This window comes from uncultured Aquimarina sp., from assembly GCF_947500065.1.
Taxonomy (GTDB): domain Bacteria; phylum Bacteroidota; class Bacteroidia; order Flavobacteriales; family Flavobacteriaceae; genus Aquimarina.
In genome coordinates, this window is the sequence record NZ_CANMQT010000002.1 from 173,014 (window position 1) to 288,356 (window position 115,343).

Sequence of the window (115,343 nt, forward strand, 5' to 3'; positions counted from 1 at the left end):
AAAACAGCTTGTTTTGAAAAAAGTTATGTATTTATAATTGCCATTATAAGAAAATATATTTCATGTGTAATTTTACTTCTTACAAGTTTAACCATATCAGCTCAAAAAAAATCTCAAAAATTCATTCATTACGGGAAGCAGGATGGTCTTAATCAAAGTAGTGTAAATTTCATTTATCAAGATTCTCAAGATTATCTGTGGATTGCCAATTTTGGAGGAATTAACAGGTTTGATGGTTATAATTTCACTTCTTATATAAATGAATTTAATGATGACAATTCGATTTCTGATAATTCAGTTTGGACAATTTTAGAAAAAACAAATAAGACACTATGGTTTGGAACAAAAGCCGGATTAAGCAAATACAATCATAAGACTGGTAACTTCGTCAATTACTTCATTCGAGACAATAAAAAATCATCCGGTACTTTAGCTGTCAAAGCTCTTTTTGAAGATAAAAATGGACGATTTTATATTGGATCTGAAGGTGAAGGACTGTTTACATTTTCCGATAAAAACAAAACGTTTAACCTTGTTGATCTGATTCCTGATAATGCTAAAATAAGCGCTATTTCTGAGGATATTTATGATAACTTATGGATAGGTACAGAGAATTTAGGGCTTTTTAAAATTTCTTCTGACAGATCCGGTGTAGTTAATTTTCTCGAAACAGATTCTTTTTTAAGTGAAGTAATATGGAGTCTATATTCTGATGAAAAAGGTAATACCTGGATAGGAACTGATAAAGACGGTTTAGTAAAATATGATGAAGCTAATAGCTCTTTTGTTTTTTATAAAAATCAAACAGATAATCTTAACTACAAAGCAGGTGATAAAATAAAAACTATTACAAAATTTGAAGATGCTCTCTGGATAGGTAGCGCTACTCAAGGATTATCTTATTTTTCATATAAAGAAAATCGTTTTTTTAATTATTTAAAAGACCCACACAACGCTAATTCATTATTTGATAACGATGTGAGTAGTATATTTCCTGGGGCTAATGGTGTACTATATGTTGGGTTTTACACCAAAGGATTTGACAAGGTCATTTCAACTCCTTTTCGGACATTAAAACATAATCCTAAAAACGACAATACACTTAGTGATGATAACGTGTATTGTATGTATTTGGATCATCAAGATATGCTTTGGTTTGGCACTTTTGGAGGTGGGCTTAATTCGTATAACCCAAAAACAAATCAATTTAAACACTATAAACATAATAAAAACAATGTAAATACGATAAGTCACGATTGGATACGCATTATTTATGAAGACCGTAATAACACTATGTGGATTGGCACTTGGGGAGGTGGATTAAATAAATTTGATCAAAAAACTGGTGTTTTCAAACGTTATTTACCAAAACTCGGCAAAAATAATAGCTTAAATCATAATATTATTACAGCCTTGTTTGAAGATAATGATGGTGAGTTATGGATAGGAACCTATGGTGGTGGAATCAATATTTATCAACCCAAAACAGATGATTTTAAGTCTATAATTCATGATAAAAATGATCCAAACTCTCTAAGCGATGATCATATTACTTCTTTTTATCAAGATAAAAATGGTTTAATATGGATTTGCACCTATGGGGGTGGTCTTAATGCTTATGATAAAACTACTAATACATTTGAAAGATTTCTACCTAATCCTGAACAAAAATACAGTCTGAACAATTACAAAACACTGCATATTTATGATGTTTCAAATGACGATTTCTTTTGGATTACTACGCTGGGAGGTGGAATCAATAAGTTCTATTATAAAGAAAATAAATTTCTTAACTACACCGAAAAAGACGGACTATCTAATAACTCAACCATGGGTATGTTGCTGGATCCTTATCAAAACTATTGGATAAGTTCTAATAATGGGCTATCCCGTTTTGATCCGGTTAAAGAAACTTTTATCAATTACACTACACTTGATGGATTAGGCAGCGATGATTATAATTTAGAAGCATTCGCCAAAACCAATGACGGAATACTCTATTTTGGAGGTAAGGAAGGCGTAACCTATTTTAATCCAAAAGATATAAGTTCTCAAATCAATTTCCCACGAGTTGCGTTCACAAATATTAAAATAGAAGATAGTGTACAAAGTATTTCTTCCAAAAAACTAGAAATTCCTTATAAAGAACGTATAACTATTGAATATGCTGCACTGAATCCAGATAAAGCTGCTAATATTAGATATGCATATCAGCTTATTGGCCGGGATAAGGATTGGAATTTTGTAGGCAAAAACAGGTATTTAGAATTCACAAATTTGATTCCTGGAGACTATGAGCTAAGAATAAAATCTACGAACAGTGATCAAATATGGCATACGCAATACGCTAGTGTTTCTATAGACATTCCTGCCCCTTGGTACATGAACTGGTATTATAGAGGGATAGCTATCTTCCTATTTTTATTATCAGGGTATATCTATTATTGGATAAAGATAAATCAAGCCAGACGCCGTAATAAGTTATTAGAAGAAAAAGTAGAAGAAAGAACCATAACTATAAAGAAAAAAAACATAGCCCTAAAAAGCGAAAAGGAAAAAACAGAGAATGCTTACAAACAATTAAAAAAGTTAGAACTATTTAAAAATGAGTTTACTGGTATGTTAGCTCACGATCTTAAAAACCCCTTAGTGACTATTTTGGGCTATTCCTCAGAACACTCTTATAATACAGATTTAGAAAGCATTAATAAATCAGGTAAAAAAATGCTTCACCTAATAGAAAATATGCTGGAAGTTCAAAAGTTCGAAAATGCCGAAGTAAAACTTGACCTGAAGAAGAGCAATCTTAAAAGCATAGGAGTCGAAGCCCTAAAGCAGGTTAAGATTCTTGCCGATGAAAAAAGAATTCAAATCCATAATACGATTAAAGAAGAATATACCGTAGATGTGGATAGACATATTATTGAGCGTGTTTTTGTGAATCTATTGTCTAACGCAATTAAATTTTCTCCTACTGATAGTGAAATCGAAATTTTAGGAGACGTAAATGAAGACAATTCTGATGAAATCATTGTTTGTATTAAAGATTATGGAGCAGGAATACCCGTACTTAAGCTACAATCCATCTTTGTCAAATTCTCACAAGCTGAAGCCAGAGATTCTGGTGGTACTCGTTCTACTGGCTTAGGACTTACTTTCTGTAAAATGGCTATAGAAGCTCATAAAGGTACTATCTGGGTAACATCAGAAATTGACAAAGGGAGTTCATTCTATTTCAACCTTCCTAAACTTGAGGATAAGATTTTAGTTGAAAATATGGGGAAAATTGAAAGTAGTAATTATAGGAGTCCTCTATATACTTTAAAATTTCAAGAAGAAGACTTAATTTTGTTTCATCCATTTACAGAAAAAATTAATACCTTAACCATTTATGAAACAGGCGAATGGTTTGATATTTTTGATCATTTAGAAGAAACAGAAAATATTAAACGATGGAAGCAAATGATGATGGATGCCCTTACTAGTTTTGATGAAAATGCTTTTTCTTATCTAAAGCAATTAGTTGTAAAACCAATAGTAAACTAAGATCAATAGTATAAATACCTATATGGAATATTCTATATTGGTCGTAGATGACCAACCTGATAATATCAAATACATAAGTCTGTTATTAAAAGAGATGGAATTAGGAAAAAAGATATACTCTGCTCCTAATGGAAAAATAGCTCTTGGATTAGCAGAAAAAATTACACCTGATATAATTTTATCAGACTGGGAGATGCCAGAAATGAATGGTTTAGAATTGCTAAAAGCATTAAAACAATCATCTAAAACAAAAGATATTCCTTTTATAATGATTTCTGCAGTAAAGGTCGATGCAGTATCAATGAAGGAAAGTTTTGACGCTGGTGTCCATGATTATCTAAAAAAACCTTTTGACAAGCTTGAATTTATGGCACGAGTAAGTGCTACGCTAAAACTACAAGGTGCTTATCTAAAAATTAAAAAAAATAATGATGAGATAGCAAACCAAGCACTTCTAATTTCGAAACAACACGAAGAGCTTAAAAAACTTAATAAACTAAAGGATAATATTTTTTCAATTATATCTCATGATGTTAGATCACCGTTGGCTACACTAGATGGGCTTTTACAATTATTTGATGACGACCAACATATCCTTAGCGAAGAAGAATTAAGAGAATATACAGGTGTTGTACGACTAGAACTAAATAAAGTACAAACACTATTAGACAATTTGTTGTATTGGGCAAAATCTCAATTAGCAAATATGCAGGATACCAAATCTAATGTAGATGTGTATGAAATTACTCAGGAAGTCTTAAGTTTATTTGAAGAAAGAACTAAAAAGAAAAAATTAAGCCTTCATAATAATATAGATCCGGATTATATTATTTATGCAGACAAGAACATGTTATCGTTTGTAATTAGAAACTTACTTGCCAATTCAGTTAAATATACCTTAGATGAAGGAAGTATTAGCATAGACGCAGAGTTTTTGATAGATTCTGTTAAAGTATCAATAAAAGACAATGGTATAGGAATGAGCAGTGAAACCTTAGAGAATTTATTTAAAGATAAAACAGTCGACACACAAACCGGAACATCAGGAGAAATGGGCACAGGATTAGGCCTTGTTCTATGTAAAGATCTAATTGAGCAGAATGGCGGTTCTATATCCGTGAAAAGTACATTAGGAAAAGGTAGTGAGTTTAATTTTGTAATTCCATACAACACATAAATAACTTCTGAAATTGGTTTATTAATAAATAAGCCCTACAACAACAAAAGAACCTACACCCTTATATTACAATGACTTACACTTATATCACCTCCTAAAAAAACACAAACCTGCACTTTATCGGATAAAGTGTATTTCATCGATTTTTTATTTTTAAATTTAATCTAAAAATATGAATCCTAGGTAGTTCAAGCTAGTTTCGTCCTCAATGAAAAAGAAATATTTAATTTTTAATATCTCTAAACTTAATTGATTGTCAGTTTATTAATTCAGTGATACTAATAATTTTTTATTTAATTTAAAACACACAAGTATGAAAATTTTTTACGGAATCTTGGTCGTAGACCTAAAAGCATTTAAAAAATTTATTTCTCAATTGCCTGCGGCAAGTAGTAACGCGATACATCGATAGATTATTACTTTATTACAAAAAAAATACTTATCTCTTTTTGATTTAAGTATAAAAAATAGAGTGTAAAAAAGGAAGTTTTAATATATAAAAAATCTTTTTTACACTCTATTATTATTTAATAGCGTATTCACTAAACATTTGTTAGCGTAAATAAATAAACCCTTTTCCGAATCTATATTAGTCGATATTGCGAGATATGTGTTTGTAGATCTTGTTAAGGAGATCTTCTTGTATAAACGGTTTATTGATAAAGTCGTCCATACCTGATCTAAGACATTTTTCCCTTTCTCCCTTTGCATTCTGAGCAGTAAATCCGATTATTGGGATTCGTGACACATCCTTATCACTATAGTTGTTTCGGATCTTGTGAGTAGCCGTATACCCATTCATTGGGGACATCATAAGATCCATTAATATAATATCGTATTTCTTTTTTTCAACACATTTTATTGCTTCTTTACCATTCATGGCAGTATCGACAAAAAAACTTCCGTGAGAAATTAATAATTTCATCACCAAATATTGATTTACCTCTTTATCCTCAACCAATAAAACTCTAAATTTTCGGCCAATTTCCGGAAGCTTATATTTTTTAATTTTCTTCGTATGTTGAGTGTCTACTATTTCGGTTTTAAAAGGAAGATTAAGACTAAATGAACTCCCTTCATTGATGTTACTGATTACCTTAATAGTTCCATCCATCAGATCAACTAAATTCTTAACAATCGTTAAACCTAATCCAGTTCCAGTGACCTGCTTATCTTCATGGAATCGGGTAAACCTATCAAATATGAATTCTAAGTTTTCCTGGGAGATGCCCTCCCCAGTATCTGATACAGTAAAATTAACACTAAGTTTATTATGCTTTTTATAATTTCTGGTCACTTTAAGACTTACCTTTCCTTCTTTTGTGTATCTAAAGGCATTATTAAGAAGATTAAGAAGTATCTGTTGTATCCTTATTGGATCACCAATAAGTTCTTGTGGTAAGTTTTTATCCAGATAAACTTCAAAGTCAATATCTTTTTCTTTTGCTAAATGCGTATATCTTTCCTTAATTTCGTCGATAAGTTTTGTGAAATCAAAGCTTTCTTTTTTGATTTCTAAAGTACCTTCTTCGATTTTTGAAATATCCAGCATATCCGTAATAATAGATTCCAAATATTTACTCTCTCGCTTTATAATACCGAGCATTTCTTCTTGATCAAAACTTAGTTTAGTTTTTTCCAAAAGCTCCGTAAAACCAATAATACCTGTTAATGGCGTTTTAATTTGATGATTGATATTGGCAATAAGACTGTTTTTAAATTCTTCTTTTTGTTCTAAAAACTGATGTTTTAGCTCTAACTCTCTATTAATAATCTTAGTCTCTTTCTTCTGTTGCACGATCTTAGTAAGCTCCTGGTATTTTTTTGTGTATTCAAAAATAGCCACTAGTATCTCTGTAGGCTCAAAACTTATAGTTACATCACATATTTTAATATTAGATGATTCCTCAAAATGGATACATGGAAAAGTGTGTTCCTTATCGCTTCGATTTGGGTTTTTTAATAATTCTTTAATAATTCCAAAAAACGGGTGCATATCAAAGATAAAGCTCCCTTCTTCCCAATTAAATAATACAGCATCCGTTTGTTTTATGACTCCTTCAAAAGAGAGTGCAATAATCTGCATATTCTTTTGAAATTTTAGTCTATATTCTTGATTAAGGATAGATCCCATATTATCTTAAATCATTTACTTTTATTCCTAATATCTATAACCTTCTTACGTTTTGTTATAAAAAGTTTGTTTAAATCTACCCGAACTCTGGAGATAATATACTTGTTCCTATAGGTCAATTAAATATACTATTTTTATGACCATCATCCAATTGATCTGTGAATAACAATATTCACTGTTTTTTCTCCATACATAATTAAGAATAGTAAAATACACTTGAATTTCTAGCAAATAAACCCTCACTACAAACAAGATTCGGCCAAAGTTATTTTTTTACTACCTCACCTTGTTGAAAAGTATGGTTCTTGTCCTTATAACGATGCACTTTTTCTGAGTAATGAAAAGTTTCTACATCTGCTTCTTTAATTTCAAAACCTTGATAAAAGACTTTTCCGTCTACTTTAAGATGTGTTTTATTAAGAATATTTACACTTTCAAAACTAGTGTAAGGAATTATTTGCAATTCTTTTTCGATTCTACCTCTTACATATTCAGCGAAATAGTAAATATTTGTTTTGTCATAAGTAAAATAATCGTCCATTTTCTTAAAACTACTCACATCCACATCAAATGCTTTAAAGAATTGATAGGTATGACAATAGGCTTGATTTTTATCTAAATGAAAAGACTCATTTATTTGTTTAAAAGTAGCATAATCTACATCGATCATTTTATAGTCAAAGAAGTTATTTTTATCATCTTGGGCAAAATATTGATTTAATTGTAGGAAAGCGGTTGGATTTGCCCCTTCAATAATAGTAGCTTTTGTTTTAAATTTACCTTGCTCTACTTCTCGGTCGAATATATAAACATTGTTTTTATCTAAACCAATGTCCCACATCCAATCTTCTTCTTTTGCAAAAAAGCTTTTCACATCAATACTAGGATAATGAGCTGCTCCTCCCTGATAATAAACATTGTTTTTATCCTTGCCGAATTTATTAGTCAAAACTTCAAAACTACCAACATCAGCTTGTAGTTTAGTGGCCTCTAATTCAAACCAGTTTCCATTAGGACTATAGATAACATCTGTTTTCGAACTGTTGTAAAAATGACTATTCGATATTTTTTCGTCAACTGGATTTCCTAGAGGGCTACACGCCTGAACTAACCATATAAATGGAGCAAATAAAATTTTGAAGATCGTTTTCATCTATATTGGGATCGTTTATTTGATTGTAAAAAAGATAGTGTTTTTTTAATTATATCCTTAATCAATCTAATTACATAAAATATTCAGTACCATCATAAGTGATATAACCCGATTGAAAATTTGCGTTTTTCACGAAAGCAAGTCCGTATTCAAAACGACGTGCTAGAATATATTTAGGAGGTACAATTTCTTTTCCTGAAGCATCAATGAAACCAAAATTAAAGACTCCCGATATACTCCCAGTGGCTTCAATAGTTTCTATAGTGTTATCAAAATTTAATTTGGGATCCAGAACCGAAACCAAAGAAAGATCCTCGCAATAAGGATCTATTGTACAATATTTTGGTACTACTACCTCTTCTCCTTTATAATTCGCATATCCTAACAATGCTCCTTTTTTAATAGGTATCCTTCCTCGTTCTATTGTTTGTATCACTTGTCCCATTGCTTTAGGTACATCATATTGAATCGGAAGTAAAAATGTACCATCTGGCTTTACGAGACCCCATTTATCATCTTTAACTACGTGCATAAAACATTCCTCATCAGGACCAAACATTCGGATATAAGAATCGCTTATTTTTTTTCCTTGTTTATCGATAAAATAAACATATTCATCCTGAAATATAGCACAAGCTCCATGATCAAAATCCAGCGCATATTGATACTGAAAATCAATTACTACCACTCCTTTTTCATCAATAAAACCATATAACCCATCTTTTTGAGCAGCACTAAGTCCATCTCTTAACTCTCCTAATTCCGAAAACTGAGGTGTGACTACCCATTCACCATCATGATTTATGGTCCCCCAATTAGCTCCTTCTTTACAAGCAGCTTGACCATTAGAAAACCCTCTTGCCTCATCATATCTAGCTTCGACAATCAACGTTCCTGTTTTTGATAAAAGTCCATATTTCTCATTATCTACAAAAGGCCAATTCTCATTTTCTATTGATTTAATATCATCGTATTTAGGAGCTAGTAACTCTTCTCCTTCTTCTGTGATTAATCCCCATTTGTTATTTTTTTTAAAAGGAGCAATTCCATCAAAAAACTCCTTAATCGCTTCTATTTCTTTGATGATCTCTATTGGAATTTTTGGATAAGACCTTCCCGAAACCATGGTTCTCCATCCTTTATCAAATGCTTCATCTATTACCATTTCTCCGTCATCGTGTACAATAGGAATAAGTGTTTCGCCAGTAGAAGAAATCAGACCATATTTATCCTCAAGTCTAACCAATGCAACGTTATCAATAAACGGATAGGTTTGATCGTATATTAATGGAATTACAATATTTTTTTTACGATCAGAGAATCCCCATTTCTCTTCTTTTCGAAAAGGTATAAGCTCCGGAAAATACTGAGTTTGTTTATGATTTTTCATAATATCTTGAGGTATTTTTCTTTAGAAATGAACCAATATAAATATATTATTTTTAAACTAACCACTTGATGAAATTTAGTACATACTTATATCACATTGACTTTCAATATCTAATAATGCATTAGCAGTATTATAAAATCTATATTCTGAATATCCCTTTAGATTGAAGTGTAGGTGTCTTTCTAATTTGAAACACCAATAAAATGATTACTAGGAATTCTTTAAAAAGGATCATCTCTTTTTTCTATTATACAATCTTTGATGCAAGACATCAGATTTTTGGACATAAAAAAAACTTCAGAAAATCACTGAAGCTTTTACTTTGTAACCGGATTGAATTAGTTCCTGCACTAGATTTCGTCTTTGGGTTTTAAGTGATAACTCGACCAAAAAATCATCTGAGCTTTTCACTAAAAAAGGCTTAAAAATCAATAGATTCCTAAAACGAACAAGACTAACGCTCACTAAAAATATTTTATCCTATATGAAGTCTTTTAAAATACCTTTTAAAACTGACGTATCGCTTTCTGTATTTCTAACCAATTTGTTTTCGCCATTACACTCAAACAAAGCGTAGTTAATCTCCATTAAGCGTAATTTTTTAGTACGAATAGCTTTCTTTTTAAGCTCCTTATAATATTTTATTTGTTCTTTCCGCGCTTGTTCTTTCTCATCCAATTCTTCGGTAGCCTCATCCTTTCTATAAAACTCAAGAACCAATTTCAAATCCTCATAATAGGCATCTAAAGGAAGTTTTGTTCTTCCTTTTCCTCTCTTATGGAGATTTCCTACCAGGGTGTCAAAAGTATGTTTTCTGGATGCTTTTTGTTGTAATAATTCATCACATAAATTTACTAGATAATACTCGTCACTATTTTGAATAGCACGTAAATTTTGTTCTTTTTTGCTAACGGGACTTATTAATTCTTTTGGGGCATATTTCTTTCCAGGTGCTACAAAATACCAATAAATATTATCCAATCTTCTTTCTGCATGTATCGTTGGTATTTTAGCAAGCTGTGATTCCTCATCTAATTTCCGTAATACTTTACGAATCGGCAATCCCTTTTTTTTGTCTTTATTAAAAACTCCAGCTTCAATTAATGCAGGCATAATTGCTTTTGCAGGAATCCAATCAATAGAAGGGTTTGTATTAAAATAATGAGTTATCACTTCATTAATCTTTACTATATTTTCTTCGCTCATAACATTTAATCTTACCAATTAATTTGGGAGTATATAAAAAATCTTGTTTTCATTACAGTATAATTTTTCAAAAGTAATGTATTATCGAATACTTCTCTTATATCTCTTCAATGTAAAATAAATTAAAGAAGGTTCTTTTGGATATTTCCAAAAAAGTGAGGTTGAGGACTATTGATTTTTTGACAAACCATTATTTATCACTCCAAGGCTTTTTAAAGGTAACGGAAACTATACCCGAATCCATGACCTTCGGGTTATGAGTGTTTTACCCTTACATATCAAATTAACGCAATTACATTGAAAATCAATTACTTATGTTTAAAAATATATTATTTTACATCAAATAACATCATATAAAACCATAAAATGTTGTACCTATGTTGTACCCGAAAATTGTATCTTTACAATCTAAAGATTTTTATACGGCAACGGTAAGATTAGATTTCTTTGCTGTAGCTAATATTCATCTTGAAAATCTAAAGGGCAGAAACAAACATCATCAATATGATACCGAGATTGGTCGTTTAAAAAAGTTTAAAGCGTTTTTAAGACAAGACGAACTTTCGTTCAGTAAATTAACCCCTTCCTTGCTTAAGCGCTTTGAAGGTTATCTCTTAGAAAATCAGAAGCGTTCACCAAGAACTGCAGTTAATTATTTAATCTTGATTAGGACAATCTACAATCTCGCAATTTCCGAATCCATAGTTGACAGAGGTCGCTATCCTTTTGGAAAAGGTAAAGTGACTATTCGTATTCCAGAATCTCAAAAAATCGGATTGAACAAAGAAGAAATTCAGAAATTGGAATCCGCTAACAATCTTTCGGAAGCACAGCAGAATGCTGTTAATGTTTGGCTCATCAGTTTCTATTTTGCAGGTATTAGGATTGCGGATGTCTTACAACTAAAATGGTCGGATATTGTTGATGACCGTCTACTTTATAGAATGGACAAAAATAGTAAGCTAGTTTCTTTGAAAGTTCCTGAAAAAGCCAAAAATATATTCCTCATATATAGAAAATTAGAAATACAGAATAATCTTATATTTCCATATCTCGAGAACACTAATTTAAGAAATCAAGAAGAAGTTTCTGTAAGAACTCAATCTGTTACTCGAAACCTGAATCGAGCATTAAAGAGAGCTTCAATACAAGTTGGTATCAAAAAAAATATGAGTATGCACATCGCTCGTCACAGTTTCGGAAATATTTCAGGCGACAAAATACCCATTCAGATGCTACAAAAATTATATCGCCATTCCTCTATAACTACTACAATTCGCTATCAAGCCAACTTCATTCATAAAGATGCTGATGATGCTTTAGATAGTGTTGTGAACTTTTAGTAAAATATTGTTGTTAAAAGTCGCTTACATTTCTAAATTTACAGAATGGATAGTCAATACACTCCTTTAATTAATAATATGTCAAAATTTGTATCTCTTACAGAAGGTGAGATAAATTTGTTTTGTTCATTTCTCTCTTTGAAGGAAGTTAAAAAGAAAGATTATTTATTAAGGCAAGGGGAAGTTTGCCATTCAAATAATTTTGTCATTAAAGGTTGTTTTAAAGCATTTGATATTAATGATGGCGAAGAAAACATTACACAATTTGCTATTGAGAATTGGTGGCTTGCAGATGTTAAAAGCTTTACAACTCAATGTCCTGCTCTTTTTTTTATTCAGGCATTAGAAGATTCAGCGGTAATTCAATTACCATATGATAAAATGGAAGAGGTGTATCAAAAAATCCCAAAGATTGAGCGTTTCTTTCGTATAGCTTTTCAAATATCATTCGCAAACCTACAAGAGCGTATCGTCAAAATGAATAGCTTGTCCGGTAAAGAACGATATAAGCATTTTATAGCTACATACCCAAAAATTGAACAACGCGTACCACAATACATGATAGGTTCCTATCTTGGTCTAACTCCAGTATTCTTAAGCAATGTTAGAAAAGAGATTGCAAGAGGAAACTAAAATCTCAACTTCATATTTTTCTTAAAGTACTTTAATTTTTTTGATTAAAGATTGATAGAGATTTGCATCAGAAATTAATGTAAACTTTTAAATCATTTAATATTATGAAAAAATTAGCAATAGTATTTGTCTTAAGTCTTGGATTATTCGCTTGTTCCAATACTTCAAAAAAAGAGACCACAAAAAGCGAAGTAGTAGTAAAAGAGAGTTTTAGTGTTACAGCAAAACAAATCATTGATGCCATCGATAGTGGCGATGCTTCTGTATATTCTAAATTACTCACAGAAGATTCCAGGTTTCGTTTTGGAAATTATGATATGGTTCAAGGAAAAGCTGCTGTTTATGAAGCACAAACTGCGTTTTATAGTTCTGTAAAAAGCCTTAAACATGAAATACTGAGAACATGGAAAGATGACAACAGTATTGTAGTCGATCTAATGGTAACATATGTAAGACATGATGATACCACAATTACACTTCCTGTTGTAGATGTATTTGAAATCAAAGACAACAAAGTTGATGCTACCATCATTTTTATGGACATAAACCCTTTATATAATACTAAAGGCTAGATATTATGCTTAAGACAATAGGAATAGACCATGTAAATATTCAAGTACAGAATTTACAGGAGTCATACCAATTTTACAAGAAACTCTTTGGATTTGAAATATTGAAGAATCAGCCAGAAGAGAACAGCTATATTATTGGAAATGAAAACACCAAAATATGTCTTTACGAAGTATCTAATTTACCAAAATACAACAGAAGTAATGGTGGCTTCAATCATTTCTCAATCATAGTGGAAAACTTTGATGATGTCTTAGAGTTATGTAAAAAACTAGGAGTCTATATATGGCATGGAGGACATATTGTAAAGTGGGAAAAATCACGATCCATTTACATCGATGATCCAAATGGATATAATATTGAAATAGGAGATGTTTGGGGCGGAGGTCTTACAGAATAAACAAATTAAAACAAAAATAAATATCAAAATTATGAAACAAAAAATTTTATTCGTTGTGAGCCTGTTATTTGGGCTTATGATGATCAATTCAGGATTAAACAGTTTTTTTAGTTATATGCCCATGCCAGAAGTATCGGAAGCTGGCGGACAATTAATGTATGCCTTTGCAAATTCAAAATGGCTATTCCCTCTTATTGGGATTGCAGAAATAATAGGAGGCGCTCTCTTTATTAGCAACAAACTTCAGGCCTTAGGGGCCATTATTATTTTGCCTGTGACCGTAGGGATTTTATTATTTCACCTTGTGAATGATCCAGCTGGGATACTAATATCAGTAGTATTATTTGCAATTAACCTTTGGGTGATTATAGAAAATAGAGAAAAATATAATTTACTAATAAAATAAAACATTCAAATTATGAAAGATTCAAACAACAAGTTAAAAATTCAAACCATTATTGATGCAATCGACAGTGGGGATCCAACAATATTTGGGGCATTATTAACAGAAGATTCTACCTTCCGCTTTGGAAATTGGGAACAAGTTAAGGGCAAACCAGCAGTATTTGAAGCTCAAACAAATTTTTTCGCCTCTGTAAAAAGTACTAAACATAAAATTTTAAGAACCTGGGAAAATGAGGGGAGTATTGTAGTAGATATGATGGTAACCTATGTAAGACACGATGATTCTACAATTACGCTACCAGTCGCTGATATTTTTGAAATTAAAAATGATAAAATAACAGCAACTACAATTTTTATGGATGTCAATCCATTATATAATCCATCAACTGATTAAACAATGCGGATAACATGTAAAACATATGACCTTATTTTTGCTACTGTTGTTAGCATAGTAATGTCGTTTTTCATGGCCTTTTTTATGCTATTGGTAAATGCTGGTTTTACAAATGATTTTTTTATGCAATGGTTGAAAACCTTTGGTATAGGCATACTTATTTCATTGCCAGTCTCCATAGTTTTTATTCCATTAATAGCAAAAAGTCTTTCCAAAATTTTCAAAGTATACTAATAAACATCTGGAATTAAGTCATTAATTCCAGATGTTATTCTTACAATCTTATATATGAAATTAAACTATTTTAATATAACAGTATCGGTTTTCATTCTTTTATTTTCATCAAAGAATTTTGCACAACAGTCCCCAATTCCAGTTGAATTATTTGCAGGAAATAGAGCTATAACATATCAGCATGTGTTGAATAAAAATATTTTGGATAACAAATTTAATTTCTTTAATGTGGTGTCATTTGACGCAGAGTATGAAGAAAACGGTAATAGCATTTATGTCGTACAAAGCTTAGTTTCTTATAAAATAACAAATAAGTTTTCATTGGGCATTGGAGGTCAATTACAAAACATTGGTGCATTTGCCATTGTAGGTGTTCAATTTGCACATGCAACAGATAATTTTTTATTGGTGATTCTACCAACAGTAACTATAACTGGCAAAACTAACTATGAGCAATTCTTATTATTGGAATATCGACCAAAAATAAATGAGAAAATAAGAGGTTATTTTAGAACTCAATTTTTGGTCAATACAGACTTCACTAAATATAATAGAGGGTATCAACAACTTAGACTGGGATTAGAAAAGAAAAATATTCAATTTGGGCTTGCAGCAACATTCGATCAATTTAATTCCAGTACAATAACGACAAGTAATTATGGGGTTTTTACACGTTTGCTAGTATTCTAAAAATCTTGTGCCAAAAGTCACAGATATTATGCTGATAGCCGAATTACCTTTGCATAATAACAATTTAATTTAATATTATGACAACTAGTTTTTGGAAAGAATTACCAAGAGAAGAATTGGATAAACATTACAATCCAACATTATGGACACCAAGACTGACGCCAGACAGTTTATTACCTAAACACGAAGAATTCACAACAAGGGCCAGTAACGATTATAAGAATAGCTTAATTGAAAGAAACCTATTCGAATCTATTCAGGTTGGAGATGGTAATTACAAAAGTGAAATAGACATATGTAAACCAGATCAAGCCACAGACCAGAAAACTGCTCTCATTTATATTCATGGAGGTTGGTGGCAATGGTTTAGCAAAAAGCAATTTACCTTTGTGGCTAAGCCTTTTACTGATAAAGGAATCACAGTCTACTTACCAGGATACACTATGGCACAGGATTGGAATAATACGTCTAACCCAATTCAGGAAATTTTCACTCAAGTAAAACTGGCAATTGTACAATTGCTTAAAGATACCGATAAGAACAATATTGATAAGGTGTTTATCACTGGACATTCTGCAGGAGGTCATTTAGCTGCCATGATGGCCTTAGTGGATTGGAAAAAAGAGTTTGATCTAACAAATAATCAAGTACAGCGATTGAAAGGAGTGATTTCACTTAGCGGATTATTTGATGTTAGACCACTGGTTGATACTTTTGTTAACGACGCAATAAAAATTGATAATGCGGAAGCTGAAAAAGTAAGCCCATATTACTTGTTAAATGAGCTTTCTAAAGATTTTAAGCCACTTCCTACATTTCTAGCATTACCGGAATATGATCCGCAAGAATTTTATCGTCAAACCAGAGAATACCAATCTTTATTACATAATAAGGGACATCACTGTGACTTGTTTTTCATTTCTAAGACCGATCATTTAGATATAATTGAGAATTTTTATAGTGAAAACTATGTACTTACAGATTATATAATGGATATTATTCAAAACAGACATTAATAACATATATTAAAAAGGTAGCTAACTTTATAATTCAATTTTTAAGTAATAGCTACCTTTTTTCGAATTAGTTAGTCAATAGCAACAAATAAGTAACAGGTCTACACCAATATAAAAGATGGATTATTTAACTAAACAATTAGATTTACGTCTACGTCACCCAAACTTTCAACACTTTCTTGACTTTAATGAAAGGGAGAGTGAAAGAGTAAGAAATCAATATAATTGTCATTTGGATCGAGCCTATGGAAAAGACATGTTACAAAGCATAGATATATTTCCGTCTTCCAAACCAGATTCTCCAGTTCTTATGTTTATACATGGAGGATATTGGAAGGCTTTGGATAAAAAAAACTATAGCTATATAGCAGAACCGTTTGTGAAAAACGATTTTACTGTTTGCTTAATTAATTATAGACTGTTGCCAAAGGTTGACATGACAGTTCTTATTAATGACCTTGCAGAAGCTACTGAATGGATAAAAGGTGAAATTTTTCGATTTAATGGAAACCCCTACAATATATCCATAAGTGGGCATTCTGCTGGCGGTCATTTAGCGCTAATGACTTATTTGATGAATGAAAACTTAAGAACATCTATTAAAGCAATTTGCAGTCTAAGTGGCATATTTGATTTAGAGCCTATTCAAAATAGTTATCTTAACAAAAAGCTACAATTGAACAAGAATGATATTGAAAAATACAGTCCTCTTTATTGGGATTTGTCAGTTTTAAAATGCCCAACACTTTTAAGTGTTGGAGGAAATGAAACGGAATTTTATATCGAGCAATCGAAGAAAATATTTTCTAAAAACAGCACTAATGATTTCTTAAAATATTTCGAATGTAATGAGTTAAATCATTATCAGATAGTGCATGAATTGGGTAATGAAAATAGTACAATAAGTCAGTTTATTTTCAAGCATGCAAATGACAATACTAGTTTATAAAATATATTTTATATTGCAAAACCATCGTTTGAAGTGAAATAAGGTTTGTAAAATATTAATGAATAAAGATTCAAGAAATTATATCGAGAAAAAAGAAATCTCCAAAACCAAAGATGTTATTGTTTTAAGAACTAATTTTAATGATGATATCCTATGGGAGAAATTATGTGAGTTAATCTCTGAGCCTAATAAAGAATATGGATACAAGGCTTATGTAGAATTCGTAAACAATATTGGACATAATGATATAGAGCAAAATGCGATAACTGATCTTCTGGTAAAAGCTGGCTATGATCATCTAATTGTTTTTGTGGTAGATGATATTACCTTTCAACACAAAGATAGCCCAATTTTGTGTATTGATCTTTATGAAAAAACTGATAATAGTTTTCGAGTAATTCCATCAGAAATGTGGTCTGTAGAGAATAATCTATCCATTTCAAATATGGATTTTGAAGATTTTACGGATTCGTTGGATTCCGAAGGAATATTTAGAGGGTTTGAATAATACTAATCTCTAACCTCATCATCTAAGATTTAGGTATAAAGTTTTTAAGAATGCTTCTATAAGGAATACCACTTTTTACTTACTATTTGAATTTTCCTTTTTGCTTTGTCAAGTTTTTTACTAAGCTCATCAGGATATTGTTCTAAACCAAATGCATTAACGCTCTCTAATGGGATTCCTATAAAATTAAAGCATGCGCTCAATAACGATGTAGCAAAATTAACACTTTTTAGAGGTTCTATTGCAAAATCACTTCCACTTGTCATTAACACTAAAGCTTTTTTGTTTTCACAAAGACCTTTCGGCCCCATCCCGGTCATTGTAAAAGTTTTACCAGATTGTATGATAGCATCAATCCATGCTTTAACCGTTGCTGGTAGAGAAAAATTGTACATAGGGCTGGCAACAACAATATAATCGGTATCTAATACTTGTTGCATCATTTTATCGTTATGATTCAATATTTTTTGCTCCTTAGCATTCAATGTTACTCCTTTAGAATTACGATCTACAAATAAATTTAGGTTTTCTCTTAATAATAAATCGGGTGGGAATTTTACAAGATCAACGAAACTTATTTCAGTTTTATCAGCATTTATTTCAACAAAATAATCTACCAGCTTTTTAGTGTTAGAATTTTTCCTGGGAGTGTAACTAATAACTAGTGTCTTTTTCATATTGTGATTTATATGTGCAAAATTAAACTAACTTTGCTATATAAAGTATATCAGTATCCTAAAGTATACTGGTATACTTTAGGATACTGATAATAAATTATCTAAAAAAATAATTAAGAAATGGACATGACAAAAAAAGAGACTAAAAGTTTTACTCCTGTAGAATGCAAAACTTTTATTCGCCCTGTAAGGGATGTTTTTGATTTAATAGGTGGAAAATGGAGGTTACCCATCATTATAGCTCTCTCTTTTAAAAATCATAGATTTAAGGAGTTGGAACGCCAAATAGAAGGCATTACACCAAGAATGCTTTCCAAGGAATTGAAAGATTTGGAAATAAATGGATTGATTCATAGGGAAGTACTTAATAGCAGGCCGGTAACAGTTCTATATAGTTTGTCAGACTATGGTAAATCTTTAGATAATGTAGTTGTCGCTATGAGAGATTGGGGGTTAATTCACAGAAAAAGAATCATAAATAAATAATATGCTCGACAGTTTTATAAAACAACTGAACATTTTAGAAGATGATCTTAAAAGAGAGCTTCGAGAAAATGCGGAAATAACACACCATAATAAAGGAGAAGTTATTATTAAAAATAATCAATACATTAAGGTTTTAAAGATTGTTCTAAAAGGTAAAGTACGAGTTTACCAAGAATATGAAGATAGAGAAATTTTAATTTATTACTTAACTAGTATGGAGACTTGTACTTTGTCTTTATCTGCATGCTTTGCAGATTCTAAAAGTAATGTAAGCGCCATTGCAAAAGAAGACAGTACTATATTGAACATACCTGTGAGGTTCATTAAAGATTGGAATTTTAAATACAAAAGTTGGAACGCTTTTACAATTAATATATTTAGGGAAAGCTACAACTCGCTTTTAAGCAGTTATTCTAATTTAGCTTTCAAATCTCTAAAAGAACGCTTGTTAGAATTTTTAATATCTGTATCCCGGAATTCTATAATTAATAAATCTCATTTACAAATAGCCATGGAACTGGGTACTACAAGAGAGGTCATTTCAAGGCTTTTAAAAAAAATGGAAAGTGATGGTGAAATTCAACTGGGACAACGGGAAATAAAACTACTATTATAATTTCTTTAGTTGTGCTAAAAGGCACAGGTATCTTCTATGCTTAACTGTTTTCTTTGTAGAATAATTTTAAATATTCAAAAAAATGCAAAGGGAAAAGTTATTAATTGTACTGATGATTTTATTAAGTCCCATTTCTTATGGCCAAAACAGCGGACAGAATGTGGTCAAGACTTCAGAACAAGCTTATCAGGAACATTCACCCATAGCCCATCACAAAATAGCACTAGAAGTTCTAAATGAAAGTAAAAAGTGGATCAACGCTTTTAATGAAGGTAACACTAAAAAATGTGTTGAAAGTTATCGCACAAATGCTGTAATGAGAGCAATGCCTTTCGGGGTTAAAAATGGAAGCCAAGCAATCAATAATTTCTGGAAACCTTTTATAGAATCGGGTGCAAGCAATTTGGTTTATACTGACGTAACTATAGAGGTAGTTAATGAATCAACCGCACTTATATCAGCAAACTGGAGTATGAATGTTGGTCGTGGTACTATTTATCAGGAAAAATGGGAAAAGAAGGATAATATTTGGAAATTGACTTATGATGATTTTGAAGTATTGGAGCAATTTGAAAAACCAAGGATAAACACAAACCCAGCTACAACCAGTCATCAAGCTCTAGAAGAAGTCATAAATGCATCAATAGATTGGATTAATGGATTCAATAGTCAGAACAGTACAATTTGTGGTAATGGGTATTCAGATGATGCTACAATGAATGCTGTTCCATTTACTAGTTTGCATCATAAAGCAGCTATTCAAGAATTTTGGGCAAAATTAATCGCTGATGGGGCTAAAAATTTGACTTATCACAATCCGAAATTTGCGGTTATAACACCAGAACGAGTATTGGTCTCTTCTAGATGGTCGATGAATATAGGTGAAGGAAAGATTTATCAAGAAAAGTGGATAAAAGAGAAAGATAAATGGATTTTAGGATATGATGAGTTTCAAGTACTAAAGCAGTATTAAAATCATTGGATTCAACAAACATATATTTAATAGTTATCATATGAGATTAAAAGCACTTCAATTAAAGACCCAAGATCCAGAAAATGCAGTAGATTTTTATCTCAATATTTTGGGAATGCAACTGGTTCAAACTTACCAAAGCGATAAGGCATTGATAAATATTCTTCAGTTTTCAAAGAGTAATACTCAACTTGAATTGCATTTTGACAAAAGACAACAGCATTATAAGTCAAAATACCAACAAGAAAGTAATGATATATATTGGAAATATAGCCTGTTTGTAGATAATATTCAACAAGTATATAGTACTTTAAGTAATCAAATTGAAGGAATAAATGAGCCTTTCCAATTTGGAAACATAGGATATTTGATGCACACCAAGGATATTGAGAATTATCAGATAGAATTTATTCAAAAAACATTTAAGCAAAGCATTTCTTTACCGCTACCACTAAAAGCTAACAAAACTTTTCCACTTTATGAGCTTCCAGTAATGGGACTCATTTCATTACGCACAAAGGATCCAGTAAAAAGCATACACTTTTATGAGACTTTTTTTGGGATGAAATTATTAGTAAGAATGTATGTAGATAGGAGTAATGGCTTTACGCTTTATTTCTTAGGAGACAATGGTTTGATTGCACCAAATCCTAACATTGATGCAATTGAAAACAGAGAATGGATGTACCAACAAAATAGCGCTTTTATTGAATTGCAATACTACTGGAGTAGTGAGCATCAAGAGGAATTCGAACTACAGACAAAAGAGGAGGAGCCCATTGGGTTTAAGGGAGTGAAATTTGAAACAAAAGATCTAGAAAAAGTTAAAAGTGATTTTCTTGAAAAGAATATTTCCTTTAGATCTAATGTTAATGTAATACAATCGCGTAATGAGATACAAATCATGAGTCCAGATAAGTACGTTATAATAATTCAAGAAAATGAGAGTGAGAATAATTAATACAAAATACATATCGTTGGATGAGTATAAAAATATTTCAGGAAAATGGCTTGTCGAAAATGGTTTTCTTGAGAAAGAAATCCATCGAGAGGTAAATACTTTCAGTAATATTACACAAGTTTTTAGTACCTATGAATCATATAAAACTAAAAATGACCTTAAACCTTTTGTTAGGGGAATAAATAGTATACAATTACTAAATGATGTTAAAAGATGGTGGATTATAAATATATATTAGGCATCTGAAACTAAAGAAAATCCTATTCCTGAAAAATATCTATTAAAGCAGTAAAATATTAGTAATGGTTGTGCAATCTCAAGGAGTAAGCCAAAATATAATTTTAAAAGCATCCCAATATCTAGATGTAAAATCAGGTAAATTAGTTGCACCAGCTGTACTCGTTGTCCGTGATGGAACGATATCCAGTATACAGAAAAACATTAGTATGCACATTGCTAGACATAGTTTTGGAAATATATCTGGGAATAAAATTCCAATTCAGATGCTTCAAAAGCTTTACAGGCATTCTTCGGTAACTACCACTATACGCTATCAAGCCAACTTCATACATAAAGATGCTGATGATGTCTTAGATAGCGTTGTGAATTTTTAGTAAATGTTGTTGATTAGAATTTGCACAAATTAAGTAAAGTGTTCCTTATCAGAGTAGTGTTAAGGGTTAACGGAATGGAAAGTCGAAATTGGTGATTGTGTCCAAGACTTGTGTAGTGAGGCTCTTTTCCCGAAATAAAGAGCTGCGAAATGAAGTGGAAATGTACTGATTATAATTATATGCTTTAGAGTTTAGCTTTTACGAAAAGCCTCTTTCATTGATTTATCAATTTCCGACGAATGTCTTTTAAATGTTCTATGAAGAAGAAGTAAATGAATAAATAAGGTAATCATTCTTTAATAACTTAGATTGGGGAGGTATTTGAGTTGATACTCTTTTTTTAAATGGATTGTTGTTTCAATAGATTTCATTATGGTTTTAAATTCTTGCAATTTTCCCTTTTTAGCTATCCAATCTTCGAGATGATCATTTATGTCACCCTGCATCTCATCATCATAAAACCAAATATGAAAAACAGAACTGTAAGCTCCTAATGAACCACGGTTTCCCTCTAATGGATAAGAGTAGTTTGTTTCTTTTAAAAGTTTGGCTAATTGACGGGTTCTTTGATCAAATTCGTTCATGTATTTAGGATATATACTAAATTCAATCATTGTTGTTAAAGGGTGTTTAGTTACTGAAATTGCTTTTACACTACTCCAAGGAAGTAACATCTCCTGTAAGAAATTACGAGTTATTACAAATTCACAAAACTTTAACTCATGGATTATTATTTCAAATTCCGTAGCTTTTCCAACTTTTGAAAATTCGTCTTGGTAATTTTTTAGCTTTAGTACGTCACCCATATCCATACTAAAATTGATAAATAAGTATTTATTTGTGCCAAATTTGTAAACGAGCCAGTCTAAATCTTCTTTTAGTTTGATCTCTTTTGCCAATAAGGATAGTTTTGATATTGCTTTTTCAAATTTTTGTTTACTAGATTCTTGTACCTCTACAAAAGTTAGCTGTGTTGTAATTTCTATATCGTTGACCGAGATTGAATCTTGCGCACATCCAAACCAAAAGTTAGCAACCAATAATACAATCGTAAAATACTTCATAGATCAACTTTTTTTATAAATATTTTCATTTACTAATTAAAAATTGCTTTAAAAATGTGATTCTTTAACATGGCATATGAATCGTTTTTAATACTCTCTATATCATAGTTGCCGGCTGTTGTAATCAGGATAAGATCATTATTTAAATCCCAATAGATGTTTTGATCGCCATTACCCATAGCAGCTGCAAACGAAGCATTGGTTTTACCAATAGTTTCTTGCCAAATCCAAAATTGAAAGCCGTAGGCTTCGTTACCTTCCAAAAGCTCACTAGGATATTCTATGTGTTCACTAAAAGAGTTATTGACCCATTTCTCAGGAAGTATTTTTTGATTGTTCCAAATACCATTATTTCGGTAAAGTAAGGCGAGCTTTACCAGGTCTCTTGAAGTTAGGCGAAGTCCTGCACAAAATGACAATGTTTGCGTATTCATAAAGGGTGTCCATTCAAAGTTTTCAATTCCAAGTGGTTTGAATAAATATTTATCTACAAACACATTAAAAGGTAGTTTTGAACTCCGTTCAATAAGCTCCCCAAGAACCTGTGTAGCACCACCATTATAGTTGAACACTTTACCAACTGGGTGTTCCAAAGGCTGATTAAACACATAATAAATAGGGTCCTTACTAATCCCCATTTGGCGTTCACTGTTCTTGAGATTATCATAAGAAATATCTTCGTTCCATTTCAGCCCAGTTGACATGGTAAGAAAGTCTTTGATAATCCAATCTTTTTTAGCACCTCTCAAACACTCCTTATAGTCAGGAAAGAATTCAGCAATTCTTTGTTCTTCATTTTTTATATACCCTTCTTTAATCGCAATACCAATACAAGTCGACACTACACTTTTAGAAATACTTCGCATGTCATGTAAGGTAGTTGCAGAATGTTGTACTACGGCATGTTGTGTCCCTAGGATATTATCCTTTCCCATAAAGTATTTTTCATAAATGATATTTCCTTGATAAAGAATGATTACACTATGAAAATTAGGATAATGTCCTGACTCAATTTTTTGTGTTAAGTCGTTCAGAATGCTACTGTCAATCCTTTTATTTGACTGAGCATCTGCATCTTGAATCGCAAGGAAACAAACAGTATAAAATAGAACAATTAAGAGTTTGATAGTTTTCATTTTTCTTTCATTCTTTTCTGAATTTTCCCATTTTTAATAACCATTTGAATTGATCGTGTATTTTTGATGTTTTCTATCGGATTCTTATCGAGTAATATCAAATCGGCGTACTTTCCAATATCTATAGAACCTAACGTATCATCTCTTCCGAGCATTATTGCGGCATTTATAGTGCCCATTTTTAAAATATCTTTAGGTGCCATACCGCCTAGTTCAAACAATTGCATTTCCTCATGAAGACTATATCCAGGAAAAATAAATGCATTTCCAGTATCGGTTCCAAGCACCATATTAACGTCATTCTTTTGAAGTCTTTTGATATCATCAACTTGAAACTTAACAACATCTTTTATTGTAATCGTATCCAATTTTAAATAGTCCTTCATCAAGGCGTTGTTTATGTGGGCTCTTTTAATGTAAGTCGAATCGTTTACTTTTTCTATTGATTCAATATTGAAGACACCTTCCTTTCTTATCTTATCAATCCATTCGGGATATAAGGGATACATAAAACTCTTATCTAGCATCAAAGTTGTAATCCAGTTAATGGGATTGCCGTAAATTTTTTTCAAAAGAAGTGTGTCTTTTTCAAAGTCTAAATCGACACCTGTAAAATGGACAAAGTTGTATATACCTGCATCTAAAGCCATTTTTAGTTCTTCGTTATCACTTACATGTACAAAAACACGAGTATCATGCTTCTCAGCTTCTTTTTGTACTTTACTTATAAAGCTTTGTGATAAACGTTCTACGAATGGTGGATCCGGGCCGTCTTCAATGGTTAGCTTAATTCCTTCGATAGGATATTGTGATACCTTTTTTACTAACCGCTCAATTTGTAAAGTATCTTTTAAGTAGAATACCGTTTCACCCTCTTTCCAAGAACTGTTTGCATAGGTTTTTACTGGATGACTTCCCTGTTTAATAAAGTGCTGACTGGTATGGAATATGCGTGGTGAAGGCAAAGAATCTTGAGTACCCATGGCGCGCATTTCTGCATAGTATTGATTCGTACAGGTGCTGCCACCCGTTACAAAAATGGATGTCACACCATAATGAATAAACTTTGCTAAATCGTTTTTGTAATTATTTACATGCGTATGACCATCGAATATTCCAGGAATTACATATTTATTAGTACCATCAATCATTGTTTTCGCCGAGTAGTTGGTGCTTAAATTATGAGGTATAATCTCAGCAATTGTATTATGTATTATAATAATATCTTGCCCCTCAATTATGTTTCCATTTTCAACATTGATGATGTTAACGTTTTTAATGATAAGATTTCCTTCAATTACTTTTTGGCATCCAGTAATTAGCAGGAATACTAGAAGTATGATTACCTTATTTATACATTTACTTAACATCATAAACATATTTTAATTATCCAAAAATCGTTTTGCATTATTGTAAAAAATATCTGCTTTTTGTTCCTTAGTAAGGAACGGAATTTTCTGAATATTATCTATCGATAATTTAATGGCATCTGTCCAAATCATTTGATCAGAACCGTACATCAGTTTTTTAGATAAATTACATTCTACACCAGACATATTAGTTAGTCTCCTAACATAATCCTGAAATTCCTCATCAGGCATCAACCAATTAATTAAAGAAAGATCGGCATATACATTATCAAACATACACATGATGGCTTTAGTTTCATCTAAAAAAGGCCAACCTGCATGCATTAAATAAATTTTCAGCTTAGGATATTTAATCGCTACTTCTTCAATTCTCAGGGGATTTACTTGTGCTACTCTAAATTTAGAAGCCCAAGTGATTGAAAGATTGGGCTCACCAATCGCCATGTGAATCCCAACTGGAATTCCTTTGTCTTCGGCAAATTTTAGATAGGGCTGCACAATACTATCATTTGGTGAAATACCACCGTATGCAAGCCCCAATTCTCCAAGTACTTCTAGAGTTTCATCTTGAAAAGCTTCTTCAACAATTTTCATGCTCGGAAGTGTATTTCTAGGGTGAAAATACAACCCACCTATAAAGCTGTTCTCATCGTCTAATTTCCATTTTTTTACAGTGTTTAGAGGGCCGCTTATAACTGCTTTTTCAATACGCAGCCGTGTCATTTCTTCTAGTGTTTTCTCAATAACATCTTGATTAGATGTAGCTATGGGGACATTACCTGTTATAGGATTAGCAGGTGGTGGAAAACCGTATCTATCAAAGCTAAATGCATGCATATGCATATCAATAATGGGACCTTTGTACTCTTCAACGCTTGTACAAGAAACCGCCAATATGTACATGCATACGTATTTGAAAAACTTCATATAATGACTTTTTTTAACAATCAAATTCCGCTCAAAAAGGGTATTTTAAAATACTTTGTACACTTTCCCCTCTTTCATCACAAATTCTATTTTCTCTAAAACTCTGATATCCTTAATTGGGTTTCCTTTTACCGCGATGATATCCGCCCATTTACCTTCGTCTAAGCTTCCTGTATTTTTTTCTACACCTATAAGTTCAGCCGCAACAATTGTGGCAGAGCGTATTGCATCAATTTCTTTCATTCCCGCTTTTACCATTAAATGAAATTGCTCGGCATTTCTACCATGCTCAAAAATAGAAGCATCGGTTCCGAATGCCATGCGAACGCCTTGATCATAAGCCTTCTGGAAATTCGCTGCATAACTTTGATAAAGCTCCGATTGTGTCTGATTGATTTGTTTTTTTGTCAAATCTTCTTTGTTCTCAATGAGTTCAACGTGAGCCGCCAATAAATCCATTACCAAATACACCTTGTATTCTTTTAGCATATCGATGGATTCTTGATCCAGAAATGTTCCATGTTCGATAGAATGCGCACCTGCTTTAATAGCATTTTTGATGCCATCCGCACCATGCGCATGAGCGGCCACTTTTAAGCCTCTTTTTTTTGCTTCTTCAACCGCAGCTTGCATTTCTTCAATAGTAAATGACGACGCGCCCGGAATCGATTTCGACGTTCCAAAACCTCCTGTAGCATTTATTTTTATTAGGTCTACGCTGTTTTTTATCAATGTTCTCGTTCGCTTCCGGACTTCATCCTTACCATCAACAGGAAAACCGGGGTTTGGCTTTAATTCCATGTGAGGTGCCATCCAGTTTGCCCAAGCACCATGTCCACCGGTAATTGTCAAGGCTTTTCCGCTCACATACATACGAGGTCCTGGAATCCAATCTTTATTGATGGCATCTCGAAGGGCGACATCACTGTAGAAAACTGCCCCGACATCTCGCACAGTAGTAAAGCCCGCATCTAGTGTTTTTTTAGCATATAGCGTTCCTAAAATACCGTAAGTGGCTATAGCGGTTTCATAGACATCAATAGATTTATCAAAATAAGGATTCGTTAAATGCGTGTGACAATCTATCAAGCCCGGTAAAATGGTATATTCCGATAAGTCAATAATGTCTTTGTACTGATTCTTATTTGAGGCCTTATTTATTTTTGAAATCTTGCCATTTTCAATTACAATAATGACATCATTCACCAATTTTCCTTCAACAACGTCTAACATTGCACCAGCCCAAATAGCACTTTGTCTTTTCTGCGCCGCATTACTTAATGAAAGAAGAAGCAGTAATACTGATAGAATAACTCTTGACATAATTTTTATTTTTTGGTCCAAGCTTGACTGATTAAATGGCTAATCACTTTCCATTGTCCATATTTTTTCTGAAACACCATTAAGTGATTGTTATGACGATCTTTCATCTTACTACCATCTCCCCATTCCTGACCTTTTACTACTGTTTTGGAACGTACAATGGCTATTTCCGATGTCAAGAAATTGATGTCTTTATACTGATTTTCTGACTTTCCTTTCATCACAAAATTCAACGAATAGATTTCAGTAAGCAATGCCTTTAATTCAACCTTGCTTTGCATACGATCTCCAAAGGCATTTGTCCAATCGATATTATCGTCGTAGTGTATAGTGGTTTTTTCGACATCTTTTTCTTTCCAGCCCTCAGCTATGGTTTTGATGATAGATTCTATTTGCTGTTTGTCATCTTTGTCTTGCGCTTTTACAAACGTGTTGAGACTAAATACCAACATCAATAGAAATACACTTTTATTCAATTTGAAGTACATCATTTTAAATGATTTATAGTGTTATTTTTTTTAGAATAAATACTATGTAACCTATGGTCTTATCATTCCACAATTATTTTACGTACCCGATTACCGCCTTCTTCAGTGACATACAAAATATTATTTGAGGTATAGGTTATACCAGCTGGATTGAAAAATTGTGCAATACTACCATCACCATCCATGTAACCAGCATTATTTGCTAAACCTGCTAGTGTAATAACATCATAACTACCACCATTATTTATAAGCATGCGTATGACTTGATTACTAGTATCACTAACATATACATTGCCGTTGTCATCAACAGTAATACCTCTAATTGTGCCACTAAATTTGGCATCTTGGCCAGGACCATTTTCTAAACCAGCAGAGCCATTACCTGCAATGGTAGTTACTGCTCCACTTGGCGTTATTTTACGTATTGAATGATTTCCCTGGTCAGCGACATATATATTGCCTTCGCTATCAACATCGATAGAATATGGCAGATTGAATGAAGCTGATGCTCCTTGTCCATCGGTAAAACCAGCGCTACCATTTCCTGCCAATGTAGTGACCATTCCATTGCTAATTTTTCTAATAACATGATTCCCACGGTCAGCGATATAAATAGTTCCGTCAGTAGCTATGGCTAAACCAGAAGGAGATGCAAACCTAGCATCTGTAAGGTCACCATCTACAAATCCATTAGTACCTGTATCACCTGCAAAAGTTGTAACATCTGCTCCAGCTACGATTTTTCTAATAATATGCGATTGAGAATCGGCAACATATATCTCTCCATTAGTATTGTTATCTATCCCAACCGGACCACTAAAACCAGCTGCTGTACCGATACCATCTGCATTTGTAGGTCCTCCACCTGCATAAGTGGTTACACTTGCATTACCATCTATGGCTCTAATTAAAGAAATAGCCCTGTCACTTACATAAAGTGACCCGTCTGTATTCAAGGTAACATCAGCTGGAATGTTAAATCTTGCTGCAGTGCCAATGCCGTCAGCAGTTCCACTAGCATTGGTAGTAGAACCAGCCACAATTTCCACTGTAACTTCAATAATGTTGGTCACATCTAATGTAATGATTGCCTGAGCATCATTTATACCATCCGACACATTAACTTGTATGGCGTATTGTGTTGTAGTTTCATAATCTAATGAATTTCCAGTAGTTAAACTTAAATTTCCTGAAGTAGTCAGTTCAAAAAGACTACTGTATACTGTTGGGTCTACCAATGAGAATTGTAATGGGTCGTTTTCCGCGTCTGTTGCGGTCACTGTACCAATAATAACGGTATCATCTATATTTTCTGCAGCTTCAAAAGTTACATTGTCAATTTCAGGAACGACATTCTCATTAACATCGGTAACTTCGATAGTAACCGTTGCTGTAGCTTCGTCTTGCCCATCAGTAACCTTAACTTCTATCGTGTATTGAGTAGTGGTTTCATAATCTAAAGATTTTCCTGAAGCCAAACTAAGCTCTCCAGAAGATGTGATTTCAAACAAACTGTTATGGGCAGTAGGGTTCACTAAAGAAAACTGTAGGGTTTGGTTTTCCGCATCTGTTGCGGTTACTATACCAATAATAAAAGTATCATCTATGTCTTCGGCAACCTCAAATGTTACATCTTCAATCTCTGGAGTCGTGTTTTCATTGGCATCTGTTACATTTATTGTAATTTCTGCGGATACAGTTGCTTTTCCGTCACTAACCCCAACAGTTATGGAATGTACTGGCGTGGTTTCAAAATCTAACTCCCCATTTTGTGCCAGTTTTATAGTTCCTGCATTATCTATTGTAAATAATGCATTGGAATTTGTGGTTATGGTAAACGTAAGCTCATCATCATTGGCATCTGTTGCCAATACTGTGCCTACCATACCGCCAGATTCTAACGCCTCAGAGACTGTAAAAGATTGAGTACTTATGGTAGGTGGTGTATTAATTGGTGTATTGTCATCGTCTTTACTACAGCTAACAAAAATAATGATAGCAATAACAAATGTTTTCAATAGTATCTTTTTCATGATTCTAGATTTTTTATTTTTTTTCGTATGTCCAAGTGTATATAATCTCATCTGATGTTTGCGAATTTGGGTTAAAAATGGTTAGGGTAGTTATATCTGGGTATCCATCTTCGTTATACTGGTACTCGTATGTTGTTTTATATTCTTTATTGTTGTTTAAATCTGTTCTTGTATAAAACAATAGGTTGTTTTTGCTATACTTGTATAAATAGGGTGTTTCAGTTAAAACATAATTTCCGCCATAAGAATGTAATATCCCTATATGATATGATAACCCAAAGTTTCCCCCGGTATTTTCATGTAAATTTAATATTGGGCTATTCTTGTTATCGTATCCGTACTTGCTTTCCCACCTATCTACATAAGTTATGTTATCACTACTTTGTTTTTCTAGCACCTTGGTAATATTATCGTTGTTATTATAAGTGATAAGGTATTTTTTATAAGGAGCTATTCCTATCGTATTTGAGACAAAATGCTGCAATACTTCTATTGGTAAACCTTGAGTATTGTATGTAAAGGTTCTATCTATGGTATAGTTGCTAGCTACCACTTCTTCCAGTGCTATTTTTCCTTCAGAGTCATAAGTTAAATTACTTGTGTAAGTTGGTGTTGTTATAGTACTAAGTTTAGCTACCGAGTTATATGTGTATAAAGCCTCTCCTTTTTGTGTAGGTTGGTTTTGTGCATTATAGGCGTAAAGAATAGTGATAGTTCCTCCTGTACTGTTTTTATCTATACTAGAAATTCTACCATCTTCATTATAAGCCACATCATAAGTGTAAATATTATTGGCATTAATGACTTTTACCCTTATTTGAGACTGTTCAATTCCTGAGGAATCATCATCGCTATTACATGATGTAAGCAGTAAGAGAAGTATGCATAGCTTGGTTAATTTTTTTGTGTATTTCATGGCGTTTTAATTTGAAGTTTTTACAATAATGTCTTGTGCAAATGCGTTGGAGTTACCGTCTGAAATCACGGTTTTTATCCCATTTTCCCAGTAACATGCATCATAAATTCCATTACTGTTTTCTTCGTATCCAACTACATATACATCATTTCCACTCACGTAAGTGGCTCTTGTTGCTGCATCTTGACCCGTTGTTAATGTAAACTTTGTTGTGTTTTCAAAGTATAGTGCATTGTAGCTGTTTGCCGAAAAATCAAAGAGTTCGAATCCAGACATATATATCTTATCTGTAACTATGATGTCGCTAATAAATGTGTCTTTAGAGCCATCGGTAAGCACAACTTGGTCATTGTTTTTCCAGTAGCAGGCTGCTTGTCCAATACCACTACCTAAACCTGGCTCGTCTTCATGTCCACCAGTATATATATCATCGTCATCTGTTACATATATTGAGTTACAGCTTGACCTCATTGCATTGGTACTTATGGGCAACACAACTTTTGCACCATTTTTCCAATACACCGCTCTTCTTAGCCCGTTTTCAGTTTCTGTACCAGCTATATAAACGGTGTTGTTTTTTATAAAAATTTCAGTTGCAGAACCACCTGTAGAGTTTGAGTTTGTTAATACAGTTTTAATGCCGTTTTTCCAATGTATTGCAGCACTGTTAAAGTTTGCGTATTGCTCATAACCTACAATATGTATATCGCCATTTTCGGCAACCCATATATCATTAATACCTATATTATAGTCTACTATGCTAATACTGTTTTTAATACCATTTTTCCAGTATACTGCCTCAGTCGCATTATTTTCTCCGGCAATGTATATATCTCCATTATCGGCTATAAAAATTGCATTTGCACTTGAACCATCGGGGAGTATTGTTTTTTCGCTGTTTTTCCAATACACGGCTTTATTATCTTGCGTTCCGACAATATGAATGTCTACAGTAGTATTGAGTGTATCGTCGCTAGGCTCGTCATCATCTTTTGAGCATGCAACAACTAGTAGTACGGAAAAGAAATACACTGCGATTTTGTTTATCTTTTTCATTGTTATTTTTTTTAATCTGAGGTTGTTACTACAGCTATACCTAGTGCCCGTGCAATACCAGAACCATCAGTTAGTACCGTTTTAGCACCATTTTTCCAGTAACAAGCATCGAAAGAAAATAATTGTGGTGTTTGTCTTAATCCCCCAGCTCCATACACATCATCACCAACTACAATAATTTGACTTATGGAACTAGACAGGTCATTTGCAGATAAGTCTATCTTTTGACCATCTTCCCAATATATTGCCTTGTTTATCTCATTATCGGTTGCATCCAATGCTCTTTCGGTTGCTGCTACGTAAACCTTGCTATTAGCTGCATAAATAGAAGTCCAGCTTACATTTTGGGCACCTGATAGAACTGTTTTTGCCCCATTTTTCCAGTACACGGCTTTGGAATTTTCCATCCCTGATACATAAACATCATCGAAATCGGTTACATAGATAGATTGTGAATTGACGTTGAAGCTATTATCAGGTAATACAGTTTTAACATCATTTTTCCAATAGACTGCTCTGCTGCCAAAGGATCCCACGTCAATCTCACTTCCAGAGATGTAAACGTCATCATTTGCCGTAATCTGGATGGTATGGGTCAAAGAACTTTCAATGTTATTTGAATGTAAGCCTACTTTTATGCCGTTTTTCCAATAAACAGCATTTAACTGATTGCTCATGTTTTCTTTTTCACTGCCAATCACATATACATCTCCATTATTTGAAACTGCTATGCCCCAAGCGTATGTTTCTGTATTTACCTGTACTTCCAGCATTTGTTTTTCACCATTTTTCCAATACACCGCCCTAGGCGTATTATTTATATTTTCACTACCAGAAATATATACAAAGTCATTATCGGCTACATGTATAGCACTGGCAGTAGAACTTCCAGTTGAGGGCAATACTATTTCATTATCATTTTTCCAGTAGACCGCTTTTGTAATACTTGTAGTTTGCTTTTCTCCTACTACGTAAATATCTGTATCGGCATTGTATGCGCTATCTTGTGAATCATCATCTTTTGAGCATGCTACAATAAGCAGAACTAAAAAAAAATACAGTATGCTTTTAATTGTTTTTTTCATCTTTTTTTAATTTGAAGTTCTTACAGCAATCCCATTTGCGCTTGCAGTAGCAGAACCATCGGTTAATATGTTTTTAGTACCGTTTTTCCAGTACACGGCATCCCAAGGAGAAGATGATGTTTGCCGTAATGAGCCCACCACATATACATCGTTATCAACTACAATTAATTGATTTGGAAAACTACCTATCGATAAATTAAATTTGTTGTTATTTTCCCAATATACTGTGCTAGATACATTACTGTTAGAATCGTGTTCTTCTGCAGATACATACACTTTGTTATTGGCAACATAAATTGAGGAATTAACCAAATATGTACCGTCTGAAACAGGAAACACTATTTTTATCCCATTATTCCAATAAACGGCAGTTGGATAACCAGAAGAAGTATCTTCAACGCCAGATATATAAACATCTTCAGTATCTGTTACATAAATAGATTGCGACTCAGTTTCTACACTACCGTCAGATAGTATAACTCGATTACCGTTTTTCCAATACACCGCTCTACTCTCAAAAGAGGGAGAGTCACGTTCGTTTCCAGCTATGTAAGTGTCGCCATTTGTTGTTATATGAATATCATAAGACTCTGAAGTTGAGACATCGTTGGAGTGCAGATATACTTTTATGCCATTTTTCCAATACACTGCTTTTCTTTCTCCATCAGGGAAAAGCTGCTCACGTCCAATAACAAACACATCACCCGCATCTGACACTTCTATATCTTGAGCTATTGTAGTATTTGTACTATTTGCTTCAAGTACTATTTTTTCACCATTTTTCCAGTATACCGCTCTCCCTAAACTTGTATTTGAATCAAATTCAGTACCACATATAAATACATCATTCGAATTGGTAATATGTATAGCTCTAGCAAAAGAATTCCCTTCTGATGGCAATATAAACGCTTTATCATTTTTCCAATACATGGCTTTATTATCTGCATATCCTACTACATAAACATCTGTTATGGGCTTATCGTCATTAGGTTTGTCATCGTCATTTGAGCAGCTCATTATAATAGCTATTAAAAGAAATACCTTGGTTTTATAAATATTTTTTTTCATGATTTTTATAATTTGCAGTAATGCTTAATCGTGCTATTCTAGTTAAAAAAGTTTAGTAAAAACAACATAGATAGGGTGTGAATTATGGGGAAGAATAGTACGTTAAACTATTGTATATTATTCTTGTGTTATATTTTATTATTAGCTATATCTGCTACTAACAGGACTATACCTTATACCTCCAGTATCAGGAAATAATAATACTCGAAATAGAATACTTAGTAATTTTTTCATTGCTTTTGATTTATGCTACAAAGTTGCGCCAGAAAGTTGTTAAGCGCAATCCCATATATATGTGATTTATAAACCGTTAGTGTTTTCTTACCTTTGGTGGAAAGATTTCATAAGGAAATCAAATTTCAATGTTAAAAAGATTACCATATCGAATTTTACTTGGTGTACTGTGTTGTTTAAATATTGTATTTCTACACTCACAAGACATCGAATACCCAATTAGGGTATTTACTAAGACAGATGGATTGCGCTATGACTTTAAAAGCATACTTCAGGATAAGCAAGATTTCATTTGGATTCGATACCGCGATGAAATACAACGTTTCGATGGGGCTAATATGAAATCCTTTTTAAAAGGAGAAAGAAAGCATTCACTTATTTTAGATGACTCTGGCGTTGTTTGGGTGTCTTCAGGTCAGAACATTTATAAATTTAATTCGAATCACCAAGTATTTGAAAAGGTTGAGAACTCGTCCAAGATTCGAGGCACCAAAATACTTTTAAAGCCCTATGACGATACGTTTCAATTCGTTAGTGATTCAGGTATTTATGAATATCAAAAAAAAAGTAATACGTTTATTAAAAATGAAAATCGAACCCATACTCTTGATGATAATATCAAGATCCGCAGTGAATATGTATCCAATTTTAAACATGTTCTTTACTATAAAGTTGGAGATTCTATCTGTCAACAAAACCTTAAAAGCGGGCAAAAGTCTTATAAACATATTTTTGAAATAAGAAACGTGCTTGCGCAATCAGAGGAAGCATATATTGTGAGTAATTGGGAGTCCAAAGCTTGGTACTATAATAGTTCATCGGATACTATGCATAAATTGTTTCTAGATGAAAATGAGCCTTCGATTATTGTTTTTGATGCCATACCAATACCTAAAAACAAATCATATTTAGCTACTTCCAAAGGATTACTAGTATATAATTCTGATACTGGTGTTTTGACGCCTTTACAGCTATCTTTGAATGGAGTAGGTTTTCCTGTACAACGTTTCAATGCAATTTATCAAGCAAAAGAAAATGAAATTTGGGCTTGTACAGAAAATAGCCTTCTAAATTTCAGGAACAACAATGGTAATTTTCATTTTATACATGGCGACTACGAAGATGAAAAATTTACAACAGATATCAGGAGATTTGTAGCAGATGACCAAGGTAATTTGTGGTTAGCTACTATTAATGGTTTAGTGTATTGGGATCTGAAACAGCAAAATTTTTCCACTATTTATGCAGAAGAAAATGCAAATGATAAGTTGAATCACCCTTCCATTAGAGGCTTGGTTTATGACGGTACATATCTTATCATAGGTCAAACTAACAAAGGAATTTGGTTGTATAACCCAAAAATTAGAACCTTTAAGCGCCCAAGTTTTGAAAATTCTGAAACAGGACAAACTTTAAGAAAAAAAAGTGAGCAAGATTTTGTAAATGACATTAAAACATTAGAAAGTGGGAATCATCTAGTGAGTGCTAGAGACGGTGCATATTTGATTGATGGTAATACCTATGCAATTACCGAAGTTGATTTTCCAGGTAAAGATTTAAATGTGAAATTTTCGTATCAGGATACAAAAGGGAATATTTTTATAGGGACTCTCGGCGGACTATTTTGTCTGGACTCAGATTTTAATTTTAAATATGCCATTACTAAAACATCGGAAATTGCTCCAGCCTACGCAATATTAGAAACATCTGATGGGTATTACATCGGAACCATGAAGGGGGTTTATTTTCTCACAGAAGTGGAGAACAACATCTCTATTAAATCTGTAATTCCTGAATTAAAGCAGCTGTGGATTAGAACTGTTTTTAAAGATAACCTTGATAATATATGGTTTGTTTCAGAAAGTGATATTCATCGATATAATCCAAAAACAGAGATTGTTAATACCTTTGGATTTACAGAAAACGTATTGGGCGATTTTTTTCATCGTGGTAGTTTTTACCCCGATAAAGATGGCAGAGTTTATATTGGCGGCACGAATGGTATTAACTATTTTCATCCGGAGCAGATTAATCTACAGTCAAGGACATTATATCCCTACATAAAAACGGTTCATATCCCTAACTTGGATTCTGTTTTGCCTAATCTAACAACTCCTAAACTTCAATATACGAATAACAATATACAAATTGAAGTGTCTGCGCCTTACTTTGGGAATCACAAAGACATAAACTATCGCTATCAATTGACAGAAAATGATGAATGGTATGATTTAGGAACTAGCAATTATATGAATCTAAGGGGTTTGGCATCGGGAGATTACAATTTTAAAATTGCAGCCTCTTTGGATAGCAAGGAATGGCATGTGTCCGAAAACACATTTAAATTTAAAATACGACCTCCTTTTTGGAAACGGCTTTGGTTTGTTGCCTTAGCCTTAGGATTAATTGTATTTACCTTATTTAAACTTAATGCATTCTTTAAGAGAAAACTTAAAACAGAACAATTACTCAATGGGTTTGCTACCTCATTGTATGGGCAAAGCACTGTTGACGGTATACTGTGGGATACTGCAAGGTACTGTGTGCAAGAGTTAAATTTTGTGGATTGTATTATCTACTTAATTGATAAGAAACGGCAAGTGCTTGTACAAAAGGCCGCGTTTGGTATTAAAAATCCCTTTGGAAAAGAAATTGTAAATAGAATAGAAATTCCCTTTAATGAGGGGATTGTTGGAAGCGTTGCCAGTAGTGCAATTCCTGAACTTATTACAAACACAGATAATGATTCGCGCTACATTTTAGATAGTAAGAAAGCATTGTCTGAGATAACAGTTCCTATCATGGTAGAAGGGAAGGTGTTTGCTGTATTAGATTCTGAACATCCCAAACGCAATTTTTATAAACGTTATCATTTACAACTCTTAAAAAAAATCGCCGCAATATGTTCGGAGCGATTGACAAAATATTTATCAGAAGAAAACTTAAGAAGCGAAATCGCCAGAGACCTTCATGACGAAATGGGTTCTACGCTTACCAGCATTCATATTATCAGTAAAATGGCAGAACAAGATGTAAAAGAAGATTCCCATATAAAAAAGCAATTTAATCAGATTAATAGGTACACCTCTGGTATGATGGATAAAATGAGCGATATGGTATGGGTTGTAAATCCTGCCAACGATAGTTTAGACAAACTCATCTATAGAATACGCGAGTTTGCTATAGAAACACTCGAACCTGCAAGTATCGCTATAAAATTTAAGGAAATCGAAGGTGCACAGGATATTAAAATCAACGCAGCCCAGCGTAAAAATATTTACCTAATCGCTAAAGAAGCAATTAGCAATGCCGTTAAGCATAGTAACGCAGATAGAGTATCAATGATTTTTAAAAATGAAGGTGATTATTTGGTCATGTGTATTGAGGACAACGGCAAAGGTTTTAATTCCAAAAAAGAATTTACAGGTAATGGGCTTAAAAACCTTCAAAGTCGTTCAAATGAAATCAACTCAAAGCTAATTATAGAGTCATCGGAAAATAATGGTGTATCTATATGTTTAAAAATGAATAGAAAAGCGTTGCAAATTATTAACTCCTAAGAATTATGCGAACAAATGTTTTAATATATGAAGACAATGAAAACCTTAGACATAGTCTGGTTGAACTTTTGTCTAGAGAAAAAGAATTTAATGTAATTGGTGATTATCCCAATTGTTTGAAGGTTGAAACAGAGTTACAAAAGCTGCATCCAGATGTTGTATTAATGGATATTGATTTACCAGAAATCAATGGTATTGAAGCTGTAAAAAAAATTAGAGCCAATAATACTAAAGTCCATATTTTAATGTTGACAGTTTTTGATGATACCACTTCGGTTTTTGATGCTTTATACGCAGGGGCCAACGGATACTTATTGAAGAAATATGTATCTACTCGGTTAATAGATGCTATAAAGGATGTACTTGAAGGAGGTTCACCCATGAGTCCAGGAATAGCGAGACTTATTATAAATGATATACAACAAAAAGGAGCCCCTAAATCTGCTATAGATTACAATTTGACACCGCGGGAAATTGATGTTTTAATTTCCTTAGCCAAAGGCAACAGTTATAAAATGGTCGCTGATGACCTCACTATAAGTATTGAAACTGTACGCTCACATATTAAAAACGTTTATGACAAACTACATGTACAGTCACAAGGTGAGGCAATTAGTAAGGCTTTGAGAGAAGGATTAATTGATTAACTAAAATAATTTAGATATAATATGTAGAATCTAATAAAAACACTAATCTAATAACTATACTCCTTTATTTAGTTTATTTAAGTCAAAGTAAAATGACGATACCTTCAATACACCTTATAGGTAGGTTTTTGTATAGTTATAAGCATAGAAAGAGGGGTTCTAACTCTTAGAGTTGACATCTAAAATGCGGTGAATAATATTTCCATTTTCTTTTATCAATTAAATTTGGTGTTAAAGGAAGTTCATTTACAGCAAATAAAAGTATGAGGTGAAAACAGTAAAATGTTGTACCCAAACCATTAAAAAAGCCCTCACATTTCTGTGAAAGCTTGATTTATCTAGTAGCGGGAACTGGATTAACTCCTACACTACGTTTCGTCGTTGGACCTTAAAGGGAAGCTTGCACAAAGAAAACCAATGATGCTGTGCATCATCTCTTTTTTTTATACCCTACAATCTTTAATGCATAGCATCAGATTTTCGGGCATAAAAAAACCAGTTGTTTTCACAACTGGTTTTCCTTGTAGCGGGAACTGGACTCGAACCAGTGACCTTCGGGTTATGAGGGCGAAAATCAAATTTACAAAACACTGTATTTCAGTATTTTACAAAACTAGGTGGGATGAAAATAGCCCAAAATACCGCAAAAACCACCCACATAAACCTCCCACCTAAATTGTGAGAAATTTCATATATCGCCCTAATAATTTTAAAGAAACTATTTTTTTAGTATTAACACCACTTTTATCTATGTTTATGATTCTAGGTTTACCATTGTTTCTAATAACTTTATTCAAGAAGTTCTGAGCAGAATCTTCCATTTAATGGTTATCCTGATATTGCAAGGACAACTTGTAACTTATAAGAATGTTCGAAAAGGGTAATTTTACTTTTCTTTATCAATCAAAGGATCCATTGAATCAGCTTTACTCTTAGCCCATTTTAACCATTCTTTCTTTTTATCACCTAAAGTGTTGTTTTTCTCTGCATTTTTCTCAACTGCTTCAATGTATTTTCTAAGTATTGTGACTTTATGCCATTTCTCACTATCAGAGATAAGTTCTGTAAAACGATCCTTTTCTAATTGAATTAAGCGAAGTTTTTCATTCTCTTTGGCTCTTTCTATTTCCCGTAAGCGCTCTTCCTCTGCTTGTTCCTTTCTCAAGTCATGCCAGTATTTACAATGCTGTTCAATCCAAACAATAATCTCTGCAATATAATCTTCTAGCTTTCTTTTTTTACCGTCAATCCAGTTTTTACGTTGATAAGATGGTCCGGCTTGAAATTCTAATTTGTCTGATTTCACCCAGTTTTCATTACTATATCCTTGTTCGTTTTTTGAGCGGACTCTATTCACTTTTTGTCTAAGATTAATTTCTGTATGTTGCCCAAACATTTCAACAAAACATTCAGTATTTCTATATACTATTGTAGCTTCTTTTTTATAAAGAATAGATATGATTGTATTCATTATCCGAAGCGCTCTATTTCTTAGTTTTATACCTGTATGTATAGGAAGAATATCTTTAAAAAGCTCCCTTTGTATACTAAAATCAGGTTTTAATATTTTATCAAAGTCGTCTAATTTCTTTTTAGTTTTGACAATGAGTAGATGTGGCTTTTTTAGTTTAGAAGGAACTTCAATGTTAAATGATTTATCATTTTTAAGCTCATAAACTTTTTTATGAAAAGGAGATGTTAGAAATGGTATGTTTTCATCCCCTTTATTTCTTTTAACGAGTTTGATTTCTTCTAAATCACTATCGTCAATTACAGGCAGATCAATGACCATAGTTGGTTTGTTGTGTTTGATTTTTTGCCAATGCCCATTTAATGGTAAAGGGATGTTATAATACTTACAAAGTTTTCTTAAGTCATTAGGAGATATGCGATACTCTTTAGATATAGCTGTTGTAGACTTAGACCATACCAAGTCATAGAGTTGTTTTCTGGTTATTGAATCATTCATTTTTTGTTAGGATTTAACATCTGGCACTCCAACAATACAAGCAGCAATTTTGTGATCTATATTTTCGTGAACGGGTAGTTCATTTAGGATATATTCTAATGTATCATAATCTAGGTGTATCCGCTTCATTTCAGCTTTAGTTGTCAAACTCTTTAGATTATAAACATTTCTAGATGTTTTATGTCTATTTCGTTTTTCGTCTATATAAGGTTGCAATATATCAATCCACAGTTTTGCATACGCTTCAAAATCAACATCTCGTTTTTTAGGATGAAATAATGTAAGTAATTCTCGAACCTTGAGTTTATACTTATAATCAACGCTTTTGTCCTTTAGTTTTTCTTTTAAAATGACTTCTGCCACTTTTAACGCTCTTCTTTTTTTAGATGGAAGCAATTCAATCTCTTTATTTTGTAATATAGAAAGATACTTTTTCAAATAGCTGTCGTTCCATTTGATAGAATCACTCTTCTTGGTAATATGAGAGCGAAGCTGTTCGCAAATTTCAGGGAATTCCGTATATATATCTTTTTCAGAGTTAGGCTCAATAAAATACCATTTAGGACTGCGATTCCCATCGCCACGTGTTGCAAAAAAACACCATTCTGAATCTGATTTCAAGAAACTTACTTTGGTTTTAACAGAGTATTCGACTCCTTGATACACATTATATTCTTCTTCGGTAATTAGTGCTTTACTTCCTTCTTTAAGTTCCATAATGGGCTTAAAACTATCTTGGATGCCTTCCCAGGAACTATCTTCAGAGACATATTCTTCAAATTCTTGAATAATATTTTCAATAGTATCCACATTCTTAAAATGCTTATGCTTTAATTCATTAGGGGGTTGAAAGTTTGAGCCCCACATCGTTGAGATAATTTCATTTAACTCCAATAATCGTTTATCGCCACGCAAGGAATAAATATCTGAATCAACGGGCCAATATAAATCAATAGTATCATGCAGTGTATCCATTCTATCCACACGTCCAAATCTTTGTTCTACAATACGGATTACACTTGGTAAGTCTAATAAGGTTACTGAAGAAGCTAATTGCAAATCAACCCCTTCTGACATCTTATCTGAGCAAAGTGCTATAACCTGCTCTTCATTACCTGATAACAAGTGAAATTTTTGTAATACAGATTCGCTATCTTTTTTATTAGAACCTGTTGCCGCCAGAACCTGTACATGAGGGTATTTATTTTTAATGAGGTGTTTGAAATAATTTAATGTCACAACAGAACTATCAAAAGCAATCACTTTTTTATGATCTTTTAATTGATTAATTAAAGTCTTGATCTTACCTATTTCTCTGCTATTAGATAGTGTTTTAGTTAAGTCTGCTATTTTAGTATAAATACGCAATTCCTCTCTACAGGCTTTATTGTATTCATCAATATCCGTTAGCCAAATAGGTTTTTCACAATCTTTAAATATTTTACTTACCCTAGGTGTTTTGTTTAGTGTTATAAGTTTATTGATTTCATCCAGTTTTACTTTGTTTTGTCTGTTTTTTGGGCAATCGAATTTTTCAATATTAAGGACTTCTTGCAATCCTAGTATATGTTCTAACAAGGCTACTTTAGAAGAGCGAAGTCTTGAACGAATCATATAAATAGATAGCTTTTGAGCAGCAGTAATCCTATTATCAAAATACCCTTGTTTTGTATCTTCTGGTAAGTCAAATTTTGGATTATTTATTTGCTTCAGGTATGTAATTCCTTTTAAGTTCTTACATAACTCATTGATTTGCGATACGATTTCAATATCAACTTCTGTTTCTAACGTTTTGTATGTCTTTGCGTTTTGTTTTGGAAACTTACATCTATTATTTAATGCGTTTTTGTAGAGTTCTGGTTCTTTTTCGATCTGTTTATTGATTACAGATTTTGTTCTTCTTACCGTAAACTTGCTTACGAAACTTTTAAGCATTTCAATGTTCGCTTCGTTCTTTAAGTTAGGTTTATTTTTTAGTTCAGCATAGCCTATAAAACTCTCGTCGTCCAAATTATCTACATCCAATAACTCTACTATTTTGAGTAAATCATCTATCTTTTTATTAATAGGTGTTGCAGTAATTAGGATTTTAAAGTCCGAGCTATTTTTGCGAATAGCTTCACTTCGTTTTGTAGAAAGGTTTAAATAATTATGCGCTTCATCAATTGCCAAAATATTAGCTAATTTCAACTCTTTCAAAGCTATTTCTAACTTTTGCTTTTTTGCATTACTTAGAATTCCGGAAGATGTTTGGTTATTCGATACTGTAGAAAGGTTCATAAATTCATTTTTCCACTTACTAACAACCAACGGAGGACAGACAATTAATGCATTGTCTTTATCTCTGCGTCCGGTTTCCCATAGCCAATTCTTTAAGGCTAAAATGATAGTAGAACATAATTTCGTTTTTCCTGCTCCTGTAGGATCAGCTATTAACACATTTGAGTTTTCTTGTAAAATAGAAATCGCTTGTGCTAAACCTCTCCATTGCGTAGGCCATAGTGTTGTTCCTTTCAATTTTGCCATTAACAGTTCGTAATCATCTAGCCATTCTCCCTCTAAGACTTCGGCAATTGCTCTAGCTAAGGCATCTCTCCAGTCAACCTGTTTAATAAGACTTTCTAACAATTGTTTGATACGGTCATAATTAGTTGCTCTATCAAAATAGTTATCAGCAATTAGCTTTATGTCTTCATATTTTTTTGGTTCAACATCTGCTAAAATTCGAGTATTAGCTTCAGCCTGTATATTTAATCCATTAAAGCTGAAGTTAGATGACCCCAACATCGACATTCTATCACTTGTATAGATTTTAGCGTGAAGCTTGTCATAAAACTTAATTTGTACTTTACCGTTCTCTATTTTCTGAATTAAGTTCATTACACTTCCTCCAGAAAGAATAGACAAGCCTTTTTTAAGCCAATATTCCTTGATTTCTTTTTCCAACGGCCAAACGTGATAACGTTTTCTTCCTACCATATTAGGTTCAAATCCTAATACAATTTTAACACAAATTAAATTGTTTAGTTCATTATTTCCGAAGGTATCGATAAGGTGAGACAGAGAGGTGAAACCAGTAAGAATAATAAGTTCTTTACTAGCATTTATATCTTCTTGTAAAACGCTTTGAACATTTCTGTTGTATTCCTTTAGATTAAGCGGAAAATCTTCTTGTTTTGGCCAAACTTCTAAAGGCGTTATAGACTCTTTATCAAAACGCAATACATATTGTCCATTTTGTTCGTTTTCAAACATAGGCACTCCTTTACCGTTCAGTATTAAAAATACTATTAAAGTTTTTAGGGGAATTTTAGTAAGTCTAGTAGTACAAGTATAGCTTTTTTCAGCAAAAAAATAAAATATGAATCGCTTAAAAACAGAAAGTTACACTATTCAAGTTCTATAATTTCTTCTGCTCGATCATCAAAAAAGAAAAGACGATCAAAATTCTTATAACACTATTAAATATTCAAGACACTTTTAAAATGTTTTAAATCATTATAAAGTAAGTCTTTATCAATCATCCTAAATAACCTATAATTGTTACAATGTAATCCACAATTGCATTTTTTTAAACTCTGACCTGAACTACAATAACACAAATCTCTTATAGTCAGTTTTTTATTTTGTAATCTTTGCAATATTAATCTTCCAATACTCATAATATCAGTTATTCCTAATATATCCTGATAAGATTGGACAACTCCCTTTGAGCCGTGATCATATTCAGTATAACAATATATTCCATTAATTTCATAGTACGAGTTGTTTTCAAAATAGCGAACAACAATTTCATCTACAAACTTTATTAGTGACGTAATTTTCGTTTTCAAAAGAATCTGGGATTTAGCTCCTGTTGTGAAACAACAAGAGCCAGTATCTGTATATATATGTCTATCCATTTTTATAGGGATACGACCTCCAACCTCATTAACAGTAGGAAAAAATCTAGGATATGAATTTAGTTTTATAATCAAATCATAACTATCTCCATCTGGTAAGAATAATTCACCACCCAATGAATTATCTACTGAATAGTAAACTAATCCTTTATGTTTGCGTAACACTTCTTCAATTCAATACTTTCTTTTGCGGGCTCTGAAATAGAAATGATTTTAATAGCCTGTTCCAAAATGTAGTCCATATCTGTAATAGCGCGCTCCATTCTATTAATGGTGTTTATTAAAGTATGTATTTCTATCTGCTCTGGGGTATCTGTATCAAAAACCGGTACAATTGTTTCATTATTTTCAATTGTATCTTTAGTTTTTATTTTCTTCTCTAAAAACGATTTTAATGATGTGAAATCATTACCCAGTCCAGATAATGGTTGTTTAAGTGTGTGCTTAAGCGTTTTTATGAAATCTTGTTCCTTATTAGTAACATCTTCTTCTTGAACTGGTTTCTCTGTTTTCCTGAATTCTTTAAACAGAATGTTTTTTTGCTCTTCTAAACTAGGAATTTGTATCCTAATTTCCATCAAAGCCCTGAGGTTTAACCTCGCTATAGTAGCCCTTTTGGAATAATATTCTACCTGCCTAGTAACATAAGGTTGTTCTAACTCTCTGGCTACATATTCATCTATAACCTCATCTTCATTAAATTTTAACCAATACACATTTTGTCCTAACACAAAAGATGTGTCGTCTGGCAAAACAGAGGCCTTAATTCTTTTATGAAATGCACTTAATACAACGCCTCCTCTTACTATATGTTTATCAATATTTTTAATTTCATCGTGATCAATCCCAAGCATATTTTCTTTTGGCTCGAAATAGAGGTCATTTTTATCTATATCTCCCACTTTTATAAGCCTATACTCACCACCGACATATAAGCTATTTTTATTCCGGAACATGGCTCCAGATTTACGTTCCTGGATTAGTTTCCCTATATGATATAACTGAAAACCTGATTTAACTTTTATATCATCAATATCAATGACATATTGCTTTGGGTTTAAATCAAAATGAAAGAGATCTTCATGAGCTATAGTTCTAGAAATATCTCGAACGGATTCTTTATTATTTATATTTCTAACCACCTCTGCAATATCCTCTTTTAATATATTTGAGGCATCCATAAAGAATACTTGATTATCTCTATTGTTAAAATCGAAAATAAGCGTGGACACATTAATAGTTGTATTTTCGAACATCCCATTAGGAAATCCAATAACAGCTTCTAAAGCACCAGAGCTTATAATTTGCTCTCTAGCCTCCTTATTAAAGGATGTATTACTGCTTAAAACACTAGACGGCACAATTAGTATTGCTTTATCAATCTCGTTATAATTATTCCGTAATTTGGATAAAATAACATCAAAATCCCCTCTTGAATTTCTCGCCGCATTTCTTCTAAATGGCGGAATAAAAATGCCTGTAGTTTTAGTTTGGGCTGCCATGTAGGCAAAATTACCCTGATCAATAAGTTTTGAAATTATATGATTAATTTGATCGTCATATTCATATTCATTGAAAAAGTTTAGACTATGCTCGATTTTAATTGAAAATGTCGCTCCTTTGTTATCAGCTGCAATTTTTAATAGAAAGTCATTGTATCCTTCAAAATAAGTAGAAATTGCATTATCGTTTTTTGTAAACCAATCTAAACCCGATAGAACGGTAATTAATTTATCACTTAATCTTAAAGAATTCCTATTAGACTGTTTAAAAAACCAATCACATAATTTGTAAGCCACAAGCAACTTTTCCCTTGGGCGCCTATTATGATCTCCATAATTGACACCTATTTTAGAAACCGAATTGTAGTAATATTGGTAATTATCCTCATGCAATAACTCTTCGAGTGCATGTATCAATATATTGATTCTATTTGACCTACCTGATGTTCTTGTAATATCTGATTGGTGAACCAGTATATTTTTATATTGCTGAAACTTTAAACTTACTATATCATCCTTAACCAATTTTATTTTACCAGATTCCCTAGTAAATAATTTCGAATAATTATTAGCCCTAATAGTTACTTGTGAAGCAGACACAGGAAGACCATCTTTACGCTTATAAAGTTTTTGATTATTTATAGTATCAGCTATATCTCTTGATAAAAGAGGCTTTTCTGCATTTTGCAGTACTTGTTCTATAGCTTCGTGTAAAGTCATAATTGTTATATCTCTTTTTAATTCACTCTGCAAATTAACAACCTAATTATGCAAAGTATCTGCATAGTTATTCAAAATAAAAACTTTGCATCAAGCTTGAATGTTCTCGTATTTGCGATCTCAAACTAGGAGGTTCCAACACCTCTAAATCTTGCCCATATGACAATAGCTGTTGTACCAATTCTTTATTTATTATCGTTTCAAACCAAACTTGATCTTGTTTATCGTCTTCAAAAAACTCTTCAAAATCTGGTTGAAATGGTTTTGTTTTAAAATAGTTTTCTCTCCCATTATGGAATCGTAAGACTACCCTTTCTATTTGCGCTTCTTTAGGCCTTACCACGCCAACCACGGTTCTAAAAAATGTTTCCCAATCTATAGCTGATTCTAAATATTTTACATCTTCAAGTGTTTTAAAATCAATTAATCTTTCATCTAACGGAATGCTCCATGCTGCAATGTCTCTAGTTTTGTTGAAACCAAAAATAAACCACCTCCTGTTATATTGTTTCAAAATATGAGGATGAAATTCAAATACAGAAGAAGATTCGTCCTTAAATCCTTTAAAATTTATTTGTAGTACTTGCTTTTTCTTAATTGCTAGATATAATGGCTTTAGGAATCTTATTCCTCTGTATTCTTCATTATGGTCATAAAACAAGATTCTTTTAGCATCATTTTCTTGTTCCTCTTCATCTTGGAACTTAATTAAAGCTTCTGCCAGTTTGTTATATTTTGGGTGATTCTCAAACCGAGATAACAGTTGTTGAGCAGCTTCAACTAAATATTGCTCATATTTCTGTAAAGGTCTCTGTGCAATGGTAAAGTTGGTATCAGAATAAGTATATGTTCTTTGGCCTTCTGGAAGTGGAGCATCAAAACCATTCTCTTTATCTCTAAATACTTTAATGTCTTCACGTAATGTTCTTTCTGAAATTTCTTCGCTAGGATATAGTTCGGAAATACTTTCATTGAGAGTTCTTAACAACTCTTCAAAGCCATACGATTTATTGCGAAAGCAATAATCTAGAATATTATATCTCAAATGTGCGTGCTTACTATTTGCCATTATACTATTCTTTTAACTTTTTAAAACTATTTCCACCCTCTCCATTATCTTCTTATATCGTACTTCTTGAGTTTCGTAAAACAGATTTCCTAAAATAGCCTCCTGCATTCGGTTTGAATCTAGAATATTTTGAAATTGTTCTAGTAAATACTCTTTTACATCGTTATTTGCATTCGAAACAATCTCGTGCCAGTCGGTTCTATTATCGAGAATATAGATAATATCTTCAAAATCGTGACTCATTCTTGGATCTTTCCCACCGCGTTCTGCGTGCGCTACAAACTTACTTGCCAAAAAATAGGGTAAAGGCATGATATTAATAGTACTTTCTTCTATTTGAACTTGTTCCATATGTTCAAAACCAGATGCAAACCACGGGTTTGCTGGTGCCCATCCTATAGGCTCTGTTCCCATAACGTCTACAAGAATATCATCTAGTCTAAACCTGCATATTACATCTAGATCTGCTGCTTGCTTAAAGCCTTTGGCAATCAGTTTTTCTCTAATTTCCTCTAGATGTGGGATTGACACAATTTTAATACTGATATCTATGTCCTTGGTTGGTCTTACATCATCTGCTGCTGGATCATTTATATATAGACTCACCGTTGCGCCACCTACGTAGATTACTTCATCATTAAGTTCTCCTAAAGCTTGAGCAACACGCTCGATAATCTTTCTATTTATAATAGTATTTTTCAATCAAAATGCTTTTCAAGTTCAACGATTGCCATTTTTTGCTCTCTTACATTGCCTAAACGTATAGCATCTACCAAAGCGAGTAATTTGTGGAGTAATGAATCTCTCAATACGGCTTCTGGGACATTGTTATGTAAGGGTTCTATAGAAAAGCCACGATCTGTTCCTTCGGCATAAGGCCATACATAAACTTCATCGCTTTGTATCACTTCGGATAGAGGCAATGTACTATGCGCAGTAGCAACACCTCTCACTAATGCGCCAGGTCGTTGTGGATACACATATTTCAAACCAAATTTTAAAAACTCTAGCAAAGAAGATTTCATCACTCGTTTTTTGTCACTCGCAATCAAACCAGCTAGCACACTTCTATTGAGTGATTCACTTACTTCACTGTTGCTAATTCCTAATTCATATGCAATGTCTTTCATAATCCATTCAGTATCATCTTTAGCGATAATCTTGAGGAGAATAACGACATCTTGTGGCCGCATACCGTTGTGCTTCTTCATAATAAATACTTTAATTCGCAATTCGCGAATTGCAAAATACGAATTTAATAAAAATGAAAATTGAAACCTATTTAAAAGAAATAAATTGAAGAGGTGCTCATCTGCTCATCTTAATTAGATGTTCAGTGACAATGAACAGTCTAAACTATTGAACAGGTAATTATACTTCTGCCAAATTAATCCCCTTCCTTTCAAATTTTCAAAACTTTATGAAGCAGATAATTTATAATACTATTTTATGAGATATGTTGCTAAAAAAGCTCATTAAAAAGATTAGAAAACTACAGTTCAATTTTATGATTGTAAACACCTAAATCTATAATTTTCGACTTTTAAATTAAAAAAACCTCCCACCAAAACCTCCCACCCGTGTGATAGAAATTATTATGCTTTTAAAAAATACACGCATAAACAACTCATATATAGTGTTTTATAGGAAAAAGTAGAAATTGTGATCTTCGGATGGATATTTGTAGAGTTACACACTTTTTAAGGCAAAAAATGAATTTTTCAGGTAAATTAAGCGGAAAACAAAAAGGCTAAAACATTTAAAATCAATGTTTTTAGCCTTTACTAGTAGCGGGAACTGGACTCGAACCAGTGACCTTCGGGTTATGAGCCCGACGAGCTGCCTACTGCTCTATCCCGCGATATATAATTAGTAACTTACTTGTCTTTCAACTTCGAGTTATGAGCTCGACAAATCACTTATTACTCCTTGCGGACGGCAAATATACAACCTTTTTTAGCTTTGCAAAGCATAATTAACAAAAACTAACATTTTTTTTACACAAACCTTTCTTACGCCTTGATTTTAAATTATATACTGAAATAAAAAATAATAGTATTTCCTAAAATCAATATCTTTTTTATCAAATTATCTAAAATTACTGCTAATATTGAGATATGCTTAAAACTACTCTTCACTTGATAGTTTTATTAGCTGATATCTTCCATAACTCGTAAATTTACCTCCTTTTTAACATTTAATCTGTATTATATATTAAAATTTCGTTATGAAGGTATCAATCACAATAAAATATGACATTTTCTATGTTTTAGCATAGCACCGCTACGGTTACATATAAAAATGGAGCAAAGCGGTATATTTTGAAGTGATTGGAAACTGTAATAGATTTTTTAATGTGTAATCCAGGTTTCAATAACAAGATGCTAAGTGCATCTAACGTATTTTAGTAAAGATCGTAAAAATGAGTAAGACATTATTTGACAAAGTGTGGGATTCACATGTAGTACGTAATATAGAAAATGGCCCTGATGTGTTTTTTATTGATCGTCATTTTATTCACGAAGTGACTAGTCCTGTAGCTTTTTTAGGACTAAAAAGTAGAGGAAACACCGTGTTATATCCAGAGCGTACGTTTGCTACTGCAGATCATAATACTCCAACTATAAACCAACATTTACCTGTAGAAGATCCTTTATCAGCAAATCAATTAAAAGCATTAGAAGAAAATGCTGCGGCTTGGGGAATATCTCACTGGGGATTAGGACATCAAAAAAATGGTATCGTTCACGTAGTTGGTCCGGAAAACGGTATTACATTGCCTGGAGCTACCATCGTTTGTGGAGATTCTCATACTTCTACACACGGAGCTTTTGGAGCTATTGCCTTTGGTATTGGTACATCCGAGGTAGAAATGGTATTATCTACACAGTGTATTATGCAGCCTAAACCAAAAAAGATGCGAATCAATGTGAATGGTGAGCTTGGTTTTGGAGTAACACCAAAAGATGTTGCATTGTATATCATTTCTAAATTATCAACTTCTGGTGCTACCGGTTATTTTGTAGAATATGCAGGAGATGTATTTAGAAATATGACGATGGAAGGTCGTATGACCGTTTGTAACCTAAGTATAGAAATGGGTGCAAGAGGAGGAATGATTGCTCCAGACCAAAAAACATTCGACTATATAAAAGGGAGACCATTAGCGCCTAAAGAAGAAGCTTGGGATACTGCCATGGAATATTGGCAAACCCTAAAAACAGATGAAGATGCTGTTTTTGATAAAGAACTCACTTTTAATGGTGCAGATATTGAACCGATGATTACCTATGGTACCAATCCAGGAATGGGAATAGGTATTACTAATAATATCCCCAATGCAGAAACTATAGAAGGTGGTATTGCTACATATAAAAAATCGCTGGGGTATATGGACTTTAATGAAGGAGATGCGATGATAGGTAAAACTGTTGATTATGTATTCTTAGGAAGTTGTACCAATGGTAGAATTGAAGATTTCAGAGCTTTTGCCTCTATTATTAAAGGAAAAAAGAAAGCTGAAAACATCACTGCTTGGTTAGTTCCTGGATCTCATGAGGTAGAAGGATTAATCAAAGAGGAAGGTTTACTAGAAATCATAACGGATGCTGGATTTACACTAAGAGAACCAGGATGTTCTGCATGTTTAGCAATGAATGCAGATAAAATTCCTGCAGGAAAATTAGCGGTAAGCACCTCTAACAGAAATTTTGAAGGAAGACAAGGACCTGGATCCAGAACCTTATTAGCAAGTCCTCTTGTTGCTGCTGCAACTGCAGTTACCGGAGTAGTAACCGATCCTAGAACGCTTTTAGAAGAAATTACGAACTAGAAATAAATTAATTGCATATACATACAATCCTTTCTCCCTTGGGAACGACATTGTGTAAACAATGGGCGAGACGAAGCGCTGGAAATGAGGGAATCGAAAGAAATATGCAATTAATTTTCTTAAATAAAACATTATAAAATGGCATACGATAAATTCAATATAGTAACCTCTACAGCAGTACCATTACCGATAGAAAATGTAGATACTGACCAAATCATTCCTGCTCGTTTTCTGAAAGCCACAGAACGTAAAGGATTTGGTGATAACCTTTTTAGAGATTGGAGATACAATGATGACGATACTCCTAAAGAAGATTTTGTATTAAACAATCCTACCTATAGCGGTAAAATTCTTGTAGGTGGTAAAAATTTTGGATCGGGATCTTCTCGCGAACACGCTGCATGGGCAGTCTATGACCACGGATTTCGATGTGTGGTTTCTAGTTTCTTTGCAGATATTTTCAGAGGTAATTGTCTTAACATAGGAGTATTACCCGTTCAGGTAAGTCCAGAATTTCTAGAAAAAATATTCAACGCAATAGAAACGAATCCTGATACAGAAATTGAAGTAAACTTACCTCAACAAACCATTACAATCAAAGCATCCGGAGCCTCAGAATCTTTTGATATTAATAGTTACAAAAAAGAGAATATGCTCAATGGGTATGATGATATTGATTATCTAACTAAAATGAAATCAGAAATTCAGGAATTCGCAACTACGCGTCCTTTCTAAATAAATAATTAGGGCGTTCCCTTCCGAGGTGGACAGACAAGCGGACTACCTGCCTACCTGCGATGAGCAGGCAGGTTCGTTATATATTTTTTACTTGTTCTCGATAGATCCCGAAACAAGTTCGGGACACTCGAACTGACGTAAAAAAGGATGTCACTTCTATCCTTAACGCAAGAGATAATAAGACCTGTCAGGTTTCAAAAACCTAACAGGTCTGAGAAAGAAAATAAATATGAGTACACGATCAATAGAAATCATGGATACTACACTCCGAGATGGTGAGCAAACCTCTGGGATATCCTTTTCTGCTTCAGAAAAACTAACAATTGCTCGTCTTCTTATAGAAGAATTAGGTGTTGATCGTATCGAGGTGGCATCGGCAAGAGTATCCGAAGGTGAGTTTGAAGCAGTTAAAAACATTATTGATTGGGCTGATGAAAATGGATATATTGATCAAGTAGAAATACTAACCTTTGTAGATGGGGGAAAATCCATACAATGGATGAAGGAAACCGGAGCAAAAGTCCAAAATCTGCTAACCAAAGGATCATTAAATCATCTAACCTATCAATTAAAGAAAACTCCAGAACAACATTTTGAGGATATTGCTAAAGTTTTCCAGCAAGCAGCTCAAGAAAAAATCACCACCAATGTCTATTTAGAAGATTGGAGTAACGGTATGCGTAATTCCTCCGAGTACGTATATCAATTCCTTGATTTTTTATCCACGCAGCCAATAAAAAAAGTTTTATTACCCGATACCCTTGGAGTTCTTATTCCTTCTGAAACATACGCATACATATCGGCTCTGCGAAATAAATATCCAGATTTACATTTTGACTTCCACGCGCATAACGATTATGATCTTGGCGTTGCTAATGCTATCGAAGGAGTTAAAGCTGGAGTAAACGGTTTACATGTTACGATGAATGGTATGGGAGAACGAGCAGGTAACGCACCATTAGCAAGTGTAGTGGCCGTTATCAATGATTATTTACCAGAAGTGACGATCAATGTAAAAGAATCAGCACTTTATAAAGTGAGTAAACTAATAGAAACCTTCTCTGGATTTAAAATTCCCGCTAACAAACCTGTGGTAGGTGATAATGTTTTTACACAGACCGCCGGAATCCATGCTGATGGAGATAACAAACATAATTTATATTTTAATGACCTGATGCCGGAACGCTTTGGTCGAAAGCGCAAATATGCACTAGGAAAAACCTCTGGAAAGGCTAATATCGAAAAAAATCTTCAGGAACTAGGATTAAAACTAAGTCCAGAAGATATCAAAAAAGTTACTCAAAAAATCATTAAGCTCGGTGACAAAAAAGAGGTAGTAACTCAAGAAGATTTGCCATATATCATTTCTGATGTATTAGATAGTAAATTGTACAAAGACAAAGTAAAAATCAAATCGTATGTTCTAAATCACGCAAAAGGCCTAAAGCCATCTGCCACACTCGCTATCAAAATGGATGATGAAGTTATCGAACAACATGCGCAAGGAGATGGGCAATATGATGCATTTATGAATGCTTTGGAAAAAGTATATAAGCAAAAAAATAAAATATTGCCGCAGCTAATTGACTATGCAGTAAGGATTCCTCCCGGAAGTAATTCTGATGCATTATGCGAAACCGTAATTATTTGGAAAACTGAAGTAAAAGAATTCGTAACCAGAGGATTAGATTCTGACCAAACAGTTTCGGCTATTAAGGCAACAGAAAAAATGTTAAATATTATTGAATTATAATATTAAAAACACCTCTGTCATCTCAAGTGGAGTCGAGAGATAGCTACTTAAAGAATCAATACATTTCGACTCCGCTCAATGTGACAGTATAACTATAAATAAAAAATGACGATCACGCCTTTCGACTTCGCTCAAGGCTCAGTCTGACAAAAGGCATAAATATTAGAATTAAGAATAAATACATATGGAATTAAACATAGCACTACTCGCTGGAGATGGAATCGGACCAGAAGTTATAGATCAAGCAGTAAAAGTTTGTGACACGATTGCGAAAAAATATAATCATCAAATAAACTGGACATCAGCATTAACTGGTGCAGCTGCCATTGATGCAGTTGGTGAACCATATCCTGATGAAACTCATGAAATTTGTGTAAATGCAGATGCCGTATTATTTGGAGCTATCGGGCATCCTAGATTTGATAACGATCCTTCTGCAAAGGTACGCCCGGAACAAGGACTGCTAAAAATGCGACAGAAATTAGGTTTATTTGCCAATGTGAGACCTACATTTACTTTTCCTTCATTGATTGACAAATCACCTTTAAAACGAGAGCGAATCGAAGGTACAGATTTAGTATTCCTTCGTGAATTGACTAGTGGTATTTATTTCGGAAAAAGAGGTAGAGAAGATAATGGAAATACTGCCTATGACACCTGTACTTATACACGTGCTGAAGTTACTCGCTTAGCCAAAAAAGGATTCGAAATGGCGATGACGCGTAGTAAAAAACTATGTTGTGTTGATAAAGCCAATGTACTGGAATCTTCTCGTTTATGGAGAGAAACTGTACAGGCTATGGAAAAAGACTACCCAGAAGTTGAGGTAAGTTATGAGTTTGTGGATGCAGTTGCCATGCGATTGGTACAATGGCCTAACTCTTACGATGTATTAATCACCGAGAATTTATTTGGAGATATTCTTACAGATGAAGCTTCTGTAATATCAGGATCTATGGGATTAATGCCTTCCGCATCTTTAGGAGAAAAGACGGCTTTGTTCGAGCCTATTCATGGGTCGTATCCTCAAGCAGCAGGAAAAAATATCGCTAATCCATTAGCAACGGTACTTTCTGCTGCGATGATGTTCGAAACTGCTTTTGGGCTACATCAAGAGGCAGCCGCAATTAGAAATGTCGTTGACAAATCCTTAAACGAAGGAGTGGTTACGGAGGATTTGGCTGGAGAACAAAAAGCTTACAAAACCAGTGAAGTTGGAGATTGGTTGGTAAAGAATATATAAAACACCAAACCTCACAGGTCTTTGAGACCTGTGAGGTTTATAATACAACAGTTATTACTGCTCAATACTTACGGCTTCAAAAGATACTAATTCTTGATCTTCGAATCTAGGTCTTACCATTATTGGATTGCAACACACTTCGCAATCTTCTACATATTCTTGATTGGTAACCGAAACGTCTAATAACATAGATATCTCTTCCCAACAATATGGACATTGAAAAAAATGTTCGAGCATACTATAAACTAAAAATCAATATTCAGTAACTGTCCAGTCAGTTGCAACAATTGCAGCTCCGCTAACTTAGCATCGTATTTCGCTAATGTCTTATTGGTTTTTGCCAGTATTAGGTTAATCTGAGCTTGCCTGAATTCTATAGAGGTAATCTGACCAAGGTTAAATCGTTCTTTAGAACGCTCAAAATTATTTTGGTTCGTCAGAACATTTTGCTGTTGTATCTCGTAAACTTTTAAGCGATTCTCATAATTCCCTAAAGCATTAGCGATATCTCTTTTTACTTGTTGTGCTACCTGAATTTTTACCAATTCCTGATTATCCAATGCAATTTTCGCATTCTTCACTCTTGTGATCGTACCGCCACCATCAAAAAGGTTCCAGCTTAAACTAAGTCCACCTGCCAAGGTGTATGTGTCGGCAACATTTCCTGGAAAAAATGCTGAAGGTGGATTCCTGTTTTCGTTCCATCCATATGATCCGGTTAAGCCAATAGTTGGTAAATAACCTGATTTACTAACCTTCACATCATAATCACTGATTCGAATATTACTTTCATTTTGCAATAAAGTAACATTATTTTCAATTGATTTTTCGATATAACTATCTATTTCAAGTCTTGAAATAAAGTTAACAATAGTATCTACGGCAAATTGTTTTTCAAGTTCGTTATCTACAATGATATTTAGGTCACGTTTGGTATTAATAAGCTGTTGCCTTGTATTTAATAAATTAATGCTATCATTGGCTACATCTACTTCTGCATTTAATACATTTAGTTTTGTGTTTTGTCCATACTCAAATTGATAAGTTGATCTGGTAACACGTTCTTTAGAAATCCGCAGTGTCTCTTCAAGAACTAATTCATTTTCTGTGAGTCTAGCGACCTCATAATACACCGTAAACAACTGTAACAACGTATTCTCAATAGTTTCTCTAGCCTGTAGTCCTGTTAAGTTATATTGCTCTTTTAATCTTTTATAATTATAAAATCGTCCCAAACCATCAAACAAGGTATAATTGAGATTAAGCGAAGCATTATATCTTTGTGTTTCAGCGCCTTCTATTTCAATATCTTCTCTTGGTAAACCTGTGTCTGGATTAATCGCACCTGGAAATGAAGTAGTAGAAGATGCATCCTGATAATTTGCCCCCGCATTAGCTGCTAGTGTAGGAAGATATCCTGAGTTTAATAATCCTTTATTATTTTTTGCTGTTTCAATATTATTCGTGGCTATTAGAATTCCGTAATTGTTTTCTAATGTCAATCTAATAGCCTCTTGTTTTGTTAATTTTTGGGCAAAAGCGTTACCGCTAGCCAGAAACAAAAACAAGAGTAAACTCGTAATGTATCTATGCTTGTAATTCATGTTCTTCTTTTTGTTCTTTTATAGCGCGTTCTACTTCTTCCTTAGTAATTTTGTTCCCCGTTACTAACCACTTGGTTCCTACTTTTACCTTATTACTAAATGATAAAAACAGTGGTAATACTAATAAGGTTAGTACCGTAGCAAAACCTATCCCATATGCGATTGAAATTGCCATAGGGATCAGAAATTTTGCCTGGCGACTCTCTTCAAAAATTAAAGGAGCTAGTCCTGCTATTGTAGTTAATGAGGTAAGAAAAATTGCTCTAAAACGAGATTTTCCCGCTTCATAAATAGCATTATCAAAGGTCATTCCTGATCGCAGGTTACTGTTAAACCTACCTATAAGGACCAAACCGTCGTTTACCATAATACCTATAAGCGCAATAATTCCTAATAGTGATAAAATATTAATAGGAAATCCATGTATCCAATGACCAAATGCAACCGCAGGAAGACTCAGTGGAATCAGAAGTAATAGTAATAATGGTTGACTATAGCTTCTAAATGTAAATGCTATGGTAATATATATTAATGCTAACGCAGTAAGACCTACAGGACCTAGAGAACCAAGAAACTTACCAGCTTCTCTATTCTGGCCTTCATATGAAGGTGTCACAGTAGGATATTTTGCTATTATTTCTGGCAAAATCACCGTACGAATCTCATCTAAAACATCGGTAGAACTTGTAGTTTCCGGATCTTTTAGGTCTGCAGAAATCTGAACCTCTCTTCTACCATCAAGATGATTTACCGCTACATCACCACGTTCTATTGTATAATCAACGATTTCACTTATTGGTATTCGTTCTCCAGCAGCAGTAGAAATTCTCATATTATCCAGATCTAAAATAGAAGATCTGTTTTCTCTGTCGTAACGAACCCAAACACGTATTTCATCTTGACCTCTTTGAAAACGTTGTGCTTGTACTCCAAAGAATCCTCCTCTTACTTGTGCCATTACATCTCTTAAGTTAAGACCAAGTGCATAGGCATTTTCCTTAAGTTCCAACCGAATCTCCTTTATCCCTGCAGGATCATTATCTGCAACATCCTTAAGTCTAGAATCATTTTCCAGAACGGTCTTAAATTCTTGTTTTGCCGCTTTTAACTCTTTTATATTACTTCCTAATAGAGAAACAGAAACCGGACTTCCTCCAAAATTCCCTCCAGATCCAAAAATTAATCGTTCTGCCCCAAAAACAGGCCCTACTTTTTCACGTATGCGGTTTGCAACCAAACCAGAGTTTACAGCATTAGGTCGCTCCTGACCAGGTAACATATTAATTCTTAAGGAAGCATTAGACGATGAAGTGACGCTTCTGATAATATTTTCGAATAGTTGCTTACCTTCATAGTCCTCCCCTTTTAAAAACTCTTCGTTTAGTTCCTTATTTACGATCCAGGCTTTTTCTTCTATCATTGAAATAATAGAATCTGTTATCTTTTCATTGGTTCCATTAGGCATTCCTAAATCTATCGATATCACATCACTGGCAATACGAGGGAAAAATGCAGTTCTTACAATTCCTCCACCAATACTTCCTACTGTAAAAATGAGTATAACTACGAAAATAGAAAAGGTGAAGAATTTATTTTTTAGTGCAAAATTAAGAGAAGGGCTATATAAATTATCACGCAGCCATCGCATAATTCGATCTCCAATTGTATTGATATGTCTAAGCTTAGAAAACAACTTTGCTATACCTTTTTTAGGCTTTGTATCTTCGGCTCTTAATGCCTTAGAATGTGCTAAATGCGCCGGAAGAATAATCAATGCCTCTACCAATGAAACGGTAAGTGTAAGAATCACGATTACGGATACTTCTCCAAAAAAGTCACCTATTCGCCCATCTAAAAACAAGAATATCCCAAAAGCTAATATTGTAGTTATTATAGCAGATACTATTGCAGGGATTACCTCCATTGTTCCATCAATCGCTGCCTGAATAGGAGTTTTACCTTTTTCGGAATGTTGATAAATATTTTCTGCTATTACAATACCATCATCTACTAAAATACCGATAACAATAATCATCCCGAAAAGGGATAGCACATTAATTGTAACATCAAAATATCCTGCAAACATAAACATCCCTAAAAATGCAATCGGTAAGCCAAATGCCACCCAAAATGCTAATCGGGTATTAAGGAATATGGACAAGAATATAAGTACCAATATCATCCCAATAATTGCATTTTCTGTAAGCAACGCAGTACGCTGTACTAAAGTTATAGATCGATCACTAATAACATTAAGCTGTACATTATTGTATTTCTCATTAAATTCAGAAATGTATTCTTTTGTTTTTTCTGCTGAAGAAATTAAATCCTCGGTATTCGTACTGGTTATTTGAATATTAACTGACAGATCTCCATTAAAATATGACGCGTTGGGTGATTCCGAAAACCTATCACGAATTTCTGCAACATCTTTTAGCCTAATTGTACGACCAGATGCATCTGCTCGTATGATTAAATTAGCAAGTTCATTGGCATAATATGATCTATTATTTGCTCGAATTAGATATTCCTCTGCATTTGTTTTAATAGTCCCTCCTGTTGTTAAAATATTAGCCTGACTTACTGCTTGCGCAACTTCATTAAAGCTAAGGCTATATGCAAGTAAATTATTTTCATTTACTGCTATTTCAATCTCTTCATCAGGATATCCACTAATCGTAATCTGAGAAATTCCCGGTATAGCTCTAAGGTCATTTTCGATCTGTCTGGCAATTTGTTTTAATGTAGTTAGCGGTATTTCATTACCACTAACTGAAAAATTAATGGTCTGCCGTATCGCTTCTTGTTTGGATACAACAATAGGTTCCATTCCTGTGGGAAACGTAGGTACTCTATCTACTGCATTTTTGACTTCGAGTAGCATAAAATCAATGTCTTTCCCTTTTTCGATTTCAACATTAATACTACCACTGTTTTCTCTGGAGGTTGAAGTTACACGCTCTACACCTGCTAACCCTTTAAGATTATCTTCTACCTTAAGAATAATTCCTTCTTCTACCTCTAATGGTGAAGCACCAGGATAAACAGCACTTATACTTATGTTTTTAGAATCTGTAAGCGGAAAAAATGATGACTTAAGTGAAATTGCACCAAAGACTCCAAATACTATAAAAGCAATTACAATTACATCTACAGCAACATGGTATCTAATAAAATAAGAAATGATCTTACGCATAATTACTGTTTTGAATTAGTACTACTTACATTGCCATCAGAAGCCGAAGGTTTTCTTCCTTTACTTTGATATATTTTCACCAACATCCCTGCATAGGCTCCTGGCACAGGCTTGTTTACAATAACATCTCCATCAGGAACACCGGTCAGAATAACCTTCTTATCAGAAAAATAAACAGGCATTACATCAATCATATCTAAAATACTATCTCTAACCACAAAAATCTTATCTCCTTCTTGAAGCAAATTGCGATCAATTTCTATAGCGTTCTCAGCTTTTCTAGCATCCAGACTTGCCTCTAGATACATTCCTTCTTTAAGTGATGAATCCTTGACTTCAATAAAAGTAGTAATCGTTTGTGTCGCTTGATCTACTCTTCCGTTTATGCGCGTTACGGTACCTGTATATTTCTTAGAGTTATTAAGATCTGAAAGCGCTACAGACTCCCCTATCTTTAACAAATCTGAATATTCTTTTCCTATGGCCACTTCAATTTCATAAACACTGGTGTCTATGAATTCTCCAAGCTTTTGCCCTTGACGAATTAATGTTCCTTCAGTTACTAATGCTTCTGTTAATACTCCAGAAAAGGGTGCAGAAATAATATACTTAGATAACCGCTGTTCTAAATTTTTTACATTATAATATGTTGTGTAAATGTTTCTACCAGTAATAAAATACTTTTCTTTTTCGGAGGTAGTTTCTGGTAGTTCTGGTGTTACCTTATTAATATCAAAATTAGAAAGATAACTTTGCCATTTATTGAATATCTCTGGATAATCCAACCGTAAATCAGGCATAATTGAAGTAATTAAATTATATAAATTACTTTTAGCCGATTGTACAGAAGCATAATATTCTGAAGCATCAATTCTGATTAAGGTTTGTCCTTTTTGATATGGCTGGCCTGTTTTAAATAATCTGGAACCTCCTCTGAACACCCCTTGTACTTCGGAAAACAGCTCTAACCTTCTTTTTGCAGTCAGATTACCATTCGCTGTAATCTTAATGGGTACCGTACCATTTTTAATGGTATCTACAAAAACCGTTTTAATCACCTTGACAGATTTCGGTTTAACCCGAGCTTTACTATCAATAAGTTTTTTAGCACCAAATATAGCTCCAGCAATAAGTAATAATCCAAGTATAGAAAGTATTACATTTCTCATAGACAATAGTTTGTTTAAACTTTAAATGTAAAAAGTCGCACAAATCTATCAACAACAGAGCTCTCTTGCAGTTAAAAAACTCACAAAAAGTCATTCAACCATTTACGAATCTATCAAAACAAAAAAAACATCTACTTGGTAGATGTTTTAGTCGATAAAAATCGTGATTATTATTCTGCAATATTTGCAATTTTCGTTTTAATCTTTTTAAGTGTGTTAATCAAGTTTTCAATTTCCTCATTACTAAGACTTTCTTGCACAGCAGGCACAAGATCATACATGATTGGTGTTACCTTCTTTATCACTTCTTTTCCGTGATCAGTAAGAAAAATTCTGTTTACTCTTCTATCATTCTCATCACTTTTTCTAACTACAAGGTCTTTACTTTCCATAGTATTTACCAACCTAGTCATAGAAGTTTTATCTCTATGAGTAATAAAAGCCAAATCATTTTGTGGTTGCCCATCATTTACTTTTAGACGCTTAAGAACACTCCATTGTTCCTTGGATAAATCCAATCCGTTTTCACTAAAAGCTTTCTGAACTAAAAACCCAAAATCATAATGAATCTTTCCAATCCAGGATAGTGCATGTGCATTTAAATCGATGACTTTTGTATCATTCATACATTGTATAATTTAATTTACAGGTACAAAAATATCTATAAATATTCAGTTGTACCTTGTTACTAACGATAAAAATCATTCTGAAGTATACGATTTATTTCATCTTAACATTTAAGTAATATACTCTAATTCAAGGATCTTTAAAAAAAGGCAAGCTGCAATAAAAGACTCATAATTTATACCACATTTTTTGAGTAATTTTTGAATATTCTCTCCAAAACAAGGCTTAAGATAATGTATCTAATTCTTCTTGTAAAATTTCCCAATTCTCCATCAAAGAACCCAATTCGTCTTTTTTTGCTTGATATTTATCAAAAAAATCAGGTTCGGCTATCGTTTGATCGTAATTGATAGCTAGTTCTACATCTATTTCTTTGATTTCTCTTTCTAATTTATTAATCTTTGACTCAATATTACTTAACTTATTATTAAGTGATTTCAGCTTTTTCTGATTTTCATAAGTCTGTTTTGCTGTTTCTTTGGTATCCGAAGCAGATTTTATTTGTTTATCTTTCTTTTCTATATCTCTTAGATTATCCACCCTTCGTTGTTCCAAGTAATAATCTATATCTCCAAGATACTCTTTAATCTTTCTATTCTTAAACTCATACACTGTATTGGTCAATCCTTGTAGAAAATCTCTATCGTGCGATACCAAAATCAAGGTCCCTTCAAAGCTTTTCAAGGCTTCTTTTAGAATGTTTTTTGACTTAATATCCAGGTGATTTGTTGGTTCATCCATAACCAATACATTAAAAGGCTCTAAAAGCATTTTACACAAGGCTAATCGATTACGTTCGCCTCCAGAAAGAACTTTTACCTTTTTATCTACTTCATCTCCCCTAAACAAGAATGCACCTAACATATCCCTAACTTTACTTCGGGTTTTTTCGTTTGCAGCATTGATCATTGTATCATGAATCGTGATCTCCCCATCCAAATATTCTGATTGATTCTGTGCAAAATATCCTATCTGCACGTTATGACCAAGTTTCAGATTACCGGTATGAGATATTTCATCAATTATAATCTTAGCTAATGTAGATTTCCCTTGTCCATTCTGCCCTACAAACGCTGTTTTAGAACCTCGTTCTACCAATAAGTTGATATTGCTTAAAATCTCTTTCTCTCCATAATTCTTACCAACTTTCTCTGCTTCAATTACAACCTTTCCCGGCTGTACACTTATTGGAAAACTAATATTCATTACAGCGTTATCATCCTCATCTACCTCAATACGCTCTACCTTGTCTAATTTTTTGATTAATGATTGTGCCATGGAAGCTTTGGTAGCTTTTGCTCTAAATTTTTCGATCAACTTTTCGGTTTGCTCGATTTGTTTGGATTGGTTTTTTTGAGCTGCAAGTTGTTGATCCCTTATTTCCTTACGAAGCACCAAATATTTAGAATACGGTTTATTATAATCATAAATCCGTCCTAGGGATATTTCAATCGTTCTATTAGTAACATTATCCAGAAACATTTTATCGTGAGAAACGATAACCACAACTCCAGTATAGTTCTTTAAAAAACTCTCTAACCATATTATAGATTCAATATCCAAATGGTTTGTTGGCTCATCTAATAAAAGAACATCGTTATTCTGTAGTAATAATTTTGCAAGTTCTATTCTCATACGCCAACCTCCAGAAAAGGTATCAGTAAGCTTATCAAAATCTTCTCTAACAAATCCCAGCCCTTGTAATACTCGTTCTGTTTCTCCTTGATAGTTATATCCACCAAGAATCTCATATTGATGTGTATGATCGCTTAAATCGGTTATTAGTTGATTATAACTATCACTTTCATAATCAGTACGTTCTGCAAGTTGAGCATTAATCTCATCAATTTCTCTCTCTATCTTTTTGATTTCGATAAAGGCTTCATATGATTCTTCCAAAACCGTTCGACCTAAAACAAAATCTATATCCTGCTTTAGAAAACCGATTTTCAACTCTTTATCCATAGCAATCTGACCTGAATCTGGTTCTTGTTCTTTGGATAAAATCTTAAGCATGGTTGACTTTCCTGCTCCATTCTTTCCCACGAGTCCAACTCGATCTCCCGCATTTAACCTAAAGGCTATTTCTTCGAAAAGATATTCTCCTCCAAACGAAATTGAAAGGTTGTGTATGTTTAACATTAGCTTTTGAATATTTTGTGCAAAGATGACTAATTTTGTGATAGAATAAAAGTACTATGAACTTCTTAAAAGGAACTAAAATATATAGCATCCTTACTGGCACATGCCCCGTTTGTCAAAATGAAAGTATGTACGAGGGATCTAATCCCTATAAATTAAGTAAAACATTAAAAATGCAAGAGCGATGCGGGCATTGCGAAACCAAATATAAGATCGAACCTTCTTTTTTTTATGGAGCTATGTACGTTAGTTATCCAGTAGGCATAGCCTTTGCAGTATCAGCATTTTTGATTGGTCACTATATCCTTAAATTAAATTTAGTAGCTACTTTTTTACTAATTGCCGGAACAATGATAGTTTGCTTACCAATTATCTTAAGGTTATCCAGGAATATTTGGATCAACTTCTTTATGCACTATAGTAAAAAGAAAAATCTATCTTAGATGTTCGAAACGTTTTATATCAATTTCTTTATCTAAAATCGCTTCGTTTTCTATATAATTATAAAGTTTTTCTGACACAAAAGGTCCAATTAATATTCCCCGGCTTCCCAATCCATTTATAATATGAAGATTTCTATACTCCTTATGCGTCCCTATTAAGGGCCTTCTATCTCTTGTTGTTGGCCTAATTCCCGCAACCTGATCTACGACTTCATAATCCACTTTTAGAAAACGACTTAGCTTATTTTTCAACTGTTCTCTTGCTGATTTAGTAATATCTGCCGTCTTATCTTGATTATTATAGGTAGCTCCTACTTTATACAAATCATTACCTAGTGGGATAATAAAGATAGATGATTTAACAGCCTCCTTTAACTTCAATTCTTTGGACTTAATAATAATATACTCTCCTTTATTCCCATACAACGGCAAATAATTGAAAAAAGGATTATTTCTAACACCAAAACCTTCTGAGAAAATTATATTTCTAGCCTTTATACCCTTATAGACTAAAAAATCTGATTCAATTAATAATTCATCAAACAGAAAAGATTCTTTTATAAGATTGCCATGTTTTTCAATATTTTGAAGATAACAGGACAGCATCTTTTTAACATCTACTCTTCCCGTATGCTTTACTTTTCCATAATGAAAAGAGACATCTAATGCATCATTTTCATTTCGGATTAATTCTGAAGAAAGAAATCTATCCAAAATTGGTTTATCACAAGCTTCAAACCACAAATTTTGTTCTTCTACATCGTTAAACCTTCTCAATACTGGAAGCTCAAACACCAGAGATTCTCCAAGTTTATTTTCTATACGCTTATAAACAGATATCGCCAATTCCAATTGTTCTGAAGCGAGCCAAGCTGGAGTAAATCGCTTAAGAATTACCGGATTGTACAAACCTCCTGCAACTCTGGACGACTGTTCTGAATAATTCTCATATACGACATATGATTTATTATTACTCTCTAATTTATCGACAAAAGACAGTCCGGCTAATCCAAAACCAACAACTATATAATCTATCATAGGTTAAAAATAACAAAACGCCCAACAAGTTGTTGGGCGTTTAAATATTATATTAGAAACATCAGAAGTTTAGTAACTCCACATATCCATTTCAAAGTTTCTGATACTTTCTTTAATTCTTTCACTTTCGAGCAATTGCATTAAAGCATTGTCAATTATATAATCATTAACTTCACGGTCACCCTGAATGTTATCTTCTTTATATATGACAGAATTAAATCGCCTAGCATTAAGCACGTGATCATATGTAAATGGCATTGAAGTATTCTTCCTGTTAAATGCTTTCGCATTGTGAAGAATCTCTCTTACGTCCGGATACCAAACCCAGAATAACGGAACCATATCAGGCTCATCATCATTCAGAAAGTTTACATCTGGTGCTACAGGAGCAATACCAAGTAATCTATATCTTAATTCACCTTGACGTTTATCAAAATACCAATATCCTCTAATTTGATATTCAGAAATATCAGCTGCACCGATTGTAGTAACCTCTATATACTGAGGATCTACAGGCTCACCAGCATTAAACTGCTCATATCCTAAATCTAAGGTATCGATTTTAGACAAAGTACCATCAAGATCACCTAAAGTTCGTGTTTCTGTAAAATATGAATCTGCATAAATCTTTTGGATTTTACCATTTTTAACATTTGAAAGCAAAACATCATACAATGCACGTCTATCAGCTCCTATGTTTACAGTATCTATTGGATAATATAACGGGAAATTAATACGCTCATCAAGATCAATAGTCTCCCAAGTAGTCTTAGCCCATAATACATCACGTTTGTCAACATAACCATATTCTAATGGACGATCATTATCGGCTTCAATCTGTTCGATTGTCTTCTTTCCGATATCTTCCGGACTACCAGCATTCAATATGTTAGCCTGACCAAACGAAAACAACGTCACGAAAAGGCCAAAAACGGTTAATAACAAATTTTTCAAATTCATAATCATTAGTTTATTTTAGTTCGTTAACTCAACGAGAACCGCAGATATTTTCTTTAACTTATATCCTGCATTGGTTTTTAACTGTGCTTTGATATCTATAACCTGAACCGTAGATCCACGCTTAGCTTTTCTTAGTGCAGATTTTGCTCTTGAATCTAGTCTACGCCCTCTAACATTAATAGTTGGCTGACCTTCTACCTTAAATTTAAAGCTTGTTACATCTAATTTAATATCAAAATCAAAATCCGGAAGTATTGCTCCAATAGAAGCCTTATCTAAACCACTTTTAGACATTTTAATACTACCATCTTCACCTCTTACAGTACCTACTGGTCTAGGAATGTCTTTAATTCTGAATTTCTTACTATCACTTACTGTAGCACCATTTGGAAGTTTACCACTAACTTTAATGTTAACCTCTCTAGCCTTTACTGTTGTTACGTTCATCATATATTTGCCTGCACCACCCATTTTCCTAAGACCTGGAGCGCTAGCATTTACAGAAGGAACACCAGGAATAGAGATTGTCATTGGATTCTGAACCCCTCTATATACCACATTCATTTTATCTGCAGAAATTACTGCTGAATTTGGTTTTGGAATTACTGCATATGAACTTTTGATCGGAATAGAAACAGTAGAATCACCTTCTTTAAACTGAAGTTCTCCTTTTACTTCTCTCTCACCAACATTTCCTGCAGGAAACTCCAACATAATTTGTCCGTTTTCTACTTTAGTCTGCTCTTTTCCATTTACAGTAACCGAAGTAGGTTTTAATGTTGCATCAAAACGTCCAAGAACTATTTTTCCTTTAAACTTCTCTCCGCTAAAGAAAGCCGTTTTGTCCGGAACAACAATTGCCTCATAATTACTAAACGAAAGTTCTGAAGCTTGCTGACCTGCTAATAAAGCTGATAACACTTTGCTTTCTGTTGTTTTAACATCAGCTTGCATTTGCGTTAACTTAGTCAAAGAGGCTACTAAAGGAAAACCTTCAAAATTATACTTCAACCAATCTACTTTTACTTTGTCTCTATTTTCAACATCGTCTGTAGAAAATGCTTTTTCAACATCATCAGCCACTTGACCATCTACTTCTTTTACAGAACGAATAGCAGCAACAACACCTTCTCTATACGTTTTCATTTTTTCAAGGAACTCAGAAGCAGTCGCTGTATTTTTACCACCTTCAAAGAATTTGCTATTCAACGCATCCGGCTTGTCCATTGTTTCATAGTCCGTAGGATCATCAGCCGTTTCAAGTAATTCTGATTTAATCTGCTCTACGTATGCATTAAAATCATTAGAAAAAGAACTAATTTGATCTGCCTTCTCCTTAAGTGGTGTATACTTTTCTGGTTGTTCTGAAGCCTTTTCTGCTAATCCAGCCATAAATGCTGAATTACGCTCAGTGGCAATTGTATTTGCTGAAGTAAGTTTTTCATTCATCAAACCGAAAGCCGATAGTACCTCTTTTGACATATTTAATGCCATCATTGCTATAAATACCAAGTACATCAGATTGATCATCTTCTGCCTTGGTGATAATTTTCCTCCTGCCATATTTCTATATTTTGGTAGTTATTTTTTAAATTAAGTTAAATACTAATTTCTGTTCATAGCACTTAACATACCACCATATACTCCATTAAGAGAAGATAAGTTACTTGATAAGCTCTTCATTTGCTCTTCAAGTGCTTTAGCATTATCAGCAATTGCAGCATTAGCTTCAGCTTGTTTTGCAGAAGATTCTAACTGTACTTTATACAGACTATTTAAAGATTCTAAATGAGTAGCTGCTGTAGCCATTTCCTCACTATATTTTTTAGTTCCCTGAATAGCATCTATACTTGGAGCGATACCCTTAGCAGCACCCTCAAAGTTACGAATACTATCTCCCAAACTATTCATTAAACTTGTATCTAATCTAGCCTCTTTCAGCATATCATCTAATTTCTTAGACAATAATCCTTCTGGAGTTTGATTTTCCTTTTTGTCCTTTTTGTTTCCTCCTGCTAATTCAGGGTACACAAGAGACCAATCTATTTCATCATCTACAGGTTCGAAAGCAGAAACAGTAAATACTAATGCCTCTGTAATTAGACCAATAATAAGCATCTCGTTTCCAAAAGGCCAGTGCATAATTTTAAATAATGCTCCAAGGATTACTACAGCCGCTCCGAGACCGTATACCATGTTCATTAATTTCTTGCTTGATTTTGAATTTGCCATAATAAATGTGTTTAGTTTTTTTAAATTTTTTTTAAATATTAAATTAAAAAAAGGTTAGTAATTAAGGTTGATAGATAAATTTTGGGACTTATTCTAATTCTGATTTTGGGTATTATCTTCTCCAGTAACGTCAGTACCCATATAATCCTGTACCGTTCTGAATCCAATATAACTTCTAGCTGAATCCGCATATTCGTAATCTCTTGTACTTACCTGTAGGAAGTAAGCAACATCTTTCCAAGATCCACCACGCACAACTTTTCGTTTGTTCTGATCATCATTAACATTTGGGTTCATTGATGATACATATTCATAGGCTGCAGGGTCATAAGAAGACTGCACCCATTCTGAAACATTACCAGCCATATTATAAAGATTATAATCATTAGGCTCAAATGTTTTTGCTTCTACTGTATATAAGAAGTTATCCGCAGCATAATTACCTCGTAAAGGCTTAAAATTAGCTAAGAAACAACCTCTATCGTTCAACGCATAAGGTCCACCCCAAGGGTACGTTCCTGATTCTAATCCACCTCTAGCTGCGTATTCCCACTCAGCTTCTGTAGGTAATCTAAAATAGTTTACAAACTCTTTATTACGTTTTTTCTGATAAGAATTCTTTTCGATAGTTCTCCAAGTACAAAAAGCTTTAGCTTGTTCCCAAGAAACTCCTACTACAGGATAATCATCATATGAACTATGCCAGAAATAATCATTATGCATAGGTTCATTATACGAATAGTTAAAATCTTTAATCCAAACAGTAGTATCTGGATATACTTCAATCACTGTTTCTTTAACAAAATCTTTTCTTCTTCCTTTTTTTGCACGAGCTGCAGCTTGGATATCCATCCAAGTAAATCGGAATTTAAAATTTTGTACATCGAATGTTCGTCTACCATTATACGATTCTTCTAATGGCACATACAAAGAATCCATCACCTCTGTATAGAACTCATCAGGATAATCTTCAGTATCCCATTCGATATCTATGTCTTTATTAAGCTTTCTACCTTCATAGCCAGTTTCACCGGTTCCACTATAATTGTCATAGACATATTTCTCATATACAGACATATCTTCGGTATTCGCATCTAGAAACGCATACTCTCCAATACCATCATCTCCAGGAGTTTTTCCCATGTCATCAGCCATGATAGCCAATTTCATCCTAATGGTAGAATCGCGAACCCAACGAACAAATTGTCTGTATTCACTGTTAGTAACTTCAGTTTCGTCCATGTAGAAAGATCGAACGGTAACTGTCTTTGTCGGCGCATTAGCTAATGCAGCCTTGTCATCATCAGATTTACCCATAATAAATGATCCTCCGGGGATGAGGGCCATTCCGTAGGGTTTCTCCGGATGCCATTTTTTACCCTTTACTCCAACTAGTTCTCCGCGGTTTCCGCCACCACAACTATAGAGCATTGCTACAATAGCAAAGAGTGATACAAATTTCTTCATAACGTGTTTTAGGTTAAGATCTTTGAGATTTAAGGTCGTAAACCTATTTATTTATTTCCAGAAAAACAATTTTTTTCCAAAAAAAACCTTAAATCTCCCTAATAAAAATGTTAAACTTCGTTTTTTCGTTTTGCCTTATACCATCTTTCAGGTATTTCTTGATTACAAGCACGCTCATAATCGTTGTATGTGCAAGGTAATAACGTGTGTCTTTTCAATTTATTATTTCCAGATGAAATAAAAGGTATTTCTATCCACCATCTTTCTGTTTTATAACTTTTATAAAATGAAAGAACCTCATCTTCTATAGGCACATTATAATGAAGTGTTCCTGTTTGATTTTTGATATCCAATTCATTAGACCTATAATTAACTCCTTCAATAAAATACCAAAGTATTTGTGCTATTAAAAGAGCGGTTGTTTCTTCGTGTTTAAAATTTTTAAATTCATAAACACCAAAACTCTTTACCTTATCACTAATGCCAGCATACCTGGCTATCGCACAAATCTCTCTTCCATTAAAACCATTTGGGGAAGCATACTGATAATTCAGACAAGTAGAACTCATAGCACCAAGATCAATCGCTACAATATCTGCATCTCTCATTATTGGCTCCACAATTGTAACGTCTGATGTTACTTCTCCTAATCGATATGCATCAAAATATAATTTCTCGATCAAATCTATTTCCTCTTGCGAATTAAAATAAGTTTGATATCCTATATTACTATAATTAAAAAGATTATAAGGTTGTTCTACAATAATCTTACCCACAAAGGAGGTATTTGTTATGGGTTGTGAAGTATTTCCTAAATCAAATTTACTATCGACATTGACAAGATTAACCATTCTCTCCAAAATATCAAAAGCACGATATTGACCATACACAAGATCCTGACTTCCTCCAATAATCAAGGGTATAACATTTTTTTGAAGTAGTGTAGCGAGTATATCTTGCATTAAAAAATACGTATCGCTTACTTCTTCTCCTGGAATAATATCTCCAAGATCAACAATAGACGTATCCCAATTACCAGGAAACAAATCATATAGAGATTTACGTATAGCATCAAAATGAAGCCCTTCTCCTAGAAAATTAACATCATTTCTATTCTCTCTGACCCCTATAATTGCCACATCTACTTTGCTTAGATCTGGAACACCATAGTCGGATGTATGAATTTTAATTTGTTTTCCCAGTGATTGATCCGGAACCAATGCTGCATGCGCAGCCACTATTTCGCTGACTGGTGAAAGAAATTCTAAAGACATAATATTTACTTATTTCTTTTTAGTAGTCTTTTTTGTCGTTTTTTTCTTTGCAGCAGTCTTCTTCTTAGGAGCATTCTTCTCTATAAGATCTTTTACCTTTTCTAGAGTAAGCTTAGTAGCGTCAACAGTTTTAGGTAATTCTATTTTAACTTTACCTTTTATAATATTACTTCTACCCCATCTCGCTTTCTCTACTCTAATACCTTCTTCTTCCCAATTATGGATTACTTTATCAATCTCTTTCTGCTTCTTTTCTTCAATAAGCTGAACAATATCTTCATCCGAAAGATTATCAAAGTCATATTTTTTATTAACATTGATAAACATATTATTCCATTTGATAAATGGACCAAACCTACCTGTTCCTTTTTGCACTGGTAAATTTTCGTATGTATATATAGGAGCATCTGCTTTTTCTTTAGCATCAATAAGCTCAATTGCTCTTTCTAACGACGTATTTAAAGGATCTTCTCCTTTCTCAAGAGAAACAAATTTAGCTCCAAACTTTACGTATGGGCCGAAACGTCCATTATTTACAGTAATTATCTCTCCTTTATAATCACCAAGTTCTTTTGGCAATTGAAATAAATCCATTGCTTGCTCAAAAGTTATACTTCCTAATGTTTGCCCTGGCGCCAAACTAGCAAACCTTGGTTTATCTTCATCTTCTGCAGTACCAATTTGCACCATTGGACCAAATTTACCCAAACGAACACTTACCGGTTTCCCTGAATCTGGATCTTTTCCAAGAATTCTCTCTCCAACTTCTCGTTCTGCATTCTGAGAAACATCCTCCACTCTTGGATGAAATTCATCATAGAATTCTTTCATCACATTTGTCCAATCTTCTTGACCTTCTGCAATTTCATCAAAATCCTGCTCTACTTTAGCAGTGAAATTATAATCTAAGATAGAAGAGAAATGAGTTACCAAAAAGTCATTAACCACCATCCCGACATCGGTTGGAATTAATTTCCCTTTATCACTTCCTACTTTTTCTTTTAGACTTTTCTCCTTAATAGCATCTCCAGAAAGTGTTATCTGAACATACCCTCTTTCTTCTCCTTCTTTAGAGCCTTTCTCTACATAATTTCTATTCTGAATCGTAGAAATTGTCGGTGCATAAGTAGACGGACGACCAATACCTAATTCCTCTAACTTTTTAACCAAAGCTGCTTCAGAATATCGACTTGGCGGTCTCGTAAACCTCTCTGTAGCAGAAATAAAATTATTAAACAAATTCTCACTAACCTTCATTGCAGGTAAGATTCCGCTTTGCTCTTCATCTTCATCATCATTCCCCTCCAGATACACTTTTAGAAAACCTTCAAATTTTATTACCTCTCCGTTAGCGACAAATTGTTCTTTATGTGAATTAGCCCCTATTTTAACATTGGTTCTTTCTAGTTTAGCATCACTCATTTGCGAAGCAATTGCTCTTTTCCAGATTAATTCATACAAACGTTGTTGATCGTAATCAGCAGGAACCGTATGCCTTGAAAAATCCGTTGGTCTTATCGCTTCGTGAGCTTCTTGAGCTCCTTTAGCTTTACCTTTATATTGTTTTGGATTACTATACTCCTCTCCATATGCAGAAATAATTTCCGATTTTGCACTGTTTTGAGCTTCTGTAGATAGGTTTACACTATCTGTTCTCATATATGTAATCAATCCTGCCTCATACAAGCGCTGCGCCATCGTCATTGTTTTACTAACAGAGAAATACAATTTTCTTGATGCCTCTTGCTGTAATGTAGATGTTGTAAATGGCGGAGCAGGTGATTTTTTTGCCGGTTTAGTAGTAAGATCTGCTACCTGAAAGCCAGCTCCCAGATTCTTCTTTAAAAACGCTTCAGCCTCTTCTTTCGTTTTAAAGTTCTTAGGCAATTTAGCCTTAAAAGACTTACCATTTTCATTTGCAAATTCTGCATCAATCCTATAAGAAGCTACTGGTGAGAAACCAAGTATTTCACGCTCCCTTTCTACTATCAAACGAACGGATACAGATTGCACTCTACCTGCAGACAACCCTCCTTTTACTTTTCTCCATAAAACAGGAGATAACTCATAACCCACTAATCTATCTAAAACTCGTCTGGCTTGTTGCGCATTTACCAAATTATAATCGATACTTCTTGGATTCTCAATTGCTTTAAGAATTGCTTTTTTAGTAATCTCATGAAAAACAATTCTTCGCGTTTTATCTTTATCTAGTTTTAACTCCTCCGCTAAATGCCAAGCAATAGCTTCTCCCTCTCGATCCTCATCACTAGCTAGCCATACCATCTCAGCTTTCTTAGAAAGATCTTTCAGCTTTTTCACTACATCTTTCTTGTCCTTAGAAACGATATATTTAGGTTTAAAACCTTCTTCAACATCTACCCCAAGTTCCTTTGCTGGCAAATCTGCAATATGTCCAAAACTAGAAGCTACTTTATAGTCTTTTCCTAGAAACTTTTCTATTGTTTTTGCCTTAGCTGGTGACTCCACAATCACTAAATTCTTAGCCATAATCCTTTTTTTTCATCTGTTGATAATTAATGTTTATTAGTTGACAGATGGAATCGCCAATAAACATTTTCAGTTGGTAGTAACCTGGCCTTGATGGCTTATTTCTGGGAACAAAAGTATATCAATTTTTTGAGATCAAAATTTTTTCTCAAAAATTATACTAAAAAAACCTGCAAATCAGCAGGTTTCATTTTAATTTTATTCGACAATCACATTCCAGCTTTCCGATTTGTCATTATTTCCGAAACCAATAGTGTCTTTATACATATAATATACAGGTAAGTAAACAAAAGAAGCTGTAAAAAACACTCCTACAAAACATAATATCATACCGACAAGTTGCGCTAATATGGAAGAAATAAAAATTAAACCAAAAGCTATTAACCAAATCTTATTTCCTAATTTAAAACTTGCTTTAATCAAATCCGAAGTACTTACATCTGGATTAAAAGCAAAAATAACACCTAGTAACTGCAACGGCACCATCACATAAAAAATCGGAAGATAACACAGCAAAGTAGCTAATAAGGCAATACCAAAGGTTGCTATGGCCAGTGTAAAGATTTTTCCCAAATATTTCCCTTTAAAAAACATAAAATAACTTGTCGTTTCTGGAAGTTGCATGTCCACCTGCTTACAAACTCTATAAAAATGAGCCATAATACCCATTTGAAATGCGGAAGCTATCATTGAGATTATAATCACCAATACCACAAACAAAATAGTCATACCTATAGACAACTCTTCTTGATGATATCCATAATCTCCGTAATTACTTTCTAAACCCGCCATTCCAGCAATCGCAAATATTGGTATATACATCACAAAAATTAACGGAATAATAATCACCATAGAAATCAGCAAATGAATAAACCCCTGCAACCAGATTTTCTTGAAAAGCTCAATACTTTTATTAAAAATATTTCCAAAATCTATAGGATTACTATTTTCTATTTTTTCGAAGAGTTGATTAGCATTCATACACAGGATTGATTTAGTTGATTAGTTTTCTCAAATATAAATATTTAAACAAATATAACTCTGCCACTTTGTCATATATGTTTTTAAAGAGTATCTTTGCACACTATTTGAGTTGAATAGGCTAGGATATTATTATACATGGAGAAGATTATTGACGAAAACATTCAGGGACAATCACTGTCTCTAGATAAAAAAGAAGGAAACACTCGAAAGCTTTTTATCGAAAGTTACGGATGTCAAATGAATTTTAGCGACAGTGAAATTGTAGCTTCAATTTTAGCTAAAGAAGGATTTAATACTACTCAAAAACTTGAAGATGCGGATCTCGTTTTAGTAAATACATGTTCTATTCGTGAAAAAGCAGAATTAACCGTAAGAAAACGTCTTGAAAAATATAATGCCGTAAAAAGAATCAATCCTAAAATGAAAGTCGGTGTTCTTGGTTGCATGGCAGAACGCTTAAAAAGTAAATTTCTAGAAGAAGAGAAAATCGTAGATCTTGTGGTAGGACCAGATGCCTATAAAGATCTTCCTAATTTGATAGAAGAGGTTGATGCAGGACGTAATGCTGTAAATGTAGTTTTATCCAAAGAAGAAACCTATGGAGATATCTCTCCAGTTCGTCTACAGAGTAATGGAGTCTCTGCTTTTGTTTCTATCACAAGAGGTTGTGATAATATGTGTACTTTTTGTGTAGTACCCTTTACTAGAGGAAGAGAACGAAGTCGTGACCCGCAAAGTATTATACAAGAAATAGACGATCTGGTAAAAAATAATTTCAAAGAAATTACACTACTCGGTCAAAATGTAGATAGCTATCTATGGTATGGTGGCGGTCTAAAAAAAGATTTTGACAAGGCCAGTGATTTACAAAAAGCTACTGCCACTGATTTTTCAAAGCTTTTGGACTTAGTAGCAGATAAATATCCTAAGCTACGTATACGTTTCTCCACATCAAACCCTCAGGATATGACACTAGATGTGATTGAGGTAATGGCCAGACATAAAAACATTTGCAAACACATTCACTTACCTATACAAAGTGGTAGTGATCGTATTCTTAAAGAAATGAATCGCTTACATACCCGTCAGGAATACATTGAATTGGTGGACAACATCAAACGTATCATTCCGGATTGCTCCATTACTCAGGATATGATTATTGGATTCCCAACTGAAACAGAAGAAGACCATCAGGATACATTGTCTTTATTAGAACGCATAAAATACGAGCATGGCTATATGTATGCTTATTCTGAAAGACCTGGAACGCTGGCTGAAAGAAAACTAGAAGATGATGTTCCGGAAGAAGTTAAAAAAAGAAGGCTTGCCGAAGTAATTGCATTACAACGTAAACATTGTGCGTACAGACATGAATCCTATATTGGGCAAACTTTTGAAGTTTTAATTGAAAAAGAATCTAAGAAATCTGATCAGCATTGGAGCGGAAGAACGACAAAAAACATAGTTGCCATTTTTCCAAAAAGAAACTATAAAATAGGAGATTTTGTCAGGGTACGGATCGATGAATGCACAAGTGCCACTCTACTAGGAGAAGCCGTTGGATATTCTGACAATAATTAATTCAACATAGAAAACAGATTAATACAGCTCTATTAAATGGAATCAGTTCAAGCCACAAAACAAAGATTCGGAATTATAGGAAATGATCCTAAACTAAACCGTTCTATAGAAAAAGCTATTCAGGTAGCTCCTACAGATATCTCAGTTCTGGTTACCGGAGAAAGTGGTGTCGGAAAGGAAAGTATTCCTAAAATTATTCATTCGTTATCACATCGTAAACACGGTAAATACATTGCGGTGAATTGCGGAGCTATACCAGAAGGAACTATAGATAGTGAATTATTTGGTCACGAAAAAGGAGCGTTTACTGGTGCTACCTCCACAAGAAGTGGATATTTTGAAGTAGCTGATGGCGGAACGATATTTCTTGATGAAGTAGGAGAATTGCCTTTAACAACACAGGTTAGACTTCTAAGAGTTTTGGAAAATGGAGAATTTATTAAAGTAGGATCTTCAAAAGTGCAAAAAACAGATGTGCGCATTGTAGCTGCAACCAACGTTAACCTGTTTGAAGCTATCAAAAAAGAAAAATTTAGAGAAGATCTCTACTACCGTCTAAGCACTGTAGAAATTCTACTACCGCCATTACGGGATCGCAAACAAGACATACACTTGTTATTCAGAAAGTTTGCTTCCGACTTTGCTATAAAATATAAAATGCCAACTATTAGATTAGAAGAAGATGCCACTCATTTATTAGAAAAATATCGTTGGAGTGGTAATATCAGGCAATTACGCAACATTGCTGAACAAATATCAGTCCTTGAACAAAACAGAACCATATCAGCTAATACCTTAAGAGGATATTTACCTAATATAGGTAGTAATTTACCAGCTGTAATTTCTTCTGATAAAAAAGATAGTGATTTTAGCAATGAGAGAGAGATTTTATACAAAGTGCTTTTTGATATGAAAAATGATCTTAATGATCTCAAAAAGTTGACAATGGAATTGATGCAGAGCGGAAACTCGCAGCAAGTGCAGAAAGAAAACGAGGGGTTAATCAGAAAGATCTACAGTGATGACAAAGAGGAAGAAGAAATTCCTTTTGAAGAGCCTTCTGCTCCAGCAACTGAAGTGTTACAAATAGCTTCTCCTGAAATATCTAAAAAAGAGGATGACAAGTATCATTTTGCTGAAGAAATTGAAGAAGAAGAAACATTATCATTACACGATAAAGAACTAGAATTAATAAAAAAATCTTTGGAACGTCATCGCGGTAAAAGAAAAGCTGCAGCAGAAGAATTAGGAATTAGTGAACGAACTTTATATAGGAAAATTAAACAATACGATCTCTAAATAGATTTGAGCATTAAGAAAAATATTATATTAATTTGAATTATTGGATATTTATTGTAATTATTCAGTAAGAATTAAAAAACAGAGAAATTGATAGTTAAAGTAAAATACGCTATAATAGCAATCATTGGTTTATTAGTGCTTCAAGGATGTGGCGCATATTCTTTTAGTGGTATCAACACTACTGCTACAACATTTCAGGTAGGCTTTTTTCAGAATCAAGCTTCGATTATTATTCCTGGAATTGATCAAGATTTCACCAATCAACTGCAAGACTTAATTCTAAATCAAACCAATCTGGATCTTGTTACATCTAATGGAGATATTGTATATGAAGGAGAAATTGTTCAGTACCTAGTAGTACCTACTAACGCAACATCTGCGAATACTGCTGCACAAAACCGAATGACTATTGCGGTAAATGTTCGTTTTTATGACACTAAGAATCCTAAGGAGGATTTAGAACAACGTTTTTCTTTCTTTTTTGATTTCCCTGCAGCGCAATCAGAAATCTCAATAAGAGATCAAGCAGTAGCGGTAATTTATGAACGTATTACTCAAGATATTCTTAACGCCACTCTGGCTAAATGGTAATTTAACCAATTATTTTGAACACAAAAGAGCTCACATATTTATTTCAAAATCCTTCTTTAATTAATAAGGAACAAACAGAGAATCTGGAAAAAATCATTCAGGAGTTTCCTTATTTTCAATCCGTAAGATCTTTAGTTTTAAAAGGTTTGAAAGAAGATGAAAACTTCAGATATAATCAAGAGCTGAAAACTACAGCAGCATACACAACGGATAGAGCTGTTTTGTTTGATTTTATAACCTCTAAACTTTTTGACAAAAATAGCGAGCAACACGATATCGAAAAGAAAAAAAAGATAGATATTGATGTAATCGATGCTCAGGAAATAAAAGTGCTTTCGAGAATTTCGATGGATGATGCAGTATCCATGAAAATAGAAGAAGCTGAAGAAGTACTTGACCCTTCTTTATTTTCATCTAAAGAAGAAAACACACCCAGCAATATTATCATTGCAGAAGCTATAATTGAGCAATCTGAAAAAAGTATTGAAAAAGAGCTAGGGATTGACAAACCTCTTGATTTTAACAAAAAAGAGTCTCATTCTTTTACTGAATGGTTAAAACTTTCATCCATACACCCCATTAATAGAGATACCGATGAAATCATTAGTGTTCAGGATAAAACTGAAGAAAGTAATAACGAAGATCAGGCAAAGAATCAATCAAATCAAAAACATAAATTTAATTTGATTGATGAATTTATAGCCAATAACCCAAAGATTAAGCCTGCCGAGAAAAATGCTCCTTCGCGCAATCTAGCCAACGAACATACGGTTACTCCAGATGAGTTAATGACGGAGACTTTGGCCAGAGTATACCTAGCTCAAAAAAAGTATAAAAAGGCAATTCAAGCTTATAAAATATTAATTTTGAAAAATCCCGAAAAAAGTGGTTTCTTTGCAGACCAAATTCGAGCAATAAAAAAATTACAAGAAAATAAATAACAATATATAATGACAACGTTTTCAATCTTTTTAATACTAATCGTAATCGTATCATTTTTACTAGTTGTAGTAATTATGGTTCAGAATCCTAAAGGAGGAGGTCTTTCATCTTCTTTTGGTGGCGGTGGAACACAGCAATTAGGCGGTGTGAAAAAAACTACAGATTTCTTAGATAAAAGTACATGGGCACTAGCTACTTTACTACTAGCACTTATTCTTTTATCTAATGTTGATCTTATGGACGCAACAACAAATCAAGATCCTACAGTGGATACCAATGATGTGGAAGTAATTGACACACCGGTAGTACCTGCTCCGACGACAGATGACACTCCACAAGATTAACTCTTGATAAAACTAAAATAAAATGCCGACTTGTCATACAGTCGGCATTTTTTGTTTCAATTTGTCAGTATCCAGCCACTGGCATAATTTCTGAAATGCATAGCATCAAATAATTCATTTTAATTTAAAACATAAAACTAATCATAATGGGAGTAAATATTAAACCTCTTTCGGATCGTGTGGTTGTTGAACCACTTCCAGCGGAAACGCAAACGGCATCAGGATTGTACATCCCTGATTCAGCACAAGAAAAACAACAAAAAGGTAAGGTTGTTGCTGTTGGTGGCGGAAAAAAAGACCACGAAATGACAGTTAAAGTTGGCGATACTGTTCTTTACGCAAAATACGGACCGGACGAACTTAGATTAGATGGTAAAGACTATCTAATTATGCGTGAGGACACCATCCTTGCAATTGTTTAAAAACTGAATCAAAACACAAATCAAAACGTACAACAATGCTGATTGTAATTATCAAAAGTGTTGAAGTTTTAAAAAATTAAAAAATATTATGGCTAAAGACATAAAATTTGACATAGAAGCACGTGACGGAATCAAACGCGGTGTGGATGCATTAGCAAATGCAGTAAAAGTAACTTTAGGACCAAAAGGTCGTAATGTAATTATTAGCAAATCTTTTGGAGCGCCACAAGTAACTAAAGATGGGGTTACCGTAGCTAAAGAAGTAGAATTAGAAGATGCTCTGGAAAACATGGGAGCGCAAATGGTAAAAGAAGTAGCTTCTAAGACCAATGACCTTGCAGGTGATGGTACTACTACCGCTACCGTATTAGCGCAGGCTATCGTAAAAGAAGGCCTTAAAAATGTAGCCGCAGGTGCTAACCCAATGGATTTGAAACGTGGTATTGATAAAGCAGTTAAAGCAATCACAACAGATCTTGAAAAACAAACTAAGGAAGTAGGAAGCTCTTCTGATAAAATAAAGCAAGTAGCATCTATTTCTGCTAATAACGATGAAACTATTGGCGATCTTATTGCTAAAGCTTTCGGAAAAGTAGGAAAAGAAGGAGTAATCACTGTAGAAGAAGCAAAAGGTACTGACACTCATGTAGATGTAGTAGAAGGAATGCAGTTTGACAGAGGATACCTTTCTCCATATTTCGTTACCAATAGCGAAAAAATGACAGCGGATCTTGAAAACCCATATATTCTTTTGTTTGACAAAAAGATTTCTGCAATGAAAGATTTATTACCTGTTCTTGAACCAGTTGCTCAGACAGGAAAGCCTCTTTTAATTATTGCTGAAGATGTAGATGGAGAAGCATTAGCAACACTAGTTGTAAACAAACTTCGTGGTGCATTAAAAATTGCTGCTGTTAAAGCTCCTGGTTTTGGAGATAGACGTAAAGCAATGCTAGAAGATATTGCGATCCTAACAGGAGGTACTGTTATTTCTGAAGAGCGTGGATTTACTCTAGAAAATACTACTATCGAGCATTTAGGTACTGCAGAAAAAGTTGCTATCGATAAAGATAATACTACCGTAGTTAACGGTGCTGGTGGAGAAGATTTAATCAAAAACAGGGTAAATCAAATCAAATCACAGATTGAGACTACAACCTCTGATTATGATAGAGAAAAATTACAGGAACGTCTGGCTAAATTAGCTGGTGGTGTTGCTGTATTATATGTTGGTGCTGCTTCTGAAGTAGAGATGAAAGAAAAGAAAGACCGTGTAGATGATGCACTTCACGCTACTCGTGCTGCAGTAGAAGAAGGTATTGTTGCTGGTGGTGGTGTAGCTCTAGTTAGAGCCAAAGCTGTTTTAACTGATATAAAAACTGAAAATGCAGACGAGGCTACTGGTATACAGATTGTAAATCGTGCTATCGAAGCTCCACTTAGAACTATCGTAGAGAATGCAGGTGGAGAAGGATCTGTAGTAATTTCTAAGGTACTAGAAGGTACAGGTGATTTTGGATATGATGCAAAATCTGAGGCGTATGTAGATATGCTAAAAGCAGGTATTATTGATCCTAAGAAAGTGACTCGTATCGCGTTAGAAAATGCAGCTTCTGTATCAGGGATGATCCTTACTACGGAATGTGCATTAACTGACATTAAAGAAGACGCTCCTGCTGGAGGTGGAATGCCACCAATGGGCGGAGGTATGCCAGGAATGATGTAGCAGTAAGTCACCGCAGGTTATTTATTTAGCTTGTTTGTGGGTTGCACGACTACAGCGAAATTATATAGCTGGTTTGTAAAAATACCAACTATGATATAATTACTTAGAAAGCTTGTTATTATTACTAGTTTCTAAAAATATAAAACCCCGTTTCAAGATTTTGAAACGGGGTTTATTTTAATATCACCATCATATTCTGTAATATGGAATCCCTTTCAAAAAACAGTATCTTTGAATTAATAATCAAAACACTAAACCAACTTTAACCTTTAATAGTAGTATGCCTAGTTTATATGATGATTTGTTTGAAGATGATGGAGCAAAAAACGAGCTTACTAATCGTAAACGGAAATCTCTAGATGTAGACGATCATCTTTTTCCTGAGAATCAAAAAGAATCTCTGGATGAGATATTATTATTGATTAAACAATTTAATGTCCAGGCAGAACCATTTTCTCAGTTACTAAGTCATACCAGAGCTGTAGACCACGAAGTAGAAAAAGGAATACTCGATTTTTTCTTAATCACAAAAGACAAATACAATCAAGGAACTTTAGTAAAAGAACGCAAGTATTATGAAATATTACAATCCAAATTTACTTCAATTATAGCACCTATGAAGGATTTGGCACACATACACCTGCAAACTATTAAACAGTTTAATAGTGATATTGACAAAGATTATTATTCTGTAGAAAAAACAGATAAACAAGTAAAATCTGAAAAAGAAGCAGCAATTAATCATATTAACATACAGCGAAAGATTCTTGCAGATGCAGCAACGAGTTTATCGATTTTAGAAGAAGCTTTAGCTAATACAGAAGATCGACTCCGAACTTATATTAACGCAGGAGGAATTAATAACATCTCCAGTTCTGAATGTGAAATCTTAACGCAAAAACGAATCTCTTTAACCAATGGGCAACTGAATCAATTTGACTTTTCATTTTTCAAAATTAACCTGTTAGATAAAACTGCCATAGCAATGGGAATGTATTTAAAAGAAACTACATCACAATATCTAGGCAAGCTAAACAAAGTGTTTAATTAACACTTAAAAATAACCACACACTACAAATACCTCCTTACCAGATTCAACTACTAATTTCTTAAGTAGTTTATTTTTCCAACCTCACAAACAACACTACCTTTTACCTTTAACATCTTAGAATCATTAACAACATTGCTCTTTTTTTTGTCCTGAGCAGAAGACCAATTATGATAAATCACTGTTAATATTTAAAAAATGGTTTTTGTTTTTTAGTATATTAAAAAAAAATCATCGTGCACAGATCAAAAAACATTCTAGTATTCTTCTTTTGTTTTTATACTATCATTAGTGTTGCACAGGTAAAATTAGACTCCATCGAACAAGTATTGGTTCAAAAAAAGGAATACTTTGATCTACAACGTGAGATTATTCACCTACACACCAATAAAACTCTTTATATAACCGATGAGGCTATTTGGTTCAAAGCATATATCGTAGATAATCTAGATCATAAACCTTTTACTGTTACCAAAAACTTATACGTAACCCTTTATAATGAGCTTGGTGATAAAATCAGTCATAAACTATATCTTGCCAAAGATGGCTTTGCGGATGGAGCGTTTAGCATACCTAAAAACCTCGATTCAGGAAATTATATATTAATGGCATCGACTGCGCATCAAGATAATTTCAGAGAAGACGAACGTTATTATCAACAAATTACAATTCAGAACTTATCACAGCCAACAATTACAGAAAAAACCAATGAATTACAGAAATCTTATGACGTCCAAATACTTCCAGAAGGAGGAAATCTACTAGCAGGAATTATTAATACCTGTGGAATAAAAGTAATTGACCAACAAGGTGTAGGTGTACAAGAAGTAACTTCGAAATTATTTTCGCAGAATTCTAAAGAACCTATCTCAGAGTTTAAACTTAATCAATTCGGAATGGGTAAATTTTCGTTTAACCCATCACCAAATGAAACGTATTTTATTACTTCTACTATAGGAAATACTGAAATAAAAACAGAAATACCCAAACAACAAAGTAGAGGTGTTTTAATTAAATCTTCTTTTCATCCTACCAAACCAGTATTAGTTGTAGAACTAAGCACTAATCAAGTAACGCTCCCAACTATAAAGAATAAAAAATTTCACATACTTATTCATCAGTATCAAAAAACAAAAGGATTATCCGCTTCTTTTACCAAAGGAACCAATGTTATAAAACTGGCAATACCTTTAAAAGATCTTCCTTATGGTGTCAATACAATTTCTCTTTTTGACGAAAAATACAATCCAATATCAGAGAGACTTGTTTTTAATGACACACCAAATAAACGAATAACTTCTGAAAGAATTAAAAGCACTGTTAAGGAGGATAGTATCGTAACTTCTTTTAGACTGAAATCTAAAGATCTTATTGTAGATAACGCATCTCTAAGCATTTCTGTACTGCCTGTAGAAACAATCTCTAACACCAACAATCAATCGATTATTAACTCCATATATCTTCAGCCGTTTATAAATAGTCACGTAGAAAATCCTACCTATTATTTTCAAAACGTGACGAAAAGAAAAAAATACAATCTTGATATATTATTATTAACCCAAGGATGGAGTAAATACGATTGGAAAACCATTTTCAGAAAAGATACACCGGCTCAATTTGATCATGAACAAGGAATAACATTAAAGGGAAGTATTAATAAAATAATGACCCCTAACACAAACCTGCTGATTACTTCTCAGGAAAATCAATTTACGGATATTCTATCACCAGAAAAAGATAAGCCGCTAAGATATTTTGTTCTCAACAATTTAACACTAAGAGACTCTACCAAAATACAATTTGTTATTAATGACAAAAAAAATCAAACTACGGATGCAAATGTAAAAGCAAATCTGGTATCGTTTAAACCCTCTAACCATAATGAAAGAGCATTTAAACTAGCTTCCAAAGCTATTAAAAATTACAGCAGTGAAACAAGTAATAATTTTAACCCAGATTATCACCAACAATTCTTTAAATCAGGAGAACAACTTGAAAAGGTAGTTATTACGGCTAAAGCCTCTAAAAGGTCAGGATCATACTGGGCAACTCCATATGAAGCCTATATCCCAGAGGACATGAAAAAATCAAAAAGTGTTTTAAACTATTTAAATCTAAGAAGAATCAGAATCGCTAGAACTTCATCCAGTTTTGGTGTTAAGAACTCTTTACCTGGTATTTATGATGTCGCATTTCAAAAACGAGCTTTTGGCGAAACTACATCTTTTGCTTTTTATGTAAACGGAGCCCCTGCACATCCCTCAATGGCAAGCGCAATGAATTTAGAGGATGTAAACAATATCTATCTTTATAAATCTGCCATAGTTGTGTCTTGGTCACCTTCTTTAGAAAAGAAAAAACCATTAAATTCTTTCATAGTGACTGATGGCTATCAAGTTAAACGAAGTTTTTACACTCCAAAATACCAATCCTATGACAGCCTGTTTTTTAATCAATATGGTGTCTTAGGGTGGACACCTACTATAAAAAGAAATACAAATAATGAATATGAATTTTCATTCATAAACACTTTAGCGCAAGAAGCAAAAATATTTATAGAAGGTGTAGATCAACAAGGGAATCTTATATCAGAAATTAAGATCATTCAAATACCCAAAAACCCTTAAGAATGTTCTTTCACAATATTTGCCACCAACTCTGAAGTTCGTTTAAATTTTTCTTTTGCCAATAATCGTTTTGGTGGTGCTTTTCTAACATCGCAATCCATAATAGAACAAGATTCGCAAGTGACTCCTACTTTTACTTTTGGTATTTTAGAATCATTAACAAAGCTAATCTTTTTCTCTAAAGCTGATGAAATCAAAAACCCAATACCAATACTACGATAATAATCTTTTCTAAATGGATCTTTAGTTGCCGATGTAAACACTAAATATTGTTGATCCGTATCTGTGTAATCTGATATTTGTATATCAAAAGAATATGATAAATCATCCGTAGCAGTGCGCTGTAATGTTTTTATAGCCATCCATCGTCGGCAATAGTGCTCATTTATTTCATTAGCATGCGGTTGTTGCTGGTGGGTAATATGCAACTCCTTTACTAAGTTAAATCTCTCTACTCCTTTTTTATGTGTAAATCTTAAAAAAAACACATTCTGCATTCCAAAATCTTTGGGCAAAACATTAGTAAGTCGCTGATAAAAAGACTCAGGAGAAGCATTATATAACTTCATGATTTTATGAAAAGCTTTCTCAGAAAATCGTTTCGCTGCAAAAAGATCTTTAAGATGCTCCTTTAAGTGATTTCTTGGGATAATTAAAGCTCCTGCAAAATAAGATGCATAAAAATTATGTAATACTTCTTCAAAATTATCATAGCGTATCCAAGTAAAAGTATAAGGTCTCTGTTTAGTTTCCATATACTGATACCCTAACTCTTTAGCATAAATAAAGGTTTTCTGAGGTTCATCTACTCTATCTGATAACAACAGTGTTTTTGTAGATGGAACAAACACAGATCTTAAATTATCCAACTCCTCATGGTTCGGTATACCTTCTGTATTAATAATGTATCCATATTCTTCTCTTAAAATCTCCTCTAATTCCCCAGAAGTTATTTTACCAGTTAAATCCAATTGATACGAGTTCGCAAAACGTACAGCAGTATCCTCAAGATCTTTAAAGAAGTTATTATGTGCTTCTTGATAAGACCGCAATGAAGCTAGATAAAATCCCTCCCTGCTCATATTATAATGTTGAGCAATCTCTATAATAGTACTTATAAACGCATTCACCTTAGAAGGTGCATTAGCAATAATATCTATAAGATCACTTTGCTGTATCCCAAACAGCTCAAGTGGAATTTCATCAAGGATTCCTGATTGTAAAATCTCACCTATTGGAGCAAGGTTTTTGTCTAATTTTAAGGACACTAAACTATCATAAGGAACCTCTAGAGTATCCGCAAGCTTAATAATTTTATCTGTTTTCGGATATTTTTTTCCTTTCTCTATCTCGTTTAAATAAGACTTAGACAACCCACTTAACTTGGATAAACCAAAAAGAGACAAGTCCTTATCTGTTCGTATCTGCTTGATTTTCAGTCCAAAAATTAATCTAATATATTCTTCTGCTATCGCCATAAAGTCAAAAGTAATCAATTTTGCGTAATTCCTAAAAAAATAAAATATTCACATTTAGCGAACGTTCGCTTGTTTTATAAAAAACTTTTTTTTAATATTGTTCACTCAAACGATATAGTTATGGAAACTCAAACAAACCTAAGTCAGAAAATTAGCTTTACTAAAGAGGTGAAAAATTATCATCCAGAGATTCTTACGGATGGAGCTTTAGCTTTTCTAGAGGCTTTACACAATCGTTTTGACGCAAGACGATTAACACTTTTAAGAAACAGAGAACAACAGCAACAGTTGTTTGATCTGGAGACCTATCCTGCGTTTCCGGAGAACACAAAAGAGATTCGCAATAGCGAATGGTCAGCTGCTCCAATTCCTGCGGATCTTCAGGATCGCAGAGTGGAGATTACCGGTCCTGTCGACAGAAAAATGGTCATCAACGCATTAAATTCTGGTGCGAAAACTTTTATGGCGGATTTTGAAGACAGTAACGCTCCTTTATGGGAAAACTGTTTGCAAGGGCAGAAAAATCTTATGGATGCCGTCAATAAAACTATTTCGTTCTACAATCCTAAGAAAGACAAAACATACCAACTTAATGAAGAAGTGGCGACATTAATTGTACGTCCTAGAGGACTACATCTTAATGAAAAGCATTTATTAATAGAAAATAAAGAGATTAGTGCTTCTCTATTTGATTTTGCATTGTATGTATTCCACAATAACGAACAATTAAAGGAAAATGGAACCGCTCCTTATTACTATATACCAAAACTAGAACATTTCACGGAAGCTATTTGGTGGAATGATGTGATCGATTTCTCTGAAGAATATTTAGGAATGGAACATGCAACAATAAAGGTTACCGTACTGGTAGAAACCATAACCGCTAGTTTTCAATTAGATGAAATCATCTATGCATTAAAAGAGCATATTGTTGGATTGAACTGCGGAAGATGGGATTATATATTTAGTTATATCAAAAAACTAAGAAACCATAAAGGTTTTGTAGTTCCAGATCGTGATCAGGTAACAATGACAAGTCCTTTTATGGATGCCTATAGTAAGCGTGTTATACAACGATGTCATAAAAGAAATATCCTTGCTATTGGTGGAATGGCCGCTCAGATTCCGATTAAAGGAGATGAAGAACGTAATAAAATTGCCTTTGCAAAAGTAAAGGCGGATAAAGAACGTGAGGTAAAAAATGGCCACGATGGTACTTGGGTAGCGCACCCAGGTTTAGTACCACTTGCGATGCGTGTTTTTGATATGCACATGCAAGAATCTAATCAATTGCACGTAAAAAGAGAAGATGTTGTGGTAACTGAAGAAGACCTTCTTGAAGTTCCTAAAGGAACTGTTACCGAAGAAGGAATCAGAAAAAACATAAATGTTGGAATCCATTACATAGCAACTTGGTTAGGAGGAAATGGAGCAGTTGCTTTATATGATCTTATGGAAGATGCAGCTACAGCAGAAATCAGTAGAACTCAGATTTGGCAATGCCTTAAAAATGAAGTAAAACTAGAAAATGGTTTAAGACTAAATAGTAATATGTTTCATATGCTTTTTGAAGATGAATTAAAAACTATCGAGAAACAAGCAGGAAAAGCTCTTTTCGAGAGTAAAAATTATCAGAATGCAATTCAAATTTTCCACGGCCTAGTTACTTCTGAAGAGTTTGAAGAATTTTTAACAACAAAAGCATATAAATACTTATAAGTAAGTTCAGGAGCAATTGATAAAGGAAACAAGACAAACAAACACAACATAACACCGTCTTGTTTCCTGAATCCTGAATCAAATAAAATTTGCATTACAAAAAGATCGATTCCGCGCTGAGAAACATTAAGGAGTCGTAAGTACTACTTATTCCCTAGCAACACAAAAGACTGTTATTGCTAGTGAATTTTTTACTAAAGCCAGGTAACGTAGTACTGAAATTGAACAATTTTAATTTTTTCCGATTTTATAATTGTGCTCTTACAGCATCCGCTACTTGCGGATGCTGTTTTTTTGATATGACTATTATTTGTAACATTTGTGTGCACTTGTAGTCTTATAAAAGTATTACAACAAACCATCAATCAAATGTCTGTCACACAAGATATCAGTACTCAAACTAATTGGAGACTAGCAACGAAAATTTTATTTAGATTCTTTTTCGTTTATCTCTTTCTAAACATTTTTCCTTTTCCTTTCTACTACATTGGTTTAATTCCTGGATTAGGAAATACTTTTTCTTTCTATTATGAGGGACTCGATCAATTATGTATTTGGGTTGGAAAATACATTCTAAATATACCTTATGAGTTGCCGATGGTCCCTACAGGTAGTGGAGACACTACTACTGATTATGTGTTTCAGTTTGTTATCCTATTGATTACATTTATTACAACTATTATTTGGAGCGTTATCGATTTTAAAAGATCTAACTATGACAAATTATTGCTTTACACAAGAACTCTGGTAAGATATTACCTAATCGCAACTATGTTTTCTTATGGGTTCTCTAAAGCATTTACACTTCAATTTTCAGAGTTAAGAAATATTGATCTTATTAAACCTTTTGGTAACCAATCTCCAATGGGCTTGATGTGGAATTTTATGGAATATAGTGATACATACACTCGATTTTCTGGTTATGCAGAAATTATAGCAGGAATATTACTAATATTTAGAAAAACAACGCTTTTAGGAGCATTAATGGTTGTCGGAGTAATGTTCAACGTATTTATGATGAATATGAGTTATGACATTCCTGTAAAATTATACAGTGCCTTATTAACAATAATGGGGGTATTCATATTAGCGCCAGATATTAAAAACATCTTAAATTTCTTTGTTTTAAACAAAGAAGTTAAACCCAAGAAAATCCCACAATACTTCACCAAAAAGAAACTAAAAATAGCCGCTATAGTAATAAAGACCTTAGTGATCGGGTATCTGTTTTACACAAATATTGAAGGCTCTCTTGAAGGCGAAAAACAATGGGGAAAAAAGGCGCCAAAATCTGCTTTATTTGGTATATATGAAGTAAAAGAATTTATTAAAAATAACGATACTTTACCTCCACTAACAACAGACACTATTCGCTGGAAACGTTTAATTGTAGATAAACGATATAGTAATATTCAAACTATGGATGAAACGTTCATACGGCTTAAAGAAAAAACAGATTCAACATCACAAAAGTTAAATCTAATTTCATATAGTGACAGTACAGATGTAAGAAATTTCTCCTACAAAATAAAAGATAGCATCTATATTTTTGAAGGAACTTACAAATGCGACCATCTCCAAATAGTTACTAAAAAGAAGGAACGAGAAGAATTTTTATTAATTAACAGAGGATTTCGTTGGATCAACGAAAAGCCATTTAATCGATAAATCATTAAAAAAAAAATACTCTGAATCGCTTTTTAAATTATAAAGCAAGACGAAAAAATATTTCTATCCATACAAACAAAGAACACTGTTACCATGAAAAAAATAATTCCAATTCTATTTATTCTTATTTCCATTAATTTTCAAGCACAGGAAAAGGAACTTAATCTTAGTTTTGAAAAAACAGAAAATAAAAGACCATTAGATTGGAAAGACTTTGGTAGCTCGGAATATACTATCTCAGTTGATTCTACGATATATCATTCTGGCAAAAAATCAGCGGTTATAGAGTCTAATGGAGAAGCGTCAGATTTTAAAGCTTGGGCCTATTCTATACCTGCAAAATACCAAGGAAAAAAAATTAAACTTACTGGATATATCAAAACTGAAAATGTAACCGATGGCTATGCAGGGTTATGGATGAGAATTGATCCCAGTGTTGGATTTGACAACATGAATGATAGAGGAATTAAAGGAACTACAGATTGGAAACAATATGAAATAACTCTTGATTTAAACCCCCAAAACGCACAGAAAATTGTAATAGGTGGATTGCTGGTAGGCAAAGGAAAAATGTGGATTGACAACCTCAATGTTACCATCGATGGCAAAACACTGGATAAGGTACCTGCCAGAGAATTGCCACCTGCAGAAAAAGACAAGGAATTTGACAAAGGTTCTAAAATAGTTATTAATGAACTTAATGAGCAACGACTTACTAATCTTGAATTACTTGGCAAAGTATGGGGTTTTCTAAAATATCATCACCCAGCAGTTGCTGAAGGGAAACATAACTGGGACTATGAATTATTTAGAGTTTTACCTGAGTATTTAAATGCTTCAAAGGATAATAGAGATGCGATTCTTATAAAATGGATAGACGCTCTTGGTAGTATTAAAGATTGTAAATCTTGCAAAGAAACTGATCCGGACGCATTCTTGAAACCAGATATTAAATGGATCACAGAAGGTAATATCTCTTTAGAACTAAAAGAAAAATTACTTTATATCAAACAAAACCGACATCAAGGAGCTCATTATTATGTTGCCATGTATCCTCGTGTGGGCAATCCAGAATTTAAGCACGAAAAATATTACGAAAATATGCCTTATCCAGATCAAGGTTTTAGATTATTGACACTATATAAATATTGGAATATGATCCACTATTTTTTTCCAAACAAACATCTTACAGATAAAGATTGGAATACTGTATTAAAATCGCACATTTCAAGTTTCATGAATGCGAAAAATGAATTGGAATATGAATTAGCAGCCGTAAAATTAATTGGAGAAATACAAGATACACATGCTAATCTTTGGGGAGGAAATAACGAAATTGAAAAATGGAAAGGCGAGTTTTACCCTCCAGTAAATGTTAGGTTCATAGAAGACCTATTAGTTATTGACGATTTTTTTAACTCTGAACACAGAGAAACTACTGGGCTGAAGGAAGGTGACATAATTACAACCATCAATGGCAAAAAAATTGCAGATATTATAAAAGAAGTACAACCATATTACCCAGCCTCTAATTATCCAACACAGCTTAGAGATATCGCTGAAGATATTTTGCGATCCAACTCAAAAACTATTCAATTAACATATATCAGAGATACCAAGGAATTGAACAAAGAACTAACACTTTATGATAAAAATGACCTCGATATGTACCGCTGGTATCGTAAGGATGAAAACGGAAAGAGTTTCAAAATGCTAGATGGCAATATTGGCTATGTAACACTAAAAAACATTAAAGATGAAGATGTAAAAAAGATAAGAGAACAATTTAAAGACACCAAAGGAATTATTATTGATATCCGTAATTACCCTTCTGCATTTGTTCCTTTTTCACTAGGGTCTTTTTTCACTTCGAAAGATGTTTCATTTGTGAAATTTTCTAACGGAAATATTAATAATCCTGGTGAATTCACTTTAACAAAACCATTAAATATTTCGGGCACTAATAAAAGCTACAAAGGAAAACTTGTCATACTTTTAAATGAATACACACAAAGTTCCGCTGAATATCAAAGTATGGCCTTTCGTGCAGGCGAAAACACAACAATAATAGGCAGCACCACAGCAGGAGCTGATGGAAATATTTCGGCGATACAATTACCTGGTAGGCTAAGAACTATGATCTCGGGTATTGGAGTTTATTATCCAAATGGTGATGAAACGCAAAGAGTAGGCATTATTCCAGATATAGAATGTAAACCCACCATAAAAGGGATTAAAGATGGTAAAGATGAACTACTAGAAAAAGCGATACAACATATCAATCAAAAATAATTTAACTCTAGACATGCATTAGACGATCAAGATCAAGCACGTTAAAATTATGAGACAGATAAAAATTATGATCAAACAATTATGTTAAGTACATTTCCATCTAAAATCTGAGATCTTAAATTTTGTATCACTTTTGAAATTATAATGCCACCATTCTGTTCTTATAATAGAAAAACCATGTTTTTCCATAATACTTCTCAATAACTTGCGGTTAGCAATAACCTCATCTGATAATTCTTTATAGGCGTGATGTGCTTCTTTTCCAAAGTGATCAAAAGTAGTACCCATATCTAATTGATTTCCTTGTAGATCTGTTAGTGTAATATCTACAGCAGCACCTTTATTATGAATTGATCCTCCCTTCGGATCAGCAACATAACCAGGATTAGGAAATATTTTCCACATTTTTTTCTGCACGCTATAAGGGCGATAACAATCAAATAATTTTATCCTGTACCCTTTCTTCATAAAATCTTTATTCGCATTAATTAATGCTTTTGCTACCACTCCTCTCACATAACATTTCGCACAAGAATACACCGCTTTTTTCAAAAAGTTATCTTCTGTAGCATATTTCATGTCTAAAACGAAATAGTTTGATAACTTTTCTATATCCACAAAATCATTATCATCTATTGCGTTTTGGGCAGCCTGTTTATCACCAAAACGATCTAATGAATCCTGCCATTCCCGCATGTGTTTTTCCACCTTTTCTGCACGTAACTGAATAGCTTTAGACTTCTCTAATAATGCCAAAGTTCTAGTGCTTGTCTCTGTAGCTACTGAAGTTTCCTTACAAGAAAAAAGTAAGATTAAAAATGTAATAAATAGTAATTTTTTTACCATATCCCTTTCGTTTTTGATCACATTTAACAGCTTAAAAATTGCATACTAAAATAGCTATACGATTGATACATTTTGTAAAAAATATACCGTATAGCACTAACAATTGTAATCTATTAAAAAACGTAATCCAATATTTCCCTAATTTAAAGATACGTTGTTTTGACTTACAATTTAAAAAAAAACGTTAATTTTTAACAATTATAAAGCTAAATACATTTTCAAACAAACTTCAATTTTTCTTCAAAGTATTAATTACACTACCACAGGTGAGCATTTCATCTCCAAAGTAAGGGTTTCTGATTTCTTCTTCTTTGCTTAACCAAATTGCTCCTTTATTGTTATCTGCCATCGGACATTCCTGAATATAAATTGTATTTGAAAGATTATCAAAATTTTTAATTAATGCTTCTAGACTTTTATTTAGCATCACAAAATGCTCCCGTTGATCTTTTAAATCTTCTTTATTGGCTATTCCTTCTAACTTTTGGATAATTATATGAATATAATCCAATTCCGTCTTTTGTAATTCAGAAGTATGTATAGCTTTTAATCCTCTTAGCATCTGTTCCGAAAATATAGTAGCATCCGTAGCGTTACTTGCCACTAAAGCATTTTTTAAAAGAAAGTATGCTGATAAATTTGTAACGAACTCTTTTTGAAAACTACCAGGTACATGCGTTTTCTCTCTTTTCTCCGTATTCTTAGGCTTATCTATTATCTTGTTACGTTTCATCATAGACTTTTTTCCTTGTAGTTGTGCGGCCGCATCTACTGTAAAAGTACCATCAGTAACAATTTCTTCACCATTTTCGAGACCATTCAGAATCTGATACGTATCATTATTCGCATTACCAAGAGTTACTTCTCTCATCTCAAAAACTGGCATTTCTGACTGAGCTTTTACATAAACCACTGATCGTTTCCCAGTCCAAAGCACAGCACTTTTAGGAATTGCAATACTATTATTTGGTTTGTTATTAGTCGCTGAAACAACTCCTTCTATAAACATTCCTGGTTTAAAAATTGAATTATTATTTTCCAAAACTGCACGAACTGTAACAGTTCTCGTGGTGGTATTCAAAACTGGATCTATAAATGAAATTGCCGCATCAAAATCCTTATCAGGATATGCATTTGTTTTGATCTTAATCTTCTGACCCTTCTTTAATAAAGAAATTTGATTTTCATAGGCATCAAAAGATGCCCAAACAGTACTAAGATTGGTGATTTTAAATAGTATTTCTCCTCTATTTATATGATTCCCTTCCTCCACCATTTTTTCCGAAACAACTCCTGATACCTGTGCATGCAGAGGAAAAGTTTCTTTGGTTTCACCTGAGGATTCTATCTGATTGATTTGATCATCTGAAAGTTTTCTTAGTTTTAGCTTGTTTCGAACTGCTTTATATAAAGCGGGCTGCGTTTTTTTAAGTCCCGCAGCTGTCAATAACTCTTGCTGTGCTGCAACCAATTCCGGAGAATAGATAATTGCAATCTTTTGTCCTTTATACACCTTTTCTCCTACTGAGTTTACTAAAAGTTTTTCGATACGTCCCGAAAAATGAGTTACTTGAACCGCACTTGTATTTTTATTTTCTTTAATCTTACCTGATAGTTTCAACTCTTGAGAATCAACATCTGTTCTGCCCACAATTGATGTTTGAATATTAGCTAACGCCAAAGCATTTTCGGTCATCCTAAACTGATCTGTACTTAGCCCTTGTTCGTTAGTTTCAGTAGGTATTAAATCCATACCACATATTGGGCAATCTCCTGGTTCTGACTGCATAATATGTGGATGCATCGAACACGTCCATATTTGATTAGAAACTTCCTCAGTATGATCGTGTGCAACTGAAGATTCTTTGCTAGTGTTTCCTCCAAAAATAAAATATCCTATAAGCAATCCTGTCAATAATGCTACTCCGGTATAAACAACGTTCTTCTTCATCTTACTCATCTTTTGAAAATTTTTCTAAGTGTTGGTGAGGAGATATACCAAAGTACAAAACCACTAAGCACTGTTATTAATCCTAGCAAGGAGAAAACTCTTAATACAATCGTATTAAAGTTATCCCTTCCTTCATAATCCATAGTATGCGTCATCCATAGAAAATCAAACCATCTCCAAGATTGATGACGTACTCTCTGAAATGATCCATCTAATGCTGAAACATATGCCTTTATATTTTCTGGATGATCATAACTAATTACATAAGCAGGCAAAGGTCTTCCCCTATATTCATGATGCTTTCCTACTTCGGTTATAAAATCTATCGACTTTACTTTTAGACTTCCTATGAGATATTCCGAAGCTACTTTCAATGCATCTTCTTTAGATATCTTCTCTTTTATATTTCCCAATTGCGCATGTATTAGCACACTGTCATTAATCCAATAGTAAGGTTCGCTAGCTATAGTTTTCAATTCTAATGATGAAATAGGATATTCATATGAAAAAGCATCTAACTTCAATAAATTATTATGACTTATTGGTTGTACTTCTTTCTTAAATTGATCTCCATGTATTTCATCAATATCAGTCCAACTAAAATATAATCCGCTAATAGTCCACATCAAAAATTGTATTCCTAAAAAAATACCAAGATATCGATGTGATTTTCTAATAATTATTGCGGTTTTTCTTTTAACCATTATCGTATATTTTTCTTAAGAATATATCTTCATTAACATCCATATCGCCATTACTAACATGATTGTATTCTCTATAAAAGTAGCCTTGGTCATTGGTAATTTTAAGGCTGTCCCTAAACAAGCACATTGAATACTTTTTTTATCAACTAGTACTTTGGTTACACCAATGGTTGTTATCCCTAAAACAATAATAGTTACACCCAAAGCAATGGTAATCTTAAATCGCATTAAAAACATAAGCCCTAATCCTACTTCAATAAAAGGATACGTCCAACCATAAATTGGCAATACTTTTGCCAAAGGATCATACATCCTGAAAGATTGGGAAAAACCTTGCAGGTCGAGAAGTTTGAAAAAGCTAAATACTACATAAAATAACCCCATAAAATCCAACATAAAGTCATCAATTCGCCAAGGGTTATGATTAAGCAAAACCGTAGCGATCGTTATATATCCAAAAATCAGGAAAAGTGGAAACAATTGCTGTAACTCACTTTTCTCTTTTGTGAAATTATCATTAACTGCAGAGAGTGTACTATCATCTTTTTCTGTAATAGTATATTTATCTGGTACTGCTTTTTTGAAAACATCAATATCCAACTGTTTTTTAAGCGTAATGACAGCCTCTTTGTTTTCAAGATTTACTTCAGCTTTTATAACTTCAGGAATTGCATTCAGTATATTTTCTACACCAGATCTGCATCCTTCGCAAGTCATTCCTTCTATATAATATTTCTTTTTCATTTTATTGTTTGATTCACACTACCGCATTTCAACATTTTATCTCCATAGTATGGATTACGGACTTCTTTAGAATCAGATAACCAATATCCTCCATTACCATCAAAAGCCATTGGACAGAATTGTTTATATACTTCTCCAGAAGTAATATCGGCAGTACTAATTAGTTTTTCGGTTTCTGCAGTAAGCGTTACAAAAAAGTCTCTTTGCTTTTTAACTTCTTTTGTAAGTGAAATTAATTTTGCTGTAGCCTTTAATTGTTTATTTTCCTGTGAGTCTATAAGTAAATCATCCAATTTTTTTGCCTCCTGTCGTACTACTTCATAATTCGAATTTACAAGACCTCTTTTTACCATTAGATATTGATTATATATTTTATCAATAGTTTCATCTGTAAAAACGACTTCACTTCTAGAATCTGTAACATTAAGGTCAACATCACTGGCAATAATTACCTCTTCCTTAACAGGAACTTTCTTTACTGGTTCTTTTTTATCTTTCCCGCAAGATAGTATTGACAAGGTTACTATGGCAACGATAATTTTTAAAGCTATTTTATTCATTTTTCTTTATTTTTTAAGGAATTATACTTTTCAATATTTATTAACGCAAATAATTAAGAACAGCAGTTTGCTTAAAATACATGGCAATTGCTTCAATTTTTTTATTCTCAAAAGCTAATAACATTTGTTGAATATCTAAAATATCTTCAAAATTCAACTGAGCCGTTTGATAACCAGATAATAGTATCTTTTCTGCTTGTTTTGCTTGTTCTATATTTTTTTGTTGTGTATTATAATTAATTCGAGCTGTAATTCTATTATTTATTGCTTCCTCCATAAGGTTTTCTAGGTTATTCTGCGATGCTTCTCTTTTCTGAAACATTTCTTCTTTTTGCAATTCATATTGCTTAGAACGAGATTTATATTTTTTAGAAAAAAGAGGAATTGAAAGAGAAACCATTGGCATAATGATATCTTTACCATTATCCGAAAAACTAATGTTTGGACGTTCTTGAACAATTACATAATCTAACCCCACACCTATTGAAGGTAATGCCTCTTTTGCATTAGTTTTTTCCTTTTTTTCTATAAGGTCGTTTAGCGTATCATATGTAATTAGTTCTGGATGATAAATAATCTCATCTAACATCATGGTTGGCTCTTCTTCCGGAATAAATAAATTATCCGGAACAACCAAAGGATCGAAGCCATCTCTATGTAATAACTGATTTAAAGCAGTTTCTGTGGTAAGAATTTCACCTTTTAGAATTTCTTTTTGATTTTGAAGATTGTTTTTTGCAATATTCAATTTTAAAACATCTACTGCAGAAGCTCTATTATTTTCTACTTCTTTAAGTGCAATTTCAGTATACGTATCAAGCAACTTGTCTTGTTCAGATAATACATTCTGTGCCGCTTTAAGCTCGTATAATTTATAATAGGTTTGTTCAACTTGTAGCGTGATTTTTCTTCTCGCGATCTCTAATTTATTCTTATACACTTCACTCTCTGTAGAAGCGGTTTCTTTTCTTGCTTTGATCGTTCCAAACCACGGAATATCCTGTTGGGCTGTAAACTTAGCTTTTTGTGCACCGGTTCTAGTTTCAGGTTCACTAATGAAATATCCCGTTGCGATTTTAGTATTGGGTAAACTTCCGGTTTCGTTTACTTTTTCTAAGCTTACATCAAAAGCATTTTGATACGCTTTAAGCTCTGGATTGTTTTCATTTGCTTCCTTTATATATTCCTGCAGTGTTTGTCCGTTTGAAAAAAAAGAAAAGAAAAAAAGAATAAAGAATAAGTTCTTTCTTATTCCTGATTGTAACTTCATAAAATTTTCAAACCAAATCATACTTCTTTCCATATTACAGTATATTTTCTTTATAATTTTCTGCCTTCTTTTTTAATAAAATCTCTTCTCTCCAACTAAATAATACAGGTACCACAAATAGGGTTATTAAAGCAATCAACATCCCTCCAAAACTAGGTATTGCCATTGGTATCATAATATCGCTTCCTCTTCCTGTTGATGTTAATATAGGTAATAATGCCAGAATGGTAGTTGCAGTAGTCATTAGACAAGGACGTATTCTTTTTACACCTGCTTCTACTACAGAAGTTCTGATATCTCTTAATGTTTTTGGTTTATTTCTTTTAAAACTTTGTGTCAAATAGGTTGCCATAACGACTCCATCATCTGTAGCTATTCCGAATAAGGCTATGAACCCTACCCAAACGGCTACACTTAAGTTAATAGTATCCATTTGGAATAAACCTCTCAAATTCTCACCAAAGAAATCAATATTTAAAAACCAATCTTGACCATACAACCAAATCATTAAAAACCCTCCACTAAAAGCTATTGCAATTCCTGTAAAAACCATAAGTGATGTTGTCACAGATTTAAACTGAAAATACAATATCAAAAAGATACTAAGTAGGGCCAAAGGTATCACAAAAGAGAGTGTTTTCTCTGCTCGTACCTGATTTTCATAAGTTCCAGTAAATTGATAATTAATTCCTTTTGGGACCATTAATTCTCCGCTATCTATTTTCTGTTTTATTAACTTCTGCGCATCTTCAATCACATTCACTTCGGCATATTTGTCTAATTTATCAAACAATACATACCCTATAAGAAATGTATCCTCGCTTTTTATCACTTGCGGCCCTTGCTCATATCTGATAGTTACCAACTCGCTTAGAGGAATTGGGTTTCCTTTTGCAACGGGAATATAAATATTCTTTATAGCATCTGGGTTAGAACGTAATTCTCGAGGGTATCGCACTCTAATACCATAACGCTCTCTTCCTTTTACCGTTTCTGTTAACATCATCCCTCCTAAAGCAACCTCTAATACCTGTTGAACTTTTTCGATAGAAACTCCATAACGCGCGATTCGCTCACGATCTATATCAATAAGTAAATATGGTTTACCTACAATTCTATCTGCAAAAACAGCTTCAGTTTTAACTCCATCCACTTGTTTTAAAATATCTTCTAATTGAATTCCGAAAGCTTCAATAGATTTTAGGTCTTGCCCTTTTACTTTAATCCCCATCGGTGCTCGCATTCCAGTTTGAAGCATAATTAGCCTAGTTTCGATAGGTTGTAATTTTGGAGCAGATGTCACTCCTGGAAGTTTAGTCACCTTTATAATTTCATTCCAGATATCATCCGGAGATTTAATGTGTGGTCGCCAGTTTCTATAATATTCTCCATCCTTATCAGGAATTAGCTCTTTTGCTGTCACATCAGGTCTCATCATAATGTTTTCACTTAACAATCCTTCATCTTTCCTAACTTCGCTTGAACTATCCTTATTGTTACGATTAGATACGAAACTTCCATTCTTAAGTTCAAATAAACCTTTGTCATTTACTCTGAAACGTTGACGTTCGCCTTTGTCATTTAAAACATATTCTGACTTATAAAGTATTATATTTTCATACATAGATAATGGAGCAGGATCCAATGCTGATTCTGTTCTTCCAGCTTTACCCACCACAGTTTCTACTTCCGGAATTGTTGCAACGGCCATATCTAACTGTTGCAGCACACGTTTATTTTCCTCCACTCCAGCATGCGGCAATGAGGTAGGCATTAATAGGAATGAACCTTCATTAAGAGATGGCATAAATTCTTTTCCTATGTTTTTAAAAATAAATACCCCGCAAATTACCATACCAATTGGTAATGACATAAATAACAATTTATGATCAAGTGTCCAATTCAGTATCCTCACATAGTAGCTTTGGAACAAAGAAAACACTCCTAACAACCCAAAACATATACCTCCAACAAAGATCAAGTTCCAAAAAACACTTTTATCCATACCCAAAGGTCTCCAATACTCTGCGAGCAGAAAAACAATGGTTATAGTAGAAATAATAACACGAACCAGATTAGCCTTCTTCTCTACGAGCTTATCCATAAGTTGTAAAATTCTGACAACACCAAATGCTATAAGAATAAGGCCTAATAAAGTACCATAAAAAATTGCTATTGCCCCAGCTATTATGAGAGCTACATTAATCGCATAACTTATTGTTTTTTTGATAGATCGTTTTCTAAACAAATATGCTGCAAAAGGAGGAATCAAAAACAGTGCTATAATTATGGATGCAGTAAGTGCCATAGTTTTTGTAAATGCCAATGGACGAAAAAGCTTTCCTTCTGCTCCTATCATCGTAAAAACTGGAATAAAACTTATGATGGTCGTTAAAACTGCTGTTAATATGGCTCCTGAAACTTCAGTAGTAGCATTATAAACAACCGTATTTACCGGCAAACCTTCTTTATCTTCATCAAGATGTCGTATGATGTTTTCTGAAAGTATGACACCTACATCTACCATTGTACCGATAGCGATGGCAATCCCTGATAATGCAACTATATTAGCTTCTACATTAAAAATTTTCATTGCAATAAAAACCATTAAAACTGCTACTGGTAACAAACCAGAAATTAAAACAGAAGCTCTAAGGTTAAAAACCATCATAATAATTACTAAAACAGTAATTAATATCTCTAAAGTCAATGCTTCTTTTAGCGTCCCTAAAGTTTCCTGAATTAACTCAGTCCTATCATAAAAAGGGACAATAGTCAACTGAGAAACACGTCCGTCTTTAAGCACTTTAGAAGGTAATCCTGAACTTAATTCTTGTATCTTATCTTTTACATTATTAATAACTTCCAAAGGGTTTGCTCCATATCGAGATACCACAACACCGCCTACAACCTCTGCTCCTTCCTTATCCAAAATCCCGCGCCTGGCAGACGGCCCCAAAGAAACTTTGGCTATATCTTTTATTCTAATTGCAGTATAATTCTCAGCACTTACGACAGCATTTTCTATATCCGCAATTGATGCAACATATCCCAAACCACGAACCAGATATTCTGCCTGATTAATCTCCAAAGTTTGAGCTCCAATATCACGATTGCTTTCTTTTACCGCCTTCACAACCTGATGCAATCCAATATTATATTGCTTCATTAATTCAGGATTCACATCCACCTGATATTCCTGAACATATCCTCCTATAGATGCTACCTCAGAAACTCCATTAGCCGCTGACAATCCGTATTTAACATAGTAGTCCTGAATTCTTCTTAATTCCTGCAAGTCCCAACCACCTGTTACATTTCCGCTATTATCACGCCCTTCTAATGTATACCAAAATATTTGCCCTAATCCTGTAGCATCAGGACCTAAAGATGGACTCACTCCATTAGGTAACAATCCATCAGACAAAGAATTTAGCTTTTCTAAAATTCGGCTACGACTCCAATAAAACTCTATACCTTCTTCGAATATAATGTAGATACTAGAAAATCCAAACATGGAAGAACTACGAATAGTTTTCACACCTGGCACTCCTAATAAAGAAGTAGTTAAAGGGTACGTAATTTGATCTTCTATATCCTGAGGAGATTTTCCTGCCCATTTTGTAAAAACAATCTGCTGGTTCTCTCCAATATCAGGAATTGCGTCTACAGCCACTGGATCACTAGGTAAGAAACCTACCGCTGATTGAAAAGGCGAATGAATCAGACCCCAGCCAACTAAAATTAATAACAGTAAGACTGCTATAAGTTTATTTTCTATTAAAAATTTAATGCTTTTATTTAGCATAGATATATTATTTAGCCTATTATTAATTAAAGTCAATAGATTCATAATAACAAAACCTATGACTATTTTGACAACAATAGCTTAGCACTACTTTTGTCAAACAATAACAATAGTCTAAATCAAATCAGGAAAGTCTCATGTAGAATGAGCATATCTGTAACCCGTTCGGGTGGAGAATACTCCTCATATATCAAATACTTTTCTTTTGGTAAAGAAAAAAGCTCTGTGTAAGCATGTAAAAATGATATTAAAAATATTTTCTGAGGAAAATCTATTTGTTCAAAAGAAATTTTAAGCTCATCCTGTCCTTCCAGGACAATAATCTCATCTTTACAACAAGATTTTCTTTTCATTTCTATGTTTTGATCATCAGAATGATCCATCATTTCCATTCCACAATCCTTGGCTTTAGAAAACACTGCTACATCTACTAAAAAGCGGCCACAATAATGCTTTTCTACTGTAAAGGAAAAAGTAGATAGCAATACCAGACAAACTAATATTAGAGATGTAATTTTCTGAAAACCTTTTTTCATGTTATGAACAAAAATACATAATATTTAAAGAATCGCTATTTTTTTGCATTTCTATTAGAAATTTTTAACAAAACAATACCATTATAAAAATCCGACAATTTTAAATATTTTAAATACTTTTGCCGAAAAATTGTAAGGAATGCTATTTGAAGAATTAAAACCAAAGGTTATTAACATACTTGAAAATGAAAGTAATGCAGTAACCGATAGACTACATGAAATCTGTCAATTACTAAATAAGACTATTGAATACTATGATTGGGTTGGTTTTTATTTTAAAAATGGTGATAAAGAAGAATTAAAACTAAGAACTTACGTTGGTGAGGAGACTGATCATACCATTATACCTTTTGGTAAAGGAATCTGTGGTCAGGTAGCAATATCTAATGAGAACTTTATAGTTCCAGATGTTCAAGCTCAAGATAATTATATTGCTTGCAGTTTTAAAGTGAAATCCGAGATAGTTGTTCCACTCTTTAAAGACGGAGAGAACATAGGACAAATAGATGTCGATTCTGAAACTTCAGACCCTTTCTCAGAAAAGGATGAAAGGTTTCTTGAATTTGTAAATCAGGAAGTGGCTAAAGTTTTATAATTAACTACTATACTTATAGTTGTAAAGAGTAATGCTCTAAAGGTTGCTCTATTATTATTTTTGCCGCCTGCTCCGCTGTAATATCGCGCTGTGGATTAGCAAACATTTCATAACCTACCATAAATTTTTTTACCGTAGCTGATCTCAATAGTGGTGGGTAAAAAGACATATGCATATGCCATTCTTCATGAGCGGATCCATCCGTCGGAGCTTGATGTATTCCTGCAGAGTAGGGAAATGAAGTTTTAAAAATATTATCGTATTTAGTTGTCAGTGATTTTATAATCTCTGCAAAACTTACTAATTCCTCTTTGGTTAATTGATCTATACTTTTCCTATTTCTTCTTGGGATAATCATGGTTTCATAAGGCCAAATAGCCCAATACGGAACCAAAGCTACAAAATGATCATTCTCTATCAACACTCTTTTTTTAAGTTCTAATTCTTGTTTCAAGTATGATCCGAGCAATGATTTTTTATGCACTTCCCAATACTTTTTTTGTTCTTTCGTTTTCTTTTTAATTTCCTCAGGAATAGAGCCTTGAGCCCATATTTGTCCATGTGGATGTGGATTACTACAGCCCATTATTGCTCCCTTATTTTCAAAGATCTGGATGTAATTAATATCTTTCATATTACCCAAATTGATATACTCTTCCTGCCATAACTGAATCACAGAAGTAATCTCTTCAACTTTCATTATAGGTAATGTAAGTGAATGATTCGGTGAAAAACAAACCACTTTACAAATTCCTATCTCAGCATCTGCCTTCAACAAATTATCTCGATATTTTGTCTTAGGAATGTCTTCTAATAAAGCAGAAAAATCATTAGTAAATGAAAAAGGCTTATCATAATCTGGGTTTATAGCTCCACTTGCCCTAAGATTTCCTGGACACAGGTAACAACTTTCTTCATAAGGAACTTCAGAAAACTTGCTTGGTTCTTCATTTTTTCCTTGCCATGGCCTTTTAGTTCTATGTGGCGACACTAATACCCATTCACCTGTTAGAATATTAAATCTTCTATGTGGATTGTCATTAAAATCTTGCATACTTATGACTGTATTAAAGTTCCTGGACTTGGAACCGTGATAAAAGAGGTTAAATCAATTTCGAATTGTTTTTTATACGCTTTTTTGACATTTAGAATGTAATCACTAACACTATCAGCATGTACTAAATTTATGGTACATCCTCCAAAACCACCACCCATCATTCTACAACCAATAACTCGCTCATAATCTTCAGAAAAATCAACCAAAAAATCTAATTCAGGGCAACTCACTTCATACTTATGTTGTAACCCTCTATGAGACTGATACATTAATTCTCCAAAACTTTCTAAATCTCCTTTTTCTAATAATTCTGAAGCCCGAAGCACTCGATTATTTTCTTCAATTATATAATAAGCTCTCTGATAAAGAACATCAGTAAGATCATCTCTAAATTCATCTAACATACTTTTAGTTACGTCTCTAAGAGATTTGACTTTGTTATATGTTTTAGAAATAATTTCTATTACCCTCTCACATTCTTCTCGACGTGTATTATATTCACTAGATGCTAGATTATGTGAGACGTTGGTATTGAGTAATAAAACCTTGTAGGGTTCAAAATTAGCATCAATTAATCGATAATGTTTTGATTTACAATCCAGAAGAATTACTTTCTTATCCTCACTCATCACAGATGCAAATTGATCCATGATCCCACACTTTGTGCCAACATAGTTATGTTCTGCACGTTGTGAAAGCTCAACAAGTTCTATTTTAGAAAGATTAAGATTAAAAAGTTCGTTAAGTCCATATGCTAACCCACATTCCAAAGCGGCAGAAGAACTAATTCCTGCACCAATGGGTAATTGACTATCAATAATACAATCAAACCCTTTTACTCTATCAGAAATTTTAGAGATTTCACTAAGCACTCCTACTATATAATTTTCCCATTCTTCAGTACTTGGTTTTAGTCTGTTTAAATTAATTGTAAGAATTTTATCATAGGTTGAACTGTACACCTTACACAGATGATTGGAATCATTTTTCTGTAATGAGAATATGATTTTTTTATCTATTGCAGTAGGCATCACAAACCCATTATTATAATCGGTATGCTCACCAATAAAATTAATTCTTCCTGGAGAGTGAACAACCAACTCTGACTTAAAACCTTTTACAAAACTCTTATTTATTGCCATTTTTCAATCTAATTTGATAAATAGGATCCAGACAAACACCCATTTTTATTCTGAAAATCAAACAAATATAATAAATGTATTTTTTACATTTATTGTTAATGCTGTATTTTTTACTAATTTGCGTCTAAATATATTTCGGATAATAACACCTGTTAACTAATAGCATGAACTCATACCAAGAAAAAGATAAATTTTATGTTGCTGTTGATTGTATCATTTTTGGGTTTGAAGACGGAAAACTAAAGTTGTTAGTTTTTAATCGAAAAATAAATCCTTTCAAAGATTCATTATCCTTAATTGGCAGTTTTGTGAAAATTGGAGAAAGTGTTTCTGACGCCTCAAAAAGAATTCTTGAAGAATTTACAGGTCTAAGAAATGTATATATGAAAGAACTAAAAACATATAGCTCGGTGGACAGAGATCCAGGATATCGTTGTATATCTGTAGCGCAATATGCATTAATCCGGATTCATAAAAGTATAAAAAAAATAGTAGAACAAAACGAAGCACAGTGGTTCGAAGTACAGGAACTCCCCGCGTTAATACTGGATCATAATCAAATGACAACGGATGCTTTACGAAGAATTGAAGAACTTGCGAGGTATCGGCCTATCGGTTTTGAGCTTTTACCAGAGAAATTTACCATCCCTCAACTACAAGCACTTTATGAAGCAATTTATAGAAGAACATTAGACCCCAGAAATTTCAGAAAAAAAATACTCTCTTTTGATGTAATTATCAAGCTAGATGAAAAAGATAAAACTAGCTCTAAAAAAGGAGCCTTTTTATATAAGTTTGACCGTGATAAATACCAAAAACTACAAGAATCCGGATATAATTTTGAAATCTAGTATTTAAGCTTAATTTTATGCCAACCAGAATACACAATTATTAATATGTCACCGCTACTGCAAAAAATATATGATCTACAGGATATAAACACTATATCCAAACATGAACAAATTGTGCATGGTATCATAGGAGCAATTGATTCTGGAATTCTGAAAGTCGGTGATAAGCTTCCTTCTATTAATGAAATGGTAGCAGAAGTCGGATATGCTAGAAAAACATTTGTAAAAGCATATACGGAATTAAAAGAACGGGGACTTGTAGAGTCTAAAAACCTTAAAGGCTATTATATCATTAGCGAAGAAACAAATGTCACCTTAAAAGTTGCATTAATTCTATTTGCCTTCCATAGTTTCCAAGAAGATTTTTATAATACTTTTAGAAAAGAACTTGGTAAAAGATATCATATTGATATCTTTTTTCATCATAATAACCTTTCACTATTTAAGACAATACTGGATAACATCTCCCGCAAATACGGAATGTATGTGGTCGCACCTATACAGCAAAAGGAAGTGCCTTCTTTGTTAAAGCAGATTTCTTCAAACCGGTTGTTAATTGTAGACCGTTATTTAAAAATGCCTAAAGATTATTCTTTTATTTCTCAGGAGTTTGAAGAAGTTACTTATCAAAAACTGGTAGAACTCACTCCACAGATAAAAAAATACAATAGATTCGTATTATTTTTTAAAGAAAACTCAGATTTCCCTCCAGAAATTTTACTTGCATTTAATCGATTTGTTAAAGATTATGATATTAATGGGGAAGTTGTTGAAAGTTACGATGCTACTACTTTACTGAAGAATACAGTGTACTTTTTTATTAGCGATAATCAGCTATGGAAAGTACTAAAAGATGCTCGAAAAATGGAATACCGAATTGGATCTGATATTGGTATCCTCGCACACAATGATAACATTGTAAAAGAAATTGCTTTTGGGGGAATAACGACAATTTCTACGGATTTTACACAGATTGCAAAAAAAGCAGCAGTTTTTGTAAAAGAAGGAAATCCTATTCAGGAAATAGTTCCCACATACTTAAGACAACGTAATTCTCTTTAACCTTATCCACAACTCCGAGGTTTTAACATATTTCTATAAAAACCGATTCTTCAATACACCATAATTCTGTGTGTTATATACTACAAAGTTTTCATCTTGAGAATTTCACAACACCTGCATTCTTTACCTGTCATATTTTCATATTTTAAACTATTTAATTAACTATTATATAAAAAATTATGATTTTAAGTTTTGATATAAAAATAAATGCTTTACATTTGCATAGTAGCATAGAGTATCATAGCACAATAAAATACTCTGATCTAACTTTCAACTCAGAAAAGAACTATTAACAAACACACAAATCATATGAAGCGAAAAGTATTCAATCGGATTATGATGTTACTCATTGGACTTACAACCACCTGTATTAGTGCTCAGCAAACTATCACAGGAACAGTAAGTGAACCTAACGGTCCATTACCAGGAGTAAACATTTTAGTAAAAGGCACTGATAATGGTACAACTACAGATTTTGACGGTAAATACACCCTAAACAATGTAGTCGATGATGCCATTTTAATATTTAGTTATGTAGGTTTTATTACTACAGAAGTACCTGTAAATGGTCAAACTACAATAGACATTACACTTCAAGAAGATGCTGCAGCTCTTGATGAAATAGTAATTGTTGGATATGGTTCACAATCTAAAAGAGATGTTACCGGTGCTATCTCCCAGATCAAGTCTGAAGATATTGCACAGGTTGTTACGGCAAACCCTACTTCAGCCTTACAAGGTAAGCTTGCAGGAGTTCAGGTAGAAACAGCAGGTGGAGCACCTGGAAGTCCCGCCAATGTTTTTGTGCGTGGGGTAAGTTCTTTAACTAACTCCTTTCCCCTATATGTAGTTGACGGTGCCATTTCTGATAATATAAATTTCTTAAATGCAAAAGACATTGTAAATCTTCAAGTGTTAAAAGACGCAACATCCGCAGCAATATATGGTTCCCGTGCTGCAAATGGAGTGATTATAGTTACTACCAATAGAGGTAAACAAAACTCTTCTCCTACTGTAAATATTGATATACGAAGTGGAGTTAACACACAACCCAAAAAACTTGATTTACTTAATGGCTCCGAGTATATCACCTTTCTTAACCAACGTAGAATTAACGATGGTCTTGCTGGGAACATTCCTGATCCAGGAATCGATACAGATTTTCAAGATTTGAGCATCAACTCAGGTACAATTCAAGATTTTGGATTTAATATATCTGGTGGAGGTGAAAACTCAAAATACTTTTTTAGTGCTAATTATTACGATGAAGAAGGATTATTAATCAGTGAAGAATTTAACCGTAAAAACGTACGTCTAAATAGTGAATTTAAAATAGGAAGGCTTAAAATTCAAGAATCTTTCGGGTTTTCAGAAAATCGATTTACCCGTAATAATGCTTTTGGAAATCAAGGAGGTACTGTTCCTATTATTCGTCCTTTCGCTCCTGAAAATGAAGGTGGATTTGAGGCTATTAATGATCCTATTTTTGGAATTGGAGGGACTAATAAATTTGCAAACGCACAATTAGTTAATGATCAAAATACAGAACGTAATTTTCTAGGAAATATGAATTTTTCCTATGAAATCATAGAAGGACTTACTGCTAAACTCAATGTGGGGACTGAATACACTAATTTTTACAGAAATACATTTCAACCCACATTCTTTCAGAGTAATATAGATAGTGAGACAAATGCGAATCCCCTCAATGACCTTACTGAAGTAAGAGGAGAACGCTATGCTACAAATGTCGAGCCTACTCTTAATTATAAAAAAAGTCTTGGAGAACATAATTTTGATGTTCTCATAGGAGGTGCTCGCCAAGACATTACTACAAATACACTTGCTGTTTATGCCGAAGGGCTTCCTAGTAATAATATCACTAATATATCTCAGTTTACTGATAATATTATAAATTCAGGTGGAGGGCGTTTTGATAATAAACTTTTCTCAACTTTTGGACGTGTAAACTATAATTACAAGCAAAAATATCTGTTTACCGCTATAGTACGTCGTGATAAAACTTCTCTTTTTGCGGATGGATTTAATACAGGTACATTCCCTTCTTTCTCCGTCGGATGGGTCATTAGTGACGAAGGCTTCTTTAATCAAGACGGACTCATTAATTCGCTCAAATTTAGAGCTGGATATGGAGAATTAGGATCTCAAAATGTGGATCCTTTTTCAAATCAATCCGTAGTAGAACCAAATTCTCCGATCACGGTTGGAGGTTCTTCAGGTCAAATTCCTGGATTTGCTATTACAAGTTTAGTAGACCCTACCTTAAGTTTTGAAACATCAAAAACTATTAATTTTGGTGTAGACACTTCATTATTAGACAATAACTTAAAACTAAGTTTAGATTATTTTAATAGAGATAATGAAGATGTGATCCAAGCTGTCGCGATTCCAGATTCTAATGGATCCGTAAACCCTGTATTTCAAAATGCTTCATCTATTAATAATAAAGGTTTTGAATTTGAAGCAGCTTACAGCCATGATAAAGGCGGTGATTTCACCTTCAATGTAGGTTTCAATATCTCTGCAATCCAAAACGAATTAACAGACTCCCCAAACCCAATTGTAGGTCCTTCATATAATGAAGAAGGATTAAGAGCCAATCGTTTTGAGGTTGGACAACCTTTGGGATTTTTCTTTGGGTTTAGGACAGATGGAATCTATAATGACCAAGCAGAAATAGACAACGATCCTTTTCTCGCTAATGATCCAGATCGAAGAGCATTGCTGCAACCAGGGGATTTTAGAAGAGTAGATATTAATAATGATGGTAGAATAAATGATGAAGATCAGACTTCTTTGGGTGATCCGACACCAGATTTCACGTATGGTATTAACCTGTCTGTAAATTATAAAAACTGGGATGTCGGAGCCTTTTTTAATGGAGTTCAGGGAAACGAAATTTATAATGTTACCAAATTCTTTGGGTACTTTTTCCTGGATGATAACAAATTTGGAATTGTAAGGGATGCGTATACTCCTGAGAACCCAAATACAAATCTTCCTCGGGTAACAACACAAGATACTGCTGGAAATCAGCTTCCATCAGATTTCTTTGTAGAAGATGGTTCTTTTTTCCGCCTGAAAACACTTGAAATAGGATACAACTTTAATGATTTTATAGGAAAAGAATGGGTCTCTAATGCTAGAGTATTTGCAAATGTTCAGAATGTATTTACTATTACAAATTATTCCGGATATGACCCCGAAATAGGATCCAACAATAGTGGATTAGGAACTAATCGTGGTTTCTTTGGTTTTACACCATTAACCAGTGCTGATTCTGTTTTTGACAGAGGACTTGACGTAAGGGCGCAACCTAGGCCTCGTACCTTTACAATTGGGATACAAATGTCATTTTAAAAACACACAAAAGAATACGATATGAAAACAATTAAAAAACTATTTCCTTTTATAACGCTATTACTTTTTGTAGTAATGTATTATAGCTGTAACGAAGAAGACCTTAACATTTCAAATCCCAATAATGTAGCAGAACCCGAGTTCTTCCAAACGGAAAATGACTTTAGACTAGCTGTAAACGGTATGTATCATCCTATAACCGCTGTTTTATTTTGGGGACGAGTTATCCATACAGGTGCTATGTTACGATCAGATGCCTATAACGTAATCCCATTCCAACAAAACACGACTATGTCTACATTAGAAGGTCAGCCTGGCATCTCTAGATGGGCGGTAGACTTATATCCTCAATTATATCAATCTATCGCTAGAGCTAATAGAATTATTGAAGAAGATGCAGAAAATGGTGTGCTATCAGGAGAAGTTCAAAACGAAATTTTAGGGCAAGCACATTTTCAACGTGCATTCTGTAATTGGTATTTATTAAATCTTTTTGGAACTGCTCCACTTGTTATGCAAACACCTGACACGCAAAACCCAGAAGAATTCTTTCCTTCTAACGCAACACCAGCAATGTTTAATGAAGCAATCATCGCGGACCTTACTGAAGCAGTGAACAGGCTTCCGCAATCTTGGGGAACAAATGATGTAGGACGTCCTACCAGAGGAGCAGCACTCGCATTACGAGGAAAAACCTATTTATACATGGAAGATTGGACAAATGCAGTTACGGACTTTACCGAAGTGACTACACTAGGATATTCTTTACTTCCTTCTGAGAATTATAGGAATAATTTTTCGTCTAACTCTTCTGTAGAAAATAATTCAGAATCTGTATACGAACTTCAATATGTAGAACAAGACAATTTTGTTTGGGGAGCAGATTCACCACTTACAGGATCTCAATCCAATTGGTACATTGATTACTCTCCTCCACATGTAAGTTTAGATCAAGGACATGTGATAAATCCACATATTCTTCAAATTTTTGAAGATAATGGAGATATGGTAAGAAGAAATGCAACCATCGCCTTTGATTATCCCGGAGCTACTGGATATGGAGGAGCTCCGTTTATAGAAGATTTTGCTCCAAGCATCGAAATTGCAGAAAATCTAGGAGTTCCAGCTCTATTTTCAAGGAAATACGCAGGTTTAGATGAAGGTTTATCTAGCGCAGAAATTCCTGGTTTTGGACATACATTAGGAACTAACTGGAGAATCATACGGTATGCTGATGTATTATTAATGCTTGCCGAAGCTCTTAATGAAAATGGTGCCACACCAAATGCCATACCATTTATCAATCAAGTTAGAGAACGCGCACAGATTACTCTATTACCTAATACATTATCCAAAGAAGAAGTAGAACAAGCTATTATAGATGAACGGGTTATGGAATTAACCGGCGAAGGACATCGCTTTTTCGATTTAGTACGTTGGGAATTAGCGGATGATATATTAGGTCCTGGTTCTACTGTAGCAGGAGGTCGTCATCCTAAATCTCTTGCAGGATCAGCAGCTGTATTTACTACTGGACAAGATGAACTTTTATGGATTCCATTACCAGAATTACAAGCCAATCCTAACTTGGATCAAAATGATGGATACTAAACGATAGTATAAGTAATTGTTTGATTGTAATGTTTTTATTGTTTTAGTCAGCCAAGCAAACTTTTCCCTGGGTTTGCTTGGTTTTGAAAATTTTCTAAATCTATCTTTTTTTGAAAAAAACTCTTATATATATAACGCTAATTCTTTTGTTATCTAATTGTAAAAATCAGGTAGGAGAAAATCACCTCTTTACATTTATACCACAATCGCACTCCAACATTAGTTTTGAAAATACGATTACAGAAAATGATCAAATTAATGTCATCGATTTTCAATATTGTTATAATGGAGGAGGAGTTGGCATAGGTGATTTTAATAATGACGGCTTACCTGATATTATTTTTACAGGAAATCAGGTATCCAGTAAATTATATCTAAATCAAGGAAATTTAAAATTTAAAGATGTCTCGGTTACATCCAATTTTGAAACAAACACGTGGATTACTGGGGTGAGCATTATTGATATCAACACAGACGGGTTAGATGACATCTATCTTAATGTTGGTGGCGCAAACTGTAATAATGATTGTAATAATTTATTATTTATAAATAAAGGAGTTAATGATGAAGGCATCCCTTCTTTTGAAGAAGAAGCTTCAACTTATGGATTAGATGATGGAAATTACAGTCAACAAACCTTATTTTTTGATTATGATACCGATGGTGACCTTGATGCCTATATTGTACATAATGGCAATACTAAAAGAGACAGAAACGCACCTATTCCTAAAAAATACCTTCCAGTACATCTATCAGATTATTTATTAGAAAACAAAACCATAGAGAGTACCAATCAAATATACTTCTCTAATGTTTCCGATAGTTTAGGTATTATTCATAAAGGATTCGGGTTAGGTGTAGCTATAAATGATTTTAATAATGACAATTTACCTGATATCTATGTAAGTAATGATTTTATAACTAATGACTTATTATACCTTAACAAAGGTATTGATGCTAATGGACTGCATCTCGGTTTTGATGAAATCAATCAACAAATTCTATCAAAACAAACCTATAATGCCATGGGCGTTGACATAGCAGATATCAATAATGATATTTTACCCGATATTCTGGTAGTAGATATGCTTCCGAAAGATTATGAACGCCAAAAGAAAATGTTAGGTTCCAATAATTATGATAAATATTTATTGTCTCAGAGAAATGGGTACACTCCTCAATATATTCATAACACCTTACAACTGCACAATGGTTTTATTAATGACCAAATAATACCCGCATCAGAAATTGGATTTGCCTCAGGTATTGCCAGTACAGATTGGAGTTGGGCTCCACTTATAGCGGATTATGATAATGATGGAAACAAAGATATTTATATCACTAATGGTTATGTAAAAGACATTACGGATTTAGATTTTGTCAATTACTCCCAACAGAATAACATCTTTGGAACCCCAAAAGCTCGAAATGAAAAATTCAAAAACTTGGTCGAAAAACTTCCAGGGATACATCTTCCAAATGTAATGTTTCAGAATAGTGGAAATATTCAATTTGAAGATGTTTCCTCTCAATGGATTAAAAATCTAAATTCATACTCTAATGGTTCTGCTTATGCTGATTTAGATATGGATGGCGACCTGGATCTCATCGTAAATAATATTAATAGTCCAGCTTTTATTTTAGAAAATCACACTTCTGATACTGGCAAAAACTTTTTGAGAGTACAATTAGGAGGTACTCTTAAAAACAAAAATGGAATAGGTGCAAAAATCACCTTATGGGAAAACGGCATCAAACAAATACAATATCAGTCAATTGTTAAAGGATATTTATCATCCGTTGAACCTATTATTCATTTTGGAATACACTCAAAAAAAGCGGATTCATTACTAGTAACTTGGCCAGATGGCAACATCTCAAAATTGAAAAATGTCTCTTCCAACCAAGTTCTCACTATCAATCATCAGAAATCTTCAATAAAGAAATCGAAAAAAAACAATAGTTTCCTTTTTGAAAAAGGGAAAAACATCTTCTCATACTCACATCAAGAAAATCATCTAAATGACTATGCCATACAATCTTTGTTAAGTCATCAATTTAATGCTTCGGGGCCTTGCATTACATCGAGCAATCTTGATAATATGGAAGGTGATGAGATTTTTATTGG

The 115,343-nt window shown here is 33.3% G+C and carries 91 protein-coding genes, 1 tRNA gene and 1 pseudogene (2 of these 93 only partly in view); 44 read left to right on the plus strand and 49 right to left on the minus strand.

The annotated features are described in order from the left end of the window. On the plus strand, positions 1 to 3,546 hold the 3' portion of the coding sequence (locus tag Q0975_RS06340; protein ID WP_299434512.1) for a sensor histidine kinase. 3 nt of this gene lie to the left of the window's left edge; 3,546 of the gene's 3,549 nt are visible here — the last part of the coding sequence; its start codon lies beyond the left edge, outside the window; the stop codon is at positions 3,544 to 3,546. 22 nt (positions 3,547 to 3,568) lie between these two features. Further along, the gene (locus tag Q0975_RS06345; protein ID WP_299434514.1) at positions 3,569 to 4,723 is read left to right on the plus strand and encodes a hybrid sensor histidine kinase/response regulator; all 1,155 of its coding nucleotides are present in this window, start codon (positions 3,569 to 3,571) and stop codon (positions 4,721 to 4,723) included. Positions 4,724 to 5,312: 589 nt separating this feature from the next. Here Q0975_RS06345 and Q0975_RS06350 read toward each other — a convergent pair. The 4 genes from Q0975_RS06350 to Q0975_RS06365 form a co-directional block, all read right to left on the minus strand. Further along, positions 5,313 to 6,857: an ATP-binding protein gene (locus Q0975_RS06350; protein WP_299434516.1), complete on the minus strand. Its 1,545-nt coding sequence runs from the start codon at positions 6,855 to 6,857 to the stop codon at positions 5,313 to 5,315. A gap of 265 nt (positions 6,858 to 7,122) precedes the next feature. Next, entirely contained in the window at positions 7,123 to 8,010 is an 888-nt protein-coding gene (locus Q0975_RS06355) for a DKNYY domain-containing protein (protein ID WP_299434518.1), read from the minus strand. Between the two features lie 70 nt (positions 8,011 to 8,080). Then, positions 8,081 to 9,400 (minus strand): WG repeat-containing protein, encoded by a 1,320-nt coding sequence (locus Q0975_RS06360; protein WP_299434520.1) that lies wholly within the window; start codon positions 9,398 to 9,400, stop codon positions 8,081 to 8,083. A 480-nt stretch (positions 9,401 to 9,880) separates the two neighbouring features. Then, on the minus strand, positions 9,881 to 10,606 hold the full coding sequence (locus Q0975_RS06365) for a hypothetical protein (protein ID WP_299434522.1): 726 nt from the start codon (positions 10,604 to 10,606) through the stop codon (positions 9,881 to 9,883). A 377-nt stretch (positions 10,607 to 10,983) separates the two neighbouring features. Between Q0975_RS06365 and Q0975_RS06370 the strand changes: the two genes are divergently transcribed. The 11 genes from Q0975_RS06370 to Q0975_RS06415 all read left to right on the plus strand — a co-directional run bounded on the left by Q0975_RS06370 (position 10,984) and on the right by Q0975_RS06415 (position 17,748). Further along, positions 10,984 to 11,949: a site-specific integrase gene (locus tag Q0975_RS06370; protein ID WP_299434524.1), complete on the plus strand. Its 966-nt coding sequence runs from the start codon at positions 10,984 to 10,986 to the stop codon at positions 11,947 to 11,949. 45 nt (positions 11,950 to 11,994) lie between these two features. Next, positions 11,995 to 12,582, plus strand: coding sequence for a Crp/Fnr family transcriptional regulator (locus Q0975_RS06375; protein ID WP_299434526.1), 588 nt, complete (start codon positions 11,995 to 11,997; stop codon positions 12,580 to 12,582). A gap of 104 nt (positions 12,583 to 12,686) precedes the next feature. Next, on the plus strand, positions 12,687 to 13,154 hold the full coding sequence (locus tag Q0975_RS06380) for a nuclear transport factor 2 family protein (protein WP_299434528.1): 468 nt from the start codon (positions 12,687 to 12,689) through the stop codon (positions 13,152 to 13,154). 5 nt (positions 13,155 to 13,159) lie between these two features. After that, positions 13,160 to 13,552, plus strand: a complete 393-nt coding sequence (locus Q0975_RS06385) for a VOC family protein (protein WP_299434530.1) — start codon at positions 13,160 to 13,162, stop codon at positions 13,550 to 13,552. A 31-nt stretch (positions 13,553 to 13,583) separates the two neighbouring features. Next, complete coding sequence (locus Q0975_RS06390) at positions 13,584 to 13,958, plus strand: DoxX family membrane protein (RefSeq protein ID WP_299434532.1); 375 nt, start codon at positions 13,584 to 13,586, stop codon at positions 13,956 to 13,958. A gap of 12 nt (positions 13,959 to 13,970) precedes the next feature. Next, complete coding sequence (locus Q0975_RS06395) at positions 13,971 to 14,351, plus strand: nuclear transport factor 2 family protein (RefSeq protein WP_299434534.1); 381 nt, start codon at positions 13,971 to 13,973, stop codon at positions 14,349 to 14,351. Between the two features lie 60 nt (positions 14,352 to 14,411). After that, a complete protein-coding gene (locus tag Q0975_RS28485; protein ID WP_366888527.1) occupies positions 14,412 to 14,585 on the plus strand; it encodes a DUF2798 domain-containing protein in 174 nt (57 codons plus the stop codon). Positions 14,586 to 14,639: 54 nt separating this feature from the next. After that, on the plus strand, positions 14,640 to 15,275 hold the full coding sequence (locus Q0975_RS06400) for a hypothetical protein (protein WP_299434536.1): 636 nt from the start codon (positions 14,640 to 14,642) through the stop codon (positions 15,273 to 15,275). A 77-nt stretch (positions 15,276 to 15,352) separates the two neighbouring features. Continuing rightward, complete coding sequence (locus tag Q0975_RS06405) at positions 15,353 to 16,291, plus strand: alpha/beta hydrolase (RefSeq protein WP_299434538.1); 939 nt, start codon at positions 15,353 to 15,355, stop codon at positions 16,289 to 16,291. Between the two features lie 118 nt (positions 16,292 to 16,409). Then, on the plus strand, positions 16,410 to 17,240 hold the full coding sequence (locus Q0975_RS06410) for an alpha/beta hydrolase (protein ID WP_299434540.1): 831 nt from the start codon (positions 16,410 to 16,412) through the stop codon (positions 17,238 to 17,240). A 58-nt stretch (positions 17,241 to 17,298) separates the two neighbouring features. Beyond that, on the plus strand, positions 17,299 to 17,748 hold the full coding sequence (locus Q0975_RS06415; RefSeq protein ID WP_299434542.1) for a hypothetical protein: 450 nt from the start codon (positions 17,299 to 17,301) through the stop codon (positions 17,746 to 17,748). A gap of 56 nt (positions 17,749 to 17,804) precedes the next feature. On the opposite strand, the gene Q0975_RS06420 is transcribed toward Q0975_RS06415, so the two are convergent. Continuing rightward, entirely contained in the window at positions 17,805 to 18,425 is a 621-nt protein-coding gene (locus Q0975_RS06420; protein WP_299434544.1) for an NAD(P)H-dependent oxidoreductase, read from the minus strand. Positions 18,426 to 18,545: 120 nt separating this feature from the next. Between Q0975_RS06420 and Q0975_RS06425 the strand changes: the two genes are divergently transcribed. The 6 genes and pseudogenes from Q0975_RS06425 to Q0975_RS06450 form a co-directional block, all read left to right on the plus strand. Further along, positions 18,546 to 18,911, plus strand: coding sequence for a helix-turn-helix domain-containing protein (locus Q0975_RS06425; protein ID WP_299434546.1), 366 nt, complete (start codon positions 18,546 to 18,548; stop codon positions 18,909 to 18,911). Position 18,912: 1 nt separating this feature from the next. Beyond that, on the plus strand, positions 18,913 to 19,527 hold the full coding sequence (locus tag Q0975_RS06430) for a Crp/Fnr family transcriptional regulator (RefSeq protein WP_299434548.1): 615 nt from the start codon (positions 18,913 to 18,915) through the stop codon (positions 19,525 to 19,527). Between the two features lie 82 nt (positions 19,528 to 19,609). Further along, positions 19,610 to 20,500: a hypothetical protein gene (locus Q0975_RS06435; protein ID WP_299434550.1), complete on the plus strand. Its 891-nt coding sequence runs from the start codon at positions 19,610 to 19,612 to the stop codon at positions 20,498 to 20,500. Between the two features lie 40 nt (positions 20,501 to 20,540). Further along, positions 20,541 to 21,461: a VOC family protein gene (locus Q0975_RS06440; RefSeq protein WP_299434552.1), complete on the plus strand. Its 921-nt coding sequence runs from the start codon at positions 20,541 to 20,543 to the stop codon at positions 21,459 to 21,461. Further along, the gene (locus tag Q0975_RS06445) at positions 21,442 to 21,699 is read left to right on the plus strand and encodes a hypothetical protein (RefSeq protein WP_299434554.1); all 258 of its coding nucleotides are present in this window, start codon (positions 21,442 to 21,444) and stop codon (positions 21,697 to 21,699) included. The genes Q0975_RS06440 and Q0975_RS06445 overlap by 20 nt, the downstream gene beginning before the upstream one ends. Before the next feature lie 190 nt (positions 21,700 to 21,889). Beyond that, a pseudogene (locus Q0975_RS06450) lies at positions 21,890 to 22,075 on the plus strand (recombinase); the annotation flags it as partial. Positions 22,076 to 22,371: 296 nt separating this feature from the next. Here Q0975_RS06450 and Q0975_RS06455 read toward each other — a convergent pair. The 11 genes from Q0975_RS06455 to Q0975_RS06505 form a co-directional block, all read right to left on the minus strand. After that, positions 22,372 to 23,139 (minus strand): hypothetical protein, encoded by a 768-nt coding sequence (locus Q0975_RS06455; RefSeq protein WP_299434555.1) that lies wholly within the window; start codon positions 23,137 to 23,139, stop codon positions 22,372 to 22,374. A 32-nt stretch (positions 23,140 to 23,171) separates the two neighbouring features. After that, on the minus strand, positions 23,172 to 24,275 hold the full coding sequence (locus tag Q0975_RS06460; protein ID WP_299434557.1) for a serine hydrolase: 1,104 nt from the start codon (positions 24,273 to 24,275) through the stop codon (positions 23,172 to 23,174). Beyond that, positions 24,272 to 25,648, minus strand: a complete 1,377-nt coding sequence (locus tag Q0975_RS06465) for an amidohydrolase family protein (protein WP_299434559.1) — start codon at positions 25,646 to 25,648, stop codon at positions 24,272 to 24,274. The genes Q0975_RS06460 and Q0975_RS06465 overlap by 4 nt, the downstream gene beginning before the upstream one ends. A 9-nt stretch (positions 25,649 to 25,657) precedes the next feature. Then, entirely contained in the window at positions 25,658 to 26,572 is a 915-nt protein-coding gene (locus Q0975_RS06470) for an amidohydrolase family protein (RefSeq protein ID WP_299434561.1), read from the minus strand. Between the two features lie 45 nt (positions 26,573 to 26,617). Beyond that, complete coding sequence (locus Q0975_RS06475) at positions 26,618 to 27,895, minus strand: amidohydrolase family protein (RefSeq protein WP_299434563.1); 1,278 nt, start codon at positions 27,893 to 27,895, stop codon at positions 26,618 to 26,620. Between the two features lie 5 nt (positions 27,896 to 27,900). Continuing rightward, positions 27,901 to 28,386, minus strand: a complete 486-nt coding sequence (locus Q0975_RS06480) for a hypothetical protein (protein ID WP_299434565.1) — start codon at positions 28,384 to 28,386, stop codon at positions 27,901 to 27,903. A 59-nt stretch (positions 28,387 to 28,445) separates the two neighbouring features. Next, positions 28,446 to 30,416, minus strand: a complete 1,971-nt coding sequence (locus Q0975_RS06485) for a cadherin domain-containing protein (RefSeq protein WP_299434567.1) — start codon at positions 30,414 to 30,416, stop codon at positions 28,446 to 28,448. 13 nt (positions 30,417 to 30,429) lie between these two features. Next, a complete protein-coding gene (locus Q0975_RS06490) occupies positions 30,430 to 31,332 on the minus strand; it encodes a hypothetical protein (RefSeq protein WP_299434569.1) in 903 nt (300 codons plus the stop codon). A 6-nt stretch (positions 31,333 to 31,338) separates the two neighbouring features. Beyond that, positions 31,339 to 32,388, minus strand: coding sequence for a hypothetical protein (locus tag Q0975_RS06495; RefSeq protein ID WP_299434571.1), 1,050 nt, complete (start codon positions 32,386 to 32,388; stop codon positions 31,339 to 31,341). An 11-nt stretch (positions 32,389 to 32,399) separates the two neighbouring features. After that, positions 32,400 to 33,290 carry a hypothetical protein gene (locus Q0975_RS06500; RefSeq protein ID WP_299434573.1) on the minus strand — a complete coding sequence of 297 codons (891 nt, stop codon included), beginning with the start codon at positions 33,288 to 33,290 and terminating at the stop codon, positions 32,400 to 32,402. A 189-nt stretch (positions 33,291 to 33,479) separates the two neighbouring features. After that, positions 33,480 to 34,541 carry a hypothetical protein gene (locus tag Q0975_RS06505; protein ID WP_299434575.1) on the minus strand — a complete coding sequence of 354 codons (1,062 nt, stop codon included), beginning with the start codon at positions 34,539 to 34,541 and terminating at the stop codon, positions 33,480 to 33,482. 362 nt (positions 34,542 to 34,903) lie between these two features. On the opposite strand from Q0975_RS06505, the gene Q0975_RS06510 reads away from it, so the two are divergent. Beyond that, complete coding sequence (locus Q0975_RS06510; protein ID WP_299434577.1) at positions 34,904 to 38,335, plus strand: GAF domain-containing protein; 3,432 nt, start codon at positions 34,904 to 34,906, stop codon at positions 38,333 to 38,335. Positions 38,336 to 38,340: 5 nt separating this feature from the next. Then, complete coding sequence (locus Q0975_RS06515; protein ID WP_299434579.1) at positions 38,341 to 38,982, plus strand: response regulator transcription factor; 642 nt, start codon at positions 38,341 to 38,343, stop codon at positions 38,980 to 38,982. 886 nt (positions 38,983 to 39,868) lie between these two features. On the opposite strand, the gene Q0975_RS06520 is transcribed toward Q0975_RS06515, so the two are convergent. From Q0975_RS06520 to Q0975_RS06555, 8 genes are all read right to left on the minus strand, one after another. After that, positions 39,869 to 40,951, minus strand: a complete 1,083-nt coding sequence (locus Q0975_RS06520) for a hypothetical protein (protein WP_299434581.1) — start codon at positions 40,949 to 40,951, stop codon at positions 39,869 to 39,871. Between the two features lie 6 nt (positions 40,952 to 40,957). Beyond that, positions 40,958 to 44,206 carry an SNF2-related protein gene (locus tag Q0975_RS06525; RefSeq protein ID WP_299434583.1) on the minus strand — a complete coding sequence of 1,083 codons (3,249 nt, stop codon included), beginning with the start codon at positions 44,204 to 44,206 and terminating at the stop codon, positions 40,958 to 40,960. A gap of 206 nt (positions 44,207 to 44,412) precedes the next feature. Next, positions 44,413 to 45,018, minus strand: coding sequence for a hypothetical protein (locus Q0975_RS06530; RefSeq protein WP_299434585.1), 606 nt, complete (start codon positions 45,016 to 45,018; stop codon positions 44,413 to 44,415). Further along, entirely contained in the window at positions 44,994 to 47,075 is a 2,082-nt protein-coding gene (locus tag Q0975_RS06535; RefSeq protein ID WP_299434587.1) for an N-6 DNA methylase, read from the minus strand. The genes Q0975_RS06530 and Q0975_RS06535 overlap by 25 nt, the downstream gene beginning before the upstream one ends. A 67-nt stretch (positions 47,076 to 47,142) precedes the next feature. Beyond that, positions 47,143 to 48,144 carry a WYL domain-containing protein gene (locus Q0975_RS06540; RefSeq protein WP_299434589.1) on the minus strand — a complete coding sequence of 334 codons (1,002 nt, stop codon included), beginning with the start codon at positions 48,142 to 48,144 and terminating at the stop codon, positions 47,143 to 47,145. A 12-nt stretch (positions 48,145 to 48,156) separates the two neighbouring features. Further along, positions 48,157 to 48,846 carry a nucleotidyl transferase AbiEii/AbiGii toxin family protein gene (locus Q0975_RS06545; protein WP_299434591.1) on the minus strand — a complete coding sequence of 230 codons (690 nt, stop codon included), beginning with the start codon at positions 48,844 to 48,846 and terminating at the stop codon, positions 48,157 to 48,159. Further along, positions 48,843 to 49,337: a hypothetical protein gene (locus Q0975_RS06550; RefSeq protein ID WP_298310173.1), complete on the minus strand. Its 495-nt coding sequence runs from the start codon at positions 49,335 to 49,337 to the stop codon at positions 48,843 to 48,845. Before Q0975_RS06550 ends, Q0975_RS06545 begins: the two co-directional genes overlap by 4 nt. A gap of 595 nt (positions 49,338 to 49,932) precedes the next feature. Beyond that, positions 49,933 to 50,005: transfer RNA gene (locus Q0975_RS06555), tRNA-Met, on the minus strand. Positions 50,006 to 50,566: 561 nt separating this feature from the next. On the opposite strand from Q0975_RS06555, the gene leuC reads away from it, so the two are divergent. The 4 genes from leuC (at position 50,567) to leuB (ending at position 55,710) form a co-directional block, all read left to right on the plus strand. Continuing rightward, complete coding sequence (gene leuC / locus Q0975_RS06560; protein ID WP_299434594.1) at positions 50,567 to 51,976, plus strand: 3-isopropylmalate dehydratase large subunit; 1,410 nt, start codon at positions 50,567 to 50,569, stop codon at positions 51,974 to 51,976. A gap of 138 nt (positions 51,977 to 52,114) precedes the next feature. Next, a complete protein-coding gene (gene leuD / locus Q0975_RS06565; RefSeq protein WP_299434596.1) occupies positions 52,115 to 52,711 on the plus strand; it encodes a 3-isopropylmalate dehydratase small subunit in 597 nt (198 codons plus the stop codon). Between the two features lie 232 nt (positions 52,712 to 52,943). Further along, positions 52,944 to 54,467, plus strand: a complete 1,524-nt coding sequence (locus Q0975_RS06570) for an alpha-isopropylmalate synthase regulatory domain-containing protein (RefSeq protein ID WP_299434598.1) — start codon at positions 52,944 to 52,946, stop codon at positions 54,465 to 54,467. Between the two features lie 184 nt (positions 54,468 to 54,651). Then, a complete protein-coding gene (gene leuB, locus Q0975_RS06575; protein ID WP_299434600.1) occupies positions 54,652 to 55,710 on the plus strand; it encodes a 3-isopropylmalate dehydrogenase in 1,059 nt (352 codons plus the stop codon). A gap of 54 nt (positions 55,711 to 55,764) precedes the next feature. On the opposite strand, the gene Q0975_RS06580 is transcribed toward leuB, so the two are convergent. From Q0975_RS06580 to Q0975_RS06605, 6 genes are all read right to left on the minus strand, one after another. Beyond that, positions 55,765 to 55,947: a CPXCG motif-containing cysteine-rich protein gene (locus Q0975_RS06580; protein WP_299434602.1), complete on the minus strand. Its 183-nt coding sequence runs from the start codon at positions 55,945 to 55,947 to the stop codon at positions 55,765 to 55,767. Positions 55,948 to 55,955: 8 nt separating this feature from the next. Then, a complete protein-coding gene (locus Q0975_RS06585) occupies positions 55,956 to 57,314 on the minus strand; it encodes a TolC family protein (protein WP_299434604.1) in 1,359 nt (452 codons plus the stop codon). Next, positions 57,298 to 60,510, minus strand: coding sequence for an efflux RND transporter permease subunit (locus Q0975_RS06590; protein WP_299434606.1), 3,213 nt, complete (start codon positions 60,508 to 60,510; stop codon positions 57,298 to 57,300). Before Q0975_RS06590 ends, Q0975_RS06585 begins: the two co-directional genes overlap by 17 nt. A 2-nt stretch (positions 60,511 to 60,512) precedes the next feature. Next, positions 60,513 to 61,679, minus strand: a complete 1,167-nt coding sequence (locus Q0975_RS06595) for an HlyD family efflux transporter periplasmic adaptor subunit (RefSeq protein ID WP_299434608.1) — start codon at positions 61,677 to 61,679, stop codon at positions 60,513 to 60,515. A gap of 170 nt (positions 61,680 to 61,849) precedes the next feature. Further along, positions 61,850 to 62,305 (minus strand): MarR family winged helix-turn-helix transcriptional regulator, encoded by a 456-nt coding sequence (locus Q0975_RS06600; RefSeq protein WP_299434610.1) that lies wholly within the window; start codon positions 62,303 to 62,305, stop codon positions 61,850 to 61,852. A gap of 226 nt (positions 62,306 to 62,531) precedes the next feature. Next, a complete protein-coding gene (locus Q0975_RS06605; RefSeq protein ID WP_299434612.1) occupies positions 62,532 to 64,448 on the minus strand; it encodes an ABC-F family ATP-binding cassette domain-containing protein in 1,917 nt (638 codons plus the stop codon). A 56-nt stretch (positions 64,449 to 64,504) separates the two neighbouring features. On the opposite strand from Q0975_RS06605, the gene Q0975_RS06610 reads away from it, so the two are divergent. Continuing rightward, positions 64,505 to 64,891 (plus strand): DUF983 domain-containing protein, encoded by a 387-nt coding sequence (locus Q0975_RS06610; RefSeq protein WP_299434614.1) that lies wholly within the window; start codon positions 64,505 to 64,507, stop codon positions 64,889 to 64,891. On the opposite strand, the gene Q0975_RS06615 is transcribed toward Q0975_RS06610, so the two are convergent. The 8 genes from Q0975_RS06615 to Q0975_RS06650 all read right to left on the minus strand — a co-directional run bounded on the left by Q0975_RS06615 (position 64,883) and on the right by Q0975_RS06650 (position 75,354). Next, positions 64,883 to 65,929 carry an FAD-dependent oxidoreductase gene (locus Q0975_RS06615; protein ID WP_299434616.1) on the minus strand — a complete coding sequence of 349 codons (1,047 nt, stop codon included), beginning with the start codon at positions 65,927 to 65,929 and terminating at the stop codon, positions 64,883 to 64,885. The two genes, Q0975_RS06610 and Q0975_RS06615, sit on opposite strands and share 9 nt — an antisense overlap. 69 nt (positions 65,930 to 65,998) lie before the next feature. After that, positions 65,999 to 66,889, minus strand: a complete 891-nt coding sequence (gene gldN, locus Q0975_RS06620; RefSeq protein WP_299434618.1) for a gliding motility protein GldN — start codon at positions 66,887 to 66,889, stop codon at positions 65,999 to 66,001. 15 nt (positions 66,890 to 66,904) lie between these two features. Next, the gene (gene gldM, locus Q0975_RS06625) at positions 66,905 to 68,452 is read right to left on the minus strand and encodes a gliding motility protein GldM (protein WP_299434620.1); all 1,548 of its coding nucleotides are present in this window, start codon (positions 68,450 to 68,452) and stop codon (positions 66,905 to 66,907) included. Between the two features lie 42 nt (positions 68,453 to 68,494). Further along, complete coding sequence (gldL, locus tag Q0975_RS06630) at positions 68,495 to 69,121, minus strand: gliding motility protein GldL (protein WP_299434621.1); 627 nt, start codon at positions 69,119 to 69,121, stop codon at positions 68,495 to 68,497. A 93-nt stretch (positions 69,122 to 69,214) separates the two neighbouring features. After that, positions 69,215 to 70,588 carry a gliding motility lipoprotein GldK gene (gene gldK / locus Q0975_RS06635; protein WP_299434622.1) on the minus strand — a complete coding sequence of 458 codons (1,374 nt, stop codon included), beginning with the start codon at positions 70,586 to 70,588 and terminating at the stop codon, positions 69,215 to 69,217. A gap of 110 nt (positions 70,589 to 70,698) precedes the next feature. Further along, complete coding sequence (locus Q0975_RS06640) at positions 70,699 to 71,862, minus strand: formimidoylglutamase (protein ID WP_299434623.1); 1,164 nt, start codon at positions 71,860 to 71,862, stop codon at positions 70,699 to 70,701. Positions 71,863 to 71,871: 9 nt separating this feature from the next. Next, entirely contained in the window at positions 71,872 to 74,373 is a 2,502-nt protein-coding gene (gene topA, locus Q0975_RS06645; protein WP_299434624.1) for a type I DNA topoisomerase, read from the minus strand. Positions 74,374 to 74,571: 198 nt separating this feature from the next. Next, complete coding sequence (locus Q0975_RS06650; RefSeq protein WP_299434625.1) at positions 74,572 to 75,354, minus strand: hypothetical protein; 783 nt, start codon at positions 75,352 to 75,354, stop codon at positions 74,572 to 74,574. 138 nt (positions 75,355 to 75,492) lie between these two features. On the opposite strand from Q0975_RS06650, the gene miaB reads away from it, so the two are divergent. The 9 genes from miaB to Q0975_RS06695 all read left to right on the plus strand — a co-directional run bounded on the left by miaB (position 75,493) and on the right by Q0975_RS06695 (position 85,940). Further along, positions 75,493 to 76,938 (plus strand): tRNA (N6-isopentenyl adenosine(37)-C2)-methylthiotransferase MiaB, encoded by a 1,446-nt coding sequence (miaB, locus tag Q0975_RS06655; RefSeq protein ID WP_299434626.1) that lies wholly within the window; start codon positions 75,493 to 75,495, stop codon positions 76,936 to 76,938. A gap of 36 nt (positions 76,939 to 76,974) precedes the next feature. After that, positions 76,975 to 78,237 carry a sigma-54 dependent transcriptional regulator gene (locus tag Q0975_RS06660; RefSeq protein ID WP_299434627.1) on the plus strand — a complete coding sequence of 421 codons (1,263 nt, stop codon included), beginning with the start codon at positions 76,975 to 76,977 and terminating at the stop codon, positions 78,235 to 78,237. A gap of 90 nt (positions 78,238 to 78,327) precedes the next feature. After that, positions 78,328 to 78,831: an LptE family protein gene (locus Q0975_RS06665; protein ID WP_299434628.1), complete on the plus strand. Its 504-nt coding sequence runs from the start codon at positions 78,328 to 78,330 to the stop codon at positions 78,829 to 78,831. Positions 78,832 to 78,845: 14 nt separating this feature from the next. Then, on the plus strand, positions 78,846 to 79,772 hold the full coding sequence (locus tag Q0975_RS06670) for a hypothetical protein (protein WP_299434629.1): 927 nt from the start codon (positions 78,846 to 78,848) through the stop codon (positions 79,770 to 79,772). 9 nt (positions 79,773 to 79,781) lie between these two features. Further along, positions 79,782 to 80,117: a preprotein translocase subunit SecG gene (gene secG / locus Q0975_RS06675; RefSeq protein WP_299434630.1), complete on the plus strand. Its 336-nt coding sequence runs from the start codon at positions 79,782 to 79,784 to the stop codon at positions 80,115 to 80,117. A 146-nt stretch (positions 80,118 to 80,263) separates the two neighbouring features. After that, a complete protein-coding gene (locus Q0975_RS06680) occupies positions 80,264 to 80,539 on the plus strand; it encodes a co-chaperone GroES (RefSeq protein ID WP_299434631.1) in 276 nt (91 codons plus the stop codon). A gap of 88 nt (positions 80,540 to 80,627) precedes the next feature. Then, positions 80,628 to 82,265: a chaperonin GroEL gene (gene groL, locus Q0975_RS06685; RefSeq protein WP_299434632.1), complete on the plus strand. Its 1,638-nt coding sequence runs from the start codon at positions 80,628 to 80,630 to the stop codon at positions 82,263 to 82,265. Between the two features lie 280 nt (positions 82,266 to 82,545). After that, positions 82,546 to 83,316: a hypothetical protein gene (locus Q0975_RS06690; RefSeq protein ID WP_299434633.1), complete on the plus strand. Its 771-nt coding sequence runs from the start codon at positions 82,546 to 82,548 to the stop codon at positions 83,314 to 83,316. A gap of 233 nt (positions 83,317 to 83,549) precedes the next feature. Next, entirely contained in the window at positions 83,550 to 85,940 is a 2,391-nt protein-coding gene (locus Q0975_RS06695; protein ID WP_299434635.1) for a hypothetical protein, read from the plus strand. On the opposite strand, the gene Q0975_RS06700 is transcribed toward Q0975_RS06695, so the two are convergent. Then, positions 85,937 to 87,412, minus strand: a complete 1,476-nt coding sequence (locus tag Q0975_RS06700) for a helix-turn-helix domain-containing protein (RefSeq protein ID WP_299435888.1) — start codon at positions 87,410 to 87,412, stop codon at positions 85,937 to 85,939. The two genes, Q0975_RS06695 and Q0975_RS06700, sit on opposite strands and share 4 nt — an antisense overlap. A gap of 126 nt (positions 87,413 to 87,538) precedes the next feature. Here Q0975_RS06700 and aceB point away from each other — a divergent pair, with 126 nt between their 5' ends. The 3 genes from aceB (at position 87,539) to Q0975_RS06715 (ending at position 93,097) form a co-directional block, all read left to right on the plus strand. Beyond that, positions 87,539 to 89,137 carry a malate synthase A gene (aceB, locus tag Q0975_RS06705; RefSeq protein ID WP_299434637.1) on the plus strand — a complete coding sequence of 533 codons (1,599 nt, stop codon included), beginning with the start codon at positions 87,539 to 87,541 and terminating at the stop codon, positions 89,135 to 89,137. Positions 89,138 to 89,506: 369 nt separating this feature from the next. Next, the gene (locus Q0975_RS06710) at positions 89,507 to 90,805 is read left to right on the plus strand and encodes a hypothetical protein (RefSeq protein WP_299434639.1); all 1,299 of its coding nucleotides are present in this window, start codon (positions 89,507 to 89,509) and stop codon (positions 90,803 to 90,805) included. A 93-nt stretch (positions 90,806 to 90,898) separates the two neighbouring features. Next, entirely contained in the window at positions 90,899 to 93,097 is a 2,199-nt protein-coding gene (locus Q0975_RS06715) for a S41 family peptidase (protein WP_299434641.1), read from the plus strand. Positions 93,098 to 93,181: 84 nt separating this feature from the next. Here Q0975_RS06715 and Q0975_RS06720 read toward each other — a convergent pair whose 3' ends face one another. The 8 genes from Q0975_RS06720 to Q0975_RS06755 form a co-directional block, all read right to left on the minus strand. Then, the gene (locus tag Q0975_RS06720; protein ID WP_299434643.1) at positions 93,182 to 93,943 is read right to left on the minus strand and encodes a M15 family metallopeptidase; all 762 of its coding nucleotides are present in this window, start codon (positions 93,941 to 93,943) and stop codon (positions 93,182 to 93,184) included. 229 nt (positions 93,944 to 94,172) lie between these two features. Continuing rightward, the gene (locus Q0975_RS06725) at positions 94,173 to 95,894 is read right to left on the minus strand and encodes an efflux RND transporter periplasmic adaptor subunit (RefSeq protein WP_299434644.1); all 1,722 of its coding nucleotides are present in this window, start codon (positions 95,892 to 95,894) and stop codon (positions 94,173 to 94,175) included. A gap of 5 nt (positions 95,895 to 95,899) precedes the next feature. Continuing rightward, a complete protein-coding gene (locus tag Q0975_RS06730) occupies positions 95,900 to 96,598 on the minus strand; it encodes a PepSY domain-containing protein (protein WP_299434646.1) in 699 nt (232 codons plus the stop codon). Between the two features lie 15 nt (positions 96,599 to 96,613). Beyond that, a complete protein-coding gene (locus tag Q0975_RS06735) occupies positions 96,614 to 97,342 on the minus strand; it encodes a heavy-metal-associated domain-containing protein (protein ID WP_299434649.1) in 729 nt (242 codons plus the stop codon). Further along, positions 97,339 to 97,902, minus strand: a complete 564-nt coding sequence (locus tag Q0975_RS06740; RefSeq protein WP_299434651.1) for a DUF3347 domain-containing protein — start codon at positions 97,900 to 97,902, stop codon at positions 97,339 to 97,341. Before Q0975_RS06740 ends, Q0975_RS06735 begins: the two co-directional genes overlap by 4 nt. Before the next feature lie 40 nt (positions 97,903 to 97,942). Next, positions 97,943 to 99,205 carry a TolC family protein gene (locus Q0975_RS06745; RefSeq protein ID WP_299434653.1) on the minus strand — a complete coding sequence of 421 codons (1,263 nt, stop codon included), beginning with the start codon at positions 99,203 to 99,205 and terminating at the stop codon, positions 97,943 to 97,945. A 1-nt stretch (position 99,206) separates the two neighbouring features. Further along, entirely contained in the window at positions 99,207 to 102,980 is a 3,774-nt protein-coding gene (locus Q0975_RS06750) for an efflux RND transporter permease subunit (protein ID WP_299434655.1), read from the minus strand. A 119-nt stretch (positions 102,981 to 103,099) separates the two neighbouring features. Further along, a complete protein-coding gene (locus tag Q0975_RS06755) occupies positions 103,100 to 103,516 on the minus strand; it encodes a hypothetical protein (RefSeq protein WP_299434657.1) in 417 nt (138 codons plus the stop codon). 139 nt (positions 103,517 to 103,655) lie between these two features. On the opposite strand from Q0975_RS06755, the gene Q0975_RS06760 reads away from it, so the two are divergent. Then, entirely contained in the window at positions 103,656 to 104,111 is a 456-nt protein-coding gene (locus Q0975_RS06760; protein WP_299434659.1) for a GAF domain-containing protein, read from the plus strand. 13 nt (positions 104,112 to 104,124) lie between these two features. Here Q0975_RS06760 and Q0975_RS06765 read toward each other — a convergent pair whose 3' ends face one another. Both Q0975_RS06765 and galK read right to left on the minus strand, forming a co-directional pair. After that, complete coding sequence (locus Q0975_RS06765; protein WP_299434661.1) at positions 104,125 to 105,165, minus strand: UDP-glucose--hexose-1-phosphate uridylyltransferase; 1,041 nt, start codon at positions 105,163 to 105,165, stop codon at positions 104,125 to 104,127. A gap of 2 nt (positions 105,166 to 105,167) precedes the next feature. Next, positions 105,168 to 106,310 carry a galactokinase gene (galK, locus tag Q0975_RS06770; RefSeq protein ID WP_299434662.1) on the minus strand — a complete coding sequence of 381 codons (1,143 nt, stop codon included), beginning with the start codon at positions 106,308 to 106,310 and terminating at the stop codon, positions 105,168 to 105,170. A gap of 164 nt (positions 106,311 to 106,474) precedes the next feature. Here galK and Q0975_RS06775 point away from each other — a divergent pair, with 164 nt between their 5' ends. The 5 genes from Q0975_RS06775 to Q0975_RS06795 form a co-directional block, all read left to right on the plus strand. After that, on the plus strand, positions 106,475 to 107,161 hold the full coding sequence (locus Q0975_RS06775) for an NUDIX domain-containing protein (RefSeq protein WP_299434665.1): 687 nt from the start codon (positions 106,475 to 106,477) through the stop codon (positions 107,159 to 107,161). Positions 107,162 to 107,206: 45 nt separating this feature from the next. Then, positions 107,207 to 108,223, plus strand: coding sequence for a GntR family transcriptional regulator (locus Q0975_RS06780; protein ID WP_299434667.1), 1,017 nt, complete (start codon positions 107,207 to 107,209; stop codon positions 108,221 to 108,223). A gap of 309 nt (positions 108,224 to 108,532) precedes the next feature. After that, the gene (locus Q0975_RS06785) at positions 108,533 to 111,604 is read left to right on the plus strand and encodes a TonB-dependent receptor (protein WP_299434669.1); all 3,072 of its coding nucleotides are present in this window, start codon (positions 108,533 to 108,535) and stop codon (positions 111,602 to 111,604) included. A 21-nt stretch (positions 111,605 to 111,625) separates the two neighbouring features. Beyond that, a complete protein-coding gene (locus tag Q0975_RS06790; RefSeq protein WP_299434671.1) occupies positions 111,626 to 113,215 on the plus strand; it encodes a RagB/SusD family nutrient uptake outer membrane protein in 1,590 nt (529 codons plus the stop codon). A 110-nt stretch (positions 113,216 to 113,325) separates the two neighbouring features. Then, positions 113,326 to 115,343, plus strand: the 5' portion of a protein-coding gene (locus tag Q0975_RS06795) for a VCBS repeat-containing protein (protein ID WP_299434673.1). It continues 1,345 nt past the right edge of the window; 2,018 of the gene's 3,363 nt are visible here — the first part of the coding sequence; it begins with the start codon at positions 113,326 to 113,328; its stop codon lies off the right edge, out of view.

Excerpts from the sequence above, each read along its gene's own strand:
- Q0975_RS06345 (WP_299434514.1), top strand. The coding sequence starts at position 3,569 with ATGGAATATTCTATATTGGTCGTAGATGACCAACCTGATAATATCAAA.
- Q0975_RS06350 (WP_299434516.1), bottom strand. The coding sequence starts at position 6,857 with ATGGGATCTATCCTTAATCAAGAATATAGACTAAAATTTCAAAAGAAT.
- Q0975_RS06355 (WP_299434518.1), bottom strand. The coding sequence starts at position 8,010 with ATGAAAACGATCTTCAAAATTTTATTTGCTCCATTTATATGGTTAGTT.
- Q0975_RS06360 (WP_299434520.1), bottom strand. The coding sequence starts at position 9,400 with ATGAAAAATCATAAACAAACTCAGTATTTTCCGGAGCTTATACCTTTT.
- Q0975_RS06365 (WP_299434522.1), bottom strand. The coding sequence starts at position 10,606 with ATGAGCGAAGAAAATATAGTAAAGATTAATGAAGTGATAACTCATTAT.
- Q0975_RS06370 (WP_299434524.1), top strand. The coding sequence starts at position 10,984 with ATGTTGTACCCGAAAATTGTATCTTTACAATCTAAAGATTTTTATACG.
- Q0975_RS06375 (WP_299434526.1), top strand. The coding sequence starts at position 11,995 with ATGGATAGTCAATACACTCCTTTAATTAATAATATGTCAAAATTTGTA.
- Q0975_RS06380 (WP_299434528.1), top strand. The coding sequence starts at position 12,687 with ATGAAAAAATTAGCAATAGTATTTGTCTTAAGTCTTGGATTATTCGCT.
- Q0975_RS06385 (WP_299434530.1), top strand. The coding sequence starts at position 13,160 with ATGCTTAAGACAATAGGAATAGACCATGTAAATATTCAAGTACAGAAT.
- Q0975_RS06390 (WP_299434532.1), top strand. The coding sequence starts at position 13,584 with ATGAAACAAAAAATTTTATTCGTTGTGAGCCTGTTATTTGGGCTTATG.
- Q0975_RS06395 (WP_299434534.1), top strand. The coding sequence starts at position 13,971 with ATGAAAGATTCAAACAACAAGTTAAAAATTCAAACCATTATTGATGCA.
- Q0975_RS28485 (WP_366888527.1), top strand. The coding sequence starts at position 14,412 with ATGTCGTTTTTCATGGCCTTTTTTATGCTATTGGTAAATGCTGGTTTT.
- Q0975_RS06400 (WP_299434536.1), top strand. The coding sequence starts at position 14,640 with ATGAAATTAAACTATTTTAATATAACAGTATCGGTTTTCATTCTTTTA.
- Q0975_RS06405 (WP_299434538.1), top strand. The coding sequence starts at position 15,353 with ATGACAACTAGTTTTTGGAAAGAATTACCAAGAGAAGAATTGGATAAA.
- Q0975_RS06410 (WP_299434540.1), top strand. The coding sequence starts at position 16,410 with ATGGATTATTTAACTAAACAATTAGATTTACGTCTACGTCACCCAAAC.
- Q0975_RS06415 (WP_299434542.1), top strand. The coding sequence starts at position 17,299 with ATGAATAAAGATTCAAGAAATTATATCGAGAAAAAAGAAATCTCCAAA.
- Q0975_RS06420 (WP_299434544.1), bottom strand. The coding sequence starts at position 18,425 with ATGAAAAAGACACTAGTTATTAGTTACACTCCCAGGAAAAATTCTAAC.
- Q0975_RS06425 (WP_299434546.1), top strand. The coding sequence starts at position 18,546 with ATGGACATGACAAAAAAAGAGACTAAAAGTTTTACTCCTGTAGAATGC.
- Q0975_RS06430 (WP_299434548.1), top strand. The coding sequence starts at position 18,913 with ATGCTCGACAGTTTTATAAAACAACTGAACATTTTAGAAGATGATCTT.
- Q0975_RS06435 (WP_299434550.1), top strand. The coding sequence starts at position 19,610 with ATGCAAAGGGAAAAGTTATTAATTGTACTGATGATTTTATTAAGTCCC.
- Q0975_RS06440 (WP_299434552.1), top strand. The coding sequence starts at position 20,541 with ATGAGATTAAAAGCACTTCAATTAAAGACCCAAGATCCAGAAAATGCA.
- Q0975_RS06445 (WP_299434554.1), top strand. The coding sequence starts at position 21,442 with ATGAGAGTGAGAATAATTAATACAAAATACATATCGTTGGATGAGTAT.
- Q0975_RS06455 (WP_299434555.1), bottom strand. The coding sequence starts at position 23,139 with ATGAAGTATTTTACGATTGTATTATTGGTTGCTAACTTTTGGTTTGGA.
- Q0975_RS06460 (WP_299434557.1), bottom strand. The coding sequence starts at position 24,275 with ATGAAAACTATCAAACTCTTAATTGTTCTATTTTATACTGTTTGTTTC.
- Q0975_RS06465 (WP_299434559.1), bottom strand. The coding sequence starts at position 25,648 with ATGATGTTAAGTAAATGTATAAATAAGGTAATCATACTTCTAGTATTC.
- Q0975_RS06470 (WP_299434561.1), bottom strand. The coding sequence starts at position 26,572 with ATGAAGTTTTTCAAATACGTATGCATGTACATATTGGCGGTTTCTTGT.
- Q0975_RS06475 (WP_299434563.1), bottom strand. The coding sequence starts at position 27,895 with ATGTCAAGAGTTATTCTATCAGTATTACTGCTTCTTCTTTCATTAAGT.
- Q0975_RS06480 (WP_299434565.1), bottom strand. The coding sequence starts at position 28,386 with ATGATGTACTTCAAATTGAATAAAAGTGTATTTCTATTGATGTTGGTA.
- Q0975_RS06485 (WP_299434567.1), bottom strand. The coding sequence starts at position 30,416 with ATGAAAAAGATACTATTGAAAACATTTGTTATTGCTATCATTATTTTT.
- Q0975_RS06490 (WP_299434569.1), bottom strand. The coding sequence starts at position 31,332 with ATGAAATACACAAAAAAATTAACCAAGCTATGCATACTTCTCTTACTG.
- Q0975_RS06495 (WP_299434571.1), bottom strand. The coding sequence starts at position 32,388 with ATGAAAAAGATAAACAAAATCGCAGTGTATTTCTTTTCCGTACTACTA.
- Q0975_RS06505 (WP_299434575.1), bottom strand. The coding sequence starts at position 34,541 with ATGAAAAAAAATATTTATAAAACCAAGGTATTTCTTTTAATAGCTATT.
- Q0975_RS06510 (WP_299434577.1), top strand. The coding sequence starts at position 34,904 with ATGTTAAAAAGATTACCATATCGAATTTTACTTGGTGTACTGTGTTGT.
- Q0975_RS06515 (WP_299434579.1), top strand. The coding sequence starts at position 38,341 with ATGCGAACAAATGTTTTAATATATGAAGACAATGAAAACCTTAGACAT.
- Q0975_RS06520 (WP_299434581.1), bottom strand. The coding sequence starts at position 40,951 with ATGAATGATTCAATAACCAGAAAACAACTCTATGACTTGGTATGGTCT.
- Q0975_RS06525 (WP_299434583.1), bottom strand. The coding sequence starts at position 44,206 with ATGTTTGAAAACGAACAAAATGGACAATATGTATTGCGTTTTGATAAA.
- Q0975_RS06535 (WP_299434587.1), bottom strand. The coding sequence starts at position 47,075 with ATGACTTTACACGAAGCTATAGAACAAGTACTGCAAAATGCAGAAAAG.
- Q0975_RS06540 (WP_299434589.1), bottom strand. The coding sequence starts at position 48,144 with ATGGCAAATAGTAAGCACGCACATTTGAGATATAATATTCTAGATTAT.
- Q0975_RS06550 (WP_298310173.1), bottom strand. The coding sequence starts at position 49,337 with ATGCGGCCACAAGATGTCGTTATTCTCCTCAAGATTATCGCTAAAGAT.
- leuC (WP_299434594.1), top strand. The coding sequence starts at position 50,567 with ATGAGTAAGACATTATTTGACAAAGTGTGGGATTCACATGTAGTACGT.
- leuD (WP_299434596.1), top strand. The coding sequence starts at position 52,115 with ATGGCATACGATAAATTCAATATAGTAACCTCTACAGCAGTACCATTA.
- Q0975_RS06570 (WP_299434598.1), top strand. The coding sequence starts at position 52,944 with ATGAGTACACGATCAATAGAAATCATGGATACTACACTCCGAGATGGT.
- leuB (WP_299434600.1), top strand. The coding sequence starts at position 54,652 with ATGGAATTAAACATAGCACTACTCGCTGGAGATGGAATCGGACCAGAA.
- Q0975_RS06580 (WP_299434602.1), bottom strand. The coding sequence starts at position 55,947 with ATGCTCGAACATTTTTTTCAATGTCCATATTGTTGGGAAGAGATATCT.
- Q0975_RS06585 (WP_299434604.1), bottom strand. The coding sequence starts at position 57,314 with ATGAATTACAAGCATAGATACATTACGAGTTTACTCTTGTTTTTGTTT.
- Q0975_RS06590 (WP_299434606.1), bottom strand. The coding sequence starts at position 60,510 with ATGCGTAAGATCATTTCTTATTTTATTAGATACCATGTTGCTGTAGAT.
- Q0975_RS06595 (WP_299434608.1), bottom strand. The coding sequence starts at position 61,679 with ATGAGAAATGTAATACTTTCTATACTTGGATTATTACTTATTGCTGGA.
- Q0975_RS06600 (WP_299434610.1), bottom strand. The coding sequence starts at position 62,305 with ATGAATGATACAAAAGTCATCGATTTAAATGCACATGCACTATCCTGG.
- Q0975_RS06605 (WP_299434612.1), bottom strand. The coding sequence starts at position 64,448 with ATGTTAAACATACACAACCTTTCAATTTCGTTTGGAGGAGAATATCTT.
- Q0975_RS06610 (WP_299434614.1), top strand. The coding sequence starts at position 64,505 with ATGAACTTCTTAAAAGGAACTAAAATATATAGCATCCTTACTGGCACA.
- Q0975_RS06615 (WP_299434616.1), bottom strand. The coding sequence starts at position 65,929 with ATGATAGATTATATAGTTGTTGGTTTTGGATTAGCCGGACTGTCTTTT.
- gldN (WP_299434618.1), bottom strand. The coding sequence starts at position 66,889 with ATGAATTTGAAAAATTTGTTATTAACCGTTTTTGGCCTTTTCGTGACG.
- gldM (WP_299434620.1), bottom strand. The coding sequence starts at position 68,452 with ATGGCAGGAGGAAAATTATCACCAAGGCAGAAGATGATCAATCTGATG.
- gldL (WP_299434621.1), bottom strand. The coding sequence starts at position 69,121 with ATGGCAAATTCAAAATCAAGCAAGAAATTAATGAACATGGTATACGGT.
- gldK (WP_299434622.1), bottom strand. The coding sequence starts at position 70,588 with ATGAAGAAATTTGTATCACTCTTTGCTATTGTAGCAATGCTCTATAGT.
- Q0975_RS06640 (WP_299434623.1), bottom strand. The coding sequence starts at position 71,862 with ATGTCTTTAGAATTTCTTTCACCAGTCAGCGAAATAGTGGCTGCGCAT.
- topA (WP_299434624.1), bottom strand. The coding sequence starts at position 74,373 with ATGGCTAAGAATTTAGTGATTGTGGAGTCACCAGCTAAGGCAAAAACA.
- Q0975_RS06650 (WP_299434625.1), bottom strand. The coding sequence starts at position 75,354 with ATGAATGCTAATCAACTCTTCGAAAAAATAGAAAATAGTAATCCTATA.
- miaB (WP_299434626.1), top strand. The coding sequence starts at position 75,493 with ATGGAGAAGATTATTGACGAAAACATTCAGGGACAATCACTGTCTCTA.
- Q0975_RS06660 (WP_299434627.1), top strand. The coding sequence starts at position 76,975 with ATGGAATCAGTTCAAGCCACAAAACAAAGATTCGGAATTATAGGAAAT.
- secG (WP_299434630.1), top strand. The coding sequence starts at position 79,782 with ATGACAACGTTTTCAATCTTTTTAATACTAATCGTAATCGTATCATTT.
- Q0975_RS06680 (WP_299434631.1), top strand. The coding sequence starts at position 80,264 with ATGGGAGTAAATATTAAACCTCTTTCGGATCGTGTGGTTGTTGAACCA.
- groL (WP_299434632.1), top strand. The coding sequence starts at position 80,628 with ATGGCTAAAGACATAAAATTTGACATAGAAGCACGTGACGGAATCAAA.
- Q0975_RS06690 (WP_299434633.1), top strand. The coding sequence starts at position 82,546 with ATGCCTAGTTTATATGATGATTTGTTTGAAGATGATGGAGCAAAAAAC.
- aceB (WP_299434637.1), top strand. The coding sequence starts at position 87,539 with ATGGAAACTCAAACAAACCTAAGTCAGAAAATTAGCTTTACTAAAGAG.
- Q0975_RS06710 (WP_299434639.1), top strand. The coding sequence starts at position 89,507 with ATGTCTGTCACACAAGATATCAGTACTCAAACTAATTGGAGACTAGCA.
- Q0975_RS06715 (WP_299434641.1), top strand. The coding sequence starts at position 90,899 with ATGAAAAAAATAATTCCAATTCTATTTATTCTTATTTCCATTAATTTT.
- Q0975_RS06720 (WP_299434643.1), bottom strand. The coding sequence starts at position 93,943 with ATGGTAAAAAAATTACTATTTATTACATTTTTAATCTTACTTTTTTCT.
- Q0975_RS06725 (WP_299434644.1), bottom strand. The coding sequence starts at position 95,894 with ATGAAGAAGAACGTTGTTTATACCGGAGTAGCATTATTGACAGGATTG.
- Q0975_RS06730 (WP_299434646.1), bottom strand. The coding sequence starts at position 96,598 with ATGGTTAAAAGAAAAACCGCAATAATTATTAGAAAATCACATCGATAT.
- Q0975_RS06735 (WP_299434649.1), bottom strand. The coding sequence starts at position 97,342 with ATGAAAAAGAAATATTATATAGAAGGAATGACTTGCGAAGGATGCAGA.
- Q0975_RS06740 (WP_299434651.1), bottom strand. The coding sequence starts at position 97,902 with ATGAATAAAATAGCTTTAAAAATTATCGTTGCCATAGTAACCTTGTCA.
- Q0975_RS06745 (WP_299434653.1), bottom strand. The coding sequence starts at position 99,205 with ATGGAAAGAAGTATGATTTGGTTTGAAAATTTTATGAAGTTACAATCA.
- Q0975_RS06750 (WP_299434655.1), bottom strand. The coding sequence starts at position 102,980 with ATGCTAAATAAAAGCATTAAATTTTTAATAGAAAATAAACTTATAGCA.
- Q0975_RS06755 (WP_299434657.1), bottom strand. The coding sequence starts at position 103,516 with ATGAAAAAAGGTTTTCAGAAAATTACATCTCTAATATTAGTTTGTCTG.
- Q0975_RS06760 (WP_299434659.1), top strand. The coding sequence starts at position 103,656 with ATGCTATTTGAAGAATTAAAACCAAAGGTTATTAACATACTTGAAAAT.
- Q0975_RS06765 (WP_299434661.1), bottom strand. The coding sequence starts at position 105,165 with ATGCAAGATTTTAATGACAATCCACATAGAAGATTTAATATTCTAACA.
- galK (WP_299434662.1), bottom strand. The coding sequence starts at position 106,310 with ATGGCAATAAATAAGAGTTTTGTAAAAGGTTTTAAGTCAGAGTTGGTT.
- Q0975_RS06775 (WP_299434665.1), top strand. The coding sequence starts at position 106,475 with ATGAACTCATACCAAGAAAAAGATAAATTTTATGTTGCTGTTGATTGT.
- Q0975_RS06780 (WP_299434667.1), top strand. The coding sequence starts at position 107,207 with ATGTCACCGCTACTGCAAAAAATATATGATCTACAGGATATAAACACT.
- Q0975_RS06785 (WP_299434669.1), top strand. The coding sequence starts at position 108,533 with ATGAAGCGAAAAGTATTCAATCGGATTATGATGTTACTCATTGGACTT.
- Q0975_RS06790 (WP_299434671.1), top strand. The coding sequence starts at position 111,626 with ATGAAAACAATTAAAAAACTATTTCCTTTTATAACGCTATTACTTTTT.